Origin of the sequence: Parapedobacter sp. GCM10030251 (assembly GCF_042666505.1) — a bacterium.
In the GTDB taxonomy this organism is placed as follows: domain Bacteria; phylum Bacteroidota; class Bacteroidia; order Sphingobacteriales; family Sphingobacteriaceae; genus Parapedobacter.
The window spans coordinates 403,571-518,913 of record NZ_JBHTDN010000004.1 but is presented as its reverse complement, the minus strand read 5'-3'; the positions used below and the strand labels follow the sequence as shown (position 1 = coordinate 518,913).

General features: G+C 47.6%; 96 protein-coding genes and 6 tRNA genes (2 of these 102 running past the window's edge). 32 read left to right on the top strand and 70 right to left on the bottom strand.

Features of this window, described 5'->3' with window-relative positions:
* From rpoB to ACFQRK_RS14405, 13 genes are all read right to left on the bottom strand, one after another.
* On the bottom strand, positions 1-477 hold the 5' end (the start) of the coding sequence (gene rpoB / locus ACFQRK_RS14465) for a DNA-directed RNA polymerase subunit beta (protein ID WP_379007875.1). The gene continues 3,333 nt to the left of window position 1, outside the view; the window shows 477 of its 3,810 coding nt (coding positions 1-477); the start codon lies at positions 475-477; its stop codon lies beyond the left edge, outside the window.
* A gap of 178 nt (positions 478-655) precedes the next feature.
* A complete protein-coding gene (gene rplL / locus ACFQRK_RS14460) occupies positions 656-1,036 on the bottom strand; it encodes a 50S ribosomal protein L7/L12 (RefSeq protein ID WP_379007873.1) in 381 nt (126 codons plus the stop codon).
* A gap of 70 nt (positions 1,037-1,106) precedes the next feature.
* The gene (gene rplJ / locus ACFQRK_RS14455) at positions 1,107-1,625 is read right to left on the bottom strand and encodes a 50S ribosomal protein L10 (RefSeq protein ID WP_379007871.1); all 519 of its coding nucleotides are present in this window, start codon (positions 1,623-1,625) and stop codon (positions 1,107-1,109) included.
* A 2-nt stretch (positions 1,626-1,627) separates the two neighbouring features.
* Complete coding sequence (rplA, locus tag ACFQRK_RS14450) at positions 1,628-2,326, bottom strand: 50S ribosomal protein L1 (RefSeq protein ID WP_379007869.1); 699 nt, start codon at positions 2,324-2,326, stop codon at positions 1,628-1,630.
* Positions 2,327-2,348: 22 nt separating this feature from the next.
* The gene (gene rplK / locus ACFQRK_RS14445) at positions 2,349-2,792 is read right to left on the bottom strand and encodes a 50S ribosomal protein L11 (protein ID WP_379007867.1); all 444 of its coding nucleotides are present in this window, start codon (positions 2,790-2,792) and stop codon (positions 2,349-2,351) included.
* A gap of 154 nt (positions 2,793-2,946) precedes the next feature.
* A complete protein-coding gene (gene nusG / locus ACFQRK_RS14440; RefSeq protein ID WP_090627530.1) occupies positions 2,947-3,492 on the bottom strand; it encodes a transcription termination/antitermination protein NusG in 546 nt (181 codons plus the stop codon).
* A 17-nt stretch (positions 3,493-3,509) separates the two neighbouring features.
* Complete coding sequence (secE, locus tag ACFQRK_RS14435) at positions 3,510-3,704, bottom strand: preprotein translocase subunit SecE (protein WP_379007865.1); 195 nt, start codon at positions 3,702-3,704, stop codon at positions 3,510-3,512.
* A gap of 18 nt (positions 3,705-3,722) precedes the next feature.
* Positions 3,723-3,793: transfer RNA gene (locus tag ACFQRK_RS14430), tRNA-Trp, on the bottom strand.
* Between the two features lie 101 nt (positions 3,794-3,894).
* Positions 3,895-5,082, bottom strand: a complete 1,188-nt coding sequence (tuf, locus tag ACFQRK_RS14425) for an elongation factor Tu (protein WP_379007862.1) — start codon at positions 5,080-5,082, stop codon at positions 3,895-3,897.
* A gap of 64 nt (positions 5,083-5,146) precedes the next feature.
* A tRNA-Thr gene (locus ACFQRK_RS14420) sits at positions 5,147-5,218 on the bottom strand.
* 74 nt (positions 5,219-5,292) lie between these two features.
* Positions 5,293-5,365, bottom strand: a tRNA-Gly gene (locus ACFQRK_RS14415).
* Between the two features lie 5 nt (positions 5,366-5,370).
* A tRNA-Tyr gene (locus tag ACFQRK_RS14410) sits at positions 5,371-5,451 on the bottom strand.
* A 9-nt stretch (positions 5,452-5,460) separates the two neighbouring features.
* A tRNA-Thr gene (locus ACFQRK_RS14405) sits at positions 5,461-5,533 on the bottom strand.
* 248 nt (positions 5,534-5,781) lie between these two features.
* Here ACFQRK_RS14405 and ACFQRK_RS14400 point away from each other — a divergent pair.
* Positions 5,782-6,930: a polymerase gene (locus ACFQRK_RS14400; RefSeq protein WP_379007860.1), complete on the top strand. Its 1,149-nt coding sequence runs from the start codon at positions 5,782-5,784 to the stop codon at positions 6,928-6,930.
* On the opposite strand, the gene ACFQRK_RS14395 is transcribed toward ACFQRK_RS14400, so the two are convergent.
* Both ACFQRK_RS14395 and ACFQRK_RS14390 read right to left on the bottom strand, forming a co-directional pair.
* Positions 6,927-8,258 carry a hypothetical protein gene (locus tag ACFQRK_RS14395; protein ID WP_379007858.1) on the bottom strand — a complete coding sequence of 444 codons (1,332 nt, stop codon included), beginning with the start codon at positions 8,256-8,258 and terminating at the stop codon, positions 6,927-6,929. The two genes, ACFQRK_RS14400 and ACFQRK_RS14395, sit on opposite strands and share 4 nt — an antisense overlap.
* A 777-nt stretch (positions 8,259-9,035) precedes the next feature.
* Positions 9,036-11,738: a zinc-dependent metalloprotease gene (locus ACFQRK_RS14390; RefSeq protein WP_379007857.1), complete on the bottom strand. Its 2,703-nt coding sequence runs from the start codon at positions 11,736-11,738 to the stop codon at positions 9,036-9,038.
* Between the two features lie 496 nt (positions 11,739-12,234).
* Here ACFQRK_RS14390 and ACFQRK_RS14385 point away from each other — a divergent pair, with 496 nt between their 5' ends.
* Positions 12,235-12,657 (top strand): secondary thiamine-phosphate synthase enzyme YjbQ, encoded by a 423-nt coding sequence (locus tag ACFQRK_RS14385; protein WP_379007854.1) that lies wholly within the window; start codon positions 12,235-12,237, stop codon positions 12,655-12,657.
* A gap of 29 nt (positions 12,658-12,686) precedes the next feature.
* On the opposite strand, the gene ACFQRK_RS14380 is transcribed toward ACFQRK_RS14385, so the two are convergent.
* The 12 genes from ACFQRK_RS14380 to ACFQRK_RS14325 all read right to left on the bottom strand — a co-directional run bounded on the left by ACFQRK_RS14380 (position 12,687) and on the right by ACFQRK_RS14325 (position 23,144).
* On the bottom strand, positions 12,687-13,376 hold the full coding sequence (locus ACFQRK_RS14380; RefSeq protein ID WP_379007851.1) for an OmpA family protein: 690 nt from the start codon (positions 13,374-13,376) through the stop codon (positions 12,687-12,689).
* Between the two features lie 99 nt (positions 13,377-13,475).
* Positions 13,476-14,222, bottom strand: a complete 747-nt coding sequence (locus ACFQRK_RS14375) for a hypothetical protein (protein ID WP_379007849.1) — start codon at positions 14,220-14,222, stop codon at positions 13,476-13,478.
* Positions 14,223-14,289: 67 nt separating this feature from the next.
* On the bottom strand, positions 14,290-14,691 hold the full coding sequence (locus ACFQRK_RS14370; protein WP_379007847.1) for a hypothetical protein: 402 nt from the start codon (positions 14,689-14,691) through the stop codon (positions 14,290-14,292).
* Between the two features lie 10 nt (positions 14,692-14,701).
* Positions 14,702-16,123: a 23S rRNA (uracil(1939)-C(5))-methyltransferase RlmD gene (gene rlmD / locus ACFQRK_RS14365; protein ID WP_379007845.1), complete on the bottom strand. Its 1,422-nt coding sequence runs from the start codon at positions 16,121-16,123 to the stop codon at positions 14,702-14,704.
* 82 nt (positions 16,124-16,205) lie between these two features.
* Positions 16,206-16,787, bottom strand: coding sequence for a TetR/AcrR family transcriptional regulator (locus tag ACFQRK_RS14360; RefSeq protein WP_379007843.1), 582 nt, complete (start codon positions 16,785-16,787; stop codon positions 16,206-16,208).
* A gap of 3 nt (positions 16,788-16,790) precedes the next feature.
* On the bottom strand, positions 16,791-17,213 hold the full coding sequence (locus ACFQRK_RS14355) for a hypothetical protein (RefSeq protein WP_379007841.1): 423 nt from the start codon (positions 17,211-17,213) through the stop codon (positions 16,791-16,793).
* Positions 17,214-17,215: 2 nt separating this feature from the next.
* Complete coding sequence (pheS, locus tag ACFQRK_RS14350) at positions 17,216-18,253, bottom strand: phenylalanine--tRNA ligase subunit alpha (RefSeq protein ID WP_379007839.1); 1,038 nt, start codon at positions 18,251-18,253, stop codon at positions 17,216-17,218.
* 69 nt (positions 18,254-18,322) lie between these two features.
* The gene (locus ACFQRK_RS14345; RefSeq protein ID WP_379007837.1) at positions 18,323-18,772 is read right to left on the bottom strand and encodes a single-stranded DNA-binding protein; all 450 of its coding nucleotides are present in this window, start codon (positions 18,770-18,772) and stop codon (positions 18,323-18,325) included.
* Between the two features lie 22 nt (positions 18,773-18,794).
* Positions 18,795-19,847, bottom strand: coding sequence for an A/G-specific adenine glycosylase (gene mutY, locus ACFQRK_RS14340; protein ID WP_379007836.1), 1,053 nt, complete (start codon positions 19,845-19,847; stop codon positions 18,795-18,797).
* A gap of 12 nt (positions 19,848-19,859) precedes the next feature.
* On the bottom strand, positions 19,860-20,711 hold the full coding sequence (locus ACFQRK_RS14335) for a glutamate--tRNA ligase family protein (RefSeq protein WP_379007834.1): 852 nt from the start codon (positions 20,709-20,711) through the stop codon (positions 19,860-19,862).
* 297 nt (positions 20,712-21,008) lie between these two features.
* A complete protein-coding gene (locus ACFQRK_RS14330) occupies positions 21,009-21,869 on the bottom strand; it encodes an alpha/beta hydrolase (RefSeq protein ID WP_379007832.1) in 861 nt (286 codons plus the stop codon).
* A 63-nt stretch (positions 21,870-21,932) separates the two neighbouring features.
* Positions 21,933-23,144, bottom strand: a complete 1,212-nt coding sequence (locus ACFQRK_RS14325; RefSeq protein WP_379007830.1) for an alanine dehydrogenase — start codon at positions 23,142-23,144, stop codon at positions 21,933-21,935.
* 229 nt (positions 23,145-23,373) lie between these two features.
* Here ACFQRK_RS14325 and ACFQRK_RS14320 point away from each other — a divergent pair, with 229 nt between their 5' ends.
* From ACFQRK_RS14320 to ACFQRK_RS14305, 4 genes are all read left to right on the top strand, one after another.
* Positions 23,374-25,302, top strand: coding sequence for an SDR family NAD(P)-dependent oxidoreductase (locus ACFQRK_RS14320; RefSeq protein ID WP_379007829.1), 1,929 nt, complete (start codon positions 23,374-23,376; stop codon positions 25,300-25,302).
* Between the two features lie 73 nt (positions 25,303-25,375).
* Positions 25,376-26,050: a tol-pal system YbgF family protein gene (locus tag ACFQRK_RS14315; RefSeq protein WP_379007827.1), complete on the top strand. Its 675-nt coding sequence runs from the start codon at positions 25,376-25,378 to the stop codon at positions 26,048-26,050.
* Entirely contained in the window at positions 26,050-26,535 is a 486-nt protein-coding gene (ribH, locus tag ACFQRK_RS14310; RefSeq protein ID WP_379007825.1) for a 6,7-dimethyl-8-ribityllumazine synthase, read from the top strand. The genes ACFQRK_RS14315 and ribH overlap by 1 nt, the downstream gene beginning before the upstream one ends.
* A gap of 288 nt (positions 26,536-26,823) precedes the next feature.
* Complete coding sequence (locus tag ACFQRK_RS14305) at positions 26,824-27,573, top strand: hypothetical protein (RefSeq protein WP_379007823.1); 750 nt, start codon at positions 26,824-26,826, stop codon at positions 27,571-27,573.
* On the opposite strand, the gene ACFQRK_RS14300 is transcribed toward ACFQRK_RS14305, so the two are convergent.
* A complete protein-coding gene (locus ACFQRK_RS14300) occupies positions 27,570-27,968 on the bottom strand; it encodes an RNA-binding S4 domain-containing protein (protein WP_379007822.1) in 399 nt (132 codons plus the stop codon). The genes ACFQRK_RS14305 and ACFQRK_RS14300 overlap by 4 nt on opposite strands.
* 152 nt (positions 27,969-28,120) lie before the next feature.
* On the opposite strand from ACFQRK_RS14300, the gene ACFQRK_RS14295 reads away from it, so the two are divergent.
* From ACFQRK_RS14295 to folP, 4 genes are read left to right on the top strand one after another with little or no spacing between them, the layout of a single operon-like run.
* Positions 28,121-28,939 carry a 2,3,4,5-tetrahydropyridine-2,6-dicarboxylate N-succinyltransferase gene (locus ACFQRK_RS14295; protein ID WP_379007820.1) on the top strand — a complete coding sequence of 273 codons (819 nt, stop codon included), beginning with the start codon at positions 28,121-28,123 and terminating at the stop codon, positions 28,937-28,939.
* 24 nt (positions 28,940-28,963) lie between these two features.
* The gene (locus ACFQRK_RS14290; RefSeq protein ID WP_379007818.1) at positions 28,964-29,542 is read left to right on the top strand and encodes an L-threonylcarbamoyladenylate synthase; all 579 of its coding nucleotides are present in this window, start codon (positions 28,964-28,966) and stop codon (positions 29,540-29,542) included.
* A gap of 52 nt (positions 29,543-29,594) precedes the next feature.
* Positions 29,595-30,074: a DUF4920 domain-containing protein gene (locus tag ACFQRK_RS14285; RefSeq protein ID WP_379007815.1), complete on the top strand. Its 480-nt coding sequence runs from the start codon at positions 29,595-29,597 to the stop codon at positions 30,072-30,074.
* A gap of 1 nt (position 30,075) precedes the next feature.
* Positions 30,076-30,882 (top strand): dihydropteroate synthase, encoded by an 807-nt coding sequence (gene folP, locus ACFQRK_RS14280; protein ID WP_379007813.1) that lies wholly within the window; start codon positions 30,076-30,078, stop codon positions 30,880-30,882.
* 13 nt (positions 30,883-30,895) lie between these two features.
* Here the strand turns inward: folP and metG are convergent, their stop codons facing one another.
* Complete coding sequence (gene metG, locus ACFQRK_RS14275; RefSeq protein ID WP_379007810.1) at positions 30,896-32,971, bottom strand: methionine--tRNA ligase; 2,076 nt, start codon at positions 32,969-32,971, stop codon at positions 30,896-30,898.
* Positions 32,972-33,103: 132 nt separating this feature from the next.
* Here metG and ACFQRK_RS14270 point away from each other — a divergent pair, with 132 nt between their 5' ends.
* The 3 genes from ACFQRK_RS14270 (at position 33,104) to ACFQRK_RS14260 (ending at position 34,352) form a co-directional block, all read left to right on the top strand.
* On the top strand, positions 33,104-33,511 hold the full coding sequence (locus ACFQRK_RS14270) for a DoxX family protein (RefSeq protein WP_379007807.1): 408 nt from the start codon (positions 33,104-33,106) through the stop codon (positions 33,509-33,511).
* Between the two features lie 4 nt (positions 33,512-33,515).
* Positions 33,516-34,169: a class I SAM-dependent methyltransferase gene (locus tag ACFQRK_RS14265; RefSeq protein WP_379007805.1), complete on the top strand. Its 654-nt coding sequence runs from the start codon at positions 33,516-33,518 to the stop codon at positions 34,167-34,169.
* 111 nt (positions 34,170-34,280) lie between these two features.
* Positions 34,281-34,352 (top strand) — tRNA-Glu (locus ACFQRK_RS14260).
* 277 nt (positions 34,353-34,629) lie between these two features.
* Here ACFQRK_RS14260 and ACFQRK_RS14255 read toward each other — a convergent pair.
* The 3 genes from ACFQRK_RS14255 to ACFQRK_RS14245 form a co-directional block, all read right to left on the bottom strand.
* The gene (locus ACFQRK_RS14255) at positions 34,630-36,903 is read right to left on the bottom strand and encodes a multicopper oxidase family protein (RefSeq protein ID WP_379007802.1); all 2,274 of its coding nucleotides are present in this window, start codon (positions 36,901-36,903) and stop codon (positions 34,630-34,632) included.
* A gap of 119 nt (positions 36,904-37,022) precedes the next feature.
* A complete protein-coding gene (locus ACFQRK_RS14250) occupies positions 37,023-37,469 on the bottom strand; it encodes a DUF3347 domain-containing protein (protein WP_379007800.1) in 447 nt (148 codons plus the stop codon).
* A 40-nt stretch (positions 37,470-37,509) separates the two neighbouring features.
* Complete coding sequence (locus tag ACFQRK_RS14245) at positions 37,510-37,731, bottom strand: heavy-metal-associated domain-containing protein (protein WP_379007797.1); 222 nt, start codon at positions 37,729-37,731, stop codon at positions 37,510-37,512.
* 510 nt (positions 37,732-38,241) lie between these two features.
* On the opposite strand from ACFQRK_RS14245, the gene ACFQRK_RS14240 reads away from it, so the two are divergent.
* Entirely contained in the window at positions 38,242-39,150 is a 909-nt protein-coding gene (locus tag ACFQRK_RS14240) for a class I fructose-bisphosphate aldolase (protein ID WP_379007795.1), read from the top strand.
* A gap of 2 nt (positions 39,151-39,152) precedes the next feature.
* On the opposite strand, the gene ACFQRK_RS14235 is transcribed toward ACFQRK_RS14240, so the two are convergent.
* From ACFQRK_RS14235 to ACFQRK_RS14220, 4 genes are all read right to left on the bottom strand, one after another.
* Positions 39,153-40,250: an FAD-binding oxidoreductase gene (locus ACFQRK_RS14235; RefSeq protein WP_379007794.1), complete on the bottom strand. Its 1,098-nt coding sequence runs from the start codon at positions 40,248-40,250 to the stop codon at positions 39,153-39,155.
* 3 nt (positions 40,251-40,253) lie between these two features.
* Entirely contained in the window at positions 40,254-40,469 is a 216-nt protein-coding gene (locus tag ACFQRK_RS14230) for a heavy-metal-associated domain-containing protein (protein WP_379007792.1), read from the bottom strand.
* Positions 40,470-40,492: 23 nt separating this feature from the next.
* Positions 40,493-42,910 carry a heavy metal translocating P-type ATPase gene (locus ACFQRK_RS14225; protein ID WP_379007790.1) on the bottom strand — a complete coding sequence of 806 codons (2,418 nt, stop codon included), beginning with the start codon at positions 42,908-42,910 and terminating at the stop codon, positions 40,493-40,495.
* Between the two features lie 85 nt (positions 42,911-42,995).
* Positions 42,996-43,559, bottom strand: a complete 564-nt coding sequence (locus ACFQRK_RS14220) for a helix-turn-helix domain-containing protein (RefSeq protein WP_379007788.1) — start codon at positions 43,557-43,559, stop codon at positions 42,996-42,998.
* A 226-nt stretch (positions 43,560-43,785) separates the two neighbouring features.
* On the opposite strand from ACFQRK_RS14220, the gene ACFQRK_RS14215 reads away from it, so the two are divergent.
* The 7 genes from ACFQRK_RS14215 (at position 43,786) to ACFQRK_RS14185 (ending at position 49,884) form a co-directional block, all read left to right on the top strand.
* Entirely contained in the window at positions 43,786-46,101 is a 2,316-nt protein-coding gene (locus ACFQRK_RS14215; RefSeq protein ID WP_379007785.1) for a TonB-dependent receptor, read from the top strand.
* Complete coding sequence (locus ACFQRK_RS14210; RefSeq protein ID WP_379007784.1) at positions 46,101-47,237, top strand: PepSY-associated TM helix domain-containing protein; 1,137 nt, start codon at positions 46,101-46,103, stop codon at positions 47,235-47,237. Before ACFQRK_RS14215 ends, ACFQRK_RS14210 begins: the two co-directional genes overlap by 1 nt.
* A 63-nt stretch (positions 47,238-47,300) precedes the next feature.
* A complete protein-coding gene (locus tag ACFQRK_RS14205; RefSeq protein ID WP_379007781.1) occupies positions 47,301-47,624 on the top strand; it encodes an ArsR/SmtB family transcription factor in 324 nt (107 codons plus the stop codon).
* 2 nt (positions 47,625-47,626) lie between these two features.
* On the top strand, positions 47,627-48,118 hold the full coding sequence (locus ACFQRK_RS14200; protein WP_379007779.1) for an SRPBCC domain-containing protein: 492 nt from the start codon (positions 47,627-47,629) through the stop codon (positions 48,116-48,118).
* Entirely contained in the window at positions 48,102-48,482 is a 381-nt protein-coding gene (locus ACFQRK_RS14195; protein ID WP_379007777.1) for a DoxX family protein, read from the top strand. Before ACFQRK_RS14200 ends, ACFQRK_RS14195 begins: the two co-directional genes overlap by 17 nt.
* A 77-nt stretch (positions 48,483-48,559) precedes the next feature.
* Positions 48,560-49,126 carry a DUF4256 domain-containing protein gene (locus tag ACFQRK_RS14190; protein WP_379007775.1) on the top strand — a complete coding sequence of 189 codons (567 nt, stop codon included), beginning with the start codon at positions 48,560-48,562 and terminating at the stop codon, positions 49,124-49,126.
* Positions 49,127-49,179: 53 nt separating this feature from the next.
* Positions 49,180-49,884, top strand: a complete 705-nt coding sequence (locus ACFQRK_RS14185; protein WP_379007772.1) for a thioredoxin domain-containing protein — start codon at positions 49,180-49,182, stop codon at positions 49,882-49,884.
* On the opposite strand, the gene ACFQRK_RS14180 is transcribed toward ACFQRK_RS14185, so the two are convergent.
* The 7 genes from ACFQRK_RS14180 to ACFQRK_RS14150 form a co-directional block, all read right to left on the bottom strand.
* A complete protein-coding gene (locus tag ACFQRK_RS14180; RefSeq protein ID WP_379007769.1) occupies positions 49,865-50,227 on the bottom strand; it encodes a DUF488 domain-containing protein in 363 nt (120 codons plus the stop codon). The genes ACFQRK_RS14185 and ACFQRK_RS14180 overlap by 20 nt on opposite strands.
* Position 50,228: 1 nt before the next feature.
* Positions 50,229-50,618: a group III truncated hemoglobin gene (locus ACFQRK_RS14175; RefSeq protein WP_379007768.1), complete on the bottom strand. Its 390-nt coding sequence runs from the start codon at positions 50,616-50,618 to the stop codon at positions 50,229-50,231.
* A gap of 173 nt (positions 50,619-50,791) precedes the next feature.
* Positions 50,792-52,363, bottom strand: coding sequence for a calcineurin-like phosphoesterase C-terminal domain-containing protein (locus ACFQRK_RS14170; RefSeq protein WP_379007766.1), 1,572 nt, complete (start codon positions 52,361-52,363; stop codon positions 50,792-50,794).
* 68 nt (positions 52,364-52,431) lie between these two features.
* Positions 52,432-53,598 carry a metallophosphoesterase family protein gene (locus ACFQRK_RS14165; protein WP_379007763.1) on the bottom strand — a complete coding sequence of 389 codons (1,167 nt, stop codon included), beginning with the start codon at positions 53,596-53,598 and terminating at the stop codon, positions 52,432-52,434.
* 58 nt (positions 53,599-53,656) lie between these two features.
* The gene (locus ACFQRK_RS14160) at positions 53,657-53,875 is read right to left on the bottom strand and encodes a hypothetical protein (protein ID WP_379007761.1); all 219 of its coding nucleotides are present in this window, start codon (positions 53,873-53,875) and stop codon (positions 53,657-53,659) included.
* The gene (locus ACFQRK_RS14155) at positions 53,872-54,258 is read right to left on the bottom strand and encodes a hypothetical protein (RefSeq protein WP_379007760.1); all 387 of its coding nucleotides are present in this window, start codon (positions 54,256-54,258) and stop codon (positions 53,872-53,874) included. Before ACFQRK_RS14155 ends, ACFQRK_RS14160 begins: the two co-directional genes overlap by 4 nt.
* A 96-nt stretch (positions 54,259-54,354) precedes the next feature.
* Positions 54,355-56,805 (bottom strand): phosphocholine-specific phospholipase C, encoded by a 2,451-nt coding sequence (locus tag ACFQRK_RS14150; RefSeq protein ID WP_379007757.1) that lies wholly within the window; start codon positions 56,803-56,805, stop codon positions 54,355-54,357.
* A gap of 278 nt (positions 56,806-57,083) precedes the next feature.
* Between ACFQRK_RS14150 and ACFQRK_RS14145 the strand changes: the two genes are divergently transcribed.
* Positions 57,084-60,464 carry a HEAT repeat domain-containing protein gene (locus ACFQRK_RS14145; protein WP_379007754.1) on the top strand — a complete coding sequence of 1,127 codons (3,381 nt, stop codon included), beginning with the start codon at positions 57,084-57,086 and terminating at the stop codon, positions 60,462-60,464.
* Between the two features lie 6 nt (positions 60,465-60,470).
* On the opposite strand, the gene ACFQRK_RS14140 is transcribed toward ACFQRK_RS14145, so the two are convergent.
* The 17 genes from ACFQRK_RS14140 to ACFQRK_RS14060 form a co-directional block, all read right to left on the bottom strand.
* Complete coding sequence (locus tag ACFQRK_RS14140; protein WP_379007752.1) at positions 60,471-61,190, bottom strand: hypothetical protein; 720 nt, start codon at positions 61,188-61,190, stop codon at positions 60,471-60,473.
* Between the two features lie 106 nt (positions 61,191-61,296).
* Positions 61,297-62,010 (bottom strand): 6-phosphogluconolactonase, encoded by a 714-nt coding sequence (gene pgl / locus ACFQRK_RS14135; RefSeq protein WP_379007751.1) that lies wholly within the window; start codon positions 62,008-62,010, stop codon positions 61,297-61,299.
* Between the two features lie 4 nt (positions 62,011-62,014).
* Entirely contained in the window at positions 62,015-63,517 is a 1,503-nt protein-coding gene (gene zwf / locus ACFQRK_RS14130; RefSeq protein WP_379007749.1) for a glucose-6-phosphate dehydrogenase, read from the bottom strand.
* A gap of 99 nt (positions 63,518-63,616) precedes the next feature.
* On the bottom strand, positions 63,617-64,078 hold the full coding sequence (locus ACFQRK_RS14125; RefSeq protein WP_379007747.1) for an RpiB/LacA/LacB family sugar-phosphate isomerase: 462 nt from the start codon (positions 64,076-64,078) through the stop codon (positions 63,617-63,619).
* 134 nt (positions 64,079-64,212) lie between these two features.
* Entirely contained in the window at positions 64,213-65,484 is a 1,272-nt protein-coding gene (locus tag ACFQRK_RS14120) for a glycoside hydrolase family 71/99-like protein (protein WP_379007746.1), read from the bottom strand.
* 17 nt (positions 65,485-65,501) lie between these two features.
* Positions 65,502-66,785: a hypothetical protein gene (locus tag ACFQRK_RS14115; protein ID WP_379007744.1), complete on the bottom strand. Its 1,284-nt coding sequence runs from the start codon at positions 66,783-66,785 to the stop codon at positions 65,502-65,504.
* Positions 66,786-66,795: 10 nt separating this feature from the next.
* The gene (locus ACFQRK_RS14110; protein ID WP_379007742.1) at positions 66,796-69,069 is read right to left on the bottom strand and encodes a GH92 family glycosyl hydrolase; all 2,274 of its coding nucleotides are present in this window, start codon (positions 69,067-69,069) and stop codon (positions 66,796-66,798) included.
* A 39-nt stretch (positions 69,070-69,108) separates the two neighbouring features.
* Positions 69,109-70,452, bottom strand: coding sequence for a glycoside hydrolase family 71/99-like protein (locus tag ACFQRK_RS14105; protein ID WP_379007740.1), 1,344 nt, complete (start codon positions 70,450-70,452; stop codon positions 69,109-69,111).
* Positions 70,453-70,643: 191 nt separating this feature from the next.
* Complete coding sequence (locus ACFQRK_RS14100; protein WP_379007737.1) at positions 70,644-71,378, bottom strand: DUF3823 domain-containing protein; 735 nt, start codon at positions 71,376-71,378, stop codon at positions 70,644-70,646.
* 21 nt (positions 71,379-71,399) lie between these two features.
* Complete coding sequence (locus ACFQRK_RS14095; RefSeq protein ID WP_379007734.1) at positions 71,400-73,337, bottom strand: RagB/SusD family nutrient uptake outer membrane protein; 1,938 nt, start codon at positions 73,335-73,337, stop codon at positions 71,400-71,402.
* Between the two features lie 141 nt (positions 73,338-73,478).
* Positions 73,479-76,613 carry a SusC/RagA family TonB-linked outer membrane protein gene (locus ACFQRK_RS14090; RefSeq protein ID WP_379007733.1) on the bottom strand — a complete coding sequence of 1,045 codons (3,135 nt, stop codon included), beginning with the start codon at positions 76,611-76,613 and terminating at the stop codon, positions 73,479-73,481.
* Between the two features lie 582 nt (positions 76,614-77,195).
* The gene (locus ACFQRK_RS14085; RefSeq protein ID WP_379007731.1) at positions 77,196-79,688 is read right to left on the bottom strand and encodes a galactose oxidase; all 2,493 of its coding nucleotides are present in this window, start codon (positions 79,686-79,688) and stop codon (positions 77,196-77,198) included.
* Positions 79,689-79,897: 209 nt separating this feature from the next.
* Positions 79,898-82,108 (bottom strand): c-type cytochrome, encoded by a 2,211-nt coding sequence (locus ACFQRK_RS14080; RefSeq protein WP_379007729.1) that lies wholly within the window; start codon positions 82,106-82,108, stop codon positions 79,898-79,900.
* A 133-nt stretch (positions 82,109-82,241) separates the two neighbouring features.
* Positions 82,242-82,982, bottom strand: coding sequence for a ThuA domain-containing protein (locus tag ACFQRK_RS14075; protein WP_379007727.1), 741 nt, complete (start codon positions 82,980-82,982; stop codon positions 82,242-82,244).
* Positions 82,983-83,031: 49 nt separating this feature from the next.
* Positions 83,032-86,832 (bottom strand): glycoside hydrolase N-terminal domain-containing protein, encoded by a 3,801-nt coding sequence (locus ACFQRK_RS14070; protein WP_379007725.1) that lies wholly within the window; start codon positions 86,830-86,832, stop codon positions 83,032-83,034.
* A 13-nt stretch (positions 86,833-86,845) separates the two neighbouring features.
* On the bottom strand, positions 86,846-88,144 hold the full coding sequence (locus ACFQRK_RS14065) for a glycoside hydrolase family 71/99-like protein (protein WP_379007723.1): 1,299 nt from the start codon (positions 88,142-88,144) through the stop codon (positions 86,846-86,848).
* A 261-nt stretch (positions 88,145-88,405) separates the two neighbouring features.
* A complete protein-coding gene (locus tag ACFQRK_RS14060; protein ID WP_379007720.1) occupies positions 88,406-89,686 on the bottom strand; it encodes a Gfo/Idh/MocA family protein in 1,281 nt (426 codons plus the stop codon).
* 165 nt (positions 89,687-89,851) lie between these two features.
* On the opposite strand from ACFQRK_RS14060, the gene ACFQRK_RS14055 reads away from it, so the two are divergent.
* Both ACFQRK_RS14055 and ACFQRK_RS14050 read left to right on the top strand, forming a co-directional pair.
* Entirely contained in the window at positions 89,852-92,314 is a 2,463-nt protein-coding gene (locus ACFQRK_RS14055) for a TonB-dependent siderophore receptor (RefSeq protein ID WP_379007718.1), read from the top strand.
* An 11-nt stretch (positions 92,315-92,325) separates the two neighbouring features.
* Positions 92,326-93,672 (top strand): PepSY-associated TM helix domain-containing protein, encoded by a 1,347-nt coding sequence (locus tag ACFQRK_RS14050; protein ID WP_379007716.1) that lies wholly within the window; start codon positions 92,326-92,328, stop codon positions 93,670-93,672.
* 247 nt (positions 93,673-93,919) lie between these two features.
* Here ACFQRK_RS14050 and ACFQRK_RS14045 read toward each other — a convergent pair whose 3' ends face one another.
* From ACFQRK_RS14045 to ACFQRK_RS14010, 8 genes are all read right to left on the bottom strand, one after another.
* The gene (locus ACFQRK_RS14045) at positions 93,920-94,573 is read right to left on the bottom strand and encodes a bifunctional 4-hydroxy-2-oxoglutarate aldolase/2-dehydro-3-deoxy-phosphogluconate aldolase (protein WP_379007714.1); all 654 of its coding nucleotides are present in this window, start codon (positions 94,571-94,573) and stop codon (positions 93,920-93,922) included.
* Between the two features lie 45 nt (positions 94,574-94,618).
* Positions 94,619-95,626: a PfkB family carbohydrate kinase gene (locus tag ACFQRK_RS14040; protein ID WP_379007711.1), complete on the bottom strand. Its 1,008-nt coding sequence runs from the start codon at positions 95,624-95,626 to the stop codon at positions 94,619-94,621.
* A gap of 55 nt (positions 95,627-95,681) precedes the next feature.
* Complete coding sequence (locus ACFQRK_RS14035; RefSeq protein WP_379007709.1) at positions 95,682-96,872, bottom strand: trans-sulfuration enzyme family protein; 1,191 nt, start codon at positions 96,870-96,872, stop codon at positions 95,682-95,684.
* An 11-nt stretch (positions 96,873-96,883) separates the two neighbouring features.
* Positions 96,884-97,336, bottom strand: a complete 453-nt coding sequence (locus ACFQRK_RS14030) for a DUF4395 domain-containing protein (protein ID WP_379007707.1) — start codon at positions 97,334-97,336, stop codon at positions 96,884-96,886.
* A 143-nt stretch (positions 97,337-97,479) separates the two neighbouring features.
* Positions 97,480-100,812 carry a transcription-repair coupling factor gene (gene mfd, locus ACFQRK_RS14025; protein WP_379007706.1) on the bottom strand — a complete coding sequence of 1,111 codons (3,333 nt, stop codon included), beginning with the start codon at positions 100,810-100,812 and terminating at the stop codon, positions 97,480-97,482.
* A 45-nt stretch (positions 100,813-100,857) separates the two neighbouring features.
* A complete protein-coding gene (locus ACFQRK_RS14020; RefSeq protein WP_379007704.1) occupies positions 100,858-101,496 on the bottom strand; it encodes an outer membrane beta-barrel protein in 639 nt (212 codons plus the stop codon).
* 19 nt (positions 101,497-101,515) lie between these two features.
* The gene (locus tag ACFQRK_RS14015) at positions 101,516-102,502 is read right to left on the bottom strand and encodes a Kelch repeat-containing protein (RefSeq protein ID WP_379007701.1); all 987 of its coding nucleotides are present in this window, start codon (positions 102,500-102,502) and stop codon (positions 101,516-101,518) included.
* Positions 102,503-102,506: 4 nt separating this feature from the next.
* Entirely contained in the window at positions 102,507-103,889 is a 1,383-nt protein-coding gene (locus tag ACFQRK_RS14010; protein ID WP_379007699.1) for a DUF4270 family protein, read from the bottom strand.
* A gap of 122 nt (positions 103,890-104,011) precedes the next feature.
* On the opposite strand from ACFQRK_RS14010, the gene ACFQRK_RS14005 reads away from it, so the two are divergent.
* Positions 104,012-105,523, top strand: coding sequence for a sensor histidine kinase (locus ACFQRK_RS14005; RefSeq protein ID WP_379007698.1), 1,512 nt, complete (start codon positions 104,012-104,014; stop codon positions 105,521-105,523).
* On the top strand, positions 105,520-106,191 hold the full coding sequence (locus tag ACFQRK_RS14000) for a response regulator transcription factor (RefSeq protein WP_379007695.1): 672 nt from the start codon (positions 105,520-105,522) through the stop codon (positions 106,189-106,191). The genes ACFQRK_RS14005 and ACFQRK_RS14000 overlap by 4 nt, the downstream gene beginning before the upstream one ends.
* On the opposite strand, the gene ACFQRK_RS13995 is transcribed toward ACFQRK_RS14000, so the two are convergent.
* Positions 106,188-108,245, bottom strand: coding sequence for a tetratricopeptide repeat protein (locus ACFQRK_RS13995; RefSeq protein WP_379007694.1), 2,058 nt, complete (start codon positions 108,243-108,245; stop codon positions 106,188-106,190). The genes ACFQRK_RS14000 and ACFQRK_RS13995 overlap by 4 nt on opposite strands.
* 99 nt (positions 108,246-108,344) lie before the next feature.
* Between ACFQRK_RS13995 and ACFQRK_RS13990 the strand changes: the two genes are divergently transcribed.
* Genes ACFQRK_RS13990 through ACFQRK_RS13980 form a run of 3 tightly spaced genes read left to right on the top strand, consistent with a single transcriptional unit; the run spans position 108,345 to position 110,793 of the window.
* Entirely contained in the window at positions 108,345-109,415 is a 1,071-nt protein-coding gene (locus tag ACFQRK_RS13990; protein WP_379007692.1) for a serine hydrolase domain-containing protein, read from the top strand.
* Positions 109,412-110,266, top strand: coding sequence for a sigma factor (locus tag ACFQRK_RS13985; protein ID WP_379007689.1), 855 nt, complete (start codon positions 109,412-109,414; stop codon positions 110,264-110,266). Before ACFQRK_RS13990 ends, ACFQRK_RS13985 begins: the two co-directional genes overlap by 4 nt.
* Before the next feature lie 56 nt (positions 110,267-110,322).
* The gene (locus ACFQRK_RS13980) at positions 110,323-110,793 is read left to right on the top strand and encodes a carboxymuconolactone decarboxylase family protein (protein WP_379007688.1); all 471 of its coding nucleotides are present in this window, start codon (positions 110,323-110,325) and stop codon (positions 110,791-110,793) included.
* A gap of 6 nt (positions 110,794-110,799) precedes the next feature.
* Here ACFQRK_RS13980 and ACFQRK_RS13975 read toward each other — a convergent pair whose 3' ends face one another.
* Positions 110,800-111,717, bottom strand: coding sequence for an AraC family transcriptional regulator (locus ACFQRK_RS13975; protein ID WP_379007687.1), 918 nt, complete (start codon positions 111,715-111,717; stop codon positions 110,800-110,802).
* Between the two features lie 211 nt (positions 111,718-111,928).
* On the opposite strand from ACFQRK_RS13975, the gene ACFQRK_RS13970 reads away from it, so the two are divergent.
* The 3 genes in view from ACFQRK_RS13970 to ACFQRK_RS13960 are tightly spaced (at most 49 nt apart) and all read left to right on the top strand, a layout consistent with a single transcriptional unit that may run on beyond the window.
* Positions 111,929-112,921: an aldose epimerase family protein gene (locus tag ACFQRK_RS13970; protein ID WP_379007685.1), complete on the top strand. Its 993-nt coding sequence runs from the start codon at positions 111,929-111,931 to the stop codon at positions 112,919-112,921.
* Between the two features lie 16 nt (positions 112,922-112,937).
* Positions 112,938-114,281: a sugar porter family MFS transporter gene (locus tag ACFQRK_RS13965; protein WP_379007683.1), complete on the top strand. Its 1,344-nt coding sequence runs from the start codon at positions 112,938-112,940 to the stop codon at positions 114,279-114,281.
* Between the two features lie 49 nt (positions 114,282-114,330).
* Positions 114,331-115,343, top strand: the start of a protein-coding gene (locus ACFQRK_RS13960) for a DUF5107 domain-containing protein (protein WP_379007681.1). 2,335 nt of this gene lie beyond the right edge of the window; only the first 1,013 of its 3,348 coding nucleotides appear in the window; the start codon lies at positions 114,331-114,333; the stop codon falls past the right edge of the window.

Below are 115,343 nucleotides of genomic sequence, written 5' to 3'. Positions count from 1 at the left end.
GCTTTGACCGAAAAACACACCCGGTGAGCGGTGTAGTTGCGATACGATTACACGCTCTGCGCCGTTAATAACAAAAGTCCCCTTTGGGGTCATGTACGGTATAGTTCCCAAATATACGTCTTGAACGATGGTTTCGAAATCTTCATGCTCTTCATCGTTACATGACAGACGGAGTTTTGCCTTGAGCGGGACACTGTAAGTCAGTCCACGCTCGATACACTCCTGGATACCATAGCGCGGCGGATCAATGAAATAATCCAAAAACTCAAGCACGAAAATGTTCCTTGAATCAGAAATGGGAAAGTTTTCGGAAAAAACCTTAAACAGCCCTTCCTGGTGGCGGTTGTCTGAAGTTGTTTCAAGCTGAAAAAACTCCTTGAAAGATTCCAATTGCACATCCAGAAAATCGGGATAATCAATCACCTTTTTACTGCTTGCAAAATTTACTCTTTCGTTTTGAATACTTTTGTTTGCCAAGGGAATAAGAATTTAGTTTAACTATTTAAACTGTTTTGTTGCTGTCTTTTTTTACCAGTAACCGGTTTCCAGATACAGCACTGGATGATATTGTAGGGGGAAAAGTCATAAACAGGAATAGACTCTGACGACAATCACGTCAGAGTCTAACCCATTCAGGTACGTTGTATGATCCGAATTAGTTGATCTCAACAACAGCTCCTGCTTCTTCGAGTTGCTTTTTCAAAGCTTCAGCTTCGTCTTTAGCAACACCTGTTTTCAATTCTTTCGGTGCGCCGTCAACCAAGTCTTTTGCTTCTTTCAGGCCAAGGCCTGTCAAATCTTTCACCAATTTAACAACAGCCAATTTCTGGCCACCAGCTTCTTTCAGGATTACATCGAAAGAAGTTTTTTCTTCAGCAGCAGCAGGTGCATCACCACCTGCAACAGGACCAGCAACAGCAACTGCTGCAGCAGCAGGCTCAATGCCATACTCATCCTTTAAGATTTGAGCTAACTCGTTAACTTCTTTTACTGTCAAGTTTACCAACTGCTCAGCAAACGCTTTTAAATCTGCCATTTTATTTTAAATTTTTGAATTTACTTTTTATTCTATTAATAATCCGTAGGGCTTTTTGATTGAGGGTCCCTTAACCTCTTTCTTGTAATGTTTTGACCAATCCTGCCAATGTATTGCCTCCAGACTGAAGTGCAGAAACCACATTTTTCGCAGGAGATTGCAACAGGCCAATGATATCGCCAATCAACTCATTCTTAGATTTGAGCTTGCTCAGCGCATCCACTTGGCTATCACCGATGAATACAGCTGTATCGATATAAGCACCCTTCAAAACAGGCTTATCACTGTCTTTCCGGAGTTCCTTAATCAATTTTGCAGGTGCATTGCCGGTTTCTGAAAAAAGCATGGTAGAAGAACCCTTCAACACACCGAGCAATTCCTGCGAATCCACTCCTGCTTCTTCCAGCGCCTTCCTGATCAATGTGTTTTTTACCACTTGGATGGCGATTCCGCTGTCAAAACATTTACGGCGAATGCCGTTGATTTTAGCCACAGTCAAATCAGCAGTGTCGGTAATATAAAAATTACCATACGATTTAATCTGCTCAGCCAAAGCTTTAACAATTTCTTGTTTTTCTTCTCTTTTCATGATTAAATTCCTGCTACTGATTTAGTTTCGACCTGAATACCTGGACTCATGGTAGAAGAGAGGTAGATACTTTTAAAGTACGTTCCCTTCGCCGCTGACGGCTTCAACTTGGAGATTGTTTGCAAAACTTCTAGGGCGTTCTCGTAGATCTTATCTGATGAAAAAGAAACCTTGCCTATTGAAGTATGAATAATTCCAGTCTTGTCTACCTTGAAATCAATCTTACCTGCCTTGACATCAGCAACCGCCTTACCTACGTCGGTCGTTACCGTGCCGGTTTTCGGATTAGGCATCAAGTTCCGTGGACCTAAAATACGGCCCAACTTACCCACCTTAGCCATTACGCTCGGCATAGTAATGATGATGTCAATATCGGTCCATCCGCCCTCGATTTTGCTGATATAGTCGTCCAATCCCACATAGTCTGCTCCCGCAGCTTTGGCTTCTTCCTCTTTATCAGGAGTACAAAGCACCAGCACGCGGACGGTTTTACCCGTACCATGTGGCAAAGTCGCGATACCGCGCACCATTTGATTGGCTTTACGGGGATCTACGCCGAGGCGTACGTCAATATCCACCGAAGCATCAAACTTGGTTGCCGTAATATCTTTTACCAAGGCGGAAGCCTCCTGCAAAGAATATGCTTTACCAACTTCAATCTTGGATAGTGCCGCTTTCTGATTTTTCGTTAATCTTGCCACTTTCTTAAACTGATTTCGTTAATTAATTGTTCCAGGGCGCATTACCATTGACCGTAATTCCCATACTACGCGCCGTCCCAGCTACCATGCGCATGGCCGAATCCAGTGTAAACGCGTTCAAGTCAGTCATCTTATCTTTCGCAATGGCTTCAACCTGTTCCCAAGTCACCGAGCCAACCTTTTTACGGTTTGGCTCTCCAGAGCCCCCCTTTACGCCCGATGCCTCAATCAATTGAATGGCAACCGGAGGGGTCTTAATGATAAAATCGAACGATTTGTCGCTGTACACCGTGATAACGACAGGCAATACTTTGCCGGGCTTGTCTTGGGTGCGTGCATTGAACTGCTTGCAAAACTCCATAATGTTCACCCCCTTGGCACCCAAAGCGGGACCTACCGGAGGCGAAGGATTTGCAGCGCCGCCCTTCACTTGTAATTTTACTAACGCACTGACTTCTTTTGCCATTTCTCGATGTAAATTTAATTAATAAATGTTTGTTAGTAAGTTGGAAGCATTTAACGTAACATTTAGATTTTGAAGCGCTTAGCACTTAATTACACAAGCACCCCAAAATGGAGTGCAAAGGTACAGATTTTTTTCTAAAAGAAAGCAATGATGCTTATTCTTTTTCTACTTGTATATAATTCAGTTCCAAAGGCGTTTTGCGGCCAAATACCTTGACCATCACCTTCAACTTTTTCTTTTCCTCATTAACCTCTTCAATTTCCCCGGTAAATCCGTTGAATGGACCGTCGTTCACTTTAACGAGCTCTCCCACATAAAAAGGAACATTCATCAACTCGCCCTGTTCAGACATTTCATCTACCTTGCCAAGAATTCGGTTGATTTCGGCCGGTCGCAAAGGAATCGGAGTTCCATCCTTATCTCCCAAAAAGCCGACTACGCTGTTGATGTTTTTGATCACGTGTTCCAACTCACCATCCAACGCTGCTTCCAATAGAACATATCCAGGATAGAAATTGCGCTCCTTAGCCACCTTCTTTCCGTCACGCATTTGGTAATACTTCTCCATCGGTATCAAAACCTGTGGCACCAAGTGATTAATCCCCATGCGATTTATTTCTGCCTCTATATATTGTTTTACCTTTTTCTCCTTACCACTTACGGCCCGTACAACATACCATTTGAGTGCTTGATCTGCCATTTCTACTTCCCCAACAATTAAGACCTAATATTATAAAACAACTCCAGCACGCTACTCGACGCCTTATCCATAGCAAAAACAGCCAACGCAATGATAATCGACGCCACTAACACTACCACGGCCGAACTTTGCAGCTGGGACCAGGTCGGCCAGGTGACTTTCTGGCTCATTTCTGTATAGGAGTCTTTTATAAATTCAAGTACGCTTGCCATGTTAACTCATCATTTTTGCACGGGCACCAGGATTCGAACCCAGATCAAAGGTTTTGGAGACCTCTATTCTACCATTGAACTATGCCCGTGTGTGTGTCTTCATTTATTAGACACGATTAGCTAATCAGTCAAATATCGCTGATTAGCTAATCGGCTTTGGAATGCATCCAAATCCCCGAAGGGATTTGGTTTATTTGATGATTTCAGTTACCTGTCCAGCACCTACAGTCCGGCCACCTTCACGGATAGCGAAACGAAGGCCTTTTTCCATAGCGATCGCATTGATCAACTTTACAGTAATCGTTACGTTATCACCAGGCATTACCATCTCAACACCGTCCGGAAGCGCAATCTCTCCAGTCACATCCGTGGTACGGAAATAGAACTGCGGACGATATTTGTTAAAGAATGGTGTATGACGGCCACCTTCGGCTTTTGAAAGTACGTAAACCTCTGCCTTGAACTCGGTATGCGGAGTTACAGAACCTGGCTTACAAATAACCATACCCCGACGGATATCGGTCTTTTCGATACCACGCAACAACAACCCTACGTTATCACCAGCCTCACCGTAATCCAGGATCTTGCGGAACATTTCCACCCCGGTCACTGTTGACTTCAAGTTTTCAGCACCCATACCAAGAATCTCAACCGGATCACCGGTATTGATCACACCACGCTCGATACGTCCGGTAGCAACCGTACCACGACCTGTGATAGAAAATACGTCTTCAATCGGCATCAAGAACGGAAGATCCGTCAACCGCGGAGGAATCGGGATGTAGTTATCCACGGCGTCCATCAATTCCATGATTTTGTCTACCCATTGCGGCTCGCCATTCAAACCACCTAGTGCAGAACCACGGACTACAGGGATGTCGTCGCCTGGATATTCGTAGAATGACAACAACTCACGGATTTCCATTTCCACCAAATCCAACAACTCCGGGTCGTCAACCAAGTCCACTTTATTCATGAATACGACCAAAGCAGGTACACCTACCTGACGAGCTAAGAGGATGTGTTCGCGGGTTTGCGGCATCGGACCGTCAGTAGCAGCTACTACGATAATAGCTCCGTCCATCTGAGCAGCACCCGTAACCATGTTCTTTACATAGTCGGCGTGACCCGGACAGTCTACGTGCGCATAGTGACGGCTTGCTGTTTGGTATTCAACGTGTGACGTATTAATGGTGATACCACGTTCTTTTTCTTCAGGAGCAGAGTCAATGGAATCAAAAGAACGGGCTTCAGAAAGTCCTTTATCTGCTAATACTTTCGTAATTGCGGCGGTAGTGGTTGTTTTACCGTGGTCAACGTGACCGATCGTACCAATGTTTAAGTGCGGCTTACTGCGGTCAAATTTCTCTTTTGCCATGTTTTATGCGAATTAGTAATTTAAAATTTTATTGTATGATGTTAACTAGTATGTTACTCTTACGAGCCAATGATGGGACTTGAACCCATGACCTCTTCCTTACCAAGGAAGTGCTCTACCGCTGAGCTACATCGGCTTTGTGTTTACAATCAAAATTCCCTGTCAATTCACCTGATTAGTGGCTTGACAGAGACATGATCACACCTTATGAGCGGAAGACGGGTCTCGAACCCGCAACCTATAGCTTGGAAGGCTATCGCTCTACCAATTGAGCTACTTCCGCTGATGTGGGGGGAGAAGGATTCGAACCTTCGAAGCCGAAGCAACGGATTTACAGTCCGTCCCATTTGACCGCTCTGGAATCCCCCCCTATTTTTGAGCCCCCTGCCGGGATCGAACCAGCGACCTACTGATTACAAGTCAGTTGCTCTACCAGCTGAGCTAAGGAGGCAAAATATTTCAAAAAACACAAGTTTCCTTACATTTCGACTTAACAACAAACTGTTGTTTTATTTCGTCGGTTCCGCCAAACAACGGACGGGTTAAGGAGACAAAAATCTTCAAAAAACACCCCTTTCCTTTAGGGACTGCAAAGATATACAAACTTGCATTAATACAAAAATAATTTGCAAAAATATAGTGGGGGCCGTTGGTTATCTGTTAATCCGTATCTTCGCCGCAGAAAAATGTGCTATGGAAATGGTTCAACGTTACGTGTTTTGTTTACTCATCGGGGCAATTGCGGTTCCGGCTTTGGCGCAGGAAAAAAAGAGTATTTGGGACCATAAACTCATTAAGCGGTTTATTTCGCCTGAAAAAGATAGCACGCGATCGGCGGGATTTATCGTTGTCCCCGCACTGGGCTATGCACAGGAAACCGGATTGGAATTCGGTTTGGCAGGCGTCTATAATTTTTATCTCAACAAGACCGACACCGCCATCCGAACCTCCAATATTACCTTCATCGGCACATTTACGACCGAGCAACAGACTAATCTCAAGTTGGAATCGGATTTATGGACCACAGGCAACCAATATCACTATACCAGCGAACTCCGGTTCCGAAATTTTCCGTTCAATTTTTATGGAATCGGTAATCAGACAAATGAGCGTGACGAAGATGTTTTGCTCATGCAATTGATTCGCTTGCGCTTTGAGGGCGAACGCAGGCTAGCCCCCTACTACTATGCAGGAGTTAACCTGGCTTACGAGCGCTACGCTTTTTCCGACCGTGAAAACGGCGGAATATTCCAACACACGCCTCCCTATGGAAACGCTGGCGGCGGACATTTTCTAGTCGGTATCTCGCAATTGTATGATACACGCGATGTAAACACCTATACCACCCGGGGGTATTATGCGCGTGCAAAATACGCCTATTCACCCGGCTTCGGCGGTGGTGACCGTTTCAAGGGAAGTATAGTAGATGTAGATTTGCGTGCATTTTTTCCGATATCCCGCCAATTGACGTTGGGATTCAATGGCCAATATAGGACGTCAATGGGCGCGCGCATACCTTTCTATGTGTACCGTGAACTGGGTGGCGATATGATGATGCGCGGATACTATACAGGCCGATATCGGGATCGCAGTTTAATTGCTTTCCAAAGCGAGCTCCGTTATCGTTTTCATTCCCGGGTGGGTGTCGCCGGCTTTGTCGGTACGGGCTCTACCTACCGTAATGGATGGCGGAATGTGCGCCTTGTTCCCTCGTACGGCGGTGGCGTCCGGTATTTCTTTGATTTGGAACATAACAGCAGCGTCCGCCTTGACTATGGGTATGGGGAGCAACGCCCCGGCGAAAAGCGCCAGGGCGGCTTTTACCTGTCATTGAGCGAAGCTTTCTAGTGAAAATCATGCTCGATCACCTCATCCCAAACCGGATTGATGTTAATCGAAAAACGGTCGATATTTCCCAATAGTCGTCCCCTGAATTTCAACTGCATATTGTTTCGGATATCTTCGCTTAGCACCACCTTATTTAGCTCGTCCCCCTCCCTTCCATAGGCAGTCACTACATAACTGACTTTTATTAAATCATTTGGTGTTCCTAAAAATTGATGGAAGGTCAATTGATAATCTTCCTCTCTCTCCAATCCGTCAAACGATAGGGAATTGAGGCCACCTGTTGGTTGTTCCGCGGGCACACCATACGGCGTATACCAAAAATTCTCATGTTTACGAACAATGTCAATCCGCTTGACTTTAGTTAGGTTCGACCATGAGTCTGTAAAATCGAAAGTAACTGAACTAAAACATCGTGTCAGCACGGCCGGCTCCGTTACATCGGCATTGCCTACTTCAAGCCCTTGCTTCCACGAAGCAAAGGTAACCGCCTGATAGTCGTCAAAACTCTGCCCGAGGTAAAACTCACTGGCATGGGTCAAATTTTCTGGTAGAAGTAAGTTTGATTCAGATCGATACGCTAGCAGCAATACGTCGTAGGTTCCAGGGAATAACTTGATATGCAAGAGACCATCGTCGCCCAATTCATGCATTGCCAATTCATTTTGCACGACTATGCCGCCGTGGTCGGACGAAAAAACGTAATAACGTAATATACCGGGCATGGATGGATCTCCCCCCTCCGTTTCTTCCGCGTTATAGATACCCGAAAAACGGACGTTGTCAAAACGAACAGTACCGCTATTCTGGTTATAACCGATTTCTTCACCCGCGGAATTCAGCGGCCGTTCTCCGGCGGACATCTCAAACTTAATCATTAATACATCAATTCCTATAAATTCGGCGTAGGTACTGAGGTCAATCTCATAGACATTCCTAGACTGGGCACTCCTGTTTGTGAATTGATTTGCTGCACTTAGCATGTTGTAATTCATGCCACCGTCAATGGAATATGCCAGCGAGAAATCCTTAGGCCCGGTGTCCGAACTGCTGATGTCAAAAGCAAACTGTCCGATCGACTCCGCGCCCTTTATTGGGATTGAAACAACCAATGACTTGGCGCCACGTAAACTCATCGATTGCCCAGCCTCATATCCATCTCCGGAAAATCCAGCGAAAAAATCCGGTTCAACAGCACTTGCCTGGAAAGTAATCTCCGCTCCTTCAGCCAACGCGATATCTGGGCTTAAAGTTTCATCATTGAACGACCAGTAATACAAGTATTGCGGTTCAGGGCTCGGTACGATGAGAGGGCGTCCCTCCGCTCGCATGTTATCAAGCTTTAAAGCATTTTTTGCATAACGGCCGGATAAGGGAGTGATTTCGGATTCGAAGCCCGATAATTTAAACGTAATGTTAGACATATACCTCTCCTCCGGAAGTGGTATCGGAATGTCACGTTGACAACCGGCTAATAAAACCAGTCCGGTATAACAAATTGGGTAAAAGGTTTTTTGTAAAGAAATCATAACTATAATGGATTTAGTGAAGACATTGTTGGTTTAAGAAGCCGGCAATAAATCTGGTTTAGATTCTCAGCGAAAATATCGATTATAAGGAAATTTTTCCTCACTTGCACCAAATTGTGATGTAATCTTTACAGCGAAGGCAATCTGATTAACAATTAAAACAATTGATCAATTCATAATTAGCCGACTGAATAAAAATGAAACAAATCATCTTTAATAATCTTCTAAAACAAACTTGTATAAGTGAAAAAGTGATTAGAAAATTTGGATGTATAGCTACAGACCGATAAGATCTAGTCCAGGTTTTACCGGTAAAATCTGGACTCAACCCGGACTAGCCCTGCCATAACCGCGGGGTCATGGCGAATAAAGTACGGACGGGGGCGTTAACCTAATTCTACCTTGTTCGGCCGAACCTGGGACAACAAATCACAAAGGTTGGTAAGTGTGCAAAGAAGCGATTGAGGTTGTTTGTTATAAAAAATACATACAACTAGGGCACACAAAAAAATCGGGCGTTTTTTAGATTGAAAGATACTTCCGATCTAAAAAACGCCCGAATCGACTAACACGCCTTACCTAGGACGCTTTGTCTACCGATAGCGCTTTATCGATTAAAAACACCAGGTTTTTCCGGTGCGCATCGGTCTGGAGATCAGCCCCTGAAGCCGCTCCCCCCAACTTTGATTTAATAGCTGTCAGCGTCGTGAGCGCTGCTGCCTTGCTTGCATGGTCGTAGCCCATTTTAGCATCTAAAATGCCACTTAGCGCCGACACATAATCGGTTTGAAGGTTTTGACGGATCAAATCGACAGGGCCTCCCAAGTCTGCGTCAAAAATATTTGCCGTCAGGTCCTGCATCACTTCTGCTACCGAATATTCGTTGCCGTAAAGGCTGCTATTACTGATACGCGAGAGCGTTGTCGGATGAAGAATGTGCGAAAGTGTGCTCACCTGCAACGAACGAAATGTATTTTGCGGTTTGTAGTCTTCCGTACCGCTGAAGAAATTGAAGCCCCGGCGTTGTGGTTGGAGATAAGGGAATAAGGAATAGTCTTCCGCGAAGGCGTCCGGTGCGTAAATATATTTACCAAGTAATGCCATCGCCTTCTTCTGCAATTCCAGCGGTACGGGGGTATAAGGCTGCGCGTCACTACGTTGCCCTACGAAACTGCGGTCTACATATACCCCGCCTATGTATCGACTGATGGCAGCCGCCATGTTAAAACGCTGGCTATTAAGTTGGCCATAGCGTTGGAGAAGCTCCTGATAGCTTTGATTAGGTCTACTGAATCGCTCTTTCAGTTTCGGCATCATATCGTTTACCAACAGAAATCGCTCCTCGCCGTAGGCCATCATATCGTTGGAATGGTCATTGACATTTACACGGGGATCTATGGCTTTTCCCGGACTGCGCATATCATCCGCGTCGTTGCCAAACGCCAGTTTCGGCTCTGTGCTTCGGTCGAGGATCTTATTTAGGCCCTTTTCTTCTTCGCCGGGAGAAAACGGTGTGTAGCCGTATTCAATCGCCCAGATGTCGTAAGGTCCTGCTTTGGTCGTATAGTAGTCCCCCTGCTTACTGCGATCTCTGCTTACATTGATGGCCGGGTAGTCCATTACTGAACCCTGAAGTCCAATTTTCCGTGTCAATTTGGTATCGTGCAGTTGTTCAGGACTCAACATCTGGCTGGCCCTCATGTTGTGATTTAACCCCAGTGTATGGCCCATCTCATGCATGATCAGGTAATACAGGAACTGCTTATGCATCTCTTTGACCGCTGCAGTCTGATTGGCTTCTCCCGCTCCCACATCCAGGGTTTCCACTACGGCTATACCGGTTTGGAACTGCATGCTTAACTCGTTGGCCAGATTACACATCGTCATCCGATTCACCTGAGAATGATGCACATATTCGGTTTGCGGAGGTGTCGCCTGCGCTGTATGTTCCCAAGGAAGGGTCCCCAAGGCTGCCACCCCGCCATTGAATAAATCATCATAAACCGGCGTTCCTGCGCCTGATTTCCATTCCACCGTAATATCGGCTCCCAGAATTTGTCCGGTTAACGGGTTAAAAAAGCTCGGCCCAATGGCGCCATAGCTCGGGCTGCTGGACGACTTCCATCGGATTACGTTATACGCAATATCTGCGGGATCCCAATCTGCGTCATCCGGCATCTCTTTCATGACCACGGCATTTTTAAAGCCGGCCGCTTCGAAAGCCTCGTTCCACTTTTCGCCGGCCTCTTTAATAATCGGTCGGTATTCAAGCGGTGTCGTGTTTTCTATCCAGAAGACAATCGGGTCAACCGGCTCACTTATCTTGGCATTAGGGTCTTTCTTCTCTAGATGCCAACGGCTAATAAAATCACGATAAGGAGTTGGCGATACCGATGTTAAATCATCCAATTCGGCTCCGAAATACCCAACCCGTGGATCGTCCCGCCTAGGTCGGTAGGTATTCTGCGGTACTTCCAAGAATGAATGCTGCATCCTGATGGTCACATACCGGGCATCCGTGATGTCCTTTCCGCCGCCATTCATCGGCATGGGATTATCATAGGCAAGCCGCACCACGATGTCCGTATTTTTTGGGAATGACCGTACCGTATCGTAACTCGATTTGGCAACATTTAGATTTCCTAAATTAAACATGGCTCCGGGAGGCATACCCGGAGGCATGGTCGGTTTCACTTGATCTAGTTTATCGCTGATGAACAAGCCATCTATCGGAATCAGGTAACCTGCGCTGTCTGAGGCAGCAATTTTCTCCGAATAAAAAACTGCATCTGCAACGTCCGCGTTAGCTGCTTTGCTGACCGGATTCTTGGGATCGTAATAAAACGAAGTGTTTTTCCGCAAAAATTCGATCCGGTCATTATTTTTGCGAATTGTGAACAGCCACGTGTCCCGGATCATGTTCTGATTGAGGAACAAACCCGTGGGACCGCCCATTGAAAAGCTTTGATAAATAAAGTCTTTGCCCAATTTCCCTTTTTCCAGGTAGAGCTGTAAGCTAGCCGTAGCCGTGTCACGGTATAAGGTAAAAAGCCCTTCCACTTTTTTACTGGCTTTTACCTTATCGTCTATCGACGGCTTTTCGGGCTTTTTTTTCACGGAATCGGCGGCCGTTTTCTTGGTACTGTCGGGCGGCGCCACCTTGGCAGTATCGGGTTGCTTTTTTGACGACGTATCCTGCAGGGCATACATCTTGAGACTACCTGAAGCGGGGGCGACGAAAAAGACACAGCCCGCAACGGTCAATAGCCATACGTACTTCATAAGATTTAGTTAAAATGTGATACCATTCATGTGTGAGTTAGAGATGCCTACCTACTTGTTTCGAGTAAGACGCCTCCGGCTCCCATTTTGTTGCATACGAACATCGCAAATTATACCGGCAGAATTCGTAATTTTATTGTTACAAATCGTGCTTTTTCGTTGTACCTTCTAACCACTTAGGCGGCCGTGCGGAAAGGCACGCTATCTAGTGCCACCAGTCTACCATTATGCGATCGCGCGCAGAAAGTTGTACAGGAGCTGGATTCCGCATTGACTACCTTCATTTTCATATGCACTCGCATACAGTTTAATAATTTCGACTGGCATTGCAATAACCGCTGTAATCGGCTTTCAGCACTATTCCAACTCCGCTCCCTCGGTAAAGTCCGCTGAAACTCGTCCGTGCGCCCATCAACCAGTTTTATCATTATCGGCCAGCGGTCTCGATCAATTACAGATTTGAAGAAAAATTCGGATTTTAGTATCTTGCCAAATTATGGAGATTTTTCAACGACAAGTGACATTACGCGAGCGCCCTCGTGGATTCCATTTAATCACCTCAGAAATAGAAAGTCCTCTAGCCGCTATTTCGCATTGGAAAGCCGGCATATGCCATATTTTTATTCAACATACATCTGCCTCCTTAACAATCAATGAAAATGCCGATCCGACAGTGCGCATGGACTTTGAAACTTACTTTAACAAGACAGTTCCCGAAAATGACCCTGACTATCGGCACGACTACGAAGGGCCGGATGATATGCCGGCCCATATCAAATCATCTTTAATGGGAACATCGGTAAGCATCCCAATCCGGGAAGGGAGACTCACACTCGGAACGTGGCAAGGCCTGTATCTCTGCGAACACCGGAATCAAGGAGGCAGGAGGCAATTGATGATTACGGCTTGGGGTGAATAAAAATGCGGCTTTCATGAAGCCGCATTTACTTAAACTCCGGCCGCTTCTTTGGCCTCTTCTTGCATCTTATCGTTGGCAACAATAACAATTTCTACCCGGCGATTTTGCGCCCGACCGGCCTCCGTACTGTTATCGGCAATGGGCTCATGAAAGCTTTTTCCTTCGGTTTTGATCCGTCTTCCTGCCAAACCTTGAGAAACCGCGTAATTCTTTACGGACTTCGCCCGACGTTCTGATAACCCTTGATTGTACTGATCGGTGCCCTTGTTATCGGTATGTCCGATCACTAAAATATCGGTATCCGGATTATTATTCAGGTTTTCGACCAATTTAGCGATGTTAGTTTTCGCATCGGACTTCAGGTCAGTTTTATCGAAATCAAACAGAATCCCTGAATCAAATTTCACAATAATTCCTTCATCCGCCTTAATTACTTCGGCTCCTGCCACTGTACGCTCAATTTCTGCGGCCTGCTTGTCCATTTTTTTCCCGATCAGCCCTCCGGCTACACCACCCAAAGCTGCACCGGCAAGCACACCTACAGCAGTATTACCGGCCTTTTTCCCGATTATCGCCCCTAAGGCACCTCCCGCCACTGCTCCAGTAGCGGCTCCCTTTTGCGTATTGCTCATGGATTGAATGGTGCTGCAGCTTCCCAGCAACATTGCCGAAGTGGCTACCGACAATCCAAAAAGGGCTATTTTTCTATTCGTTATCATAGTTATTCGTTTTATCTGGGATAAATGCAAACCTGATGCCAAAATGACAACCAGCAACACGAATCTCACAAATCGATAACCTACGCCTCATTGTGCGCATTAGTTGGGGTTGGCTTCCAATTTAGGAAGCTTGGGTGCCGCAGGTCGGCCATCACGATCAAATTGCTTAAAGGACTGGACGATGTATGCTGTAATGTCATATTCGCCCCAGTATTGTGCTTTTTCATAGGACGGCCTGTACCAAATCATGAAGTTTGTTAGGTCGTCACCCTCCAAACCCGTCAGTTCCTGTATTTTTCCCCGGCTGAACTTGCGGTCCACATCCGTTTCGGCAAGTTCCTTTTCCATATAATTACTAAAACGCCTAGCGTTTCGCGGTGTCCGCCCCAGCAGTTCATATAAAGAAGTAATGGGATTAAAAATATAGGCTAAGGCAGGAGGTTTTCCATCAAAATAAACACCCTGCTTGCGATACCCACGCATGGCGTCCCGCAGCTCTGCTTCTTTACTCATCCGATTGACATCGACCTGCTCCAACAAGATGCTACCCGGCGTCATGTCGATCAGTATGTCACTTAACGTCTTAATTTCAACCGCAGCAGGCTCGTATCCCACACTGTTTGCGACGAGTGTGTCTCCTATTGAAACCCTGATTTCAAACGTGCCCAAACCGCTGGACACCGAATTTTGACCGGTATTCGTATTCGTAATGGTCACCCCTCCCAACCGGGTACTGGCTCCTGCTTCTACAACGATACCACGAATTGTCCCCGATTCCTGGGCAGCAAGCCCAATCGGAAACAAGCCAATGGAAATAAACAACAGTATGTAAGTTAGACGCACCATCTATATTTCCCTTTGACTCATTTATATACCAAACGTTTAAACCCCAGCTTTCTTATTCCTGATCAAATCAAGCACTCGGTTTATACGGATAAAACACAAAATTAGCTCCTTCTGGAACGATAACAAAGACACACATAAAGTCTTCGGGCTTTTTATACAGTTTTATGAAATGCGCCTTCCGGTCTTCCTTAATAACACCGCGTTCTACAAACTCTTCCAAGGTAGAAGCATGGATCGACCAATCCGTACCCAGTTCGGCTCGATCCAGTATCAATTCGCCTAAGGCGACTTCATGCTGATGAGCAATAAATATCGGATAGGCAGAAAGCCCCTCGGCCATAATCTCTACAGCGATTTCCTTAATGGATGCGGCATAAAAATCCAAGTTAATTTTCAGACTTTTCAACGGGCTTTCCTTTGGCTGCCCATCGTCGCCCGCCTGCGCTCCGAATAAGTCTTGCAATTCCATGGAAGAGAAGTTAAGCGTAAAAATCTTTCAAACTTAGCAGCACTACGTTTTCCACATGTTGGGTGTGAGGAAACATGTCTACCGGTCGGATTCGTTTCACATCGTATTTTTCATTCAATAGGGCGAGATCCCGCGCTTGAGTGGCTGCATTGCAGCTCACGTACACAATTTTCGGGGCTTCCATTTCTAGCAGACGTGCGACGACATCGGGATGCATTCCCGCTCGCGGTGGATCGGTAATCACCACATCGGGTTTGCCGTGTGTCGCCACGAACTCAGGAGTCAAGACGTCCTTCATATCCCCGGCATAAAACCTCGTGTTGTCAATGCCATTGATCTGCGAATTGATTTTTGCGTCATCGATTGCTGAAGGCACGTACTCCACGCCGATCACTTCGCGCACATGCCGCGCAATGAAGTTGGCAATTGTTCCTGCTCCGGTATACAAATCGTACACGCGCTCGTGCCCTTCAAATGACGCGAAATCACGGGCGATTTTGTAAAGCTCATAGGCCTGCATCGAATTGGTTTGATAGAACGACTTGGCACCAATCTTAAACCGAAGCCCTTCCATTTCCTCGAAGATATGATCCCGCCCTGCATAGAGATGGACATCTTGGTCAAAGATCGTGTCATTCTTCTTCTGGTTGAGGATGTAAAGCAGTGACGTGATCTGCGGAAATTCCTTGGCAAGAAAAGTCAAGGTCCTCGCCACCGTATCTTCATCGGCATACGCAAATACAACGATGACCATCAGCTCGCCGGTAGACGCAGTCCGGATAATGAGGTTGCGCAACGCTCCTTCGTGCATCCGCAGATCGTAGAAGGATATCTGTTGCTCCAGTGCAAACATTCGCAATTTATTCCGAATCTCATTGGAGGGGGATTGCTGCAAATAACAATGTTCTACATTTAATATCTTATCGAACCGCAGAGGTACATGAAACCCCAGTGCATTAGGCTGCAAAGCAGTCTGTTCATCCTCTACTTCCGTAAACCACCGCTTATTGGAAAACGTATATTCGAGCTTATTGCGATAGTATTGTGTCTGTGGAGACGCCAGGATGCGCTCCATTCCCGAAGTATTGACTTTACCCAGGCGCGACAGGGCATTATCCACACTCTTTTGCTTATAAATCAATTGGGCGTCATAGTCCATATGCTGCCATTTGCACCCGCCGCATATTCCGAAATGCCTGCAAAAAGCGTCCGTTCGGTGTGGCGAAGGTCGAATTAACCGGGAAATGCGCGCCTCTGCAAAATTCTTTTTTTTTCGCATCAATTCCACATCTACTACATCCCCAGGAATTGCTTTGTCTACGAAGAGAACAAGCTCCCCCGCTTTGCCCACACCTTTGCCTTCTTCGGCGATATCGGTAATCGAAATATCAGATAGCGTCCGTTGTTCCGGTGTGATTCTTCTTCTGCTCATAGGGATGCAAAGATACAGGTTTGAAATAAATAAAAATCATGGCGCACTCAAAACAGCAAAGACCCTGATTCACGAAGTTAGCTTAATCGCCTCCCACCGTAGCTTTGACGAGATATGGCAAGATTTCTTTTTGAAAGGAGACGAAGTTCTTCCGGACGTCCGCCTCGCTCACCGAAGTAAAGGCAAACGAGAAGACGATATTTTTGCTGGCTTTGATGAGAAAGGTCAATCGTTCAGGCTCAACGGCCTTACCAATTTCGGTGTTGTTAATAAAGGAACTTATTAAAAGAAACTCAAGGTCATCGGATAATGTGCGGAGGTATTCCTGAGTGTTCGTCGACTCCCTGATAAAATCCCAACCCAAGAACTCATTACATATGGTATATGTCAGGCGACTGACACGTAAAATGGTATTGCCTAAGTAGGTTTCGAGATCCGCCTGGTGGTTATATTTGCCGAGTAAATCATCTACGCTCTCCCGAATATAATCCATCAGAATCGCATGAAGCACCAGTTCTTTGCTATCAAAATACTTATAGATGGTGGCTTTAGCTATTTTCGCCTTCCGCGCGATTTCGTTGACGCTGGTTTTTTTATAGCCGTAGCGTCTGAAGAGCTCCCGGGCGGCTTTCTTGATGGTTTCCTTTACTTTATCGGCTTCCATTTATTAATTTGAAACGATTAAGATATCCTGATTCCTTCTTACGTAATAAGGTCGCAGGGGACACTCAGCAATGGCCGAAGGAGAGCCATTCGTCAAGATATACTTGGCTCCGGAGCAGGGGTCTACCGCAACCGGTCCCTCGCCTTCCAGTTCTACCGCACACCTTTTTCCCGGTTCTACCGTACTGCAGCGGTCAAATGCCACATATTGACCATCACTCACCTGCATAACGATGAGCCCGGCGACTCCTCCCCTTTCAACGCCCAACGCCACCGGCTGCATTAACAACCTTAATTCACTAAACTCCACCAACGAGATTGTCGTGTTAAAGGGACGGTAATCGACTACATTACATCCGCCTTTTTTGCAAGCCATGGGTAACGCCAAAACCATCAAGATCCCAATATACCGGCCTGCTTTCCCCATGTTTAAATAAGTTCTGTCTCAAACTGACTTAAAAAACGCACATCATTTTCGGAAAATAATCGTAAATCTCTTATCTCATATTTAAGATTGGTAATGCGTTCAATCCCCATTCCAAATGCAAAACCGGAATATTTCGTAGGATCTATACCACAATTCGCAAGCACATTCGGGTCTACCATACCGCACCCCAATATCTCTACCCACCCCGTATACTTGCATAGGTTACAACCTTCCCCCTTGCAAATGGTACAACTGATATCCATTTCGGCTGATGGCTCGGTGAACGGAAAATAAGAAGGACGGAAACGTACGCGGGTGTCCTCCCCAAAAAGCTCTTGCACGAAATGGTAAAGCGTCTGCTTGAGATCTGCAAAAGAAACCCCTTCGTCCACGTAAAGCCCTTCAACTTGATGAAAAAAGCAATGGGCTCGGGCTGAAATTGCCTCGTTTCGATATACTCTGCCGGGCATGATTGCACGAAAAGGTGGAGTCCCATTTTCCATCATCCGAACTTGAACGGACGACGTGTGCGTACGCAATGCGATGTCATTATGCGCGTCCTTTTTGATGAAAAAAGTATCTTGCATATCACGAGCCGGGTGCTCTGGCGGAAAATTCAGTGCAGTAAAATTGTGCCAGTCGTCTTCGATTTCCGGTCCTTCCGCTACCGTAAATCCCAGTTTCTTAAAAATCTCCACGATTTCCTTTCTGACCAGCGAAAGCGGATGCCGCGAACCGATCGAGATCCCCACACCGGGCAAGGTAAGATCTTCGATCTCCCCCTTGGAACTCTTTGCGCCTGATGCAAACTGTTCCTGATAGGACTTGTACGTTTGCTCAACTGCTTGTTTAAAATCATTCAGCTTTTTGCCGAGTATCCTCTTTTGGTCAGCCGATACCGTTTTAAACTCTTCAAAAAGTTCTCTAACTAAGCCCTTAGCTACCATGAACTTCAATCTGAAGGCTTCCAGCTCATCAGCGGATTGGGGAGCAAACCGCTCAATCTCTTCAGTATACTGTTGTATTTTATCCTGCAACATGACGCCAAAGATATAAAATTCTCTTTAGCTATCAGCGGTCAGGTTTCGGATGCTTCGCGGTACCCGCAATTAAAACAACGCATCCTCCTCGCCCTCGTTCTCTTTAAAATCCACCCCGGGCTCTGAATTTATGTCGTCTGCTTTCCTGGCGCCCGGATCATCGGTCGTATTTCCGGAGGTTTCGAAGTCACTTTTCCGCCCAAGGAGCGTAAAATTATCAGCCACTACTTCGGTTGTATAACGCCTCACACCACCCTTATCTTCATACGTACGTGTCCTTAATTTGCCTTCTACGTACACCAACTTACCTTTAAATAAATACTTCGCAGCCACTTCAGCCAATCCACGCCACATAACAATGTTATGCCACTCGGTCTGTTCCACCCTCCGCCCATCTTTATTGTACATTTCCGAAGTGGCCAGCGGAAAACTCGCTACCGTAACGTTACCATCTAGATGGCGGATTTCCGGATCTTTTCCTAAGTGACCTACTAAAATAACTTTATTGATGCCTGACATAATTTAGGTATATTTTGGTAATTTACTTAATCATATATTCCTTTAAAAAAGAATAAATAAGCTTCGGTTTAGCTAATGTACCTAAATCTTTTATAAAAACATAATTCCAATTTATTTTTTTGTTTTCAAACGGTTCGGGGCGATCTACGGCGACAAATTGCGCGAATAGATTTTGATGGCTTAATACGTGTTTTACCGGTCCGGCAATTAAACGTAGATCGGCGTTCGCACCAAATGCATCGAGCACTTCTGCGGCCATACTCAATTCCCGGAGGTCGACCTGTTGGGGAGTTTCGACCAATGGAAGCTCATACAGATTCTCCCAAATATCGCCCTTCTCCCGTTTGTTCATCAATATTTGATTGTCCTTTCTCACTACGAAATAGTTAAAGTAGCGATTGCGGCTTGCTTTTCCCTTAATTTTAACCGGAAGTTGATTTACCCGCTTTTCTTTCAATGCCCGGCAGTCGAGCCGGAGGACACAGTCGTTACAGTTTGGGCTACCAGGCTTGCATTGAATGGCACCAAACTCCATAATGGCTTGATTATATAGACCGGGATGAGTCCGGTCCAGCAAATCGTTCGCCAATTCCGAAAAAAGCTTTTTCCCTCGGGATGAATTGATGGGATCGTCTATCCCGAAATAACGGGCTAATACCCGGAACACATTGCCGTCTAAAACCGCTTTAGCTTCATTAGCCGAAAAAGAGGCTATCGCGGCGGCGGTGTACTCCCCTATACCCTTTAGCTTGACTAACTCATCATATCGATTCGGAAAAACACCTCCATACGTAGACACCACGGCTTTGGCGGCATGGTGCATGTTCCGGGCCCGGGAATAATAACCCAATCCCTGCCAATGAAGGAGTATTTCTTCTTCCGGTGCACTGGCAAACGCTATGACATCGGGATAATGCGACAAAAACCGATGGAAATAAGGCAATCCTTGTACCACGCGGGTTTGCTGCAAGATCACTTCTGAGAGCCAGATCACATATGGATCTGTCGTCTGCCGCCAAGGAAGATCGCGTTTATGCCGGTTATACCAGGTTATGATTTCTGCCGAAAAAGCCATGGACCGAAGGTTCTAATTTTTTATGAGGTTATCTGGAATACTTGCTGCCAATTGCTCCCAACTGGATACCGTTGTTTGCAACCCCGCCACTTGCCCTATCTCGCGATAAATATCTGCCGGGGTTTGCCTCTGCCTACGGAGGTATTGTATGGAAGTCGCGCCCGATGACTTGGATAATTTCTGACTGGCGGTATCTGTCAACAAAACATGGTGATAAAAAGTGGTAGACATAAACGAATCATAGCCAAGTAAGCCGGCTAGATACCGCTGCGCCTGTGTAGATTCACGCAAGTCCTCTCCCCTAACAATTAAATCAACGCCATAGTAAACGTCGTCCACGACAGAAGCCAGCTGATAAGCTGGAAAGCCATCGCGCTTACGCACAACGAAATACTGCATCGCGGGTGGAAGTTCAACATCGGATGTATTGATACGCCAGTTGTATCCGGAATCGTCCAATGGTATTCCTTTATTGCGGCAAGTACCTGTATAAACTCCTTCTGGATGATTTGCCAGCAGTGCGGACCGAGAGCATTCGCAGGCGAAGATGCGCCCCTGCCGTCGCAATTGCTGCAGCGCCTCTTCATACAACGTCATTCGGTGTATCTGCGAATACATTTGTTTATAATCCAAATAATTTTTCGGCCCTTCGTCCCACGGGAATTTGAGAAACGCCAATGTATCGAAAACATCCTCAACATAACTCCGCTTTACCCGTGCCTGATCCAAATCATCAATGCGCAATAAAATCCGCGCCCCCGACCGCCTTGCAAGCGCAGCGGTTATAGCAAATGAAAACACATTACCCAAATGCAGATAGCCGCTTGGGGTTGGCGCAAAACGTGTGCGTATGAATGTGGGCATAACGGGATCCAAAGTTAAGCATTCAAACGACATAAACTGTACGCTTTCGAAACACAGGTTGTCCGATTTCGTACACCCCTGACATTGAACAAGAATCATATCGATCTGATTTTATGACTCTTACGATTTAGGCACGCCCTTTATATTTTTTTTTACAGGGATGCAACTTCTTACAGGGACAAAGCGTCTATACGATATAATGTGTGTTTGTGAATCACTGGTTAGCTGGTATCGCTCCCCGCGACTATCCAGCTTCCAGATGGTTCATTCGGGGAGACGGCCACTCACTGAAATTGCCTAAAGGCTATCCAGCCATACCAGAAAATGATCAAACCATTTATCCGAAGTTGTTTTATTATGAAGACCAAATCCGTGGCCGCCTTGGGGATAGCGGATTAACTTAGCGGCTATGCCATATTTCTCCAACGCTTTTACATACGCCTCGCTGTTGGCAATCGGCACCGCTCCGTCATCTTCCGCATGTACCAAAAAGGCGGGGGGTGTATCTTTGGAGACCTGCAGTTCATTGGAAAACAGGATAATGTCTTGAGGTTTCGGGTTGCTGCCTAGGAGATTATTTTTGGATCCTTCATGCGTCAACTCCTGCTGCATGCTAATCACCGGATACAGTAACAACGAAAAATCGGGACGTAGTGATGTTTCCTTCGGATTATCGATTACCGCTTTTTGGTAGTGGGTGGAAAGTGTGGATGCCAAATGCCCTCCCGCCGACGAGCCTGCTATACCTATTTGGTTTTTTCTAATGCCCCATTCGTCTGCATGCTCCCGCACCAGCTGAAGGGCGCGCTGCGCATCCTGCAACGGGCCAATCCGTTTGTCGACCATAATTTCATCGCTCGGCAGTCGATATTTCAACACGAAAGCCGCAATCCCGTGCTCGGCAAGCAGCTTCGCAATGTCGTGCCCTTCATGGGTGATCGCCAATATGCTGTATCCACCGCCCGGGCAGATAACGATTGCCTTACCCGTATTAGCCACCCCCCCTTTGGGAAAATAGGCCGTAAGGGTCGGTGCCGTGACGCCAGAAACGCGACTGATGCCGTTAGCATCTGTGGCCAACGTCTCTTCTACGGCGGATGGTTTACTGTTCGGTATGCTGCCATCGTACAAATTCATGACGGTTTGTCCAAATGCCATGTTGCTTAGGAATAATCCACAAACTGAAATTAACTGTAATCTTCGCATTGATATTTTCAATATTTAATGGTTAGAAACCACGAGTAAATCCAGATCTTTTGGAGTAAGGTTGAATTTATTAGCAATATCCTTGTTTGTCAGATGTCCTTGATAAAGATAAATAGCGTTCCGAACACCCGGTTTTGCCCAAATCAGGTTCATGATCCCTCCCATCTCACCAATATCCAGCAAAATCGGCGTAAAAATATTGGTAAGTGCATAGGTAGCAGTCCGTGCCACCCTGGAAGCGATGTTAGGCACGCAATAGTGGATGACATCATATTTACGGAACACGGGCTTCTCGTGGTTGGTAATTTCGGAAGTTTCAAAACAACCGCCCTGATCAATGCTTACGTCAATTAACACTGAATTAGGTTTCATTTTCGAAACCGTGTCTTCGCCGATAATGCACGGGCTTCGCCCGTTTGTAGCGCGTATTGCCCCAATCACCACATCACATCCAATCACGGCCTTTCGGAGTACGATTGGCTGGATCACGGATGTAAACACGCGGCTTCCCACGTTGTTCTGCAGACGACGTAGGCGGTATACCGAGCTATCGAATACCTTGACCTGTGCTCCCAATGCGATTGCGGTCCGCGCGGCAAATTCGCCCACGGTACCCGCACCCAAAATAACCATTTCCGTAGGAGGTACTCCGGTCACACCGCCCAACATTAATCCTTTACCATCGAATACATTACTTAGGTATTCAGCGGCAATCAACACCGACGTCGCGCCTACAATCTCACTCATTGCCCGGACCACGGTGAGCGTATTGCCCTCATCTCTTAAGTACTCATACGACAATGCCGTAATTTTCTTTTTCATGAGTGCCTGCAAATGATCCAGATGCATTAATGAAGGCTGTTGAGACGATAACAGTACCTGGCCATTCCGCATCAGCTCGATTTCCGCCAACGTAGGGGGCGCTATTTTGATAATGATATCGGCCTTATAAACCTCCTCCTTGTTGTGAACAATCAACGCGCCCTGTTCACTATAGTGATGATCGAGAAAGTTGGCTGATTCTCCGGCACCGCTTTCCAAGACTACCTCATGGCCGTTTTCGATCAGCAGAGCTACGGACAAAGGAGTCAGCGGCACACGGTTTTCCTGATAACTGATTTCTTTAGGTATCCCAATGTAGAGACTATTTTTCTTTTTCTCTACCTCTAGCATTGCTTCTTGAGGTTGTAGCAATGCTTGACGCGCCAATTTCGACAGCTCACTCATGATGCGCTCACTTTATCCATAAAATTCGGGTTCAACATGCGAAAATAATCAAAGTTTTAATAAAACCGGGGCAAATTATACACAAGTGAATGAGCCTGCTTGTTCAACTTGCTTACCAATAACCACTTAAAAATTCCATAAATCTTGTTTAAAATGATAAAATAAGTATATTTGGACCGCAAACGCGGTTCATGAGCAGCTAATTGCTTTGCCACCTTAAAGATGCTAGATGTTTGACAAATTTAACATCGTTCCCCGTTGGGTTATCTTTACGCTCGACTTGTGCTGCAGTGCCTTTGCGTTGTTTTTTGCCACTCTTTTACTAAACAGTTTCACGTACGACACCATCCATTCTACTGATTTTAACCGCAAGCTCTTGGTGGTTTTATTCGTGAGTACCGTGGTATTTTACCGATTAAAGATGTATGCCGGTATTGTACGCTATACCAGTGCGCTCGACTCGGTGCGGATCTTGTCGTCAGTATCTTTTTGCATCGTCATTCTATTTTTGATAAACGCGGTTCTGGTAGCACTTAACCGATCACCCCTGCTGTCCAACAGCCTACTGATCGCCTACGGCCTGATGAACTTTCTGCTTTTAATCACCTATCGATCGACGGTCAAACTGTTCTTTCTGTATGTGAAAAACATGAAGATCAATCGTAGACAAACCGTTATCTATGGAGCGGGTGATGTCGGGATTGCCGCCAAACGCACGCTGGATCATGACCATACGTCCAATAACGTGGTTGTCGGGTTTATCGATGATAACTTTCAGAAAGTAGGCAAAATCATCGATGGCGTACGCATTTATCATACTGATTATTTTGAACAACTCATTATACAGGGCAAGGTAGACGAACTTATCATTTCCTCACATAACATTCCGATTGAAAAAAAGGCCAGTATCGTTGAGCTCTGCTTGGAACGGAATGTTAAAGTACTGACGATGCCCCCTGTGCATCGACTGATCAATGGGGAGGTTACGCCCAACCAAATTCAGAAAATGCGGATTGAAGACTTGTTGGAACGGGAGCCTATCAAGATAGACAATCAATCGATCCGGCGACAATTGACGGGCAAGCGAATATTGGTAACAGGTGCTGCCGGTTCGATCGGAAGCGAAATTGCACGGCAATTAGGAAAATTCTCGCCACAGATGATCATTCTAAATGATCAGGCAGAAACGCCCTTACACGAGCTGCAATTAGAGTTGGAAGACGTCCAGAAAAACCAGGTATATCACGCGTTCATCGGAGATATCCGTGACAGAGATCGCATGGAGGCCTTGTTCAGGACCTTCAAGCCGCATTATGTATACCATGCGGCTGCCTATAAACATGTACCGATGATGGAGAATCATCCTGTGGAAGCCGTACGCACGAACGTCATGGGCACTCAGCTCCTTGCGCGCTTGGCGGTCGCACACGGAGTAGAAAAGTTCGTCATGATTTCTACGGACAAAGCCGTAAACCCGACAAACGTCATGGGTGCTTCCAAACGAATCGCCGAAATATATGTACAAACCTATTTCCATCACCTTTTACAGAAAAGCGGACGGTTCGGTGATGGAAAAGAAGGGCATACCCGATTTATCACCACCCGGTTTGGTAACGTGCTGGGGTCAAACGGTTCGGTTATCCCCCGGTTTAAGGCTCAGATAGAGAAAGGCGGACCAGTAACCGTCACCCATCCTGAAATCACGCGATTTTTTATGACCATACCTGAAGCGTGTCAATTGGTACTGGAGGCGGGTTCGATGGGAAAAGGTGGAGAAATTTACGTGTTTGACATGGGAAAATCCGTTAAAATCGTTGAATTAGCCAACAAGATGATTAAATTATCCGGACTTGTCCCGAATAAAGACATCAGCATTCAGTATTCCGGATTGAGACCTGGCGAAAAATTATATGAAGAATTGCTGAACGATTTCGAAAACACGTTGCCTACGCATCACGATAAAATCATGATTGCGAGAGTGCGAGAATATGATTTTGAAACCGTGGAGACTCGCATAGATCAGCTCATTCGCCTTACAAAAAGCCAAAACGAACGGGAAATTGTGTTAAAAATGAAAGAATTGGTTCCTGAATTTAAAAGCAATAACTCCATTTACGAGGAACTGGACGAGAAACCAAAAAGCGATGTTGACCTTTGAACCACTGTTGGAAAAAAGCCTTGGATATAATTTGTAAAAGTGTATTTTTGCAGTCCGAATTTTAAAAACTGAGATGTCAGACAATCAAAAACGTCATACCGCCGCTCCGGCTCCGGCCAGAAAAGGCAGCTTCATTTTGGAAAACCAAAAAAGCTTGGTATTCATCATCGGGGGAATCGTTGTATTAGTATTGCTGTACATTGGTTACCAACGATTTTATCTGGCCCCCCGTGCTGAAACTGCCGCCGACCAGCTTTTCAAGGCGGAAACATATGCTACGGTGGATTCCCTGCAACAACGGGCTATCGACGGCGACGGATCTTATCCGGGTTTTAAAGAAATTGCCGATGAATATGAGAACACAAAATCGGCTAACATAGCAAATGCTTATTTGGGAGGATTATACTTACGTCAGGGCAAGTACCAAGAGGCAGTGAATGCGCTGGAAAAATACAGCAATACGGGCAGTATTGTGCTCGACCCCTTGGTGATTGGTCTTTTGGGGGATGCCTATTCAGAACTCAAAGATTATAAGAAAGCAGCTTCTTATTATAAAAAAGCATCCGAAAAAAACCCAAACAATTTCACTTCGCCCCTGCTTCTTAAAAAATTGGGATTGGTATACGAAGCTCAGAATGACTTCAAGCAAGCGCTAGAGGCATACAAACGTATCCAGTCTGACTATCCGGAAAGTCAGGAGGCGACCTCCATAGAAAGCTACATTGCACGGGCTGAAGCACGGCTATAATGGCAACCCAAAATAAAAATCTCTCTGATTTCTCGCACATGGAAGTTGCTTCGGCAACGCCATACAAGTTTGGCATTGTCGTGTCACAATGGAATGCTGAAGTCACAGGTTCTTTGTTAACAGGGGCGTGCGATGCGTTGAAGAAACATGGCGCAGATGAGCATGCCATTACGATTATTCAAGTACCGGGCAGCTATGAATTGACCAGTGGGGCCGACATTTTGCTCCGCAACAAGTCACTGGATGCGGTAATATGTTTAGGCTGTGTGATCCAAGGAGAAACCAAGCATTTTGACTATATCTGTAGTGCCGTGGCTCATGGGATCACTCACGTTGCTTTGAAACATAATAAACCCGTCATTTTTGGCGTTTTAACAACAGACAATATCCAACAAGCGCTGGATAGAGCCGGCGGAAAGCATGGAAATAAGGGCGAGGAGGCCGCAATTACGGCTATTCAAATGGCAGCGCTGAGCGCCACTTGATCGGCACCCGTATCCATGGATATTTCGGTATCAATTTTGTAGTGTTCGCTGGTATAAAAGCATGTTACAATGAAAAGGACTCTAATTGTTTGTATCATACTGACTATAATGGCTTCGTTATCGTTACAGTCCTGTTCCAGAAAAACCTGTCCGGCCTATAATTCATATCCCAAAACAAAACGGGTCCGGTAAATGTTATCAATGTCTGAATATTAAATATTGTTGGCATTTGTGTTTTTGCGTTTTCAATAGTTGGTTAGCAGCTATTTGAAAAAAAGAGTTAAAGAGATGATGCACAATTTCATCAAAATCAAACTGAACCTCTTCCTTATGCTTCTCGGCAGCACAGTAGCCGCTTTCGGCCAGGGCTCCCAAACGGAAATAGCCGACAAACTTTGGGAAGCCATCGGCGGGAAAGAAAATTGGCAAAATGCGCGTTACTTCATGTTCAGTTGCGTCGGCGGAGGCTCCCCTTCTTTTACACAAGGAGAACGGACCTATCTCTGGGACAAACAAGAAGGTAACTGCCGCTTTGAGGGCATTACCACAGACGACGAATCGGTCATTGCCTTGTTCAACATCAAGACAAATAAGGGCACCGTCTATATTAATGGGGAGAAACTGTCGAATCCGAAAACCTCGGCAGATGTAATCAACGAGGTTGCCGCAGAGTTTGAACGAGACGCCTACCTGCTGTTCTTACCGACGGCGTTGGAAGGTGACCGTGCGTCTTTCACTGTTGCCGGCGAAAAGCTGATTGGATCCCAGCGTTTTACTGTGCTGGATATTAAAAACCATAAAACAAGTTTTGAAACTTCCGTTGATGGTTGGCTGTACGTAGACGCCCAAACGGGCAGAGCCGAGCAGTGGTTATCGCATGAGCATCAAAATCGATTTATTATCAGCGGATTCAAGGATATTGGAGGCGGATTGGTTTTGCCTACACGGTTTACCACAGAGGATACGACGAAGAATATTACGTACCCCATCGCCGCGGCTTTGGTCAATATTGAAGCCCAAAAATTCAATAAACCCTAGTCTTTCTCCCACACATCCTTTCTCAGCTCATCAATTTCGCGGCGCTCCTTTTTTGTAGGCCGGCCCGCTCCCCGATCGCGTTTTAACATGGGAGCATGATACACGGTTTTATACCCGTAGGTTTCTTCCAAAGGCGTGCGGTCTTCGTAAAAGTTAGCGGCGCTTTTTGCATCCACACGCCTATCCAGTAACCCTGTTACCTCCACTACTTTTTTCTCTACGCCCTTCTGTATGTGGTAGGTGTCACCAATCTTGACTATGTGGGATGCCTTAATATTTTGACCATTAAATTTTACACGGCCGGCCTTACAAGCGTCCGTCGCCAGACTCCGCGTCTTGAAAATCCGGATCGCCCAAAGGTATTTGTCCACACGTAATTTCTCAATCTCAGCCATGACACAAACTTAGCTAAATTCATGTTTATATGCAATATTTCGGCTTCCATCCCTTATCTGAGAGACAGCTTTATAGAAAAATGGGAATAAAAAAAGGGGAAGTCATCGGAATTTGCTTTCTTTGCGCCTACAAAGTCTGTTAGCTATTCATTATGATCAAAGAATTGAAGAAACTGATTGAAGATGCTTGGGAAAACCGGCAGTTTTTGGAATATAAAGAGTATCAAGAAGCCATCGAGACCGTCATCCAACAACTGGATCGCGGTGAATTGCGGGTAGCGGAACCTATTGGGTCACGTTGGCATGTGAACGATTGGATAAAAAAGGCGGTAATTCTGTATTTTCCCATCCGGCAGATGGAGGTCGTAGAAACAGGCCCCTTCGTTTTCCATGACAAAATGCGGCTCAAGACCAACTACAAGGAATTAGGTGTACGTGTAGTACCCCACGGTATAGCACGCTATGGGGCTTACCTGGCCAAGGGAGTCATCATGATGCCTTCCTACGTGAACATCGGAGCCTATGTAGACGAAGGCACCATGGTTGATACCTGGGCAACCGTAGGCTCCTGTGCGCAAATCGGCAAAAATGTACATCTCAGCGGCGGTGTGGGCATAGGCGGTGTTCTGGAACCTGTGCAAGCCGCTCCCGTAATCATTGAAGATAACGTATTTGTAGGATCGCGTGCCATTGTCGTCGAAGGCGTACATGTGGAAACCGAGGCGGTGTTGGGTGCTAACGTGGTACTTACCGCGTCTACCAAAATTATCGACGTAAGCGGTTCAGAACCCGTGGAATATAAAGGGATTGTGCCTGCGCGATCGGTGGTAATCCCAGGATCATACACTAAGAAATTTGCTGCAGGCGAATTCCAGGTTCCCTGTGCATTGATTATCGGCAAACGCAAGGAATCGACCGACAAAAAGACATCGTTGAACGATGCCCTCCGGGAACATAGTGTGGCGGTTTAGACCGGTATACGGAACATCAATGTTATGTCCAACAGTTCGCAAGTAACTGACATCAATGGCGCACTTGAGGTATTGCGCGCAGGCGGGCTCATCCTCTATCCTACGGATACCATATGGGGGATTGGCTGCGACGCAACGAATCCGGCTGCGGTGGAGCGCGTATATCAGCTTAAAGGGCGCGATCAAAGCAAAAGCCTGATTGTACTGTTGGATAACGAGAACAAACTGCCAGGATATATCCAGGAGGTACCTGAAATCGCATACCAGCTTATCGAATATACCGAACGCCCACTTACAATCGTGTATTCAGGAGCCAAAAACTTGGCTCCTAATTTAATTGCTGAAGATGGCAGTATTGGGATTCGGATCGTGAACCATGCCTTTTGCAGTCCTTTGCTTCGACGGCTTCGTAAGCCGCTGGTATCTACCTCTGCAAACCGTAGCGGGCAGCCATCACCAAAAAACTTCTCTGAAATAGCGCCGGAAATTATCGATGGCGTAGACTATGTGGTATCATACGACCAGGATAACTCCGGCACCGGAACGGCTTCCATCGTGATGAAACTTGAACCAGGAGGAAAGTTTTCCTTTATCCGCAGGTAATCTTAAAAGCAAGTTTTATGTACCTTTGCTAGATATCATCGTTCAACGTCTTATGAAAAAATTGACATGGGCAACCGCCGTACTGCTAAGTTTCACGGCAAGATCGTTGGCTCAGCAAACGATTCCTCCAGCGAAACCAGGCACGCAATACGGAGTCGCTATCGACAGGGAGGGAGCGATCGATGTACAGGCCTTGGAAGCAAAACTGAGCACCGATTCCGTTTATTTCGGCAAAATATACGGCAAGGTGGTCGAAGTATGTAAGAAAAAGGGTTGTTTTATCCGGGTCCGCCGTGAGGGCGAAGGGGAACCGATTTTGGTTCGATTCAAAGACTATGGCTTTTTCGTACCTCAAGATATTGTTGGAAAAACGGTTGTACTGGAAGGGCGGGCTAAAATGAAAGAAATTTCTGTAGCCCAACAACGGCATTTTGCAGAAGATGCAGGCAAGGGCGCAAGTGTGCTTACAAAAATCACCCATTCCAAGCGCGATATTAATATTATTGCTGACGGCGTAGTAGTGGTAAACTGAGATGAACGCAGGTGGCAAACTGATCGATCTATCTTCGCCCAAAGTGATGGGCATATTGAACATCACACCGGACTCCTTCTACGACGGTGGGCGCCACAATACGGTAGATGCCGCCCTGCTGCAAGCCGAAAAATTATTGACAGCTGGCGCTGACCTCCTTGATCTTGGCGCGTATTCGTCCAGACCGGGGGCTGCCGAGGTGGGTGTTGACGAAGAGAAAGCCAGGCTTTTGCCGGTCATAGCGGCGATCACAACCCGATTCCCTGAAAGCCTCTTATCCATCGACACCTTCCGCGCCGATGTGGCGCGCGCCAGTGTGGAAGCGGGTGCCCATATAATCAATGATATTTCCGGCGGCACATTGGACGAACAGATGTTTGCTACGATTGCCGAATTGCAAGTGCCTTATATTCTCATGCATATGCGAGGCACGCCCAATACGATGCAGCGCCTGACAGATTATGAGGACGTGGTACAAGATGTCAATTTATTTTTCGGAGGGCAACTGGCGAGGCTACGTCAAATGAAGGTGACAGATATCATTTTGGACCCCGGCTTTGGCTTCGCCAAAACCTTACAGCAAAACTACGACCTACTCAACCGGCTGGAAGAACTTCATATCCACGGACTGCCTATCCTCGGTGCGGTATCCCGCAAGTCAATGATCTATAAAAAGCTGGGCATTACTCCGAAAGAAGCACTAAATGGCACCACGGTACTTCACACACTCCTTCTGACGAAGGGTATTAAGATCCTCCGCGTACATGACGTAAAGGAAGCAAAGGAGGTTATCGCGTTATTGAAATAAAGCCAAAAATCGGCTACCGGATTACACTTCCTGCCTGCACGGTCGTCTGAGGGGCCACAAAGTCCAAGCGGCCATCCGCATCTTCCGCCATCAGAATCATACCCTGTGACAGAATGCCTTTGATTTCGCGCGGCTCGAGGTTCACTAAAATGGACACCTGTTTTCCGACAATCTCCTCGGGGCTGAAAAATTCCGCGATACCAGAAACGACGGTTCGTTGGTCTATACCCGTGTCAATGGTCAGCTTAAGCAACTTTTTCGTCTTCGCTACTTTCTCAGCCGCAAGGATTTTCCCTGCACGGATATCCATCTTTACGAAATCTTCAAAAACAACGTTGCTTTTCGCCTCGGGCACCTCCTTGGCTTCTTTCACATTGGCTTCTTTTGCTTGGCTGAGTTTTGCCAGCTGTACATTCACCTGTTCATCGGTTATTTTTTCGAACAGCAGCTGCGCTTCCCCCAACTGATGCCCTGCCGGCAACAGGGCATTACTCCCCGCCTCCTGCCAACCAACTGCTGAGAAATTGAGCATATCGAACATGCGCTTTGCCGTGCGCGGTAAGAAGGGCTGCGCCATGATGGCCAGATTTGCCGCCAATTGTAAACTTACGTTTAAAACGGTTTTCACACGTTCCTCATCAGTTTTGATGAGTTTCCACGGCTCTGAATCCGCCAGGTATTTGTTGCCGAGTCGGGCTACATTCATGAACTGCGCCAACGCCTCGCGAAAACGGAACTGGGTAATAGAACCGGCAATGTGCTTCGGATAACGTTCCAATTCCGAAAAGATCAGCCGGTCGGTATCCGTCAATTGAGTTGCAGGCATCACTTTGCCATCGAAATATTTGTGCGACAATACCAATACGCGATTGACGAAATTACCGAAAATAGCCACCAATTCATTATTTACCCGCGCTTGGAAGTCTTTCCAGGTAAATTCGCTATCGGATGTTTCGGGCAGGATCGATGTCAGCACATAACGCAATTCATCCTGCTTGCCCGGAAATTCTTCCAAATATTCATGCAGCCAAACCGCATGGTTCCGGGACGTGGAGAGTTTATCGCCTTCGAGGTTCAAAAATTCGTTAGCAGGCACGTTTTCGGGCAATATGTACTCGCCATGTGCATGCAGGATGCTCGGAAACGTAATGCAATGAAACACAATGTTGTCCTTGCCGATGAAGTGGATCAAACAGGCATCGTCGGTGGGATCCGGTTGCTTTTTCCAATAGCTTTCCCAATCGTTCCCAGTATCTATTGCCCATTGCTTGGTGGCCGATATGTAGCCGATGGGTGCGTCGAGCCACACATATAATTTTTTGCCTTCTGCCTCTTCCAACGGTACATCCACCCCCCAATCCAAATCGCGTGTCATCGAGCGGGGCTGCAATCCCGACTTGAGCCAGGAACGGCACTGTCCGTATACGTTTGGCTTCAGGACATCTTTCTTTCCTTCCAGCAGCCATTTTTCAAGCCACGGTTGATACTTATCCAGCGGCAAATACCAATGTTTGGTTTCCCGAAGCACCGGCGGCTTGCCACTGAGCGTAGAAATCGGGTTGATCAAGTCAATCGGATTGAGCGATGTACCGCATTTCTCGCATTGATCGCCATAAGCACCTTCGCTTTTGCAATTCGGGCAAGTGCCCGTGATGTACCGATCGGCAAGGAATTGATGGAATTCCTCATCGTAGTACTGTTCGGTCACCTGCTCGATAAACTCGCCTTTATTGTAAAGGTTCAAAAAAAACTCCTGTGAAAGCTCGTGGTGTATTTTTTCCGATGTGCGGTGGTAAATATCAAACGAGATTCCGAATTGTTCGAAGCTGTCTTTGATTTGCGTGTGGTATTTGTCAATAATCGCTTGCGGAGTGGTCCCCTCTTTCTTGGCTTTAATGGTAATGGCAGCGCCATGTTCGTCCGAACCGCACACATAAACCACATCCTTTGCATTAAGCCGTAGAAAACGTACGTAGATATCGCCGGGTATATAAGCACCTGCAAGATGTCCGATATGCAGCGGACCATTGGCATAAGGCAATGCCGAAGTGATGGTATAGCGTTTGAAAGGAAAAGTAGTATTGCTCAATGTATTGTTGTTATTTAGTAGGTAAAAGATCCAATTTTACAGAAAAATGAATCCCGCCGTTTGCATCTTTGCGCAAAGATAAGTCAATTTGCGCGTAAAATAACAGGAAGAATAAAATAGAAAAACATACGTATGGCTGCCTTATCATCATTGAGCAATTTTAAAAACACCGGCATGCTACTTGTCCGGATCGGTTTGGGAGTGATGTTTATTATGCACGGATATCCCAAATTATTGGGCGGCCCCAAGTTATGGGAAGGAGTTGGCGGTGCCATGGGAGAGATTGGCATTACGTTTCTGCCCTTGGTTTGGGGACTGCTTGCAGCCCTCGCGGAAACCATCGGTGGATTATTCTTCCTTATCGGTCTCTTTTTCAGGCCTACGGCACTGGTCCTGGCGTTCACCATGTTGATTGCTGCTCTTCACCACCTGGGGGCCGGAGATGGTTTAAAAGGTGCATCACATGCGATCGAAATGGGGATTGTCTTTTTAGGCTTTGCATTTATAGGCCCCGGCAAGTATAGCGTAGATAAACGGTAAAATCATGAGCGAAGCGATTGACTTTCGGGCGGTAGCCGCACAATTAGCCAAGCCGGAAGGCGAGGCAGGTATCCAGACGGCGGCCCACATGAATATCAGCAATGCGGATATGACCCGGTATGCGATTGACGTGCTTGATTGCCGCGCCGGTGACAGGGTACTGGAAATAGGCCCTGGAAATGGGCGGTTTGCATCCTATGTGCTCGCTAAAGCGGATGACATCCATTACACGGGCGTCGACATATCGGAAACCATGGTCGCTACAGCCCGGGAAATCAATGGCGATGACATCAACCGGGGGCACGCAGCATTTGAATGGACCGACGGCGTACATTTCCCGTTTCCCGATGCAGTGTTTCATCGAATATTTACTGTCAATACGTTGTATTTTTGGAAAAAGCCCGCGGTACAACTGGCCCAAATCAGGCGGATACTTAAGCCTGATGGGTGTTTTTGTCTCGCAATTGCCACAAAGGCATTTATGGAACAGCTTCCGTTTACTGCCTACGGCTTTACCCTGTATACTCCGGAAGAAGCACAGAAACTGTTGTTGGCGAATGGCTTCAGCGTGGTAGATACGACAATCAGAAACCACCCAACCACTAGCGCTGCCGGGCAGCAGGTCATGCGCGAAGAAGCATTTTTCTTAGTCCAATAGCGGCTTTAGCGAACTGTTTGCATTTTCTGCAAAAAAATTCTTGCATCGAATGGAAATACTCCTATCTTTGCAGACCGAAAAGCCAAAGGGGTTTATTCGGAATCAAAAAAAGGCCCGTTCGTCTAGGGGTTAGGACGCAAGATTTTCATTCTTGAAACAGGGGTTCGATTCCCCTACGGGCTACTGAAGGAGATCCAAAACGGATCTCCTTTTTTTTGCCGTTTTAAATCTTGTTACAATTGCAATGGCGACGTGGCCTTCGTTATTTTTCCACCCTCGACAACCCTCACCATAAAATCGGCCGTGTGTACCACCCCATTTGGCTGAAACGGTATCCACATTCTATAAAAGTCCGGTTCAACATGTGATGTCCCTGTGGTGACGTCATGCATTCCGAACATCTTACTCAATATGATCTCCTGTGTTTGATGCGAGGTTTGCGATTAATTCACATCCTTTATCAATAGTTGAGCGAAAGCCCTGCGCCAAATCCCATATCGCTATCGTAATGTGCCCGGATACCGATATGCCTGGTAAGGATATAGCGAAGATCTCCCATGTATTCCTTATCGGTATTGATCATAAAACCCGCCCTTAGCCGCTTGGAAATAGGTATATCCTCCCGCATTAGCGATAATCGGAAAATCCCGTCGTGGTAAACTTCTGCTTGTATATTGACGAGCATTGGCAAAGTGTACATTGCTCCCAGACTGACCGCTGCCCGACGATCCTTGTTGTTGACTTGCCCAAACAGGTTTTTTTCATGTTCGTCCATTCCCATTTTGCGGTATCGCCAATCGAAACCTACAAAGGGCATCAACCATTGCATTTTTCCGATATATCTGCCAAAGTGTGTCTCCACTTCGTAGCCGTGCATATCGTTGTAGCCCAAACGCCATTCCGTACCCAAACTGTACCGTGCATTCATTAGCATGGCTTCACCGTCGATACCATTGGTGGCAAAATCACTCTGTGCCATCAAATGGGGCATATTGTGTTCACGCTGTAACATCCGGTAGGCTTCTCCCTTGTTGGGCAAATACGGATTTTTGTAGTCATCCACCGCAAATACCCTATTCATTCCCGCCATCATGTGATATAGGATATGGCAATGGAAAAACCAATCGCCCTCTGTATTTGCCAAAAACTCTATGGTATCGGTTTCCATCGGCATAATGTCAATGATGTTTTTCAATGGTGCATTATCGCCGTGCTGGTTCAATACCCGAAAATCAAAGCCATGCAGGTGCATAGGGTGCCGCATCATCGAGTTGTTGTAGATGGTGATCCGTAAAACCTCACCTTTTTTAACAGGTATCTTATCCGTTTCGGCAAGTATGCGGTTATCCATACTCCATACGTAACGGTTCATGTTTCCCGTAAGGGTGAAGTTCAGTTCCTTGACAGGTGCATCTTTTGGCAATGTGGTATTGTATGGAGATTTGAGCATACCATAGTGGAGTGTAACGATATCGCTCAACGCATTGGCGTCATAACGGCCCGGAGCGTCGTCCATATTCATATCGTGGTTATGATGGTCATGCGTTTCCTTACCCCTTCCCTTTTCTTCGCCCGTGATTTCCGGGTACATTACAACGTTCATATCCATTTGTTGCAAGGACATATTCATACCCATATCATCGAGGTCGCCGTTCATCTTCATCATATCATTCATCATCTTCATTCCTTCGAAATACTTCAGACGGGGCAATGCTCCCACATGCTGCTTTTCTCCCATGCCTATAAAATAGCTTGCCGATTGAGAGCGATCTTCTGTGGTAGCCATAAATTCAAAGGCCTTACCGTCTTCCGGAATGGTCACAACGACATCGTAGGTTTCCGAGACGGCGATAATCAGTCGGTCCACCTCAACGGGCTCCACATCGTTGCCATCACTTGCCACTACACTCATTTTGCCACCGGCATAGCGAAGCCAAAAGTAAGACGATGCACCACCGTTGGAAATGCGTAACCGTACTTTGTCGCCCGCTTTTAGCGCTTTGCCATCAATGCTTTTCAGTTCGGTTATGTGGTTACCGTTCATCAGTACCCTTTCGTAGTACACGTCGCTGACATCCATTGCGAGCATCCGCTTCCATTCGTTCGTGAGCTTGGTTTTGAATTGTCCGCTGCGGATTGCTTCAGAATAGCTTTGGGTAGCCCTTTTTTTAATTGCAAACCAATCACTGGCTGCATGCAACATACGGTGTACGTTTTCGGGTTTGAGGTTTGTCCATTCACTTAACACAACGGGGACGGACGGCAGGTCGTCTATTCCTTTGCGGAACGTTTTATCGTCAGGTTTTTTGTGCATGATGAAATTACCGTACATACCTATCTGTTCCTGCAAACCTGCGTGGGAATGATACCAATGTGTACCGTTCTGAACGATCGGAAAGCGATACGTAAACGATGTGCCCGGCTTTATCGGCATTTGCGTTAAATGTGGTATCCCGTCTTCTTTATTAGGCAGGAATAGGCCGTGCCAATGGATCGCTGTACTTTCCTTTAGCTGATTATGCACCACGATCTCTGCCGTGTCACCCTCTGTAAATTCGAGCGTCGGCATCGGTATCTGTCCGTTTGCTGCAATGGCCCTTTTCTCTTTTCCTGCAAAGGTTACCATCGTATCCTTGAGGACCAGCTCGTAACGCACCACTTTTTGGGCGTAGGCTGTTGAAAATGAAAACAGCAGTGCCACCAGTATCAGTGAGTTATTGCTTTTTTTATTCATTTAAGAAAATATGATTTGCTTACCATAGGATGAAATGCCGAGCCAAGGCAGGATTGACTGCCGTCAAAAGGACTGCCCAAACAGAACTGACAAACACCGAAAGTTCCCCTACGCGATGATTAATTTTTCGTCTCCGTCACCTTACCGCAGGTCAGCATTGAGGAACCGTAGTAAGGGTTTTTGACTTCCTTTTCCTCGCTTAACCAATAAGCTTTCTTCATCGGACAATATTGGTAGTAAACTGGTTGATCAACGTCGTCCGAATCTTTTACAAGTTTCCACATAAGGGTAGAAACATCGTTGAAAGCGGCCCGTTGTTTTTCAAGGCTATTGCCCGCTTTGTTCAGCTTTTCGGCAGCTTTGAGCAGGGCTGCTTTCTGCGAAAAATCTGCCCCGGTTTTCAATGCTTGGCTAAAGGACGCGATACCCTCGGATGCTGCTTTACTATTGCCGCTTACTAATGTATTTTTCACGTTGAAATAACTGCTTAATAGGACATCCGTATGCTGAGAATACACCGAGTTTCCAAAAAATATGACGGTAAGTGCCAATATTACCTTTTTCATGTTATCTCCTTTTTATTCGATCAGTGATTCCAAGCCCGACTTATACGGTCAAAGGCTCGGCTTTAAAACCTTTACTCTTGATGATAGCTACCACCTCGTCTTCGGTAATGCCATCTGCTTTTATTGTCAGAATTTTATCGTTATTGCTTGTATCCACATCCCATTCGCAGATACCTGCGGCGTTGTCCAAATCAGATTTCACCTTCGATACACATCCGCCGCAATTAAGGTTCGTTTTAAATTGAAGATTGTTATTTTTCATTTTATTGAGTTTTTATTTGTTATTTGATATTACAAATTTAGGTACATATTGGCCCTTGCTCTTTACAATATTCTTTGTTTAGTTTATGATATTTACTGATTTATTTTATCGACGACCGTTCATCCTTGCATACCTGAATTATCTGTTCCGCAACAAACTGGATGACAATCCTGCGATTGTTTCGCACATCCATCTAAAAACTTGCTATCTTTAACAGATACTCATCGATACTATCGTCAACGGAATCGGATGCCACACTTTCTACGATTTAATGAGCTTTTTACGATTCTTATGGCGATGAAAAGAGGAAGATGGCGTAGAATGTGTAAAAACGTTAACGTAAAAAATAGATATTATGAACATCAGTGAATTAACGCAATACCTGGGCGGAGAAGAGCTACTTAATCATCAATGTAAAGCGATACCAAAACAGTTACTCCACCTGCCATCCCCCCATTTCATAAACGATGTTTACGGCATTTCGGATAGAGGTCCGCAGGTGCTAGAAGTTTGGGAAACCTTTTCGGTCATGGCCGCTTATCCAATACCGGATACTTATCCATTTTACCCATTGATCAGGGCATTGAGCATAGTGCCGGGGCATCTTTTGCGGCCAATCCGATATATTTTGATCCTGAAAATATCGTAAAACTGGCTATCGAGGGAGGTTGCAATGCCGTAGCCTCCACCTTTGGTGTCTTAGGAGCTGTTGCCCGGAAATATGCCCATAAAATCCCATTTATTGTAAAAATAAATCACAATGAGCTGTTGACTTATCCCAATAAGAGTGACCAGGTCCTGTACGGAACGGTGAGGGAAGCGTGGAATATGGGAGCGACAGCCATCGGAGCAACTATATATTTCGGCTCAACGGAGTCGGGAAGACAAATTGTTGAGGTAAGCCAGGCATTTGAAAAGGCGCATTCCCTAGGGATGGCCACCATATTGTGGTGTTATCTGCGCAACGATGCATTCAAAAAGGACGGTACCGACTTCCATTTGTCCGCCGACCTTACCGGACAAGCCAATCATCTGGGGGTTACCATAGAAGCGGACATCGTCAAGCAGAAACTACCGGAAGTCAATGGCGGCTACAAAGCGTTGAACATCGGCGATAGCAGTTACGGGAAATTGGATGCACGGATGTACAGCGAATTGAGTACGGACCATCCCATTGACCTGTGCAGGTATCAGGTCTTAAACGGTTATGCAGGGCGCGCAGGACTCATTAATTCCGGCGGAGCATCGGGAAAGCATGATTTTGAGGAAGCGATTCGGACTGCCGTCATTAACAAACGTGCCGGAGGTACGGGATTGATAAGTGGCAGAAAGGCATTTCAAAGACCTTTTAACGAGGGAGTTGAATTATTACACACCATTCAGGATGTATATCTCATGGACGACGTGACCATTGCATAAACTCATTCCTTTCCGGCCTGGGTATAGTTATCATGAATCGTGATACTCACGTTGTGATCCAACGGGTAACTCTGACACAATAGGACCATGCTCTCCGATATTTCTTGTTCCGTTAGTGCATGGTTATTGACCATTTGTACCTGTCCGTCGGTTTTGATTGCCCAACAGGATCCGCAGGTGCCTTTTTTGCATGAATGTGGAACGGGAATGCCGTAATCCCGTATTGCGTCCAGAAGTGAAACTCCGGCATCCACTTCGATAAGTGACGTGCATTCATAGCTTTGCAATTCATCGTTAACATACTGATCGGTAAAGTAGCTTAACAATATTTCCCTAGTGATACCGTCGTTCCCTATATGCGGGATTTCAACGACTATCGGATCAAAGTATTCCATGTGGATTTGCCTTTCGGCAATATTTATCCCCAGTAACACGTCATGGTAAAGGGTCATCAGTTCCGTTGGCCCACAAATATAAAAATGGGCTTTCTCAAGATTTTCGATCCGGCTAAACAATATAGAACGGAGTACAAGTGGTGTAAACCTTCCGGAAATATGGTCGAGTTGTGCCGATATGTGGGACGGGGACGTAAAGGAGTGGTAAATGTTCAAACGGTTCTCTGACCGCATGGTTTCCAGTTCATTCCAAAATATGGCCTCTTCGGGCGATTTGTTGCTGTATAACAACAAAGGAGGATTGGTATCTTGACCTATGCTTTTCAGCATCGAAAAAAGCGGAGAGATACCACTGCCTCCGGCGAGGAAGACAATTCTGGAATCCGGGGCAAGCTTTCGATCGAAAGTGAAATTGCCGAATGGAGCCTCCACGTCCCATGTGTCGGTAAGCGCGGCATTCTCCAGCAGGTAATTACTCATTTTTCCATCGGCAATACGTTTCACGGTAATGGATGGAAACTCGTCGGACGGAATGGAGCTAAATGAATATGATCTGCTGACTTGCTCTCCACCTATGGTACAAGTGAGGTTGAGGTATTGCCCCGGCAGGTAACTGAATAGTTGCGAGCCTGTTTTAAAAAAAATAGTTATGGCGTCTTTGGTCTCTTGTACAATTTTGTGCGTGCTCCAGGTATATTTTTTCATCCGTCACTTTTCGTTGCTGTTTTTATTCACCTCGTAGCCGGCTTTTTCGATGGTTTCGACCAATTTCTCTTTTACTTTGTCACTTTCGACAGCAGCGATCAGTCTTCCAGCTTCCAGTCTTTGGATGTCAACACCAGCAATGCCTGCGATAGCTCCCCTAACCCTTGATTGGCAGTGCGTGCTTTGCATACCGGGTATGCTCAATTCTATATTTTTCATTTTTCTTGTTTGTTGATATAAATTTACTTCTTCCACTTCAAACGTAAGCTGTTACTTACCACGCTCACGCTACTCAATGCCATGGCAGCGCCTGCAATCATCGGGTTCAATAAGAAGCCGTTGATGGGATAAAGGATACCTGCGGCAATCGGAATACCGATAAGATTATAGATGAATGCCCAGAACAGGTTTTGTTTAATGGTTGCAACGGTCTGTTTTGACAATCTGATCGCCTGTGGTATCTTGGTAAGGTCCGAAGATATGATCGTCATTTTAGCAACGTCCATTGCAATGTCGGACCCTTTACCCATTGCGATACTAACATCGGCCGTTGCCAAAGCGGTACTGTCGTTGATACCGTCGCCAACCATTGCCACCACTTTTCCCTGCTGTTGCAGTTCTTTTACAAAGTCGGCTTTGTGTTGCGGCAATACTTCTGCCTTATAGTGTTTGATGCCTGTTTGCGATGAAATGGCTTTGGCAGTCGCTTCATTATCGCCTGTGAGCATATACAGGTCGATGTCCATATCCTGGATTTCCCTGATAGCCTGCACCGATGTTTCCTTGATTTTATCGGAAATAGCCACCACCGAAAGAGCCTCTTTACTGTTTGCAAACCAAATAACGGTCTTTGACTGGCTGCCCCACTCATCCGCCTGCCGTTGCAGCGGTTCCGCAATCGTAATGGTGTTTTCAGCCAACAGTTTTTTATTGCCTACAAAATAGGTTTCGTTATTATGGTCTGCCTTTACTCCTTTACCCGTGATACTGTCGAAGTTCGACAATGCTGTGATGGAAGCACCTTGCAGGTTTTTCACCACGGCTTCTGCCAACGGGTGCTCTGATTGCTTTTCGATGCTCAAGAGGATATTTTTGGTCGCATCGTCATTGTTCAGCCACTCGATACCCGTAACCTCCGGTCTTCCCTCGGTGATCGTTCCTGTTTTATCCAAAACGATTGCGTCTACTTTCTTGGCCAATTCAAGGCTTTCCGCATCTTTAATCAAAATTCCTTTTTCAGCTCCCTTGCCTACACCGACCATAATTGCCGTGGGTGTGGCTAATCCCAACGCACAGGGACAGGCAATGACCAATACCGTGATAGATGCCAACAATCCCTGCACTATGCCATTATCGCCGCCTAAGAAAAACCAGGCAATAAATGTCAGGATTGCAATACCGATGACCACGGGAACGAAAATACCCGCGATCTTGTCAACCAGCTTTTGTACGGGAGCTTTGCTTCCCTGCGCATCCTGCACCATTTTGATGATCTGGGCGAGCATGGTTTCCTTGCCCACTTTTACCGCTTTGAACTGAAAGCTACCCTTTTGGTTGATGGTGCCTGCGAATACCTTTTCATTCTCCTTTTTAAGGACGGGAACGGGCTCACCGCTCAACATGCTTTCATCCACGTACGAATTGCCCGACACAACCATACCGTCCACAGCGATTTTTTCGCCCGGCTTTACCAGAATAATGTCGCCTGCGTTTACATCTTCGATGGCTTTTTGTCTTTCTGTTCCATCCGCTTCTATTACGACAACCGTTTTTGGCTGTAAGCCCATCAGTTTTTTAATGGCTGAGGAAGTGTTTCCTTTAGCTTTTTCTTCCAAAAGTTTACCTAAAAGAATGAATGCGACAATAACGGCTGCCGCCTCGAAATATACGTGAGCATGCAATCCCCTTTGGTGCCAAAAGTCGGCAAAAAGCATATTGAACACGCTGAATACATAGGCAATACCCGTACTTAATGCCACCAACGTATCCATGTTTGCCGAACGGTGCTTGGCCTGCTTCCACGCATTGATAAAGAAATCCTTACCTAACCATAGGACTACCGGAGTGGAAAAAAACCACATGATCGGATCTGCGTAGGGCATATCCATAAAGAACATACCGATAACCACTACCGGAAGTGAAAGCAGGATGGCCCAAAGGGTTTTGGTTTTTAATTTTTTGAATTTTTCCGTCTGGATATTTTCCAAGGTCTCTTGTTGCGTGGACTCTTCCTCTACCAAAAGATCGTATCCTACGGACCGTACGGCTTTTTGTAGCTTTGCTGCATCTGTCATGTTGGGTAAGTATTCCACGGTCAGGTTTCCTGTGGCAAAGTTTACCGAAGCATTTACGACTCCCGGCTCGTGCGCAATGATGCTTTCCACACTTCCAGCACAGGAAGCACAGGTCATCCCCAGAACGGGAAAGGAATTTTTAACTGTAGTAACACCGTAACCAAGATCTTTTACCGCTTTTACCGCTTCGGACACTACCTCATTGCCATCCACCGTAATGGCCGCCCTGCGGTTGTTAAGTTCCACTTTGTGGCTTTCGATACCTTGTACCTGCGCCAATCCTTTTTCGATGATTAACGCGCAGTGCTCGCTTTCTACATCCTCCAACGGAAGATAGATAGGTTCTCTATTATTATTTGTTGCCATACTCGTCTGCTTTGCTTTTACATTGCAAAGGTGACAACAAAATCAGTATCGGTTGTTACGTAATTATGGAATTGATTTGTAAGATTTACACTTTGTCCAACGGTTTCCGCTTATCCTCCCGTATCTGTTTGAAATGGCTTGGTGTCAATCCGGTGACTTTTTTGAATTGGTTGCTTAAATAAGCGACACTCGAATAGTTTAGGCGCAGGGCAATTTCACTCAAAGACAGCTCATCATATACCAGCAATTCCTTTACTTTCTCCACCTTTTGTGCGATGAAATATTTCTCGATGGTCGTTCCCTCTACTTCTGAGAATAAGTTGGACAGATAATTGTAATCATGATTGAGTTTATCGCTCAATACATCCGAAAGGTTCGACCTTAGACCGTTGTCCTGATGATGTACCAAATCAATAATGACATTTTTGATTTTTTCGATGATACGGCTCTTTCTGTCGTCAATTACCTGAAACCCCAGCGGTACCAAGGTTTCTTCAAGCTTCTCCCTTTCTTCGGTGGTAAGTTCCCTTGCAAGTGTCACTTCACCCAACTTTATATTTTTAACGTCTATACCCAACTTATCCAGTTCGCCCTGAATGACTAAAATGCAACGGCTACAGACCATGTTTTTTATGAATAGTGTACTCATATTCGCTAAATCATCATTCTATCCAGATAGAAAATCTATGTGCAGACAAATTTACGATTTAACTTCGCCAATTTTAACAATCTGCCAAACCGCTTGGTCACTTATCAAAGCGAAATGGCGCTATAGTTGCCCCCCGGCAGATAAGAAATTTTCATATTTATTTTTCAAACGGGCGAATACTTTTACTTTTGCGGAATTTAAATTTGGTCTAAATAGTAAAAGTATCATGTATTCTTTACGCATTGTTATTTTCCTGACAGCATGCATTCAAATCCTCCATGCACAGGAATTAAAAATTATCGTAAAAAACCAAAACAACCAACGGATCGGCCAAGCCAATATCAGCGTCAATCAGAAAAATGTGGGTTATGCGGATGACAATGGTGTTTTGATTAGAGACCTAAGTTCATTTCAAGCGCCCTACCGAATTCAAACTTCGTACATTGGATACGCTACGGCAACGGGCTTAATCGAAAAAGCGGACCTTCAAGATAGCTTGGTACTCGTGCTTACCGACCGGAATAATTTGGATGAAGTGGTTATAACAGCGGGAAGAAAGCCTGAGCACATTTCGACCGTTCCTTCTTCGATTTCCATTTTAAACGAGGAAGAAATCCAAGCCCAAAGTCAGATCAACAACAACCTATCCACTATTTTGGGGGCTACCATACCAGGATTGGGGCCTGCCACCAATAAAGCGACAAACTCCGGCCAAACCCTGAGGGGCCGTGCCGTACTGGTGTTAATTGATGGAATTCCCCAGTCGACTCCACTCATGAATGGATCGCGCGATATCAGGACCATCGACCCTAACGTGATTGAACGTGTGGAGGTAATCAAAGGCGCAACGTCCATTTACGGCAATGGATCGGCAGGAGGCATTATTAATTACATTACAAGAAAAAGCCCGGAAAACGGCAAGGCCATCAACGGCTTAAGCAGCGTAAGAAGTGGTATCAATCCCTTTCATGCAGGTGAAACTGCGGGTTATAAATTCTCACAGCTGCTGTACGGCCGGAAACAGCGATTCAGTTATACCTTAAGTGCTTCCATCGATTATGCCGGCCTCCAACGGGACGCCGACGGACTGGCACTGGGACAGACCGATGGATTATCCAATTCGTACCAGAACAACGGCTTCATCAAACTGGGGTATGATTTTGATTCCACTTCCTCCATTACGGCTTGGTACAACTATTACAACAGTACCCAACATGCAAAATACATCAGCCAAACGGGTAAGTACGATCAAAGCCCAACCATCGGCATCAAAGGAGAAGATCCCGGCGAACCTACGGGAACCCCTTACAACCACAACGCCATGATCAATTATAGCAAAACGGGTATTTGGGGCAATCATTCGCTGCAAGCGACACTGTACTACAACACTTTTCGGTCAATGAATCGCTATGTAGCGAATGGAACGGCATGGTATGGCCCCGGACAAACCCAAATTAACTCCGAGAAAAAAGGCTTGCGCCTAAACCTCAATTCGCCATTTCAACTCTTCCAATCGGCCGCTGAACTAACCTATGGCTTGGACGTCCTGAATGATGTTACCGATCAAAACCTTACCGATGGCAGGGTCTATATTCCGTTTATGGACATGCTGAATGTGGCACCCTATGCACAGCTGCGCATAGATTTCATCGAAAACCTGATTCTTAAAGCAGGGGCCCGTTACGAAAATGCGACGGTTACGATCAACGACTTCAACACCATCGCCACTGGCCCGAACAACGAGGGCAGCACCGCCGTAAAAGGAGGAAAAATTCCATACAAAGGCGCAACATTCAATGCAGGACTGCGGTATAACAAGTATGCATTCTTCAATCCTTTCATCAGTTTCTCCCAAGGATTTGCCATCAATGAATTGGGCCGGATCGTTCGCCGCGCTACCGACAATGACCTGGATAGCATAAAGACCGATCCCGTTATCACCAACAATTACGAGATCGGGTTTTCCAGCCATTACCGAATCTTTAACCTGACGGCCTCCTACTATTACAGCAGTTCGAAAATGGGTGTGGAATTGGTAGATGTGGGCGGGTATCTGATGGCCCAACGCCTACCCGAAGTCGTCCAAGGCTTTGAATTGGCCATCGATGCAAAAATACATCCAATGTGGACCCTTGGCGGAACCTATGCGTTTGTGGAAGGCAAATCCGAACAGGAAGATGGATCCAAAATGTACTTAAATGGGTCACGAATCGCTCCGCCAAAGGCAACCGCCTATCTCTATTTTACACCCAACCCTAAACTAAACCTTCAGTTGCATTGGCTGTATACTGGATCGCGTGATCGGTTCGATGCAAACGACCAGGGGACTTTCAAAAACTCGGAAGGATCGGTCGAATCTATTTCTCTGTTCAACCTCTCTGGTTCGTACCGGTTTAACGCCCGGTGGTCGGTAGGATTGGGTGTCGAAAATCTATTGAACAAGGACTACTATCCGGTTGTGAGCCAGTACCGGGCGCTTGATGCCGAGTATGTCAAGGGAACGGGAACGAACGCATCCCTAACGGTAGCCTATAAATTCTAATGGTCAAGGCCGGCATATTATGGCTTCATAAGTGGCTCGCGATTGTCTCTGGCGTCGTGGTGTTTATTTTGGGACTCACCGGCTGTATTTACACCTTCCATGACGACTTGAAACAGATATGCTATCCGGAGAAATATTTTATCTCAAGTACCGGCTCCAACAAGACGCTGCCCCTGAGCAAACTGACTGAAGTTGCAACTCGCGCGCTAACCGACGGGGAGAAAATCACGCGCGTCGACCTTTATCCTGCGCAAGACCGGTCGTGGATATTCCGCGCACAGTCCGTCAATGAGGAGGCGTTTGGCCATTGGAACTATTTCAACTATTACAAACGTGTGTTTATCAACCCTTACACCGGGGAAGTGGTAGCCATCGAGAACTCCAAAACAGAATTCTTCCAGGTAATGCTGCAATTGCACATGAATCTGCTTCTGGGAAAGAAATATGGCCATCCCGTAGTCGCCTATTCCACCCTGATCTTTATCCTCGTGATGATATCCGGCCTTGTATTATGGTGGCCAAAGAAATGGAAGGGTAAACGCCAACGCAGAAGTTTCTGGCCAAAGTGGTCGGTAAAATGGAAACGCCTGAATTACGATTTGCATAATATCATCGGATTCTATTCTTTTCTTTTGGGAATTGCCATCGGTCTAACCGGACTTTTCTTCAGCTTTCCGAATTGGAAATCGGCTGTCGCCAAAGGCCTGAACCAACTGAACGCCAAAGCGCAGCCCTCTTCCGAAATTGCCCAACCCCATATTTCCAGACAAAGTGTAAACCCATTGGACGACGCGCTACATTACCTCCTCGAAGAAAATCGGGGTGCGGGAATGATGTCCATTCGCCTCCGCAATGAAGATGACCGTGGCTTTGATGTACAAGTGCGCTTGGAAGAACAGAGAACCGGAAAATTCAACTGGTATTACTTCGAAAAATCGTCCCTCAGGATCGATAAAATCGACAGCCATCGTAATCAAGCGGCTGGCGATCGCCTGGCCTCCCTGAACTACGATATCCATACAGGTAATATCGGCGGATGGCCAACCAAGATCCTTGCGTTTATTATTTCCCTATTTTGCGCGAGCTTGCCCATAACCGGATATATCATCTGGATCAATAAAGGGACAAAACGATAAAAGTTTAAAAATATTTGTGCAGTTATTTGACTGCACGTATATTTGCAGTCAAATAACTGCACAATGGAATTACGACGAGATGTATTTCAAGCCATCGCCGATCCCACCCGAAGGGCGATCATCACCTTGGTTGCCCTCCAGGCCATGACCCCGAGTGCAATTGCCGAAAACTTTGCATCCTCCAGACAAACGATTTCGAAACATATTCAAATTCTTACCGAATGTGAAATACTGCAACAGGAGCAAACCGGCCGGGAGATTTATTACCAATTAAACCCCAAAAAGTTGAAAGCAATTGCAGATTTTATCGAGCCATTCCGTAACCTATGGGACGATCGATTCAATAAATTGGAAGCCGTTATGAAAAAATACAAATCATCACAGTAACTATGGAACGAAAGACAAAAATCCATGCCGAAGAGGGTCGGCAAGAATTATTGATAACCCGTGAATTCGATTTACCCGTAGAGTTGCTCTTCAGGGCATATACAGATCCCGAAATTGTCGAACAATGGATGGGAACCAAGGTATTGAAACTGGAAAATAAAAAACACGGCAGCTGGCAATTTGAAACCAGCGATCCGCAGGGAAATGTGGTATTTCAATCCAATGGGGTGATTCATGATCTCGTATTAAACCAACGAATCACGCGCACCTTTGAAATGGACAATACGCCATTCGCCGTCCAGCTTGAATTCCTGGACTTTGAGGAACTTACCAGCGACACCAGTAAATTAACCATGCACATCGTATTTAAGTCGGTAGTAGCCCGAGATCAATTGCTCCAATTACCTTTCGCCCAAGGCCTCAACATGGCGCATAACCGCCTCCAGAATGTTTGCAACCGGTTAAAAGACAAAAATTATGACAAAGCGCAATAAAATCATCTATTGGATTGCCACCGTATGGCTTTCATTGGGAATGGTGTCGACCGGAATAGTGCAGTTGATTAGATTGGAAGAAGAAGTTGCCAATATTTCACGATTAGGGTACCCTGCCTACATGCTTACCCTCATTGGCATTTGGAAAATCTTAGGGGTAATTACTATACTTGTTCCCAGGCTTCCGTTGCTTAAGGAATGGGCATATGCCGGCTTTTTCTTTACGATGACCGGTGCAATTTTCTCTCATTTAGCCGCCGGAAATGGTGCAACAGAACTTTTCGGACCGGCACTTTTGGTAGTTTTGACAGTCCTATCATGGTATTTCAGACCTCCTAGCAGGAAAATAAGCAGCCAAATGTGATAGGCGCGTGTTAAATGAAACATATCTAGAGGGATAATTCCATTAACAACAAACAAGTAACGAACAACTATTTTCTGATGAATAACTACAAAAAAGAATTGGCGTCCGAGCAGCGCGACGAGCTACTTAAGGTATTGAAAACCCGGTTCGAGAAAAATATGAACCGACACAAAGGCATTCAATGGGCCGATGTGCTGGTGAAATTGGAAGCAAATCCGGAAAAACTATGGACACTCGATGAAATGGAGATAACCGGCGGAGAACCCGACGTAGTTGGCTACGACAAAAGTACCAAAGAATACATTTTTATCGATTGTTCGCCTGAGACACCAAAAGGCCGCCGAAGTCTTTGTTACGACCGGGCGGCATGGGAATCAAGGAAAGAACATAAACCCCAAAACAGTGCGATTGATCTGGCGACCGAAATGGGGATCACCATTCTAACCGAGGAGCAATACCGCGAGCTTCAACAACTCGGAAAATTCGACACTAAAACCTCAAGTTGGCTAGAAACACCCGCGGATATTCGGGCGCTCGGTGGTGCCATCTTTGGTGATTACCGTTTTGGAAGAGTCTTTATCTATCACAACGGCGCAGAGTCGTATTACGCCGCAAGAGGATTCCGCGGATCATTGAGAGTCTGAGAGATAAAAAGTAAATTTTCTATGTTTGCAAAAGATTAACAAATACGCGCGGAATGAATAAATTGGCGGTAATCCTTTCCATTGCCATCGGAATCATCAGTTGTACCGGCGGTCATGCGCAACATGAGCCGATCCGCCTTTCGGCAAAAGATTTTTCAATAAAAATCAGCGAAACCGAAAATGCGTTAATTCTGGATGTGCGAACTCCCGAAGAATTTGAAAAAGGACATTTGGAAAACGCAATCAATATCGATTGGAAAGGGAAGGATTTTGATCACAGCGTTTCTGAATTCGAACCTTCGACTCCCCTTTTCGTTTATTGCCTAAGCGGAGGAAGAAGTACGGCCGCCACGGACCGCCTGAAAGAAATGGGCTTCGACACCATTGTCGAGCTGAAGGGCGGAATCATGGAATGGCGAGCGGAAGATCTGCCTGAGACGGCACCCACAACCACACTAAAAGGAATAAGCCTAGGCCAATACCAAACCCTGTTGCACTCCGACAAGTTGGTATTGGTCGACTTTTACGCTGATTGGTGTGAACCGTGCAAAAAAATGGAACCCTTCTTAAAAAAAATTGCCAGCGAAATGGCTGATAAGCTCATTCTCGTCCGCATTGATGCGGATGAGAATCAGCAACTATGCAAAACACTTGGTGTTTCTGCCTTACCGGTTTTGAAATTATATAATAAGCAAAAAGTTACCTGGGAACACGAAGGTTATATTGATGAGCAGCGCGTTAGGAATCAGATTCAATAATAAAATCTTTAAGTACGATTGCCTGGTTATGCACCGGATCCTTAGCTGCATATAATAAAGTTACATGGTCTTTTTCTTTTAAAATGGTGACTAGGTGGTCCACCGCCTCGTTCTCCTCCAATTCCTGTCTATACCGCTGCCTGAACGCTTCCCATTTTTCCGGATCGTGCCCAAACCAGGTCCGCAATTCAGTTGAAGGCGCAACCTCTTTCATCCACTCATCCAACCGAGCGTCGTCCCGTTTTAAACCACGGGGCCACAGACGATCCACTAATATCCGAAACCCATCCGTTGAATCATAAGGCTCGTATACCCGTTTTACGCTGAGTTTCTCCCGATCCATTTTATAACAGCGGCTTTGAAACGTTTTGCCGATAATACGTAATCTTCGATAAAAACATAGCTGCCATCTTTTCTGCACGCCATTTAGCTTCGTCAGCCTTATCTCCCGCAAAATGAGAATCCACCGTCTCTTTCCACAAATTCAACCAAGCGTCGAAATGCGCCTTGTCTATAGGCAATTCCGCGTGTGGAGGGAATGGTCCGCCAAAATAGGTGTGTTGATCAAGCAAAACCGTTTGCCAAAACCGGTACATTTTATTGAGATGTTCAGGCCATCGTCCCTGGATAACACCGTTAAATATCGGGCCGATCAGCCCGTCTTCCCGAACGTTTGTGTAAAACGTATCCACCAGCATTTTAATGTCTGCGATCGTTTCGATATCCTTTCCCATGTCGAGTTTCTTTGTCTAACGTCTCCCGTTTCTCACAAAAGTCGGCAATAAATACTTGGCTTGTCTTTATTCAATGTAATTTTTTAGCAGTGTTGTTAAATACAACGTGCGACCGATCGAAATCAGCCGCACGCGCTGCTTAAGGTGACTATTAAATGATTTATTTCTTCTTCTTACCGCGGATCGGCCAGACGATAAGAACTCCGTTGGGTAAATGTTCTACCAAACATATCGGTGGCCCGAACTTCGATCCGATGTTCACCTGCGGGCAAGTCCGTAGGTATATTACCACGCCAAAGATGCGTACTTACCACCGCGTTCGACGGTCTCCGTCCAGGCATCAATTCTTCGGTAGTATCCCACCGGTATAGAGACCAAACAAAATCCGGATCAGGGGCTTCAATATGGCTCATCGGTTTCCATTCACCATCGTCAATGCGGTATTCCACCTTGTTGTCTTCATATCCCATGAAGAAATTAGCAAAAATACCGGACTGTGCACGTCTGCCGCGTGCCACGACCTGAGGATGAAAGAGTTTGATTTGAACATCGTTTGGTTGTCCAACCACTTTATAATCGATGGTATATTGATTGCCTTTAATCGTTAGAAACGCATATCCTTTTGGTGTGCCGTCGCGCATGGTGGAAACTGGTATACCCTGCGCATTTAATTCTCCCGAATACCAATCACCGGACGTTGTACCTGCGTTATACTCATGAAACGGTTTATCACGTCGCCAGCCATCCTCTTTCGTGTAAAAATTCTGGCGTTGTAGGTGGGTATGTGCCGACATCGCAAACGTGTAGGGATAATCTTTCAACAGATCAAACAACCGCTGGCGGTCCGCATTCCGGAAAGAACCCTCCTCTTCATGCAATAAGGGTATATGGAAAGCCAACACAACCAATTTTTCCTTGTCCACGTGTTTTAAATCATTCTCCACAAAATCCAATTGCGATTTCCGGAATCCGCCCCAATATCCTTTCTGATCTCGCGGATCGGGATAAAGGATATCGTCCAAGATGATAAAATGCGCATTACCATAGTTGAACGAATAATTAGCCGGCCCGAAACTTGCTTCGAACGTCTCATCTGCCAACGAATCGGCTGTAGCATCGTAATCCATATCGTGGTTACCCATCAAATTATACCAAGGAACGCCTATTTGGGCGGTGGTTTTCAGATAGGGTTTGTGCATGGATAGATTGTCGCCTACAAGGTCACCTAAACTCAAGCCGAAAGCAACGTTCCGAATACCCTTCACTTCCGCCACGACCGCTCGATTAAAGTTTTCCATGTCCTCATCCGTATAAGGCTGTGGATCCCCAAAAACCAAAGCCGTAAAGTCAGTAGGTTCCTGTTTTTCGATAAGTGGAAAATCAACCGACTTGGGTAGACGTTCCGTTGGTGCTACGCCGCCGTATTTCAACTTGGGCGACCCATTGGGCTTATGGATGTAGTAGAATTTCGGGAGTTTGCTTTCATCCACGGGCACTGCATAGCCCGCTGGCTTAACGACAAAAATTATGTTGTCATCGCCCAATGGCAATTCATATCGGCCATCCGCGTCAGTCGCGAATACCTCTATTCCGTTGCTCACTGCAACACCGGAAACCCCTTTTTCGCGGCGGTCGCGCTTACCGTTACCGTTGGCATCGTTGTACACATAGCCTGTAACCGTAGACTGTGCGTACAACATACTGGCAGAAACCAGCATAACGGGAATTAACATAGTTTTTTTCACAATCAAATCGTTTAATTTTTGAACGACAAATAAACATTTTCCTAGGACAAGTTAATATTAATTTTATGCTATCTTATGGTTGCCGTATCCGCAAATGAAGGGGCACGGTTTCGGATCGGAACGAAGAACCGCTCAAACAATACCGCCTCTTGTGGATGTTGCATGAGGATATCCGGACCCATTGTATAATACTCGCCTATCAATAACAAATCTTCTCTGTCTTTTTCAATACTTACTTTTAGAAACCCGAACCGATCGTCGCAAAAATTTTCCATCCGCACCTTGTGTACATCTATATCGAGCGGCGAAACTCGCGGGTCCGAGATCGTAGCAATGGGGTGCAAATCGGCGTATCCGCCTGCCCCCGCTACAACATAGGGAACGGAGCTTCCGTCTTCATAGATTTTAGTAAAACGCTGATAGTTATGCACATGTCCGCTAAATACAATATCGGGTCTAACATCTGCCTCTTTATAAGCATTTTCCAGAAATGCAATCATCGCCGGACTGGAGCCGTGGTTCGTATCGGCCGAGTAGGGAGCATGGTGAAGACATACAATCAATGCTTGGTCCGGTCGGTACCTATCTGCGCTTTTCAGTTCCTCAATAAACCATTCTTGTTGTTCGGCCGAAATGATACCGTGTTTCGTGACATTGGCATATAGGCCAATGAAACGAGCAAGGGGAGTCTCCAATGTCCAGTAAACGTTAGGTTGTATCATGCTAAGCCGTTTGCTCCCTCCCGAAAACCTTATTTTACGCCGGTATGTGTCGCAGAAAACATCCATGAATGTGTCCAAGCTCTGGTAGATGAGGTCACTGTCCGGATTGATATCCCCATCGTGATTACCTGCAATGGCAAATATTGGTGCCGGGTAATCCTCATATGGCGCAAAAAATTGCTTAGGGTACTCGCTAGCCTCGCCATGATTGTACACGACGTCACCCAGGTGGAACAGGAAAGCGGGACGTTCAGATGTGGATGGATTTTCATTGGCTTGTTGCGCCAGCACAGACGCGATCCGCGATTGAAATGCGGAATGCCGAAAACTTCCTGTATCGCCCACCATGTGAAAACTCATCCGCTGCTTCAAAAACCAGCTCACGTCGCCCAATACTTCGCGAATATTCAATCGATACGGATATGTACCGGTGGGATGCGGCAGCGGTTTCGCTCGATGAGAATCATCAACCAGATGATTCAAAAACACAGGTGTGGTTCGCTTTAAATTCATTATCCAAAGTTAAGAAGGCTATATTAAACCCGTGTTAACGAAGGGATAAATAGCCGTTTTAGGCCAACTTGACGGCAACTATGACGGTAACGATGGCAGCAATGACCGAAATCCATATCACGAGGTTTTGCCGTACTCTTCTGGAAGACATCACATGCTGTATTTGAACGTGATGCTGCAGACCAATGAGTAACTGACGTCCTAGTATCGGTTCTTCCAGGTCGAGCCGGCTATTTTGAACTACTTCGGTAAGGTTTGTCCGTTTCGGTTGATTCATTTATACTTCAAATATTTATCGCCCAAAAGAACGCTTAAGAAATTCACCAGCTTTTTTGGCATCGAGATTAGCCAAAGAAAGCAGTGCTTTTCGCCGAATAACCGAATGACACTTCCTCGTAAGTGATCAATTTCCGACTTGTCCAGTCCGTTGGCAACTACATATTCCACGATTGTTGTCGACAATTCGGGCAGGCGCCTACGCCGATTCCAACATTCAGCGAACAACCCTTTCACCCGCTCGAATGCCTCATCCTTACTGCCGGTTTCGCTTAACATAGATAGATAAAGTGACTTCCAGTGCCGATTACAGAACGCATAAAAGGCACGTTCATCCGACCGGCGAATCCGGGCAATCAGTTCTCTATCGATCCTATTTTCCACATTACGAAGTTAACGCAGAAATGCAACCAAATAAGGCACAACATGTTATGATTTTGTTAAAAAATGAGAACGCCAGCTTGAGGCCGGTAACCGGCCTCAAGCTGGCGTTGATGATTTTCCACCCATCAACGGATCCGTGATGCTCGGGTCTCCCGTTTCGACATGGCCGGCAAAACGCTGACTGAAGCCGACGTGGCCGGCCACTTTCACCTCGATATCATACCATCCTCCTGAGGCTTTTAAATCCAAAGATAAGGGCGCTCGCAACGAACCGACAACCCATGATTTCCGAAACTCACTGTAAGATAAATCTTTTACTGTAACGTGCAGATCGTCCTCCGAATTACATGACACAGAGATACCGCGGCTGGTTGTATCGGCCTCCACCAACACGCTCAGGCGAGGGTCGTCTTTGCCGCCTTTGAACGCTCGAAAAAAGCCATTCGGACCATGTACTTGCACGTGATAGTTGCCTGCCGGAAAACGCTCAAGCGGCCAGCTATAATCCAAGGGCTCGCCCTCGCGCACCGAAAAATCCCAAGTCCTGCCGGGGAGGGCTTCTCCATCGAATGGCACCAGCGTACGCACCTGAAATGGTGCACCTACGGTTGTCTTAATCTTTGGGCCGCTCCCGATGGCCAACAACGTCAGCACAAGCCGATCGTCTATCACCATGGCCGTCGCGGATAGGTTGTAAGGGATGGCACATGCAGGCTTCGTGCCCGGCTCCTGTTTGGGCAATCGCGGATTCTGCGGATCGACAAGCGTGAAATTACCTGGCACCACCTTTTTTTGCGACCGATAAATCCGCTCAACATACGCATCACGACCGAGTGCCTCCAACGGTGGGGAATCAGAAGCGGTGACGGGGCGAAAAGCAGAAGTTAGATCTCCGCAAACCAACCGCCGCCAGCTACTTATATTAGTTTCCTTCACTCGCTTACCAGTCTTCTTTTCGAGAAAATGTTCGAGAAACTGCAAGCCGGAGGTATGGTCAAACACTTCTGAATTGACCCAGCCACCTTTAGTCCAGGGTGAAGCAATCACCATAGGTACCCGGAAGCCAAGTCCTATTGGACTGTCTAATGTCGCTTCCGGATTGCCGGTCCGGACTTTTTCCTGTTCGACAGTGACGTATTCATCCCGGGTATCGATACCCTGAGCCACGGCACCGGCCTCCGGTCGATCGGTATGAGGTGGCACAAAGGGGGGCATATGATCGAAATACCCATCGTTCTCATCGTACGTGAGGATAAAAATGGTCTTTTTCCATACCTCTGGGTTCTTCGTCAGGATATCCATCGCTTCAGATACATACCACGCGCCGAACCACGGTGCTCCGGGATGATCCGAATAGTTACACGGAGCGACCAACCACGAAACGGTTGGTAAATTGCCCTCGTCCACATCTTTACGGAACTGGTAGAAGATATCCCCTTTGGGCACTTGAACACTTTTCTCTCCACCGTTATCGGTGTAATGAATGGTCTCCAGTTCATGATAATGTGGGTCACCGGTATTGGTTATGAATGCGCGCCGATGGATTTCTTGCTCAATTGGGGAAAGTGCTTCGAAGTTTGTAGCGCTATACCGTGCCAAATCCGCTTGAAGCTGTGTCAACTCGTCCCTCTTTTTTACTAGCGTCTTTGCGTCTACCGTAGCCGAATCTACCAACTCTTTTTGCAGTTCGCTGATGCGTCTTTCCATATACCTGCCGTGAGCCGGATGAAAACGTACATGGTATTGCTTGTGGAATTCTAGGTTGTTATCCGTAAAATTGGCCAGCCAGTCTTCCTCCTCGCCTTCAAAACCAACCGGAAGACTCAGTTCGTTCTGATACACTTTCCAAGATATACCCGCTTCCTGTAAGCGCTCGGGATAGGTTTTCCAGCGCACGGCTTTATAGTTAATCTGTCCATTGTCCACATGCGCTACCGCATCCGGATTGCGCGGTTCTTCACGGATGGTTCCCGACCAGAAGTAGGACCGGTTGGCACTGGTGCCGGTAAGGGATGAGCAAAAATGCTGGTCACACACGGTAAAGGCATCCGCAAGGGCATAGTAGAACGGTATATCTTCCCGATCGTAGTATCCCATGGTCAGCGGGATGTGCCGATACTCCGGGTTCCCTGCTCTTTTTGCTTCTAGCCAGGTATCCATTTTACCGTCATTTCGTGCATGCACCATGTCGCGCCACCCATGCGGAAGCGACCCCATCCAAGTGGCTTTGGTATTGGTAATATCAAGACGGAAAGGTGAATAATGCTCTCCTTGAGCATTATGCTGTACCCAAATCGGCAATCCATCCGGCAGTTTGATGGCGCGCGGGTCGTTAAAACCACGCACGCCGCGCAAAGTACCATAGCAGTGGTCAAAAGATCGGTTTTCCTGCATCAGGAATACCACATGTTCGGCATCGAGGTACGTACTGCCTTCAACGGCGTCGATGGCTAGTGCGCGTTGGATCGAATTGGGCATTACATGTGTTGCCGCGGCGGCTCCCGCCAACAGGGAAGCTTTTTTCAGAAACGATCTTCTTGATTCCATAAACAAACGTAACAATAATCGATTGATTGGCCCAGCGGTTTACCAACTTATTGTAGACACTAAGGTTTTTCGTGAATATCGTCGTTACCCTCACCAAACTGACAATCGATCGCTGCAGAAAAATTTTCGGCAGTGGTTATATTCCGACTGCGGGTACATCCGTGACGGCTGTCGCCAAAGTCGGATGTTTTGTAAAAATCAAATTAACTATGCGCTCATTACCCGATGATCCTTATATTTAGCGCTGCTATCTTGAAAAACGTCAGAACCACAATTGTATGAACAAAATTGTTGCTGTCCTTCTATTCATGATCTTGTCATGGAGTTGCGGAAATAAAAAAAGTCAATTGCCGACTAAGGAGTTGGATCCTGCCCATACCGCAGCGTTGGCGCGAACCATCGAAAACCAGGTCAATGCAGAACTCGACAGCGGGCTCACCTTGAAATTATGGGGGATTGATTCTTTGGTTATTTCGCCGATCGCGATCGATGTCGATAATTTCGGCCGCCTTTTTTATACCACTACTGATCGGCAAAAAAATTCGGAATTTGATATCCGTGGCCACCGCGATTGGGAAATACCTTCCATTAGCCTTCAAACGGTGGAAGATCGTCGGAATTTTTTGCGCACGGAACTATCTCCAGCAAACAGCAGCCGCAATACCTGGCTTGCTGATCTCAATGGTGACGGCTCGCACGATTGGCGGGATCTCACCGTAGAACGGGAGAAAGTATACCGCGTGGAAGACCTTTCTGGGGACGGTGTAGCCGACCGTTCGCAGCTGGTAGTGGATGATTTCCATGATGAAGTAACCGATGTGGCAGGTGGCGTTTTTGTAGATGGGAAGAACCTTTATGTAACGGTTGCGCCGGATCTATGGAAGCTTACCGATAAAAATGGTGACGGCATCCCTGATGAGAAGCAATCCATTTCTCATGGTTATGGAATACATGTGGGTTTCAGCGGACATGGCATGTCTGGCATAAAGATGGGACCGGATGGTCGCCTTTATTGGCAAATCGGGGATATTGGCTTCAATGGTGTAGGGCCCGACGGGCAAAAATGGGCATATCCAAACTGCGGTGTTATCGCTCGTGCCAATCCTGATGGCAGCGATTTCGAAATCTTTGCCTATGGTTTACGCAATACACATCAATTCGTGTTTGACGAATATGGGAACATCATCAGCGAGGACAATGACGGTGATCATCCCGGCGAAAAAGAGCGTTTGGTTTACATTGTCAACGGTTCGGACGCGGGGTGGCGCAGTAATTGGCAATACGGGAAATACCATGATCCGGATAACAATGGCTATAAAGTATGGATGGATGAAAAAATGTATCTGCCTCGCTTTGAAGGCCAAGCCGCCTATATAACGCCCTGTATCAGCAACTTCGTGAGCGGCCCGACAGGACTTGTTTATAATCCGGGAACAGCGCTTAGCCCCCAATATAAAAACACCTTCTTAATTGCCGAATTTGTGGGCAGCCCCTCCAACTCGGGGATTCACAGCTTCAAACTGAAGCCCAAAGGGGCAACGTTCGAATTGGGAGAGCATAAAAAGATTTTAGGTGGTATATTGGCCACAGGTCTCGATTTTGGCCCAGACGGTTCGCTTTACATAGCCGACTGGATAGATGGATGGGGTACCCACGATTATGGCCGTATTTGGAGGCTGGACGACGAAAGTGGTGCTTCGGCTCCTATCCGTCGGGAAGTCCGTGATCTGTTGGCCACAGATTTTGCCGACAAGAAAAACACCGATCTGGGCAACCTGCTCCAGCATGAGGACATGCGCATCCGGCAAAAGGCCCAATTTGCTCTGGCGAAACGAGGAAAGAAAGGATTAAAAACTTTTCAAGAAGTTCTGTCGCAAACCGGCCATCAGTTAGCTAGGGTGCACGCCATTTGGGGAATTAGCCAATTGGCACGAACCGAAGCAACATATGCCACTTCCCTTATGCCGTTGCTCAGGGACGCTGATCCGGAAATACGGGCTCAAGCTGCCAAGTGGTTGGGCGACGTCCGTTATCAAGCCGCCGGCAATGAGCTGCTGCCGCTACTGGAAGACAACAATAGCCGTGTTCGCTTTTTCGCCGCCGAAGCCTTGGGCCGGATTCAATATGAACCGGCAATTGTCCCCATCATTTCCATGCTGGAAGCTAACGACGACCAAGATGCGTTCTTACGCCACGCCGGCACGCTGGCATTGGCTCGCATCGGTAAACCGGAACCCCTTACTGCGCTGGTGAACAGCGCGTCGCGGGCACTCCGGATCGCGGCCGTCGTCGCATTGCGGCGCATGGGCGATTCCAGCATTGCCCGCTTCCTTAACGACCCCGATGAGTTTGTAGTCACGGAGGCCGCCCGCGCGATTAATGACGACCTATCCATCAAAGAGGCGTTGCCTGCCCTTGCCGGGTTACTCGACACCACGTCGTATACGAACGAAGCATTGATCCGCAGGATCATAAATGCCAATCTCCGGGTCGGGCAGCCCGCCAATTTACAAAGCCTTATGCAATACATGCAAGAACATACGCATCCCACATCGATGCGTACCGAAGCAATGGACGCCGTCAGTACTTGGGCCAAACCTTCTGTTCTGGATCGCGTAGACGGTCGTTATAGAGGCTCTATTAAGCGAGACGCCGATGAATTACGGAAGCAAACCGCCGAGGTGTTTACCCACCTGCTTAGCGATCGGGAATTAACCGTCAGACGGAGTGCTGCAAAAGCAATCGGGAAACTTCAGATTCGCCAAGCGGTTGACCAACTAGCGGCCGGGCTAAAGGATCGGGAAGCATCCATGCGTATTGAATGCTTAAAAGCGTTGGTGGCGCTTGAAGCGCCTCAGCAGGAACGGGCAATCAAATTAGCCCTTGCCGATCACGAAAAATCGGTTCGCGTAGCCGGTCTTAACTTACTTGAAAACATGGCAATTCCGAAATCCGTCATGGTTGAATTATTGACGAATGTCATCGCTACGAAAACGACGGAAGAGAAACAAGCGGCAATCGTTACAATGGGTAAAATACCGCTTGAAAATTCCCAAGCTGCTTTCGTGAGTTTGCTAGACCAGATGAAAAATGGCCGCCTCAATCCGGATGTCTATTTAGAACTGGGCGAGGCCATTGACAGCACCCATTCCGAAGCGTTGAAGGCGCGCTATGCCGCCATCAGTCAACATTTCTCGTCCGATGAATTGCTGGCTTCCTATGCGAGCAGTCTACAAGGCGGTGATCCAGACCGGGGGCGGCGGATTTTTTTCCAGCATCCACAGGCACAATGCATGAAATGCCACGCTTACGATGATCGTGGCGGCAATGCAGGCCCACGCCTCAACGGAATTGCCAATCGGCTAACGCATGAACAATTGCTCGAATCGGTGATCGATCCCAGCCGCCGCATAGCACCGGGATTTGGTGCAGTTGTCCTCGAACTAAAAAACGGACAAACGATATCCGGTATCTTCGAAGGGGAAGACGGCCGTGGTGTAAAAATCCGAAAAGGACAGGGCTCCTATCAACTCATTCCGCAAAGTCAGATTCAGAAAAAAACCTTTTCACCCTCGAGTATGCTCGATATGAAAACCATACTTTCCAAACGCGAAGTCCGGGATGTGGTAAGTTTTCTGGCTACATTAACGGAAGATTAACGCCGATCAATTCGCATAACGGATTCCAGATTTGCTCTCTTTTCCCTTGATTTTTCCGGTTTTCACCAAGTGATTCAAGCGGAAAGCCACCACCTTTCTGAGTTTGGAAAGCCCATAAGCGGGTTCTAGACCGTTGAGGTGGTCGATAAGTTCCTCTTTGGTGCTGTTGCCTTTTTGCCCCAAGGCATAACGGATTTTTTCATCCATCGTAGCGTTTGGATTAAAAACCGATTCATTGTTCGCTTTCGGTTCCTCCGTTTTTTTTACTGCCGCCTCTTTTTTTCTCACCGGCCTTTTTTCTTCAACTACAACAGCCGGCACGGCAGTCACGGCAGAGGCACTTGCCGGCTTATCTGCAATGCGCGGTTTACGGACTTTACTAACAGGGCGCTCCTCGGTCTCCTGCACTGTAGCCGTATCGGGAACCGACGCTTTGGTCTTTGGTGAACGGGGCGGCTTGCTTGTTGCGGCGGCGGATTCAATCGGGGTCGATTCTGAATCAGCTTTAACACCCTTAATGGCTTCAGTTACCTTTTTTCGGATCGCTTTTACGGCTTTCTCAAGCTTCTTTTTCCCCTTCTTCTTACCCTTCTTTCCAGACGGCTTTTCATCGTCATCAATCGAATTCAATACCTTTTCCAGCTGTTCCAATTCCTTCTTCAACGACTTTTTGCGTTCTTGAAGGTAGGTCAGTATTTCGCTGTTTGAAACTTTTGGTTTTGCCATGTTATTAATTGCTTTTTTCAAAAGTATTCATTTTTAGCCAAATAAAAAACCTACCAAGCCATGCTCTCGGTTTCAAAAAGGCGCGATTCTGCAAAAAGAGAATCTTTTAAATTCTCGCTGCGGCAGGCTCATCTACGAACCAGGTAATCCGGTCGTCTGCGACATCAATGAGCTGCGCCGGGTAGTGTTCAAAATTACGTTCACCCTGCAAAACCTCATACAACGCATCTGCTTTATTCGACCCGTAGGCGATGACAGCAATCTGATTGGCCCGGTTGACTAACGGCACGGTAAGCGTAATTCGATACATAGCCTGAGCTTCGAGGTAATAGGCAGCAACCCACTTATCGTATTCATGCAATACTTCTGTATGCGGAAACCAAGAAGCCGTATGGCCGTCCGCTCCCATACCCAATAAAATCAAGTCAAAACATCCTTCAACAAGATGCAACCGTACCGATTTCTCATAGCTCTGTGCAAATTCATCAGGAGAAACTCCTTCAGCCCACATCGGAAAAATCTGCGATCGTGGAATCGGAACATGCGACAACAGCGTCTCAAAAGCCATTCGTGCGTTACTCCGTTCATCGTCAAGCGGCACCCAACGCTCATCGCCCCAAAAAATATAAACCTGTTCCCATGACACTTGATCTCGGTAAGGTACAGAGGCCAATAACCGGTATAAATCGACAGGGGAACTCCCACCCGTAAGTGCCACGTTAAAACGCCCATTATGCGCAATGGCTGTCTGAGCGGCTTGTACAAACAGCTGTGCAGCTTCCGTATTCAGTTGTAGTAAATCTTTGAATTTTTTAATCATGATATCACGTATGTAAATTCAATGCCCAGATATGCCCTTGCCGGGCGATCAATGCCTCGGCGCTCTCGGGGCCCCAGGTACCCGCCGCATAATTGGGAAAGTCCAGTGAATCCCGGCTTTCCCAGGTTTCCAGTATAGGGGTGATCACATCCCATGCTTCCTCTACCTGATCCGAACGCATGTACAGGGTCGTATCGCCCCGCATAGCATCCAACAGTAGGGTCTCATAGGCCTCGGGGGTCTGTGTAGAACAGGTGTCGTAATTAAATACCATTTCAGCCGGATTGAGACTCATCTCCAAGCCTTGCTTTTTAGCCGTAAATCTCAGTCGGATATCCATGGTGGGCTGAATATTGATAGTCAGCCGATTAGGCATTAAGTTACCTGCTTGTGAAGAGGAAAATGTCGAATGTGGTACCGGACGGAATTGGATCGTAATGGACGAAGTTTTCTCCTGCATGCGCTTTCCCGTGCGCAGGTAAAACGGTACTCCTTGCCACCGCCAATTGTCGATGTAAAGCTGCACCGCCGCATAGGTTTCAACATTCGAGTTCGGATTTACTCCTTCTTCTTCCCGGTAGCCCGGCACTTTTTTACCATTGATCCAACCGGCACCATATTGGCCACGCACTGCATACTTATGTACCTCTTCGTGCCGTAATCGGCGAATTGCCCGCATCACATCCACCTTGCGATTTCGTATCTCCTCCGCATGAAACGAAATGGGTGGCTCCATGGCTATCATACATAGGACCTGCAGTAAATGGTTTTGGATCATATCCCGCAAGGCACCGGAGTTTTCGAAATAACTCCCCCGATCTTCCACCCCTACTTGTTCGGCAACAGTAATCTGGATGTAGTCGATATAATTGCGGTTCCAGAGCGGTTCGAAGAGCGCATTTGCGAAGCGGAACGCTAAAATATTCTGTACGGTTTCTTTTCCGAGGTAGTGGTCAATGCGATAGATTTGTTCTTCCTGGAATGTATTGCCCAACAGTTGGTTGAGGGCGACAGCGGTTTGCTTGTTGTACCCAAACGGTTTTTCGACCACAATCCTATCGGAAGCAGGTACATCGGCCAGTTTATGCTTACTGATGTTAACGGTGGCTGTCTCGATGAATTGCGGAGCGATGGATAGGTAAAACAAGCGATTGGCCCGTATGCCCCACTCTTTGTCGAGCGCATCCAGCTTCGCCGCCAAGCCTTCATAAGCCGCCTCGTCGTTGATGTTCGACTCAAAGTAAGAAATGGCTGGCTTAAATTGATCCCATTGGGCATCGTCTGGTTTTCCCTTGCGGGAAAATTCGACCAACCCTTCATATAAATGTTCCTTGTACTCGTCGTCGCTCAGCTTAGTCCTTCCGAGTCCAATGATCGCAAATTTCTCGGGCATCCACCCTTCGATATATAAATTGTAAAAAGCGGGTATCAGTTTTCTCTTCGTAAGATCTCCTGTTCCGCCGAAAATCACGATAATCGTGGGAGATAGTTTTCTATTTGCTTTCATTTCTGGTTTAAAACATGTTCTTCATTAAAATAATTTTTCTTTCAACGGCAAAGAAGCTCGGATGCGGCTCCTGCAGGTTCAATTACCTTACAAGCCATTCTATTGACCGGAGTGGTCTTCCAACGCGATTACTTTTTGCAGACGTCGCTCGAAACGTTCACTTCCTTCGTAGCGAGCTTGCAGGAATGCATGTACCAATTCCCACATGAGCATTGGGCCGACCACGCGCCCGCCCAGGCACATGAGGTTCATGTCGTCGTGTTCCACGCCCTGGCGGGCGGAATAGGTATCGGTGATGAGCGCGGCGCGCACACCCCGTATTTTATTGGCGGCGATGGATACCCCAACGCCGCTGCCACAGACCGCGATACCGCGTTCAACCTCTTTATTGGCTACCGCATGCGCCAACGGCACGATAATATCCGGATAATCATCCGCAGGGTCATAGACTAACGCGCCGTAGTCGTGCACCGCATACCCCGCTTCGGTAAGTTTATTGATCAAATCGTGCTTTTGTTCAAAGCCGGCATGATCGGCCGCAACACCTATCTTCATTGCCATACAGCATATCGATTAATTCGCAACTTGCTACGTTAAATTCGACGTCAAATTTAAGCGGGTCAAGTTAGCCAAAAAATCCATATGCTGCCTAACCGTTGTGTCAAAAATTGAAAAGAGGCTCGGAAAGACGTGTATCACCGTTCAGGTCGCTCGGCCCCGTATCCCGGCTTCCCATGAAACCAAGCCGCAGCCTGACCGGCAAGCCAAAGGTAATGATCTGTGGGCAGGTCGTCCTCGATACCGACGAACCGGAGTCCTTTTTCGCCGTTAAGGGGCGTATCTTTTTCATTGGCGGTTTTAAAGATGGCGGTTCCTTCATCGATCTCATCAAACATGGCAATGTAAAGCGCTTTAGCGCCTGCTTGTTTAGCTGCGGCCACCTGCTGCCAGAAAAAATCGCCTTTCAGGCGCGGAATCTGATGATAGATCTTCGGATTGTTATGCATATTCCCCCAGCTGAACCCAGCAAACACCAGTGGCACATAATCCACGTTATTGGTGGTGCACCAAGCGATATCGCGGGCCACCACCGAGGGGTCGAACGTCTCGCTATTGTAACGGCCTACCGCCCATGGCATCACGATATCTGCCTTCCTGACGAGGGTATGCAACGCTTCGGAAGGCTCGGTGTCCCGGCCGAGGCTGCTCCAATAATACGGCACACCAAGCATAACGGAGACGCCGTGATCAGGCGACTTCAGCCGATCGACCAACTGATCTACGTCGGCGATAGTATAGCGCCTACGGTCGTTGAACCCGACGCCCCAGATGGTCATCAACGGCTTACCCCGATGCCACAGATAAGTTGGGTTTACTTCGGGGTCGGTCAGCTTGAATGTTTTTACCAGCTCCTTCCAATCGGCATCTACCAATGCAATGTCTTCACTGCGGCAACCACTCAGATCATACATTACGCTAATGGCTCTGCCATATTTCTTGGCGGCTTTCAGCGCACTCTGGAGCACCTTATTAAAATGGCGTTTGCCCGAGGCACTTTTAATTTCGGCTACAAAGCGCTGCATATGAACCCCGTCGATGCCATATTCCTTCATCCACTTAAAATGAAGGTCTACACTTTCTTCGTCATAGGCGCTGTATAGGTATGCATCGCTGCCATCCGCAAACTTAAACGGCGACTTGTACTTTTTTTTGTATTCACGCATATCGGGCCAGAAATCTACACTGCTGACTCCCGGTTCGAAAGCGCCGCCCCGTTCCCGGTAGTGATACCACCCCCGATGGGAGTCGTCTCCCTCAGCGGCAAACCACCCTTGGTAACCGGCCATAACCAAGCCGGTGTAAGCGGAGTAGATAGGCTTTCCGCGACCTTCAGTTTGGGCAAAAAGACTTTGCCTGATAAAAAGTGACGCAATAGCGATGACAATATAATAAAGCACGTTTTTCATGATACGTTAATTTGTTTTTAGATCTGATCCGTAGTTATCGGTTTATTTAATCCCCAGATTTCTTTGATGGTACTTTCCTGACTTTTTCCCGTAGGACAATTGGGTCCCTGTGTATTTGCACGGTATCGATTGGTTTCAGCCCCGGTGATGATGCGGCTACCGGGCATCTGCAAAAACCCGCACGGATCGGTTTCCTTCACCCACCGGTGGGCATAGTGGAGGAATGCATTCCGGTATGTTTCGGGTTGTTTCGAAAACCAGGTGATTTCATCGTATCCCCATGCATAGTGATCCTTCCAATTGGGCTCATCCCGATGCTTGCTGATGCCGAAATTATCAAACTCAACCAGGTACACGCTGTGGTCACAGCGCCAGCCGCTGGGGGTAACGCCACCCACGGTTTTCCGATAGATCCCGTCGTAGTAACCCACCTCCAATTGCACCTTTTGCGGTTCGTCAATGATTTCTTTCAAACGGAGCGGAAAGGAAACGAAGTCAAATAGCAGCCTGCCATTGAGCACCATGCCGCCATTGGGCAAGTGGGAATCGCAGATCACCGTGCCACGGCGAGCCACAGTCAATGCTGACAGCCGTACCTTGTGCAGCAATTCTCTCCACGCGGCCAGCCCCGCTTCCCCATGGTCCATGGCCATTAATTGGGCTTGTCCAAAATGGATGGCTTCGATGCCTATCTCCATGTACCTGCGGGCCAGGTAGTAAAAAAATAACCTTGTCTCCTGTTGGGTAATATCAGGCACGCTGCTCCCTTTCCGCCAATGGTCTACGAGGTATCCTTCGCTGTTAAGCATCTCTTGGTAGACAAAATTCCGTTGCTCGATAGGTAGATCAAACGCCTCAAATACCCATGCCGGTATGGGTATTTCCTGCACCTTTTCGGTTACAATTTCGAAAATTGCCGCCTGGAAAACCACCGTGCTATCATACGCGTGGAACGTATCGATTGCTGCTTTCGCATTTGTCCAGAAAGAGGGAGTCAAGAAAAAATTCTCTTTGCCCCAGGAGTATAGCGAACGGCCGATGAACTTCGCACCGATATTTTTCAGCATGCGGAAATCATCCTCCTTGTTTGGATACGGCCCGTCGTTGTAGCAACCCTCACTGGCTATTACTTCGGCCTGCGTAATACTTCTGCTTAGGTAGTTTTCCAATACCTGCCGGGATATGACGCCATCGGCGAAGTGGTAGGAGGAATCGACGCCCTTTTTTCCTACATAGGTGTACCCATGCATCGATAGCATTAACAACCAAGCGATCACAGATGTCCGCCTAAATCTGCTCATGTTCATATTTTTATCTTTTTGGTTCCGCGATACCCCAAGAGGTATTGGCCTTGTCACCCATTTTAAACTCCAGCGTTCCCCCCTGACTCACCGCGCCGTGCGATATCCAGGGGGTAAGCAGCGGTTGCCCGTTCAATGTGGCAGACTGGATGTATTTGTTGGTATCGGACACATTATTTGCAATAACTTCGAACGTCTTTCCATTCGGCAGGCGGATAACGGCCCGTTCGAACGCAGGGCTACCGATCGAATAGCTGGGCGTTCCCGGTGTGACGGGATAAAAGCCCAATTTCGAAAAGACGACGAACGCCGACATGCCACCGCCATCTTCGTCGCCCGGTACGCCCATCAAATCGTTCCGGAACCATTGCTTCAGTAAAGTTCGGATCCGTTTTTGTGTCTTCCAGGGCTGTCCGGCATAGTTATAAAGGTACGGGATATGCAAGGAAGGCTCGTTCGCCATTGAAAATTGGCCAACGTTGCCGGTATGATCGGGAAGTTGGGCATAGAATTCATGCTTGGACTTACCCAAGGGCTGGTTAAACATATCATCTAGGTTCTTGACAAAGGCTTCTTTGCCGCCCATAAGGGCAATCAGGTCGGGAATATTGTGTTGTACATCCCACCGGTAAATCCAGGCGTTGTTTTCTCCGTAATAGCCACGCGCGCCCTGCCCACCGGAAAACACGTAGTCAAAAGGTTCGATAAATTCGCCATTGGCATCTTTTGGATGGAAGAAATGGGTTTTCGGATGAAACAGATTGCGGTAGTTGAACGATTGCTTTAGAAAATACGCATATTCGTCATCTTTGCCAAGTGCTTTGGCCAGCTGGGCAAGGCACCAGGTATCGTATGCCGTACCTAAGGTCACCGCAACCGGTTGTCTTCGTTCAAAGCTATTCACCTCCGGAATCGTCTCTTCCTCCCCGTCCCGCAACGCGGGAATGTATCCGTGCGCTTTATAGAATCGATCCAGCTCGCCCGCCGGGGCACCCGACCAGGGGGCCAACGTCTTTTCGGTAATTCCCTTCTTGGCTGCCTCATACGCTTTTTCGAGGTCAAATCCCTTCACACCCTTTACGTAAGCGTCGAGCAGGGTTGCCACCCCATGATTGGAGTTCATCCGACGGCTATCGCCGGTAATCTCGGGGAAGGTAGGCAACCAGAAATGCTCCATCTGACTAGCCATTGTGATAAACGAATGGACAATGTGGGATTCTTTTTCTGCATCGATTAGCACGTTTAGCGGGTGATGGGCCCGGTAAGCGTCCCAAATCCAATCATCGGTATAGAAAGGAATACCCTCGTCATTATGTACGTTACCGTCAAATGCGCTGAAGTAACGGCCATCTTCGGAAATGTTTACCGGCCGTTCGAAGGTACGGTATAGCGAGGTGTAAAAAATCGCTTGGTCATCGGGGCTACCGCCTGTGACCCGGATTTTTCCCAATGCCTCGTTCCACGCCGCACGACCCGTTTTCTTCAGCGCCGTGAGGTCGTAGTCCTTGATTTCCCGGCGCAAATTTTCCCGGGCTTGGGCTTCATCAATGAAAGAAATGCCATAGCGAACCCCCAATTGACGGACGCCATCCGCGAACTGCAGCACCATCGCGGCGTTCCGTCCTTCGGTTTTGTTTCGCTCGACCAACCCATTGTCCTGCAGCACGGCAGCTTTGACCGGCGCTTCCGCGGTTTCCAAATAGATGTATACTTTCGTTTGGTTGGCGAGCGACTGATAACCGGAAAGGGCTTTTCCATCCCAACGTAATGTCCCATTACGAGAACTAACAATAATCGACACCGGACTGTCTTCCTCGAAATCAAGCTGATACAGCGCCGATTGATGTGAAGGAGCAAAGTCAACACCGATTTTCTCTTCATCCAGGTAGACCGTGTAGGCATAGGGTTTGATCACTTCTTGGTCGTAACTATACGAAATAACCGGCTGAAGATCTGCCGTATTTCCCCGAAAAGGGCTTAGATTAAACGCCGAGCTACCTCGGTGACTGGTAACAATAAGCGGAAGCCCATGCAACCGGTCGCCCGTATAATCGTGGCGTTCGGGGTATACGCGCAGAAAACTGTTGGGAAGATGAACCGTGGGGTAGGTCGGCACCAGCAAATGACTGATGTTACCCATGTAGGGATTTACGTAATCCACCGGCTCTTTGTCCGGCACACCAGCATGAGCACACGCATTCGTTCCGGCGATAGCCAATACCGCTAAGCCGGCATAACCCAAAATCGCATTTACCTTTCTCTTGATTCCTATAGCATCTATCATATGAATGTATTGTATTTTTTTTTAAAGAAGCAGCAACTATTACCGATTTGGTCGGGTAGATCCGTAACCCGATTCGCCGTGAAACCAACGGGCCGCCTCTCCGGTAAGCCAGAGATAATGGTCTGATGGCAGATCTTGCTCAATTCCCATAAATTGAAGCGGGCCATTAAGCGGCACTTCATTCTCCCGTGCGCACTTAAAGATCGCGGTACCCTCGTCCACTTCGTCGAACATGGCCACATACAGGGACTCTGCACCAGCCCCTTTGGCCCCTACCACCTGTTTCCACAGGAAATCCCCTTTTAACCGCGGAATCGAATGGTATAGCGACGGATCATTGTGCATATTGCCCCAGCTGAATCCCGGGAATACCAAGGGTACATAATCGACACTGTTTTGCTTACACCACATCAAATCCATAACCATCGTACCGGCCGCATTGTTGTAGCTATCGTTGTCATATCGCCCAACAGCCCAAGGCATAATGATATCAACTTTTTTGATCAAGTCAAGTAACGCCGGATCATTCTCGGTATCGCGGTCCAACGTACGCCAATAATACGGAACGCCCAGCATGATGGATACTTTATTAGCGGGGCCTTTTAGCCGATCGACCAAACGGCTTACGTCGCTGACCGAATATTGCCGGTTATCATTAAATCCCACACCCCATATGGTCACAAGGGGTTTTCCGTTGTGCCGGAGATACGTTGGATGCTCGAAATTATTAAATAGATCAAATGTTTGCTGCAATTCATTCCAATCCTCCTCCAGATAGGCAACATCTTCACGGGTTGAACCGCTAAGGTCATACATTACGCTGATTGCCCGTTCGTATTTTTTTGCTGCCTTCAGCGCATTGGCCAGCACTTGGTTGAAATGTCGTTTCCCCGCCGCATTGGAGGGTTTGATCTCTCCCACGAACCGTTGCATATGCACACCGTCCAATCCGTATTCTTTCATCCATTTGAAATGAAGGTCTACACTCTCTTCGTCGTAGGGACTGTATAGGTAAGCGTCTGAGCCATCTGCGTATTGAAAGGGGGATTTATAAGTTTTCGAATAGTCCGTGACATCCGGCCAAAAGTCTATGTTTGTAACGCCGGGCCTAAAGGTATTGTTTGGCCCTTGGTAATGATACCAACCCCGGTTGGAGCCATCTCCCTCTGCAGCAAACCAACCCTGATATCCTGCCATGACCAGTCCGGTGTAAGATGTGTATAAGCATCCCGTTTCATCGTAAACGGCTTCGGGAACTTCTTCGGTTTCATCTTCAGGAACTTTAACCGAATTATTGTCTTTTGAGCAAGCTATCCATAAAAAAAATGAACCGCTTAGGAACGCAAGCTTGAAAAATCTTTTGGATCGAGTAATCATCATCATTGAAATATTTTGATATCTACCACTGTTTGAAGCATTTACGGGGTAAGCACCCGCACAAAAACGAAAATGGGTTGTTCATCGCGAAGGCGATGAACAACCATTCGAACTCCCGGTTCGCTGTCGATTACCACGCCATGCAGGGTGATCAACAGATTTTAACACAATCAAGTGGTGATCTTTCGGTATATCCATCATCGGGGAACGTCTACTCTTACGATCTCCGTATAGTTATATTTCCGGTTCGCATCGTTCACATTTGCCCCCAAACGGACGTAATAGGTATAACCTGCTTTTACAGGCAACGGCCCGACCGTGTACACCTCACTTGTTTCGGCGTCGCCGACTTCTTCCTGCCAGGACTTGTTGATTTGTATCCTGGGGTTGGTGTATTCCGCAATATCAATGCTACTGGTGGCACCGCAAAAGGTAGTGAGACTCAAAAACGGTTTGATTTCAACCAGGTTCGGCAGTCCCGTGCGGATAGGGGCTTTGAGTCTGCATTTCATTGTCAAGTTCAAGCCATCCAATGAAGTCTCAAAGTCAATCAATTGCAAATAAGGGGTAACGGTGAAATCTTGCTCCGTGTTTCCGTTAAAAACCACGTTTTTTACGGTATCCGTAACCGGCCAGAAAGGGCCGCCATAAGGAAGCATATCATAGGTCCCTGCAAACAGTTTGCTGTTGTTATAAGAGCCATCCTGTTTGACCGATAAGTTCCGCGGAGTCGGCTCAGAGGCTGTCCAACTTCTTTCCCAGATCCGGATGCCCCAATCGTCTTGCGACGAAAGCAAGTTCTCGCCCGTGTATGAATCAATGATACGCCCGTGTACACGCGCATCCGGAGCCTCCCAGTTGTCGGTCTTGTAACAAGAAGTGACCGACAAAATACTCGCCCCTAAAATGGAATATATGAGTAATTTCTTCATAACAGTTACTATAGCAGTTAATTAATAAAGTGGGTTCTGCGGCAACAGATTATTGTTTTTACCGATTTCACCCCATGGAATGGGTTCATAGTAGCAGGTCTTGGACGCCGTCCATTCCCTGTTGATCCGGTTATCTTCATTCAGGTATATATATTTCCCTTCGTCGGCCACATAGTAAGCGCTCAGCACACGATGACGGAAATGATTCAACACTTGGTCGGCCGTCCGCCAGCGACGTAGATCCCACCACCAATGGTTTTCACCATACAGTTCCCGCTCCCGTTCGTCGCGGATAAACTGTAACGACCGTTCAATCGCGTAGGTATAGTTCGCCTTGTTGATTGTACCTATATTGGTTAAGGTCATATCGATCGCCGGACGAACCACCTTGGCACCTGCACGGTCGCGGATTTTTGCCACGTAATCAAACGCTTCTTCCCGTCTACCCAGTTCGTAAAGTGCTTCGGCCGTGTTCAGGTAAATTTCGCCTAGGCGGAAAACGACCCAATGCTGATCGCTACGGTAGACATTGACATCAGCGGTAGCAAGGTCTGGATCGATGTACTTACGGATATAGGCCGCACCCCAACCGTTATTTTCGCCCCCTTGATCATCGAAATGCCCATGGGCCCCAGTAATGTTTAGCGTGACACCGTTGATTTCGGTAGTCCAGCCCCGTCCACCTAAAATACGGTTTCCGTTGCTGTTGATCGGCGCGGAGTTCACGCCCTTCTGGGCGTCGGCTGCAACGCCATCAAACGATCTGTAAATACCCTTTTGGATTTGGAAGATCTTCCCACGCAACTCATCGCCATCGAAATACATGGTACCACGCATACGGGGCTCCATTCCGTTACGGATGTCACTGCGGCTATCAAAACGAACAGGCGTTCCATCCGGATGGGTGTATACCGGCATGTCGTACAATTCCATGAAGTCCAGTGGAACATAACTTTCGGCACCAACAAACGACGACATGTCCGGTTGTGGAGACATCAGTGCATCGTAGTTATGCGTCAAACGGTTGCCGTTCGGCGAATTCTTATTGTATTCTTTGATGAATATTGATTCCGACGAACTGGGATCCAAGAACAGCCTGGCAAAATTCGTTGCTTTGTCCGCCTCTTTGTTATACAAGGAATAAGGACCGGCTTCGATTATTTTCCCAGCTTCCACCGCATATTCGAAGAACTCGTTTGCCTGTGCGGGTTCCATGCCTGCCAAACCTTGCTGTGCCGCTAGTTCAGTTTGTTTGAATCCCAGTGACTCCGTATACTTTGCAATGGATCCGGCATATAACATCGTGCGGGACATCAAGGCGGCGGCAACGTATTTGTTCGCACGGCCTACCTCTTTGGTGTCGGCAGACATATGATCAATCGCAAATTGCAGGTCATCGTGAATGAATTTCCACGTGTCGTATTCGGTATTTCGTGATACATTCAACACGTCAGGGCCCGCCAGCGGATCTTGGACTTCCGTGACGATAGGCACCCCGCCATAGCGCTTGGCTAATCCGAAATAGAAGTATGCACGCAAAAAGTGTGCTTCACCCAATAACCGTTTGTAATCGCCTTCGGGGTACTTATCCTTATAGGTTGGGAAATTTTGGATAAAGGTATTCACGATGCGGATACGATCGTAAGGCCAATAGGCGAATCCATCGTTGTCGACACTCGCCCACGTATTGAAAAATTCCCCACTCATGTTACCCAGGCTGAACTTGCCGGATTCCCAGTAATTGTCCGGGCGATAGGCACTATTCGAATTCGTGCCATAGTACAGGAAATCTTCAATGGGCAGGTAATTATATAAACCTGCAAAGTATTTCTTCACACCGAATTCGGTACCAAAAAGTTCGGACTCACCCAATACCCCTTTTGGCTCCAAGTTTAATTCCCGGCATGAGAAAACAAGCCCTCCTAAAAGTGCTATATATGCTAACCGTCTCTTTTTCATTTGAATAATTTTTTTGTAATGGCAATGAAGCTTGCATGAACTATATTTCACCGTGGGTTATCATCAGCGGCGTTCAAGCGGCCGCTGCGCAAAGTTCCCGTCGTCTTTTGAATGGCAATTCATGCAGGTTCATTCGTAATTTTAGAATTTTATGCTTGCACCAAACGTGTAGGTCTTATTGTTCGGATAATTGTACAAGTCGACCGGACCATCTGCGCTACTAACCTGCCTACCGGGACGTTCGGGATCCATGTGTTCCAGACCCGTAAACGTCAACAGGTTATAACCGCTGAAATAAATCCGCAAATTCTTCACTCCGGCTTTGGACACCCACCTGTCAGGAAGGGTGTATCCCAATTCCGCGGTTTTCAGACGCGCATAGGATGCATTCTGAACCGCATTGGTTCCGGTGCGACGACCATCGCGACCTGTGATCGGAAAATACCCAGGCACCCATTCTGTACTCGCGTCGAAATAGTCGGCATTGGGATCAACTGGATGCCAACGGTCCATGAAAAATGCCAGGGTATTTTGTCCGCCAAATGGCAAAGGTTCGACAAGCAACTCGTTATAACTAACGAAGACGCCGTGTGCTCCCTGGAAATCCAGGGCCAAATCGATACCTCTCCAGGCGCCTCCCAATGAAATCCCGTAGTTAAAAACCGGAAGCCCTATCGAGGCGATGGGATGCTCATCGTCCCCGTTGATCACGCCATCTTCGTTCCAATCAGTCAGGTACCAGTCGCCCGGTACCGTTCCTTGACCTTGGGGAACAGGGAAATTACGGATGTCGTGGTAATTGGTGAACATCCCGCCCGACTCATTTCCCCACCAGATATCGTTGTAACGGCCCGCAGTACGGTTCCGCCAATAATCATAGGAATTGCTGGCTGGGGTTTCGAGCCAATTGGTCCGTTTTGATTTGGTTGCAGAAATTTGACCACCCACGTAGTAAGAAAACTCGTTGAAGCGGCTTCTGTAGTCGACCGACATTTCGTATCCAAAGTTTTGATCGCCATTCAGATTCTCCTTCGGCAGGTTTGCCCCTACGGTACCGGGAATTACCGCAGCGCTGGTTGCTAGCAGTCCGGAGCGGTCACGCCTGAAAATGTCAAAAGTTGCATTCAACTTGTTCTGCAGGAAGCCCACTTCCAATCCGACGTTATAGGACTTAATCTCGTACCACGTTAAATTGGGATTGGGTATACCTGAGGGGGAAACGCCACCAGTCAATACACCATTGTATATCCATCCGATGTTATTACCATCCAAGCCATAACCAATCATCGGTGGATAGGTGTCTGCCGAGCTATCATCGCCCATTTCACCGTACGAAGCCCTCAGTTTTAAGTTGCTCAAAAAAGCGAAATTATCTTTTACGAATCGCTCTTCGCTAATGCGCCATGCGCCAGACAAGGTAGGGAAGAACCCAAAACGTTTTCCTTCCGGAAAACGGGAGGAGCCGGCATAGCGAAATTTGAACGCAAACATGTACTTGCCGGCGTAGTTATAATCTAACTGACCCACCAGTGATTTACTGGTCTGGTCACCTATACCGCCGCCGACGGCCCGCTGATTTAAGTCCTCTCCCGCAAAGAGGTATTCAGAATCGACAAACACGTCACGATAGGCACTGAAGCTATCCCAGTTACTAAACGTTTCTTCATACAGGAGGAAGTTGTTAAAGTTATGCTGACCAAAGGATTTCACGTAGAACAATCCCAACTGCATATTGGTGTCATTGTTGATATTGACCCCGCGCGTAACCCCAGATGGAGTATTCCGCTGAATGGGAGAATACGTATCGCTATTTTGATTGTACTGATATACCGTATACGTCCGTTTGTAATTATGGTAGTCGGGCAAACCAACCGCGTAATCGTACGACCCTTTTGCCGAAAGGCCATCCACGCCCGGGATCTGATACTCCAGCTGCAACGTTCCGTTAAACCGGCGATCCTTGTTTGCGTTATAACCCACGTAATCCGCGTCGGTCTGTACCATCATATTTACCCCATCAGCCAATACCTGATTGTCGCCGTTCGGATAGGCGGGATTATCATTCGCAAAGAACGGAGCATCTGGGCGGGCCAGCCAAGTCAATTTGTACGCTGTCCAATCGACGCCATTTGGTTTCGTCGTATTGACCATCATCCCTCCCAACGAGACCCGGGCTTTTAACCTTTTGGTAATCTGTGCATCGACGTTGGTACGCAGGTTCCAGCGATCGGAATAGTAATCATCGCTTCGGTATGAACCCGCTTGTTTCGAATAGCCTAAGTTAAAGAAATAACGCAGTTTATCGCTCCCCCCATTCACACTCAGGTTGTGTTGGGATTGCGGCGTGGTTTTCCGGAATACCTTATCCATCCAGTTGTAAGAGGTCAGAGTGCCATCCCGATACGGCTGGAATTGCTCCTCCGTTACCATCGGATTTCGCCGAACCAGGTAGTTCCCGTTAAAATCCTGCCAGTTTTTTTCGTTCTTCAGTGTAAAGTAATCGATGGCGTTGGTGGTTTCGGGGACATTCAGGAACTGCTGTAAGGAGGCATTGGTACTAAACGTGATGTCAACTTTTCCGCCCATGTCCGTACCGCTCTTGGTCGTTACCAAAATTACACCATTGGCTGCGCGCAGGCCATAGATTGCAGCTGTACCGTCTTTCAGTACCGAAACACTCTCGATTTCGTCGCCACTCATGCGTGAAAAGTAGGCCTTATCCCGGGGAATCCCATCAATTACGAACAGCGGATCGCCCATCCCGCGGATATCGATCCGCGCATCGTAGTCGCCCGGCGCACTGCTTCGCTGTTGAACGCGTACGCCCGGTACTTTACCGGTCAGCATGTTTACCGTATTTTCGTTTTTCGTACGGACCATGTCCTGGCCACTGATGGATGACACCGCGCCGGTCAGGGTGGCCTTTGTCGTAGTGGCATATCCGGTAACGACCACTTCATCCAGTTCGCCTGCGTCATCTTCCAGCTGAACCGCTATGGAGGTCCTAGTCCCGATTTGCTCAGTCAATGTGGCCTTTCCTACATACCCAAACACAAGGATTCTTGCGTTCTCGGATACCTGGATCCGATACGCACCGGTTTCATCCGTCGACGTGGCCTCTTCGGGTCCATTTGCTGAATGGGCAGTAACGCTTACCCCCGCTAGTGCCTCACCGGTTTGGGCATCGGTTACCCGTCCTTGGATGGTCCGCGTTTGCGCAAGGCCATACAGTGGGGCAAGCATGATCAATAAATATAAGTATGTAATTTTTTTCATCAGAATAATCTGCTTTTATTGGCGATGAAGCTCGCTTGAAGCTAGGGCGCATCATCCCAAAATAGATAATTGGTTAACTCATTGCATTAGGTTATATCTGACTTCGATCTCCATGATCGCCCAGATAGGTTTTGCTTCGTACAAGCAAACTACGTCGGTGGGGGTGGGTCCATAGGGGTTGCTTTCATCATAATCAGTTTTAAATGTTGATCCTTTTGCCTAGCTATTTTGCACGCTCTTCGCGGTAACGCGTCAATCGAAATGACAGCGTGTTGTATACTTGTTTATGCCGTCCCTTAAATCGTATCAAGGATACAGGTGTACCCATAACAAATAATTAACAAAAGATTAACAACTATACAGCAACCCTTAACACCCCTATAAATTATTGTAAATCAGCGATATTTTCCATAAGATAATTATACAGATACCGGGGCTGGAGTTCCCGACGACTGTGTGACAATTCGGTTCCAAAGGGACATTCAGGGATATGTTTAACGTGACGGCCTGTGCAAAATCGATATGATATCACTGCCTTGTTTGAATCAGATGTGGATACGACCTTAGACCCGGATAGGGGCGCTATGAAAGGATCATCTTATAGTCTTTGCCGAACTCTTCGCCGTAGATATGGCGATATTCGTTGCAGAAATTTTCAAAAGTCTGTGTGGCAAGCGAATGATTGCCCATATAGGCTAATGCTTTGCATTTAATGGTCATCGCCTCCTCATGAACAGGATCGAAGTAGAAAATATAATTAGCTAACTCCACCATAAATTCCGGGTCTTCAGCAATGTCGACGCTTTCGGCAAAACGCATATACGTATTGATTACCTGGATGGAAACTTCAGCTTTGAATGAATCGAGCCACTCATAATCTGTCTCCGAAAGGAATCCGCCCCTTTGTACAATGGCCGACAGTTCTTGGATACGTTTTTTATCCAGTACGTCTTTGTTGGTTACGATGGCTAAGTAGTTTTTATAGTCGATGTAAATATCGTTATATGCCTGAAATTTCCAATAGCCTGTGTCCTTGGAGACTTTCGCACTTCCCAACCGTTCCAGAATGGCGTTAATTTTGGCAATGTTGACGGAGCGGTTATTGCGGGCGCTTTCCGTAGATTTATCGGACCAAAACTGCTCGGTGAGCTTTTCCGAGCTGATGCCTCGTCCCCGTCGGAGCGTATGGAGCAATATGATCAAAAATATTTCTTTGATAAGTGGCGTAAAACTGCGGGTCATATCTACTCCTTCAGAATCAAAAAGCTGCAAATCCCCGCCGAAAAGGAAGATACTGTTCTTATCCGGCTGGTGTTCGACCACGACAGAATGGTGTATACGGTCTCCTACTGGCGACCCTGACGTAGCCGGATAGCTTACCCCCTTTTTCAGATGTCTTTTCCGCAAAATGATAAATACGGCCACTATCATCGTTATCCCTAAACCGATAAATACCGAATTCCATACGTTCGATGTTCTTTCCGAAGCCTCGTGTGTGGCATCGTAGGGGATAGGTGGGCTAAATAAAGCATAAATTTTAGCGGTTGTGGTAGCTACTTTTTCGTCGTAATATAACGTTACCGCCGAAAAGCGTTGGCTATCCGAACCGTAATATAGATCGGAAAACGACTGTATATCATGGAAAAAATAAGGAATGGGCGTCGCTAAGGCCTTTAAACCAGGTTGAGTCAATGAACCAACCACCAATTGCAAGGTTGCGTTATATTTGTTCTTGGGAAATACCAACCCATAAAACTCATCGCTTGCCTCATTAATAATCAAAGAATTAGCCCATACGAAATCCTCTTCACCGGGATCAAACTCATAGATTTTTGAAAGTGTCTTATTCTTGACGTCATAGAAAATCAGGTCATAAATATTTTTTGGATTGAGCATTTGCTGGCCGGAAATACTCCCGTATCCTCCCAAAATATACGCCCCTTTTTGAGTCGAACCCAAGGCGGCGAGATACCGCGGGATAAACGGATCGCCAACAGCGGCAACTCGGTGCCACGTGCCGCCCGAGGTATACCGACGAATTTCGTTTTTGAAGAGAAAATGTCCATATCCTCCGATAAAATACAAGCTGCTATCGATCGAAGAATAAAATTTGTTGAAATGGAGATAGCTGGTCCCTTCCCCTGGGTAGGTAAAGTTCTCCGACCAACTTAGCGATGCAAAGTCAAAGACCGAAACCGTTTGCTGGTCTATACAGATATTCACCAGTTGATTGGTCAATGTATCAAAAAAAGATTGATTCCCGTTAATTAGCAACAGCGGCCCTGACTGATATCTGAAAACACTCCGTTGTCCGGTGGGGACATGAATTTTCAGTAGTGAATCTCTCCCGACGATGAATACGCTCTCCGTTCGCGGATCAAATGCGGTACTCGCTTGTCCCCCAATCTTTATATTTTCGAGCAGCCCCCATTCGTAATGGGATCGTTTGATCCATTGTGGGTTGATGACCGAAGCGGTCATTCCTTTTATCTCGTCTTTAACTTCCGTGCCTTTCTCTTCATCTAACGGCCAGTGGTGCAGTAACCGCTTTCCTTCCCGGATTTGAACATTCCGGATCTTCATCGCCGGCACATCCGTCGTCTTAAACTCTTTATAGTCGTTATATCCAAAGAGAACTTTTAGACAACCGCGTTCACTTGTCGCCAATTTTTCAGTATAGACACGGTCACCGCACGTAACGGTTATTAAACTCATGCGCGGATCCAACTTGATGGCTACCGGGATCCACTCATGAAACAGTTTGTTGGAATCGATGTTAAAGGCGATGGAGGAAAACTTCCCGCCCAGCACAATTTTAAAGTGATTTTTTACATTGGTCGAACGATCGTAAAGCAAATCGATATTTGTCCGATCGTCAGCAATAATCCGCACAACGTAACCGAAATAATCGGTTCGATTGGGCATAAACGACAGTTCAAAAGATAATTCAACGTTATCGTCAAAACAAATCTGTCCATCGTTACTTAAATCCAGCCCCGTACGTTGGTCGGATACCGCCTCATGACTCGCAAAACCCAAGCCGTATTGCGCACTTGAGCTTATGGGAAATCCCATGATGTATCCCAGGGTACACCAAATAGTATGAAAAATCCACGATTTCAATGCCGAACTATAGATTACAAATGCGATCATTTTGGCTCATCCACGCATCAAACCCCTTCCCAGTGCGTGGGTGAACCGTCGCATTCACCATCCAAAATTAGGCAATTTAAAACAATATGCAATAATATGACAGTAGCGTAAGTCGTACCAATCCGACGTCCTTATCTATCCAGCTCGGCCTTAGTCCAGGGTTTATTCCGATCTTTCGTTTCTTCGCGTACTCGCCTTACCCTATCTGGTCGCACCGCGAATGCCTTGTTGCCCAAATCATTTCGGATGTAACTCAGAACTGCCGCGATATATTCGTCGTCATTGCTACCCAGCGCCGGCATCATGTTCGTGTAGGTCTTTCCATCGATCGGTCCGGTGAGCCCGTGCAACAGAATTTTGATCAACTTGTCAGCCTCCCCGTTTACCGTGGCGTTGCCAGCCAAAATAGGTGCGGCTGCGGCACCGCCACCGATGTTCAGCCCTTTGCCGTCGGCACCATGGCACGAAGCACAAAACTCTTTATAAATCATGGCTCCTTGTTTGACACGCTTCTGGTCTTCGATGGCCAACAATGCAGCTTCCTTTTCCGCTTTGGCCCGCTCAACCAAGCGGTCTTCGTACCGTTGCTGAGATACCGCCAGAATATTGTTTGGATGCGCTTTTACGAGTTCCTCTAGCAGTGTTTTCGCCTGGGCGGATTGATCAAATCGCATATTCAGTCCCAATTGGAACCGTACTTCTGCGTCGGGATCGTCTTTAAGTTGCTGTAACGCACTGAACAGCGCTGCGTCATTCTCCCACGCCGTTCCATCGGCTACCCAAACAGCGGTTTTGCGAACTTGAGCGTCTCGATCGGACAACGCAGCCGCTAATGTCGTCAGGTCCAATATCCCCAAACCGTCCAACGTCCATAACGCATGGATCCGGGCTAGCTGCTCCGGCGATGAGGCGACCATTTTCCGAAGCGCGCCTCCTACGCTGGTATCCCCCCGCAGCACCAGCAATTTCTGGGCATTGTCACGCCACCAACCGTTTGGATGCCGTAGGTATTGAACCAGTTGCGCGGGGGTTCCTTCCAGCATTTTCGGGCGGGTGGTATCCGGCTTCATGCCGTCATAAACCAACCGATAAATCCGGCCACGGCCGATGTTTTTATCGAGCCCACGTTCCAAAATTTTCGGCCGAAGGAAACTTCCTTCTTTGGTCCACTCGCTTTCCTGGATAATACCCCGGTACATGTCCACGATGTAGAGATTACCATCGGGACCGGTCTGCGTGTTCACCGGTCTGAAATTCATATCGGATGATGAAATGAACTCTTCATGATCGTAGGCATTTGTCAATGATATCTTTCCATCGTTGTTCGCTACTTTCGCCCGTCTGATCAACCGCCCTACCGGCTCGCAGATCAGCAGGTCCCCCACCATATCCTTGGGCAAGGACGTACCCCGGAAAATTGACTGCCCCGTACATGCGGTAAAATGGTTCAACGTGCTGTCCGGACGAAGCCGGTTCAATCCCCCCTGAACGTCGGGCGTAGCGATCACCGGCCACACAGCCTTGAATTCATCATCGTACTGATCGTTAAAATCGAGCCGGCCGTAGTAGGGATTTTGCTGGAAGCCCAGTGCCGGTATTTCAGCTCCTGCTGCGGAAAAGTATAACCGTCCATAGTCATCATTGGCTAGCCCCCATTGCCCACCCGGGCTTTCTTCCAGCTCTTCGGCAACCAGCTTACCTTGTTCGTAACGGTACCGTACATTTTCGACGGTCAGATAAATGCGGTTATCCAGATTCCACACCAAGCCACTTCGCTGGTGTTCCAGGTTGTTGGTATTGGGCCGGTCGTTGACAAAAACCGCTTCCCGCTGGTCGGCCACTCCATCGCCATCCCTATCCCGGTAACTATAGATGCTGTTGTCGAACGTCTCGGCTACCAACAGCCGGTCATCCAATGGCAGAATCATCCGTGGCAATACCAAACTGTCGATAAAGACAACTGATTTATCCATTTTCCCGTCGCCGTCCGTATCTTCCAGCCGTTTGATCGAACATACCGGCTGCATTTCACCTGTACCGTTAACATCTTGCATGTAGGTATTCATCTCCGCAACAAACATCCGTCCATTGGCATCCCACGCGATGGCCACCGGTTCATGGATCATGGGTTCACTTGCTACCAATTCCAACCGGTATCCCGGCTGTAGATAAATTTGAGCCATACTTTCCTCCGGCGATAGATACGCCGGGGAAGGCAATGTATCAACGATAATTTTGCCGTTTTCATCCCGTTTGAGCGACTTGCCCGGTCCGTTGCAGGACATCGAAAGTCCGGCAAAGGACAGCGCCCCCATCAACCCAATTACATAGTGTTTTTTCATTAGAATAAATTGTTTTTTTTAAGGCAATGGAGCTTGCAAGAATTATTAATGTCATTTTGTGAATTGCAATTCAGGCAGGTTCCATCTGTTTCGTTTTAGTATACTAGTCCTTTAAATTAGTTGATCTGTCCACCTAATGGCCCATTGCGTAGGTAATTCCTCCCCAAATATGTCGCAGGAAAAGGGGTTCGGAAAAAGATTCTTCCGTATGCCCCAAGCCTGTATAAAAAGCCCTGCCGCCATCGTATGCATGATACCACGAAATCGGATGTGGGTTACCCATGCCCTGCTCGGCAGGGTCATAGCTATTTTCGTCAAGGTTGATCAGGACTTTTACCTCTCTGGAAAATTGCCGGAAGCGATACCATTCATCCTGCCGCTTCCATTTGGAGGGCAATCCCTGCGTTGCCGGAAAATCTTTATCAAGCACGTCCAATACGGCTTCCTGCGGCGCTGGGTGGCCGGCAAAGTAGGCGCCCGATAGCTTGCCATACCAGGGCCAATCATATTCGCAATCTGCCGCTGCATGAATACCTACATAGCCATTGCCCGCTTGGATATAGCGCTCAAACGCTTGCTGTTGGGCATCGTCCAATACGTCGCCGGTTGTACTCAAAAAAATCACCGCAGCATACTGTTTCAAATTGGCATCGGTGAATTTTGCTGCATCAATGGTCGTATCTACTGCTACGCCGTGTTCCGATCCCAGCTGCTGAATGGCCGCGACCCCTTGTTTGATAGACCCGTGATGAAATCCAGCCGTTTTACTGAATACCAAGATTTTGTTTCCCTGTGCATGTGCATGTCCGAAAAACAACACCTGTCCACTGATGCACATGATTACGAGTGCACCGATCATTTTTATATGCTTCATATCTTATTTATATTAAACAAGCCCATTCGTGGCAACGATGTGCTAATGTCTAAATACGCTTCAACGCGCCATTTAAGTTTAAGGTCTCTCCTTTTTTCGTCTTAAAGTTCACTGTCCGGTCACCGAGCCGCAGCGTCAGCTTTCCTCCTTTTTCGGCAAAAATGCGGGCCTCTTTCAACGTTCCATTTTCCCATGAAAGATCAAGGACGAAATCCCCCCGTGCACGTAATCCCTTTACCGATCCTTTTGCCAGGTTTGTGGGCAAGGAAGGCAACAGGTGAACCTCGAAGCGATTATTTTTAAGCGGTACATGGCTCTGCACAAGCATCTCCGCAATTGCAGCTGTTGCACCGAAGTTCCCATCGATCTGGAAAGGTGGGTGGTTATCAAACAAATTGGGGAGCGTCTTCTCCTTCAACAATACCCCCAGTAGCTTATAGGCATGGTCGCCATCGTGCAGGCGGTTCCACATATTGATCTTCCAGGCCAACCCCCAACCGGTACCATCATCTCCACGCGCGATCAAGGTCTTCCTGGCAGCTTCCGCAAGTTCAGGTGTACCGGTCACGGATATCTGGTTACCGGGGTGAAGCGAGAACAAATGCGACGTATGCCGATGGTGCGGGTCTACTTCTTTATAATCTTCCACCCACTCCATTACCCGGCCTGTGGTTTTGCTGATCTGGATCGGCGCCAACCTGGAAAGTGTTTTTAAGCATGTGTCCCTGAAATCTTTGTCTACATCCAGAATCTTGGCAGCCGCAATGCAGTTCGTCAACAAATCATGGATAATCTCCAGATCCATTGTTGCACCGTACGTAAAGACCGAATGGTCTCCATTGGGCAAAATAAACGAATTCTCCGGCGAATAGGAGGGGTTTGTCACCAGTTTACCTGCCACGGGTGTGCCCGCTGGAGCTTCTACCATGAAATCGAGGATAAACTCAGCGGCTCCTTTCATCAGGGGATAAGCGCGCTGCCGTAGGAATGCCGTATCCAATGTATAGCAGTAATGCTCCCAGGGGTGTTGCGCCAGCCATGCGGCCCCCATCGGCCAGATACCTTGCGGTCCATCCGCTGGTGCTGTAAATCCCCAGGCATCGGTCAAGTGGTGTACCACCCAGCCATCCGCACCATACAATACACTGGCCGTGCGTTCGCCGGGTTTTACCAAGGCTTCAGTTAAGTCAAACAAGGGCAGATGCATCTCCGGCAAGTTGGTAATCTCTGCGGGCCAGTAGTTCATCTGGAGATTGATATTGGTGTGATAATCGGCATTCCATGGCGGATTCATCTGCCATGCCCACAATCCTTGCAGGTTTGCAGGCATGGTCCCCGGCCGTGAACTCGCGATGAGCAGGTAACGTCCATATTGAAAATACGTTTCCACCAGTGAAGGATGAAGCTGGCCTGTTTTCCTGGCGTCTTCCAGTAGCTCGTCCGTGGCCAATGTTTTACCTTTTTCGTCTACGGCGCCCAATTCAAGCGCCACGCGGCCATAATACTGTTGGTGCTCCCGAATCTGTGCCGTTTTCACCATCTCATAAGGTTGACGCATCACCTTGGCAATGGCCGCCGCACAGCTATCTTCAGGAACGCCGGAAAAATCATATGTGCTGTGGATCTGTTGAAGACCGGGATAGTTGGTTGCGCCGGCAATGTACAAGGTCAGCGTATCCGCATCTGTTACCGCCAGGACGTCGTCATGAAACGCGGTACGGCCGCCGGCCGTCACGGCCTTCAGCTGTGCAGCAAACCGGATACCCCGATCATTCCCATCGGCATCTTTGATCGGTAACCTCCCCTTCAACAACAACGATTGAGCATCCGTGGGGTGTGGCACAGCCACGGCATCCTGCTGACGCCGCAAGGTAAATGAAGCGGTGATCTTTCTCCCCTGATCAGCAGTAAACCGCACGACAATCACATCATGATCTGCAGAAGCAAAGGTTTCGCGGGTATACCACACGCCATTATGACGGTACCGTACGGTGACAATCCCTGTAGCCAGATCAAGGCTCCGTGTATAATCCGTCACCGCCAGATGCGGTGTATCAAACCAAAGCTCACCCAGTGATTGGTAGGGTTTTACACCACGCGGGCGGCCCATCATGGTTTGCTCAGCCAGCTTCACTGCTTCGTTGTTTTTATTTTCAAAAAGCAGCTTCCGAACCTCGGGCAGTGTTTTCAGTGACTCCGGATTATTGGGATCCAGCGCATAACCGTCCCAAAGTGAACTCTCATTAAGCTGAATCCGTTCGTCGGCAACCCCACCGAATACCATTGCACCCAAACGGCCATTCCCGATTGGCAATGCTTCTTCCCAGACACTGGCAGATTGCTTATACCAAAGCACGTTCCTACCAACGGGCCGGTTACCTCCATTCGAAAAACGCGCCCGGTCCATCCATCCCGCTCGGATCTCTCCGGTACGTGAACTGGCAACGGAAGTTGCAGCAGTGGCCTTCAACATGAAATCAACAATAGGGGTCGGGTTGGGAAAGGCATGGGGATGATGCTTGAATCCAGGTTTCATGATGACCGTGATGTCGCCACCTGCCGCCTTCACTTTCCGCTCAAAAGCAAGCGTCTGGGTTTCGGGATCCACGGCCTCGTCCGCATCCGCGCAAAGAATCAGTATCGGATAGCCACCACTTACAATAGCCGTGATTTTATCCATCGGACTTCCCTTAAAATTTTCCACGGCTCCATCGGTTGCCAGGCCAAATGCCTGACGGATCCCATCGGCCATTTCTCTTTTCAGCAGCGCATAAGCACGCATGTCGAGCAGCGGATTGTCTACGTACACACCTGCAACCTTATCCGGATTCGCTGCCGCCCAATTCAATGCATAAACACCCCCACGGCTCATTCCTTCGAAAAGCGCCTTGCGATTCAGACTGGCATCGTAAAGTATCGCATGGAACGTATTCCACAACGAAATAGCCGTTTCATTGCCCAGCATTTCTGCCGCATCGCAATACGCGATGTGATACCCCCGTTCCAGTAGTGCAATATCCGCTTGCGGCTCATGTCCCCAGAACCGGGCCCGCCAAACCCACGGCCTTCCATTGGCCACGCGTTTGGGTTTTACTACCTTGCATTCCCGGCCATCCAATGTGAAATCCGCTTCTTCGTAACCAAAAAAGGAACCCGGTGTAAAGGACCGGCCAAGGTGTTTAAACACATCATATGCTGTGTCAAGCTCCAGGTTAATCTGTTCTGCCAGACGGTGGGCGATGATACCGGCCGCCTCTTCCCCGGGGTGGATTTTATCGATATACAATGCTGGTTTATCGACGAGCAGTGAGTGCATATTGAGTACCTCTATGCCTTCTTCCAATGCCGCCTGCTGCATACGGGGGGCGATCTCGTTGACGATCGTCCTGTCCCATATCTGGTTGGTATCGGTTTCAAATGATTTAAACGGAAGTAAAAGAATCACCCTGGGCTGTGACGGCAGTTGCCGGAACGATTGTATCATATCACGGCAATCACGAACCAGTTCGCCGTAATGGGATCTATTCACTGCCTTGGCGTCGTTGCCTCCCAAATCGATGAACACCATATCGGGGGCAAACTTCAATGCGTCCTGATACGCTTGGGTATCCCAATAGGAGAAATCGCCCTTGCGCAGCAGCGTTGTCCCTCCCACCCCGAAATTTGCAACTTGATACCGCCTGCCTAACAAAGCCTGCAATTGGCCGGGGTAAGCCCGTTCGGCGGGATTGTCAATGCCGTGCCCTCCTGTGATACTGGCTCCGACACAGGCCACCTTCACCTGTGCAAAGGCACCCGCGTAAATAAATAGGAGCAACGTGTTGAACGCAGTGAATATTTTTATCATCATCAAGTAGTTTATTTTAGTTAGCGTTACGTTCCGGCAGTTTTATTGATAACGGCTTTTCCCTGCGGAGAACCTTGGCTGCCTCGCCGGTGAGCCAAAGGTAATGATCTGAAGGTACACCTTCGATTCCTACGAAAGATGCCTGCTTGCTTACAGGAGGCGTATCGGTTGTTTTGAAAATAGCGGTCCCTTCGTTGACCTCATCAAACATCGCTACGTACAACATGGATGCTCCCGATCGTAAAACCGTTGCAATCTGCTGCCAATAGAACGTACCGCCCATACGCGGGATGGAGCCCACGGGTTTGATGTCATCCGGAAATTCGTACCTGCTCAAATTGTGCCAGCTGAAGCCTGGGTATACACAGGGCACATAGGCTACCCCGTTTTGCTTACACCATTTGAGATCATCCAACGTGTTATCCCGCAAGCGATCCATGTCGTTATGCAACAACGGGCTGTAACGCTGTACAGTCCAAGGCAATACGATATCGGCCATTTTTATCAGCTCATGCAGGTAGGGATCATTTACGCAATCCGCATTGAGCTGCCGGAATGCCGTAGGCACACCCAGCATCACCGTGCATCCACCGTACACGGGATCATTTTTAAGGAAGTCGATCAAGCGTTCCAATCCAATATTCCGGATGTTGTAGGGCCGATCGGGAAAGCCAACACCCCAGATCGCCACCACCGGCTTCCCGTTATGGTGTAAGTAGGTCTTCTTTCCCGCCTGATTGGTCACGTTCAACTCGTCTACCAGGTATTTCCAATCTTCAATGATTGCGGAACAATCTTCGCCTTTTGCCTTCAATCCCGACAGGTCGTACATCACTGCGATCGCACGGTCATACGTCGAAGCTGCGTCAAACGCATTTTTCAGAATCGTTGCTGCGGCATTATCCCGATTCTCAGGCCGCGCGTTGCTGAAAAAACGTTGCATGAATACCCCATCCACTCCATAATCCCGCATCCATTTAAAATGGAGGTCCACGGTGCTTTTGTCATACGAACTGAAGAAACGAGCCGGTTGACCATTGGGAAGTTTGAACGGAGTTTCGTAGGTTTTTTCATATTCGGATACATCGGGCCACATGTCAATGCCCGTTCGTTTCTCGCTTCCATAACTGTAGTTTTTAGCACCGGACCCATCTCCCTCCGCCCGAAACCACCCCTGGTATCCGGCCATGATAAGCCCCTTGTATGAGGGGTAATCGGTTTGGCTGCTATGTTTAGTCTGTGCGCCAGCGGCCAGCATACCGAAACAAAGCAGGCCACAAAAAAAATACTTCTTCAATGTTGCTAGGAATATCATAGTTGTGCTTATAATTCAGCTTGCTAAAATAGACGCGTACATTAAAAAAAGCTTAACAAAGGATTAATCAGCCCAAAATTATTTTAACCTGGCTACATTTTTTGTTAGCAAGACGCTAAATCACTTCCTATGCCAGACAATCGATCGAGTGGGGTTGATGAAGGCACGGGAGAATACTGTTGATATACGATCGGGAAAGGTTGCGCTGAGCAAAACGACTGCCAGTCAATCGTATAGAACCAGCAGTCGTCGAAGTTTCATTTAAAAATCCATAAAATCCCACGGAGCCCGATAGGGCCTCGACAGCATCAGGTTTGCTGCAGCATCATCAAACACCTCCTTTTTTGGATTCCATTTTACATCACGTTGCAACTCATAGACGATGTTCACGGCATTGCATACAGAAGCTGTACGATGCCCGATCTCAACATCAGCCACGGGGCGGTTCCTTTTTTTAATGGCATCCACCCAATCCTGGTAATGATTATCGCTTTGATAAAGCCGTTTATCTGAAGGTTTGAGTGTTTGTTCTACAATGGATCCAGGAGTCGATCGTAAGAAACTTCGCGATACTTCAATGGTCCCTTCCGTGCCGACAAACTGTATAGCGTTTCCGGGTCCCCAAAGTTTATGGTTCACCGTTATGCCATTGGCATAGCGAAATGATGCCCCTTCCTTTGCCAATGGATCCTCTGGTGCATGAAAGGACACCGGGCCTGTTTCGTCCATCCCCAAGGCCCATTGCACAATGTCAAACATATGAGCTCCCCAGTCAGTGATGAAACCGCCACCAAAGCCATGATAACTTCTCCATCCGGCCCAATCCTTGGTGTTCTCGATGGGAGGTGCCAAGATGGGATGGTAGCCGCGATAAAGCGATGGCCCGATCCATAAATTCCAATCCAGTTCATCGGGAATCGTCTGCGAAGGCAGATCGCATTGCCTGACAGGCTCCCCGACAGACACATTAATTTCCTTGATATCGCCAATGTAGCCGTTTGTAATCAGTTCACTCGCGTGCCGAAAGGGTTTCCATGAGCGCTGCATACTGCCTGTCTGCAATACACGCTTGTATTTTCTAACCGCGTTTACCATTGCCCGACCTTCGGTGATAGTCAGCGCCAATGGTTTTTCACAATAAATATCTTTGCCCGCTTTGGCCGCATCGACGCAGATCTGCGCATGCCAGTGATCGGGCGTAGCAACCACTACTGCATCGATATCTTTCCGTTCCAACAATTCCCGGTATTTCCTAAAACCGATCACAGGCGTTGCTACTTTCTTCGCATTCGCTTCGGTCGCGCGTTCAACAAAACGGGTCAATTTTTTCGAATCCACGTCGCTAGCTGCTAATACAATCGTTTCCGGGCAGCTATTGATATTATCCAACAATCCAAGCGCCTGTTTTCCAACTCCGATATACCCTAGCGCAATGCGATCACTCGGAGCCAAAAAACCTTTACCTCCCAATACATGCCTTGGCAGTATAGTAAAAGCCGCCGCGCCAAACGTGATGTTTTTGATAAAAGTCTTTCTTTCCATTATCCCGTTGTTTTATGTAATCCAAAGCGGTTAAGCGAATGGTAATGCGTCTATAATCAATAGCTGTAAAGATAGCATTTACCTCGGCTCATTTTCGATGAGGTTTGAATTTAACGAATATTTCTTTTAACATTGCACTTTATTTAAATTAAATCCAAATAATATATGGGGAAACGATCCTACCTCTTCACAGTGCTAATTGCCCTCTTTTTGCATCCGGATAGCTATGCTCAAAATCTAACGTTGGGCGGACAAGTTATTTCGGCTATCGATCAACAGCCTTTGGCGGGTGTTACGGTACGTGTATCAGGTGTTCCGAATAGCCGGGTCAGCGATGAAAAGGGCACTTTTTCCTTTGAAGGCTTATCCGATGGCCACTATATGTTGATTTTTTCCTACCTCGGATACGAGGCAACCCGCCTCAGCATCTCGTTGCCTGCTGCGAACAGCAACAACCTATCGGTAACGCTTGCACCCGCTGAAAATCAATTACAGGCAGTCGAAATCCTTGGTCGGAAAGAGCAGACTTATAAAAATACGTCGTCGTTTGCAGGTACCAAGACCGAAACGCCTATTAAGTTCGTACCCCAGGCCATTAGCTATGTAACGAAAGAAGTCATCGAAGACCAGCAGGCTTTCAAAACAAGCGATGTACTCAAAAACATCAGTGGGGTGAATACCTTTTCCTATTATAACAATGATTTTACGCTACGGGGGTTTAGGGCTGGAAATGCATTAATCAACGGATTAAGGGATGCGACCAATAGCTGGTCACAATCGTTGCTTCCCAATGTGGAACGTATCGAGGTAATAAAGGGCCCGGCATCGGCGCTGTTTGCCAATACCGATCCAGGGGGTACCGTAAATACGGTTACCAAAAAACCACTCGACGTCGCTCGGAAATCGGTAAGCTTCGCTACCGGCAGTTACAATACGTATCGCATCGTGAGCGACTTTACCGGCCCTATGAATAAGGAGAAAACCCTGCTATACCGCTTGAATCTTGCCTACCAAAACGCACAGTCATTCCGGGTGCTGCAAGGCGGTGAAGACATGGTCATTGCGCCTTCCATCACGTTCCTTCCCACAGACCGCACGCAGGTTAACGTGGACTTCGTGTACTCGAAAACCAAGTCACGGCTGGATCGTGGTCAGCCCATTTTCGGAGCCACGGCAGGTACCGACCTCTATTCCACTCCTATTTCTTTTGCAATCGGTAAGGAAAACGATTATGCCAATGAGCTTAATCTATATACCACAGCATCGTTACAGCATAAGCTTTCGGATCGAATCTCATTCAACGCCTCCTACATGAAGTTCCTTTACGACGAAGATTTATTGGAACACCGCACTTCTAATAGCTATGCGCTAGATGCAGACAGCGTAGAAATCCCTACATTGATGCAAATGCAGACCATTCGCCGCAAGCGGAAAAATTACAACGATAACATCACGTTATATTTCGTTGTCGATTTCAAAACTGGACCATTAGCCCACAAACTGTTGGTAGGCTATGATTACATTCAAAACATTTCGCCCGTAGGTGGGTCCAATTACAATGCCAATGGAGGTTATCGGAATGCAACAAATAATGGGTTCTATCGTACTTACGATCCATCAAACAGGACAAACTACCTTTTTGACCCAAAGACCGGACTCCCTATTCCCAATGTACCCCATTTCGATCTGACAAATCCCGACTATTCCATCTCTGAAATCTCTGGCTATTTTAATCAGTCGAGCGCCCAAGCCATAACGAAGTACTACGTAAATGGCGTATATCTTCAAGATCAGATTACCTGGGGCCCAATACAAGCGCTGTTGGCTGTAAGGCAGGAATTCTATATCGACCTGTTAAATTATAAAAAGAGTAACGAAGAAACAGTAGAACAAAAGAAATTCATCCCGCGATTCGGTCTCGTTTACACGCCCGTAGAACCTGTAAGCTTATACGTCACCTACGCGCAGGGTTACCAACCCCAAGGCGCCGGAACCATTGGCGACCCCGAGACATTCGGCGGACCGTTTGACCCACTCACCAGCACGATGTATGAAGGGGGCGCTAAAATGGAGTTTCTCAATAAACTGCTGAGCATTAATACCGCGATTTACCACATTGAACAAAACAATATTCTAATCAATGCCAACGACCCAGGGAATCCAGACCTGCTCAGACAATTAGGGCAACAACGATCGCGCGGGATCGAATTGGATGTATACGGTCAAATCAAACCTAACCTGAGCGTGACCGCTAACTTTGCCCTTAACGAGACCGTCATCACGGAAAGCGATGATCCGAAAGAGGTCGGCAACCTACTCCCCAATGCACCCAAAAATCAAGGGGGTATCTGGGCGAAATACACGTTCAAAATTCCGGCCCTCAACGGTATCGGCATCGGAGCCGGAGCTAATTACGTAAGCACACGTGCAACGCTCAGTGATATCCTCACATTGCCGTCTTACGTGGTTGCCGATGCCGCATTGTATTACACCATCGACAAATTTAAATTGTCTGCCAACCTCAATAATGTATTCAACAAGACCCATTGGGTGGGCGGCTACGATTTCAACCGATTGTATCCGGGCACGCCACGGAACTTTCTGATCGGTGTAGGTTATACATTCTAAGCGGATTGAACATGTCCAAACGCGTCGGCAAAGCTGAGAATAACAAAAAATTATTTTGGCGCCTTCACCATTGGGTAGGTCTGTATACAGGTATCCTCATCGGTGCACTCAGCCTTACCGGCGCGGTTGCCGTATTTATTCCGGAAATCGACGGATGGATTGTCAGACATCATTACAATGCCCTGTCGTCCCCCTCCCCTACAGGCGACCCACAATTCAGTCAATCTATCGATTCATTAATCAACCAACATCCCGACTACAGTTCGCTGTCCATCAGCTTACCCGATCATTCCGGACAGGTGGTACATGCTGATGTCATTTTGCGACCTGAAGGTGGCAATTTGAAACGTGTCGATTTTTTCATCGATGCCGGAAAAGATCGGATCATCGGGCAACGCAATCACCAGAATTCCTTGGCCAATTATCTGCGGCAGATGCATGTTAGGTTATATGAAGGATACTGGGGGCGCCAGCTGGTGGGCATTGGTGGATTGGCATTGGCCGTCGTGGCCATCACCGGTCTGCTTATCTATGGCAATTTTATGAAAAAGCAGTCGTGGCCCAAGCTGCGAAAAACCAGGGACATGCGTATCATCATGGCCGATTGGCATAAAATATTGGGCATAAGCGCACTGGCATTTAACGTTGTCATTGCGCTCACCGGTGCTTGGCTGGGATTACAGCCTTGGCTAATGCGATGGTTGGAGATCAAAACCCCCAATACATTCAAGGCAGCCATCGTCATGGAACCGGAAGCCGATAAGGCAATGCACGTCAATTGGAATGAAATCCTGAAAACCGCAAAAAAAGAATTTCCAGCACTTCAACCCCGCCAACTCTCTTCCTCAACCAACGGTTCGGGAACAGTCACCGTGCGGGGTAATATCGCGGGGCAGATTTACGAACGCGACATCAACGTACTGGTTCTTTCAAAAACAGACTATCGTCCAATTTTCAAGTACGATGTCCGACAACAGCCGCCCAGTCACAAATTCTATTTCATACAGGAAGCATTGCACTTCGGCGACTTCGGCGGATTGATGCTCAAGGCCCTCTATGCGTTGCTCGGATTAACCAGTGGCTTCTTATCCATCAGCGGCTTCGTTATCTTCCTGCTCCGCAGTCAAAAAAAGAAGAAATTCCACCGGACAGATGTATGGAAAACCACATTTGTATACAGCATGGCCGTACTACTCTTTTTGGTTGGAATTGCTTTGATGAGTCTGTTTGTCGGCTATGCAACAGCTTCGTTCATCGCCGGTATCCTGATCAACACCTTATTGATCGGTTTAATTGGCTACGCGCTCTTACGGTACTTATCCCGCCTATTTAACCGTAACCATCGACCCTTGGCATGAAAGCAGCAAAAAGGAAATACAACAAACGGCATGATACACACACAGAGCACTACCTAGTGCCCGCCGCCCTTTTCCTGTTTAACGTGCTCGCCGTCCATGTCGTTTATGCATACTTCAACGCTACGGGGAACCAGATTAGCTGGCTTGTATTACTTACAATCGCATTCCTCGTACTAAGCAGCGCCATTTGGATCAAAAACCGCATATATCTTTGGTGTTCAATGATCTATTATGCAGCGTTGCTTATTTATTGCTGCGTGTAAGCGCTCACCGTACGCATCAGTTCATTACTCCGTTCCACCAACCAATCGTAGCCTGTGGCTCCTTCGGGCTTCGCAAACAACTTGGAACCTAACCCCACCGCGCTCACACCCGAATCGAACCACGTGGAAATACTTTCTTCTGTCGGATTTACGCCGCCGGTTGGCATAAATCGCATGGTAGGAAATAACGGTTTAATCCCTTTGAGAAACCCGGTCCCGAGCGTATCGCCCGGAAAGAGCTTAACCAATGGAGCACCTAGGTCTTCCGCTAGACTGATCTCGGTGGGTGTCATGCATCCCGGCACCCACAGGATGTCCTTCCCAAGCGTCACCTCGGCAATTTCTGCCTTCACCACGGGGCTTACAATAAACCTTGCGCCCATCTCTATATAGGCAGCGGCCATTGCCGCCGTTTTAATTGTACCGATTCCCAACAAAAGATCCGGCCAGTTTTCCTTCTGGAATCTCAGGAGTTGAGAAAAATTCTCAGGAGCTTTATCCCCACGATTGACAAATTCAAAGACACGGATGCCACCTTGGTAGCAAGCGTTCACAACTTTGGTGCAAGTCTGGATATCGTCATGGTAGTAAACCGGAAGTATCGGATACTGGAGAATATGTTCGAGCGTATTTTTCATCTGTTTATTTTTTGCTTTTTGGTTATCAGATGGAGCCTTTGATGATTAAAATAATCCTTGCCCTAAATCCCCGTTTCCAAAATCACCTTTGACAAACAATTTCTTGAATCCCGCGGCTGTTGCGGTATCGATCACCTCTTGACCTCCTTTACCTGCTACCAATGCATAGATCAAGCCTGCCATGAAGGCATCGCCGCTACCAATCCGGTCAATCACCTGATTGGTTTCACTGATAGCCGACATCACGTCCGCTTCCCGCGTATGATACGTGCCATACAGCAGATTATGGGTCGCGCTGTCCATAAAACGAAATGTATAGGCAACGTGCTGGCATTCGGGCAATAACCCGAATATTTCTTGGGCGGATTCCTTGGCATGCTCAAAATAAACATCCGGTTCGGTATCTCTTCCCAATGTTTCCAATACGGATGTACCGAGCATTTTATTGGCGGCCCAGATATTGCCCATTACGACATTACAATATTGAAGCAAGCCCGGCATAACCTCGATGGGATCCTTCCCGTAATTCCATAACCGATTGCGGTAATTGAGATCAACGGACACGACTAATCCTTTGGTGCGTGCAGCATTCAATGCTTCCTGACAAACAGCTGCTAAGTCTTCATTCAAAGCCGGCGTTAACGCACTCCAATGAAACCAGGTGAAGTCATCCAATAACCGATCCCAATCAATCATACCGGGCTTCAATTGGCTAAAAGCCGAATATTTCCGATCATATACCACTTCGCCCTTGCTAAGCCCATTTGCCGACAGCAGGAAGTACAGTCCAAGCCTGTCCCCCTCCAGCAACGAAGGCGACACATCTACTCCGAGACTTGTCAAGGTCGATAGGATTTGTGAAGTCAGGTCATTCTCAGGAATGCGGCTCAAGTAGCTGCACGGGACGCCCCATTGCCCCAGTGAGGCGGCTACATTCGCTTCCGAACCGCCGGGAAAAACGACCACCTGGCCATTTTCTCCCAAAAATGATTCACCGGAGGAACTCAACCGCAACAGCAATTCGCCAAATGATAATATCTTATGTTTAGTCATGGAGCGCTAAAATACAATTATTGCGGTTTCGTTTTTGTGTAAATTTGCATTTTCGCTAGTCAGCACATTGTGCTAGCGCCTGTTCGAAATCCCCGATCAAATCATCGATATGTTCAATTCCAACGGAAATGCGTAACATGCCATCATTTATACCGGCTTTCAGTTTCTGTTCGGGAGAATGGTGCAGTCCCCACATACTGGCCGGATGTACCGCCAATGATTCAACTCCGCCCAAACTCGCCGCATTTGCAAAAACATGCAGGTTGTTCAGCACCGTCTGTGCATGTGCGAATTGCTCTTGCTCATTCCTTCCATCCACTTCCACGCAGAGCATCCCCGTATAACCCATCATCTGGCGTTTCGCCAATTCGTGCTGCGGATGTGACGGCAGGCCACAGTACAGCACGCGCTTAATCAACGGGTGTTTTTCAAACCAATGGGCTAATGCCAACGCGTTCTCGTTGATCTGCCTCACCCGGAGAGCGAGTGTTCGCAATCCCCGAAGCAGCAACCAGGCATCAAATGGTGCTAATGCACCACCCAAAGACAACAATTTCTTCCATGCTTTGTTCACCATTTCTTCACTACTACAAATCACACCAGCTGTCAAGTCGCTGTGTCCGCCCAGATACTTCGTTGCGCTGTGAACAACCACATCAATACCGAAGTCACCGGGCCGCTGGTTGATGGGACTGGCAAACGTATTGTCGCAGATCGTTGTAATACCGCGTGATTTGGCCACGTCAGCTACATACACCAAATCAGTAATTGCCAAATTTGGATTTGATGGAGTTTCGAGATAAATAAGCCTTGTATTATCCCGCAACGCTGCATCTAACGAGGAAGTATCCTGTTGATCAAAATACGAGATTTCGACCCCAAACTGCGGAAGCAATTCTTTCAGCAAGATGCTTGCCGCCGAATAATGGGAAAGCTGCGCAACCACGTGGTCGCCTGCTCGAATCACGGATAATACCGCCGTACTGATCGCGGCCATGCCCGTCGCGGTGAGCAAAGCGGCCTCTTTCCCCTCCAGTTTGGCAATCAATTCGGCAGCCTGACTACTCACCGGATTGCCGTGGCGTTGATAAAAATAAGGATAACGAGCTTCCGTCGCTGCTTTAAGAAAATCCTCGGGATTGGTATCCGCAAAATAGGTAGCGGTCTGGTAAATAGGTGGAACCACTGAACGGGTTTCGTTAAATGCCTGCCCGGCGTGGATTAAATCCGTTTCAATATGACTCATGGTATACTAATTTATTGACTTCTTGATGGCAGCAACGACTTAACTATGGTATAGATACGGCAACCTACGCAAAAGCCAAAAGCGGCCTCCAAAATTGCAAAAATAACCAGCACGTCCGCAAGGATATACGAAATGGACGAAGCGCCTATCCCATACAGGATCGCTATGGCGCCTGCGAATAGAAATCCGACCCAAACCGCAAACCGCCTGGGCGCACGATCCACCGGACTATTGCCCATGCGAAATACGTTGAGCAGTACGTCGCTTAGGCGCTCGAGCAAACTATAGTTTCCCTGTTGGGATGCCCGTAGAAAAAAATCCGGAACGAGGAACGTGGGAATAAACCAATATCCAGACGCAAGGTACCCAATCGTCAGGATCGAAACCAGAAACGCAACCCATCTTGCTTGGTATACATTCACGGTTACCGGTTCATCAGGGGAATCCAAGCCTGTATTTTCCATATGATCCAATGCGCGTTAGGTCTACAAAAATGCAAATAAAAAATTAGTCTACGAAAAAAGTAGACTACTCAATAAATTCCAAGAAAGCAGACGGGACGAACGCCTGTATACCTTGAGTCGATCGGTTTTCGTTGGGAATATGATCACGCTGCCATATCGCCCAATATACGGATGGCCTGCCCAATGTCAGGTACCTGCTCGAAAGCAATGCGGAGCGACTCTTTCACTTCCTTAAGGTTGCAAATCGTCGGATTCTGCTGCACGAACTGGAGCACTTTACCGAAGCGGTCGCTTTCGAAATAACCCGGGTTGGTGGCGAAATAACCGCGCAGCACGTTTTTCTTAAAAGAGATTTTCTCGAAACCGATTTCTTTGCCTAACCACTGGAGGCGTAGCGTGTTGAGCAGTTCCTCCACGGGGTGTGGTACCGGTCCGAAGCGGTCACGTAAAGACTGTTTGAATGCTTCAAGTTGCGCTTCATTTTCCAGTTTGGCAATCTCGTTGTACAGGTTGTAACGTTCCGCCACGTTCGTCACGTACTCATCCGGAATGAGTACTTCCAGATCGGTATCAATTTGTGTAAAAGGAACGAAATCACGCGGCTTCACGTCTTTGAAAAGATCTGAAAACTCGTCGTCCTTCAACTCCTGGATAGCCTCATCCAATATCTTGTGATACATTTCAAAACCGATCTCCGCAATAAAGCCGCTCTGCTCTGCCCCCAGCAGGTTCCCGCTGCCCCGGATATCAAGGTCGCGCATCGCGACATTGAACCCACTACCCAATTCCGAAAACTCCTCGATGGCGCTAAGCCGTTTGTAAGCTTCCGAAGTAAGCGTGGAAAGCGGCGGACTCAGTAAATAGCAAAAAGCCTTTTTGTTGGTACGCCCCACACGTCCACGCATCTGATGCAGGTCGCTAAGGCCAAACATGTGGGCATGGTTGATGATAATCGTATTGGCATTGGGGATGTCCAACCCAGCCTCAATGATGGTGGTGGCTACCAGCACATCGTGCTCGTGGTTGATGAATTTAAGCATGACATCTTCGAGCGCATCGCCTTCTAACTGCCCATGCGCTACACCCACGCGGGCATGCGGCACCAGCTTCTTGATGAGCAAACCCAGTTGAGGCAAATCGGCCACCCGGTTGTGGATAAAAAATACCTGGCCACCGCGGTCTATTTCATAGCTCACTGCCTCTTGGATCAATGTTTCATTGAAGACATGCAGTTCCGTCTGTACAGGCTGGCGATTCGGCGGCGGCGTATTGATGATACTCAGGTCACGTGCCCCCATCAGCGAGAAATGCAATGTACGCGGTATGGGTGTAGCCGTCAGTGTAAGCGCATCCACGTTGGCCCGGAGCTGCTTAAGTTTCTCCTTCACGCCCACGCCGAATTTCTGCTCCTCGTCCACGATCATCAGGCCGAGGTCCTTGAATTTGACATCTTTGCTCACCAAGCGATGCGTGCCGATGATGATATCCAGTTTCCCCTCCGCCAACCGCGCCAGGGTATCTTTGATTTGTTTGGTGGTTTTGAACCGGTTGATGTAGTCAATCGTGCATGGAAAGCCCTGGAGCCGCTCAGAAAACGTACGGTAATGCTGCATGGCCAGAATGGTTGTCGGCACCAATACAGCCACCTGCTTGCTGTCTGCCACCGCTTTGAATGCCGCCCGGATGGCAACCTCGGTCTTGCCGAAGCCCACGTCGCCGCACACCAGCCTATCCATCGGATGCGGCGATTCCATGTCGCGCTTTACATCCAATGTAGCCTTCTCCTGATCGGGCGTGTCTTCGTAAATAAAGGAAGCTTCCAGTTCCGTTTGCAGGTAGGTATCGGGCGGATAGGCATTTCCCGTCTGCGCTTTACGCTGGGCATAAAGCTTGATCAGGTCCCGCGCAATGTCCTTAACTTTTTTTTTAGTGGTTTTCTTCAGCTTGTCCCACGTATCGGTGCCCAGTTTATTCATGCGCGGAACCGAGCCTTCCTTGCCGGTGTATTTGGAGATGCGGTTAAGCGAGTTGATATTTACATACAACAGGTCATTGTCGGCGTACACCAACCGGATCATCTCCTGCATTTTGCCATTAACCTCCACCTTCTCCAGTCCAGCATATTTGCCAATGCCATGGTCGATGTGGGTAATGTAGTCGCCGGGTTTCAGGTCCCGCAGTTCTTTAAGCGTAATGGCCTGCGAACGTTCGTAACCCTTTTTGCGTTTGTATTTATAATACCGGTCAAAAACCTGGTGATCCGTATAACAGGCGACACCCAGTTCGATATCCACAAACCCTTCACGCAGGGCCGTATGAATGGGCGTAAACGTCACGGATTTATCCAGATCGTCCAAAATGGTGATGAGCCGTTCAATCTGCTTGGGCGAATCGCTGAAGATACAGTTTTGGATATGCGCCTTCTCGTTTTCTTTAAAATTATGGATCAACAAGCTAAAATCCTTATTGAACGAAGGCTGTGGGCGCTGGTCGAATGAAATAGACTCAGTAGCCTGGTAGAAATATTGCTTGCCGAACTCTACTACAGCAAAATCGTGCATCATGGCGGCAAGGTTCTTTTCATCCACAAAATTAAACCGCGGATCGATCCATTCAGGATTCTGACGTTTATCGGCATCGGGAAGCGCTTTCCAAAGCTCGCCGGCCTTCTTATAGCCCTTGGCCACCACATCCAGTGTAAACTGGACATCTTCAAACCAGATGGCCGAATCTGCCGAGATGTATTCCAACAGCGAGATATTGCCTTCTGTCAGAAACTTTGCCTGTACGTTGGGTACAATCGTTACTGTATGGATTTTACTTACCGACAGCTGGCTTTCAATATCGAACGTACGGATACTTTCGATGTCGTTGCCGAAAAACTCAATGCGGTAGGGCAGATCGTTTGAAAACGAAAAAATATCCACAATACCGCCGCGGATCGCATATTGGCCGGGTTCGTAAACGAAATCCACGCGTTCAAACTCGTATTCCTGCAAGAACTCGTTGATGAAATCGATGTCGAGGTTACTGCTTTGGGTGATTTCCAGCGTATTTTTCTGCAGATCGTTCCGATTGATCACTTTTTCCGCCAATGCCTCGGGATAGGTGACCACCATTTTGGGCAGCTCGGAGGCATGATTTAGCGTACTGAGTGTCTCAGCACGTTGCAAAACATGCGCACTATCCGTCTGCGTGAAATCAAACGCTTTGCGGTAGGAAGCGGGAAAAAACAGCACCTGCCTGTCCAATAGACCTTCCAGGTCGCTCAGAAAATAGGAAGCATCTTCGTGGGTGGGTAATACAAATACCATTGGCCGCTCCTGCAATTGATAGCATGCTACGGCCACCATCGCATCAGCTGACCCAATTAATCCACGAAGCTGGATTTTTGGACTTTTGCCTTGCAATGCCTTCGCAAAATCGGCTACTTTTCCGCTTTCACGGTATTTCAATAAAATATCGTCTATGCCCACAGTCTAAAAACGGGGGCAAAGGTACGGAAAAATTGCCGATATCAGCTAAAAACGATAGCCAATTGATAGAGAAAATGCACCGTTGCGCTGATCGTAGGAGGCACTGGATGGGGCGATGTTCCGTATGCCAGCCAGGTAATTGAGCGAGATCACATACCCCCGTTTGGTTTGATACCCCATGCCCATGACAAACCCATAGTCTGTTGACTGCTGCGTACCTCCGGTACCGAAGATAAAATCCTCGCTAGCTGATCCGTCGTAAGAACCACTTAGGTAATTTTTTCCGTACAAGCCATATCCGAAGTACCCGCCTACTTTTATAAACACATGGCTCGAATCGTTGAATGGCATCTTACCGATTACCGACAGCGGGGCCTGTAGCCAGTAGGTATGCTGGGTAACCTCCCGGGAGCCAAACTCGGATTTTTCGAGCTTGGCTCCGAGTCCGACGATGGAAATACCCGTTTCGAATCCTACATATTTAGTGGGGAAAAAGGTAATTAAGCCCGCCAATTGCCCATTGACCGTCGGCGAGGCTTCCCGGCTAACACCACTGCTGATGTCGCTCAGGAAATATCTCGGAAACGTAACGCCGGCATGGACACTGTAATCAATCGCCCACTGAGCTTTTGACGACCAAACTGTGCAAACAAGCACCATACCAATAAGCCAATATCTCTTCATTTTTTCACGTATTTGATACCTACCAAGCAATGGGAACAAATTGCCACATATCGTCAAAAGGGACCGTGCCACTGCGGCCCGTCACGATATAGGCGGTCCCGTCGTGCACAAAGGTAACCGCCTGTTGACGATATGAACCCAAAAACAACTGGTGTTCTTCCCAATAATCACCAGACGGTACATAGCGCCAAGTCGACCCGGTAGCCGAGCCGTTGTAACTGGTAAGGCCCCCGCTGATAAAAGCCGTACCATCTGATACAAAGGCCGCAGGGCTCAATCGGGTAAGGCTGTAAGTATAATCATCGTCACGACCTGAAAGCGGCTCTTTCTCCGTCCATGCAGCACCATCGAATGCATAAAAGGAAGATACGTTTTGGTTGTTATTTGTACCCCCGCCCAAGTAGGCGAGCCCGTCCAATACAAATGCAAAAGAGAAAGACCGTTTTGCAGGTGTACTGTTCACCTTTGTCCATTGTTCGGTATCAGGCTGGTAACTATAGAAATCGTTATAATCCTGCGCATCTACGTCGCGCCCCGTGCCTACATACCCTAGATTATTCAAGGTGAATGCCACGGCGCCATACCGCGCCGCCCCCGGGAAATTGTCTATCCGGGCCCACGCATCTCCAACCGGATCATACTCATAAAAGTCGTTGAACATGACCGTCGAATTGGTGCCCAGACCTACGTATCCCTTGCCATTAACGACGAACGCCACGGCGTTGTTTCGTGCTTCACCCGGGAAATCAGCCATCCGGGTCCACGTTTGCTGTGATGGATTATACCGCCATGTATCGTTAAATCGGGTCGAGTTGGTTCCGTATCCCGTGGTTACATAGCTATAATCGCCGATGGTAAAACCGGCAGCACCACTACGCGGCAACCCCTCGAAATCAGCTACCCGTACCCATTCATCCGGATCATCTTCACCATCGTTTGAACAAGCACCCAGCATCAGGGAGACGACCACAAGCAATAACAGTTTACTTAATCCTAATTCTTTCATTGTCTTAAAATTTTACGTATAATAAGTGTAATTTAATTGCGGGCTTATTCCCTTGGGTAGCAACGGCTAATCGGTTCACAGTTGCCATTAAATCGGCTGTCGGAATGGTAAGCAAAAGGCTCTCCGACTCGCTGGATGTGTTGTTCCGCATTTCACTGATGTATTCGGTAAGGTCAAACACATATTTCCCATTACCGGCGCCCCCAGCCTGATCGGCCGCTTGGTAGTAAGCGGTTTGCGTCGCTTCCGCATAACTGGCCGGCAGGAACGAAACAGGCGTACCGTAGGGGTTGGCTATCATCATAACCAAACTCGCCGGTGGAGGGTATAATGCATGGGCGGACTGGTCTGTCTCGATAATTAACTGGGCCTTACTGATCGCAATATTGGCGCTGTTGACAAACTGACGGGCGGTGGGAAACCGTAAACGGGTTACGATTCCCGACGTCCCTTGAATAAAGGTCCGGTGGAGCGTAGCAGACTCGGGCAGTTGGTTGTTTTCGTACGAAAGATCCGCTAAAACAGTCCCTTGCCGATCTGACGTAACCTGATTATATTGATAATCCGTTGATCCTAACGTAAATCTTAACGTATCCGATGCACGCATACCATCGGACTGCCGCTCGTAGGAATAATGGAGGTTCAACGCGATGGAATCCCGAAGGCCCACAATGCATTGGTTGTCTCCCGCTGGCATCAATACCAACCCTTTAAAAAAATCGATGAAATCTTCGGCATTCGTTAAACGCGTATCGTTACTCATCGCCATATCAAACAGCGATCTTCCCAAGGCATCGTCCAGTTTAATCCTCACCGTATCCGATGTGGAAAGAGGCCTTGGTAAAAACGTTGCGGAGCCTAATGCGGTAGGTTCAAACGCAACCGACTGATCGCTCCACAGGGTTTCTCCGGACACAAAAACGGGATACTCGTCATCCTCTAATGCGACTGGCAATTCGGATAGTTCCAAGTCTTCGGACAGCCTGTGAAGGGCTAGCTGCAGTTGAGCGGTGGTGTCGCCGTAGTAATAGCCATCGTAAAACAACCGCAAGGACAAGGAATCATAAACAGCGTCCGCAGGCAAACCGGATAAATTCAGTTCACTGTTGGAAATTCTGAAATAAGATGACAGACGAAGTTCTCCCAACGCCTCATCCCGGAGACTGCCCACCAAGATCGTACCCGTAGCAGCCGTCGGTAGCGGATCGAGCAAGAATGTACGGGCATCAACTGTCAGCGTGTCGACAATTTCAATCCCCAGATCGTCGATCCCTTCATTATCTAACCGGATACCCTCCCCCTGCTTGCAGGCGACGGCAAATATTACTGCGTAAAACCATGCAAAAACAGGGAAGACATTAAACTTATAACCTTTACGAATGTCCATAGACTGTGAATTAAAACCGTCACAAAACTGTGGATATCGAGTGTTAATGAATGTTACAATTTGTTAAATATGGTTAATGCTTATGTTCATCTATTTTCTTGTGTTATACATTTGGCCTGATTATGAAAGATAGCCTTAGGCTCATAGTGATCCTCATCGTAGCGGCCGGTATAGGGATCGTTGTTGTGCTCGGGTCATGGCTTTATGGAAGCTATAACCAACGGATGGAGCTGTTTTTGGCTACCGCCGAACGAGCCCTGTTTGACGCGATCCAGGAAACCATCCAACAACAGGAAGATACGCACGAACAGCCTAAGTTTCGTGTCCGGCGGGCAATCCGCCCTGCTTTCGCTAAAAAGCTAATCGCCACCCTTACCACCACGTTCCCTGGTACCAATCCTGATTCCCTGTATCTGCTGTTAGATCGCTTGCAACAGCATGAACACGATAGCTTGTTACGGCACCGTGCAGACGTGATCGGCGTGCAAGCAGGTTCTCCCTTTCCAAGCGATGGTCCCCGTCGGCTATTGCCCAGTTTTTTATTCGGGCAAACACCCTTGGATAGCGCGGCATTGCTCAATATCCGGCAAACGTTTATGCAGGAACTGAAAAGAAACCATATACGCACGGATTTCACGCTGAATGTAATAGAAGCACCGCCACATCGGCATGAATCCGTATCGGGCAATCACACAGCTGTAACCCTACTGACGCCCGAGGCCCGATTATTGGACGGCATGGCGGGAACGGGATTTTCCATTCGTCCCCTACTCATTGACCCCGAAAACGGCAAATTTATCTCTGCCTCTTTCAACCACCCTTGGCAGTATCTGCTGTACAGCCTTAGCTGGCAACTGATTATTTCCGTCGCTTTGGTAGCTACCATCGTCGGTTGTTTCATCTACCTCTTCCACACCATCTTTAAACAAAATAAGCTGGCAATGCTCCGGAAGGCATTTGTAAATAACATGACGCATGAGTTCAGAACGCCGATTGCTACGGTTTCCGCTGCGGTGCAGGCATTGCAAAGCTATGCGGACACCAAAGACGAAGAACGCCGGGATCTCTACCTGTCCATTTCACGTGAAGAGCTCGATCACCTTTCTTCCCTGATCGACAGTGTGCTTGAGATAGCAGAAGGCGAGCATCATTCCATCGTACTCCACTGCCGACCTTACAACCTTACGGATCTCATCAAGAAATGTATCGCAACTGCAGAAATCAATGCCCGGACTACGCCGGTGGATTTCCATTTCATTACTGCCCACGCTATAGAAAACCTTTACGGCGATCCGGAGCATATGAAAAATGTAGTCACCAACCTGCTCGATAACGCGGTAAAATATCACGCCACCCAGGTATCCATTGTAATACAACCGCCAAACGCAGGCAAATTTGTACAACTGAGTGTATCGGACAACGGAATAGGCATTCCGCGTGCTTATCACCGCCGGATTTTCGAACCTTTCTTTCGAGTCCCGCGCAGCAATGTCCACGCAGCAAAAGGATTCGGCTTAGGCCTCTCCTATGTCAAACAAGTTGTCCAACAACACGGAGGATCCATTGCGCTCGACAGTACGCCCGGCGAAGGCTGCGTATTCACACTCTTCATTCCCAAGAACGCCAAGGTATGATCGACGTACTACTTGCAGAAGATGAGACGAAGTTAGCCACGATTGTCATGGACAGCCTGCAGACCCTACACTTCCGTGTTAGGCATTGTACCAACGGTGCACAGGCATGGCATTCATTTCAGCTCTCAAAACCAGACATTGTTGTCATGGATGTCATGATGCCCGAAATAGACGGCTATACCTTAGCATCCAAAATCCGCCAGCACGACCGCACCATTCCCCTGATTTTCCTCACGGCGCGTACAGCCTTGGAAGATGTGCTTAGCGGATTCCGATCAGGCGGCAATGATTATCTGAAGAAACCCTTTAACATGGATGAACTCATTGCCCGGATGGAATCGTTACTCAGACTCAGCAATCGGTATAATCCAGGCGAACAATTAATGATCGGCAATTACCTGCTGGATAACATCAAACACACCTTGCACATTGGTAATCGGTACATTCAATTGTCTTACCGCGAAAGCGAATTGCTTAAGCGGCTTTACGAACATCGCAACCAGGTCGTCCACCGGCAGGAGATCCTCTTCGAATTCTGGAACAACGATCGCTTTTTCACCGGCCGCAGTCTGGATGTATTCATCAGCCGGTTGCGGAAATACCTCATGGAAGATCCCAATATTAAAATCATCAATGTACGCGGCGTCGGGTATAAAATGGTAGTTTAGTTATGTTCAAGTGGGAGGTTAACCGTTACGTTATCTTCGGATCCGCCCTCTTTATTGTCCACAATAAAAATGGTGATCTGGACGCGCGTCCCACCTACCTTCCCATCGGGATCCAAGAGATTTTCGATACGCCACTGAATATGATCCTGATAGCTTGCGTTAAACAGGTTGATCCGTTTATCCGTAATTTTGTGCCCCATACTTGTATGCCCTGTCTGCACGGTTTCGCAATCAGTTAGCCCTACTCCATTGTCCTCAATCATTAACTGTATATGGGCCGCCCCCGTTTTCGCTGTAATTTGGAGACATTTCTCCTTCCGGTTGGAAGGAGACAAGCCATGGCAAATTGCATTTTCCACAAACGGTTGCAGCAGCAGCGCCGGAATAACATCTCGTTCCTCCCATTGCTCCATTTCGTTTTTGATCTGATAACTGAAGCTATCATCGAAGCGATTTTTTTCCAATTTCAGGTATTGAGCCAAGAGTTTCAGTTCGTCGGAAACGCGATGCACAGGCCGGTGCGAAATCTCCAAAACACGACGGGTAAAGCCACTGAAATTCACCAAATAGTTTAAGGCCCTTTCGTTTTCACTCCTTTCAATCAAAAATCGAATCGAACCTAGGCAATTGAACATAAAATGGGGATTGATCTGCATACGGGTAGCGATGATTTCCGCTTCCATCAGATTTTTTTCATATAATGCTTTCATGCGGGCATCTTTCTGCCGTTTAATCAATTCATCGGCCTTGCCTTTCAGCCGCCTCATCCGTATCTTAAAAAACGCGAAACCAAGGATTGCCGCAAAGAGACCACACATCACAAATATGACGAGATTCCTACGATGCAGCTTGGCATCGGCCAATTGCTTGTCTTTGGTGAGCAATTCGATCTGCGCCTCCTTGCTCTCAAAATCGTATTGGTGCTTAAGGGCTGAAATCGCTATCTCTTGTTGATGCAGTGCCAAACTGTCCTTATATTGTTGAGCTATCCGATAGTACGCAAATGCTTGCTTGGTATTTCCCTGCTGCTCATATGCGCTAGAAATCGCCGTTGCGGTATGCTGTATCATGGAATAATGCTGCAATTCATCACTCACTTCATAGGCCTGGAAATAGGCAGCAAGTGCTTGGTTCAGTTGGCCGCGCTGCCGAAAAACGTCGCCGATACTATTCAATACCGTTGCTTGCCCAAGCGGATTATTCAATTGCTTGTACAGCTGCAACGACCGTTCGAAATAAGCCCTCGCCGTTTGGAGGTCCTTATTTTCCAACAGATAGCTGTTGCCGATAGCCTCTAACGTGATAGCGATCCCATTCTTATCGTCCATCTCGTTATTCAGTCGCTTCAGTTCGAATAAGTATTCGCGCGCCACCTTATGATTACCAATCTCATCGTAATAACTTCCGATAGATAAGTAGTTCATTGCCTGCCCCAACGTGTTATCTGATGCCTTCGCAATTTCGAGCGCCCGCCGCAGGTGAGCCAACGCCTCCTCTTCACGACCCCTGATGTTCATGAGTGCTATGCCCAGTCCATTATTCGCTATCTCCTGGTTCTTAGCATCCTGCTCCTTTTCGGCGATAGACAGTGCCTTTAGATAATATGCTACCGAAACATCAAAATTTCCGTTGTGTCGGGCGGCTACTCCCGTATTATTGGCAAAAATCATTTTGCTTAGCGGCGGAATGTCGAGCATCTCAGTCAGATCAAATGCTTTTTGATGCAGCGGAATGGCTTGGGCATAATATTGGTGGTAACGATAAAGCAAGCCTAGGTTGTCCAATGCCTTTGCATAAAGGTAAATATCCCCCAGGTCGACCGCATGCTGAACCGCTTCGGCTGCCAGCTTCATGCACCGGTCGCCATGCTGGTTTTGACGGTGATATAACCGCGATACCGTTAGTTGGTTCTCAACATAGGCAGAATCCACAGGGGTATTCTTCAGTAGCGATTCCAAGCTGTCCAATTGCTGGGCCACCGCATGGAAGGAAAAAACAACGGAGAAGCCGATGATGACCGCAATTATTATCCCGGGCAGCCGATTCAATTTCATAACTAGGCGTGTTACGCAACGAAGATACGATTTTCTTTTTGTGTTGTAATATACAGTAACCCAGATTTCTGTGATTTATCCTTACCTTTACCGATACTTATGTTTTCAGTTCGGATTACGTGTCTTGTCTTTGCGATTTATGCCCTATGCTGGACCGCACGCGCACAAAATATCGCTGCAATAGACGACATTCTTATCGATTATCAAGGCGAAAATCCAGGCGCCGCACTACTCGTCATCAAAGACGGAACCGTAGTGCTGCAACGGAATTACGGATACGCCGACCTTGAACGACGCATTCAGGTCAAGCCGGAAACCAACTTTCGTCTGGCATCGGTAACCAAACAGTTTACCGCGACCTGCGTCTTACAATTGATCCACGCAGGCAACTTGTCGTTAACGACCCCGCTTACCGAAATCTTTTCCGGCTTTCCGGATTATGGTTCGGCTATTACTATCCGACACTTGCTTACTCACACCTCGGGCATACCTGACTACGAAGACTATGTGGCGGATACCGCCCTTAATCCACAAATCAGAGACCAAGCAGTTTTGGACATTTTGATGAAATGTGATTCCGGATATTTTACGCCTGGAAGCCAATTCCGTTACAGCAATTCGGGGTATGCTCTACTTGCTCTGGTGGTTGAGAAATATAGCGGCCAATCGTTCGACGCTTACCTCCGGCAACATATTTTCGAACCGTTAGGGATGGAGGCGACGTTGGCGTATATCGATGGGAAGAACACCGTCACCGACCGCGCTTACGGGTATAGCAGAATGGATAACCGCTGGGAGCGGCGCGATCAAAGCTCCACCAGTGCGGTGCTGGGCGACGGTGGCATCTACGCCAATGTGCTGGATTTATCCAAATGGGATCAGGCCCTATATACAGACCGAATGCTACCGTCGCATCTGATTGAGGAAGCCTTTGCCTATTCCCGGCTGATCAACGGTGACACCGTCAAATACGGATATGGATGGCACCTCAAACAAAATGGCAGCGGCGAGCAGGTGGTTTACCATACCGGCAGCAGTACCAGTTTTCGAAATATTCTTTATCGAATCCCCTCAAAGCGCTTCTGTATGATCCTGCTGACGAACCGGGACCAACCGCAGGAAGAAGATATGCTGACACTTGCCGAGGAAATAGTTGCCAAGGTATTATGAAGAACGTATTTCGAGTTGATTCCCTGCGACCATCCTTGCTGCGGAAAGCGTACTACGTCACGGGATCCTTCGTGGATTCCGAAGACATCGTCCAGGAAGCCCTATTGAAATGGATTTCCATGGATACACAATCGGTTGCGAACCCAAGCGCCTACCTAACACGCATGGTGGTGCATCTCGCAATTAATTGGAAAAAAAAGCAGGCGTTGCGTCGGGCTGCTTATCATGGGGAATGGTTGCCAGAGCCTGTCGCCACCGAACGGGCAGATGGAATCATTGACTCTGAAGAAACGATAACGTATTCACTATTGGTTATTCTGGAGCGTTTGAACGCCAAGGAACGTGCCGTTTTTATCCTGAAAGAAGCCTTTGACTATGATCACGGTGAAATCGCCGACCTGTTAGCCATCACACCCATCTATTCGCGGCAGCTGCTCAGTCGCGCGAAAAGGCGGCTAGAGGCAAGCCCTTTAACATCCATCTCTCAGGATGAACAATCAGCGTTCGTAAATCGCTTCCGGCGTATCCTACAAAGCGGAGACATGATGCAACTTGAAACATTACTCCGGGAAGATATCGTAGCCGTATCAGATGGCGGAGGAAAAGCATCTGCGGGTAAACACCCGGTTATCGGCCGTCACCGGGTGGCTCGCATGCTCCTGGGCCTTTACCGGAAATTTTACCGGGACGTCGTCGTCACACAAACCTTCGTCGGCGGTCAGATGGCCTTATTGTACTGGAACGAGGGTACCATACGGAGTTGCCAGATTTTCGCGCTGAACGATGGTAGGCTCCAACAGGTCTATCTGGTGAGAAATCCCGATAAGCTGGGCTCTTTGCAAAAAATTTAGCGTTGCTGTCACAAAACTGACGCGTTGTTTGTCTGGTAGGAAAAATGGTTTCGAGAATGATGAACGAACGAATTACTTATCAGGACTATCCAGCCGGATTGCTGGAGGGCATGCGCAAAACACAGGATTTTATTGAAAGCTCAGGCTTGGACCACAAACTGCTTGAACTGCTATATATGCGTGTGTCCCAAATTAACAGTTGCGCTTACTGTATGGACATGCACTATAAAAAGGGGCTTTATTATGGCGAAACGCCCTTGCGATTGATTTCTGTGTCGGCGTGGCGAGAAACGCCCTATTATTCAGAAGCCGAACAAGCCGTTTTGGAATTTGCTGAAACGATGACGCACATGCCGACAGAGGCGCATACCGACGGACTACATGACAAGCTGCAAAAGCATTTCACGCGACAAGAGATAGCCATTCTTTCGTTAGCCGTAGCGCAGATTAATTCGTGGAACCGGCTAATGCGTTCCTTTGGTGCGGTACCCGGGAATTTCAAGGTGGCCGCACAATCTGTCAGATGATTGCCGCTATGTCTGCAAAATTCCAAGCTTGTGGATTTTTCGATATTGTGAGGGCGACATTCCCATTAACTTCGTGAAAAGCCTGGAAAAATAAAAGGAATCGTCAATACCAAGAAGTATGGCGATTTCCTTTATCGTTTTATCCGTAAAGTAAAGATGCTGGCATGACTTCTGGATCTTCAACTGGTTGAAATAGTGAATAGGAGAATGCCCCGTGCGTTGTTTAAAGATCCGACAGTAATGTGAAACCGATAGTTGTTGCTGCTGGGCAAGTTCGCCAATACTGAATTGCGCATCCAAATGATTCTGCATAAAAGCAATGGAGCTGGCTACTTTATCCTCGCTGTCCAAAGCGGCATTCCGATCCTTGTGGTAAATCAGTGAAGTTAAAAAATGCAGCAAATGTAAATTCATTAACTCAAGGTCGCGGGTTTCATAGCTTTGTTCTAAAAGATAATAAGCCTGCTCAAAAAGCCGGATACGATTTTCTTCATACGGAATGAACCGTACACCCGGATTTCCGTCGGTCGCAAACCGGTAGTACAGCTGCTCGTCATAATCTCCGCAGAAATGCACCCAATAAATACTCCATGGATTGGCCGCCGACGCATAGTAATGATGTGATGCATGTTTGGGGATAATAAAATAACTATTCGGCGTCAACGTATACCGCCGGCCGTCCACTAGGATGTATCCCTCTCCCTCTACACAATAAATCAAGATATATTGCCCGCACCCCCCTTTTCGTTCCATATCGTGGAACGCCGCATGCGGATAATAGCCAATTGCCGTAAGGTAGAGGTTCTTTGCGATCCGATTCGTCACTACCCGACGTTTGATATTCGGCGGCAAGACTATCCGTCGTTCACCTACAAACCCTTCCTTTACCTTTTTCTCCAGCATTTTGTCTATAATATCGTCCATATCATCCCTTACGGCACCCCTCTAACTATCCCTCCTGTAAAGATGGGAATATTGTTGCCGATTTACAACACGCAGCCGATGATAATATTATCCATGTTTTTCGCAAGATCATCCATTTGATTAACGTACGAAGCCCCTTACTTTTGCTTTGTTCATTTCCTTCAGAGGTCAGAACCAATAGTAAACAATAGTCCAAAAGTAAGCTTAATCAATGGCCAACGTCATTTCAAAAGAGGATTGGGGTACGCACGAAAATCACGACGTTTTCCGGTATCGCATGAAGAATAGCACTGGGGCATATGTCGAATTAACCAATTTCGGAGCATCGATTGTTGGCATAGTTGTCCCCGACCGGCATGGTCACTTGGGTAATGTCGTATTAGGGTTTCCCGAAATAAAGGGATATATCGATGATCGTTGCTACCTAGGTACCACCATCGGCCGATATGCCAACCGAATCGCTTTTGCCGGTTTTGATCTGGACGGTCACCGTTATAACCTGAAACCCAACGATGGCCCACACACCAATCATGGAGGCATCGCCGGATTCCACAAACGCATTTTCGACGTAAAGACCGAAGGTGACGCAGTTTCTTTTCAGCTAACGAGCACCGACGGTGATGGCGGTTTTCCTGGAAACCTCCGGTTGACGGTTGCTTACCGTTGGAGTGAAGCCAATGAATTACAGATCCAATACGAAGCCACCTGCGACAAAAAGACCATCCTCAACGTAACCAATCATGCCTATTTTAACCTATCCGGAAGCAAAACGGATATCGTGGATCATCGCTTACAGGTCCGTGCTTCTCATGTATTGGAAACCACTGCAGAATACATCCCCACCGGCGTATTGACCCCTTGTTCCAATCCGTCTTTTTCCGCGATAAAGGGACTCAACCACTGCTATGTCCTTCATGACGCTGCGCAAAACAGACTGCGAAAAGCAGCGCTATTGCGCGACACTGAATCTGGGCGAACACTGGAAGTGTATACCACCTACCCGGGTCTGGTCGTCTATAGCGGTGACTTTTTATCGGGCAATGTACCCGGATACGCCGGTATCCCGTATCGCCCTTTTGATGGGGTATGCCTTGAATGCCAGTATTTCCCTGATAGTCCGAATCACCCAAATTTTCCTTCGACCGTACTGGACATCGGAGCCGTTTATAACGAACAGATTCTATATAAATTTAGTGTTACCTGAATAGCCGATTTGCAAAATGGAAAATAAATTCACTTTCAACAATGGATACATCATCGGCATATCGTTGATCTCGGCATTAGGAGGATACCTATTTGGCTTTGATTTTGCTGTCATCGCCGGTGCCTTGCCTTTTCTACGGCAGGAATTTGCGTTAGATGCCTGGTGGGAAGGTTTTCTGACAGGTTCCCTGGCACTGGGATGTATCGTTGGGTGCCTGACAGCGGGACGGATCGCAGATCAATATGGGCGCAAGCCGGGACTTATACTTGCGGCCGCCATCTTTGCGGCATCTTCTCTCGGAATGGCCTTTTCGACAAATCTTACCCTATTTATTGCCATGCGGTTTGCTGCTGGTATTGGCGTGGGGATGGCTTCTTTATTGAGTCCGATGTACATCGCCGAAATTTCGCCTGCGCAAGTACGTGGACGGAACGTAGCTATCAATCAACTGACCGTTGTAATCGGAATTTTAGTAACCAATCTTGTCAATTACCTGTTGGCCGATGGCGGCAGTGAATCGTGGCGTTGGATGTTCGGACTGGGTGCCGTACCCTCCGTGCTGTTTTTCCTGGGGGTACTATGGCTTCCTGAAAGCCCACGTTGGCTGGCCAAAGCCGGGAAAACGGAGCAAGCCACTAAGGTATTGCGTAAATTGGGCTCGCCGGACTATGCCAAGTCAACGCTATCAGGCATCCACAAATCGCTACAAGGCATCGCTAAACAATCTTTTCGGGCGGTATTCGAAAAAAGCGTCCGACCTGCGGTGATCGTCGGCATTACCCTGGCCTTGTTTCAACAATTATGCGGTATCAATGTGGTATTCAACTACGCATCGACCATTTTTGAGTCGGTGGGCGCTGATTTGGACAGGCAGCTTCTTGAAACCGTCGCAATCGGTGTGGTCAACCTGCTGTTTACACTGGTAGCCATGTGGCAAGTGGATAAACTGGGCCGCCGGCCGCTTATGCTCGTTGGATCGCTGGGCCTCAGCGTCGCCTATGTCGTTCTCGCACTGTTGTTGCAGGGACAAGCGGCGACACTCTTGATATCCACGTTTGTGTTGTTGGCGATTGCCATTTACGCCACCACGCTTGCCCCGGTCGTTTGGGTACTTATTGCCGAAATTTTTCCCAACAAGATTCGCGGGACGGCATCGTCAGTCGCCATTGTTGCGCTTTGGGTCGGTTACTTCATCCTTGTATTCACGTTCCCGATTCTGGCCAGCAAACTTGGCACGTTTGGCCCATTTTATTTTTACGCCCTTATTTGTTTCCTCGGCTTCTGGTTTGTCAGGCACCGTATAAAAGAAACTAAAGGCAAAACATTGGAAGAATTGGAAGCGACCTTGACAGGGCATTGAGAGGTAAATGAAATATAAACGAATAGGAATCGATAAAAGAATAGCAGGAATGGATATAGTAAACATTTGGCAGGAAGAAGTGATCATCCCGACCTATGGTGTGGGCAAACCGGATCAAAACCCCATGTTTTTCGAAAAACGGGTGTATCAGGGCAGTAGCGGCGTGGTATATCCCAATCCGGTTATTGAAAAAGTAGCCGATGAGAAGACCGAAAAGCGTTATATCGGGCTTTTTCTCGAAAATCGTTATCTCAAGGTCCTGATTTTACCCGAATTGGGAGGACGGATCCAGCTAGCTTACGATAAAATCGGCAAACGGCATTTCGTATATTATAATCAGGTGATCAAACCCGCTTTGGTAGGGCTTACTGGTCCCTGGATATCAGGAGGCATCGAGTTTAATTGGCCGCAGCATCACCGCCCGAGCACCTTTGAACCGATTGATTTCGATTTGGAGGAACATGCCGACGGTAGTAAGACCGTATGGGTAAACGAAGTGGAAAAAATGTTCCACACCAAAGGTATGGCGGGGTTTACACTTTTTCCGGACAAGGCCTATATTGAAATCAAGGCAAAACTATACAACCGTTCGCCGTTGCCGCAAACTTTTCTTTGGTGGGCCAATCCAGCGGTGAAAGTCAATGACCACTACCAATCGGTATTCCCGCCGGACGTAAACGCGGTATTCGACCACGGCAAACGAGACGTCTCTACCTTTCCCATTGCAACCGGAACGTATTACAAAGTCAATTATGCGCCCGGTACGGATATTTCACGCTATAAGAACATCCCCGTTCCGACTTCCTATATGGCAATCCGATCCGATTACGATTTTGTCGGTGGGTATGAACACGACTCAGCGGCTGGGCTGCTTCACGTGGCCAACCATCACGTGTCACCCGGGAAAAAGCAATGGACATGGGGCAATGGGGATTTCGGCCAAGCGTGGGACCGAAATCTCACCGACGACGATGGCCCATACATCGAATTGATGACCGGTGTATATACAGATAACCAACCGGATTTCTCGTGGCTGATGCCTTACGAGGAGAAGTCGTTTAC

Coding starts and splice junctions, on each gene's coding strand:
- ACFQRK_RS13990 (WP_379007692.1), top strand. CDS start 108,345: ATGTTTTCAGTTCGGATTACGTGTCTTGTCTTTGCGATTTATGCCCTA.
- ACFQRK_RS14230 (WP_379007792.1), bottom strand. CDS start 40,469: ATGAAAAATATAGAATTGAGCATACCCGGTATGCAAAGCACGCACTGC.
- nusG (WP_090627530.1), bottom strand. CDS start 3,492: ATGGCAGATCAAGCACTCAAATGGTATGTTGTACGGGCCGTAAGTGGT.
- ACFQRK_RS14035 (WP_379007709.1), bottom strand. CDS start 96,872: ATGAGTCATATTGAAACGGATTTAATCCACGCCGGGCAGGCATTTAAC.
- rplL (WP_379007873.1), bottom strand. CDS start 1,036: ATGGCAGATTTAAAAGCGTTTGCTGAGCAGTTGGTAAACTTGACAGTA.
- ACFQRK_RS14150 (WP_379007757.1), bottom strand. CDS start 56,805: ATGGAATCAAGAAGATCGTTTCTGAAAAAAGCTTCCCTGTTGGCGGGA.
- rplJ (WP_379007871.1), bottom strand. CDS start 1,625: ATGAAAAGAGAAGAAAAACAAGAAATTGTTAAAGCTTTGGCTGAGCAG.
- ACFQRK_RS14080 (WP_379007729.1), bottom strand. CDS start 82,108: ATGAAAAAACACTATGTAATTGGGTTGATGGGGGCGCTGTCCTTTGCC.
- ribH (WP_379007825.1), top strand. CDS start 26,050: ATGGCAACCCAAAATAAAAATCTCTCTGATTTCTCGCACATGGAAGTT.
- ACFQRK_RS14175 (WP_379007768.1), bottom strand. CDS start 50,618: ATGGGAAAGGATATCGAAACGATCGCAGACATTAAAATGCTGGTGGAT.
- ACFQRK_RS14330 (WP_379007832.1), bottom strand. CDS start 21,869: ATGGCATTTGGACAAACCGTCATGAATTTGTACGATGGCAGCATACCG.
- tuf (WP_379007862.1), bottom strand. CDS start 5,082: ATGGCAAAAGAGAAATTTGACCGCAGTAAGCCGCACTTAAACATTGGT.
- ACFQRK_RS14165 (WP_379007763.1), bottom strand. CDS start 53,598: ATGAATTTAAAGCGAACCACACCTGTGTTTTTGAATCATCTGGTTGAT.
- ACFQRK_RS14015 (WP_379007701.1), bottom strand. CDS start 102,502: ATGAAAGAATTAGGATTAAGTAAACTGTTATTGCTTGTGGTCGTCTCC.
- rlmD (WP_379007845.1), bottom strand. CDS start 16,123: ATGAGCAGAAGAAGAATCACACCGGAACAACGGACGCTATCTGATATT.
- ACFQRK_RS14060 (WP_379007720.1), bottom strand. CDS start 89,686: ATGGAAAGAAAGACTTTTATCAAAAACATCACGTTTGGCGCGGCGGCT.
- zwf (WP_379007749.1), bottom strand. CDS start 63,517: ATGAAAGCAAATAGAAAACTATCTCCCACGATTATCGTGATTTTCGGC.
- ACFQRK_RS13985 (WP_379007689.1), top strand. CDS start 109,412: ATGAAGAACGTATTTCGAGTTGATTCCCTGCGACCATCCTTGCTGCGG.
- ACFQRK_RS14205 (WP_379007781.1), top strand. CDS start 47,301: ATGGAATTACGACGAGATGTATTTCAAGCCATCGCCGATCCCACCCGA.
- ACFQRK_RS14000 (WP_379007695.1), top strand. CDS start 105,520: ATGATCGACGTACTACTTGCAGAAGATGAGACGAAGTTAGCCACGATT.
- ACFQRK_RS14045 (WP_379007714.1), bottom strand. CDS start 94,573: ATGAAAAATACGCTCGAACATATTCTCCAGTATCCGATACTTCCGGTT.
- ACFQRK_RS14250 (WP_379007800.1), bottom strand. CDS start 37,469: ATGAAAAAGGTAATATTGGCACTTACCGTCATATTTTTTGGAAACTCG.
- ACFQRK_RS14335 (WP_379007834.1), bottom strand. CDS start 20,711: ATGCCCACATTCATACGCACACGTTTTGCGCCAACCCCAAGCGGCTAT.
- ACFQRK_RS14090 (WP_379007733.1), bottom strand. CDS start 76,613: ATGAAAAAAATTACATACTTATATTTATTGATCATGCTTGCCCCACTG.
- ACFQRK_RS13995 (WP_379007694.1), bottom strand. CDS start 108,245: ATGAAATTGAATCGGCTGCCCGGGATAATAATTGCGGTCATCATCGGC.
- ACFQRK_RS14395 (WP_379007858.1), bottom strand. CDS start 8,258: ATGCGAGCGGAGGGACGCCCTCTCATCGTACCGAGCCCTGAACCGCAA.
- ACFQRK_RS14055 (WP_379007718.1), top strand. CDS start 89,852: ATGGGGAAACGATCCTACCTCTTCACAGTGCTAATTGCCCTCTTTTTG.
- ACFQRK_RS13975 (WP_379007687.1), bottom strand. CDS start 111,717: ATGGACGATATTATAGACAAAATGCTGGAGAAAAAGGTAAAGGAAGGG.
- ACFQRK_RS14380 (WP_379007851.1), bottom strand. CDS start 13,376: ATGATAACGAATAGAAAAATAGCCCTTTTTGGATTGTCGGTAGCCACT.
- mutY (WP_379007836.1), bottom strand. CDS start 19,847: ATGGCTTTTTCGGCAGAAATCATAACCTGGTATAACCGGCATAAACGC.
- ACFQRK_RS14385 (WP_379007854.1), top strand. CDS start 12,235: ATGGAGATTTTTCAACGACAAGTGACATTACGCGAGCGCCCTCGTGGA.
- ACFQRK_RS14095 (WP_379007734.1), bottom strand. CDS start 73,337: ATGAAAAAGAGACGGTTAGCATATATAGCACTTTTAGGAGGGCTTGTT.
- ACFQRK_RS14145 (WP_379007754.1), top strand. CDS start 57,084: ATGAACAAAATTGTTGCTGTCCTTCTATTCATGATCTTGTCATGGAGT.
- pgl (WP_379007751.1), bottom strand. CDS start 62,010: ATGATTAAAAAATTCAAAGATTTACTACAACTGAATACGGAAGCTGCA.
- ACFQRK_RS14140 (WP_379007752.1), bottom strand. CDS start 61,190: ATGGCAAAACCAAAAGTTTCAAACAGCGAAATACTGACCTACCTTCAA.
- ACFQRK_RS14235 (WP_379007794.1), bottom strand. CDS start 40,250: ATGAAAAAATATACCTGGAGCACGCACAAAATTGTACAAGAGACCAAA.
- ACFQRK_RS14125 (WP_379007747.1), bottom strand. CDS start 64,078: ATGGCAATGAAGATAGGTGTTGCGGCCGATCATGCCGGCTTTGAACAA.
- ACFQRK_RS14120 (WP_379007746.1), bottom strand. CDS start 65,484: ATGAAAAACGTGCTTTATTATATTGTCATCGCTATTGCGTCACTTTTT.
- ACFQRK_RS13965 (WP_379007683.1), top strand. CDS start 112,938: ATGGAAAATAAATTCACTTTCAACAATGGATACATCATCGGCATATCG.
- ACFQRK_RS14320 (WP_379007829.1), top strand. CDS start 23,374: ATGTTTGACAAATTTAACATCGTTCCCCGTTGGGTTATCTTTACGCTC.
- ACFQRK_RS14195 (WP_379007777.1), top strand. CDS start 48,102: ATGACAAAGCGCAATAAAATCATCTATTGGATTGCCACCGTATGGCTT.
- ACFQRK_RS14020 (WP_379007704.1), bottom strand. CDS start 101,496: ATGAAGAGATATTGGCTTATTGGTATGGTGCTTGTTTGCACAGTTTGG.
- ACFQRK_RS14185 (WP_379007772.1), top strand. CDS start 49,180: ATGAATAAATTGGCGGTAATCCTTTCCATTGCCATCGGAATCATCAGT.
- ACFQRK_RS13970 (WP_379007685.1), top strand. CDS start 111,929: ATGGCCAACGTCATTTCAAAAGAGGATTGGGGTACGCACGAAAATCAC.
- ACFQRK_RS14050 (WP_379007716.1), top strand. CDS start 92,326: ATGTCCAAACGCGTCGGCAAAGCTGAGAATAACAAAAAATTATTTTGG.
- ACFQRK_RS14370 (WP_379007847.1), bottom strand. CDS start 14,691: ATGGAATTGCAAGACTTATTCGGAGCGCAGGCGGGCGACGATGGGCAG.
- ACFQRK_RS14180 (WP_379007769.1), bottom strand. CDS start 50,227: ATGGATCGGGAGAAACTCAGCGTAAAACGGGTATACGAGCCTTATGAT.
- rplK (WP_379007867.1), bottom strand. CDS start 2,792: ATGGCAAAAGAAGTCAGTGCGTTAGTAAAATTACAAGTGAAGGGCGGC.
- ACFQRK_RS14265 (WP_379007805.1), top strand. CDS start 33,516: ATGAGCGAAGCGATTGACTTTCGGGCGGTAGCCGCACAATTAGCCAAG.
- ACFQRK_RS14085 (WP_379007731.1), bottom strand. CDS start 79,688: ATGGGATTTCCCATAAGCTCAAGTGCGCAATACGGCTTGGGTTTTGCG.
- ACFQRK_RS14030 (WP_379007707.1), bottom strand. CDS start 97,336: ATGGAAAATACAGGCTTGGATTCCCCTGATGAACCGGTAACCGTGAAT.
- ACFQRK_RS14075 (WP_379007727.1), bottom strand. CDS start 82,982: ATGAAGCATATAAAAATGATCGGTGCACTCGTAATCATGTGCATCAGT.
- ACFQRK_RS14115 (WP_379007744.1), bottom strand. CDS start 66,785: ATGAGCAGATTTAGGCGGACATCTGTGATCGCTTGGTTGTTAATGCTA.
- ACFQRK_RS14400 (WP_379007860.1), top strand. CDS start 5,782: ATGGTTCAACGTTACGTGTTTTGTTTACTCATCGGGGCAATTGCGGTT.
- ACFQRK_RS14270 (WP_379007807.1), top strand. CDS start 33,104: ATGGCTGCCTTATCATCATTGAGCAATTTTAAAAACACCGGCATGCTA.
- ACFQRK_RS14345 (WP_379007837.1), bottom strand. CDS start 18,772: ATGTCAGGCATCAATAAAGTTATTTTAGTAGGTCACTTAGGAAAAGAT.
- ACFQRK_RS14160 (WP_379007761.1), bottom strand. CDS start 53,875: ATGAATCAACCGAAACGGACAAACCTTACCGAAGTAGTTCAAAATAGC.
- ACFQRK_RS14220 (WP_379007788.1), bottom strand. CDS start 43,559: ATGAGTACACTATTCATAAAAAACATGGTCTGTAGCCGTTGCATTTTA.
- ACFQRK_RS14100 (WP_379007737.1), bottom strand. CDS start 71,378: ATGAAGAAATTACTCATATATTCCATTTTAGGGGCGAGTATTTTGTCG.
- ACFQRK_RS14010 (WP_379007699.1), bottom strand. CDS start 103,889: ATGGACATTCGTAAAGGTTATAAGTTTAATGTCTTCCCTGTTTTTGCA.
- ACFQRK_RS14190 (WP_379007775.1), top strand. CDS start 48,560: ATGAATAACTACAAAAAAGAATTGGCGTCCGAGCAGCGCGACGAGCTA.
- secE (WP_379007865.1), bottom strand. CDS start 3,704: ATGGCAAGCGTACTTGAATTTATAAAAGACTCCTATACAGAAATGAGC.
- ACFQRK_RS14315 (WP_379007827.1), top strand. CDS start 25,376: ATGTCAGACAATCAAAAACGTCATACCGCCGCTCCGGCTCCGGCCAGA.
- ACFQRK_RS14360 (WP_379007843.1), bottom strand. CDS start 16,787: ATGGAAGCCGATAAAGTAAAGGAAACCATCAAGAAAGCCGCCCGGGAG.
- ACFQRK_RS14105 (WP_379007740.1), bottom strand. CDS start 70,452: ATGATGATGATTACTCGATCCAAAAGATTTTTCAAGCTTGCGTTCCTA.
- folP (WP_379007813.1), top strand. CDS start 30,076: ATGAACGCAGGTGGCAAACTGATCGATCTATCTTCGCCCAAAGTGATG.
- ACFQRK_RS14005 (WP_379007698.1), top strand. CDS start 104,012: ATGAAAGATAGCCTTAGGCTCATAGTGATCCTCATCGTAGCGGCCGGT.
- ACFQRK_RS14040 (WP_379007711.1), bottom strand. CDS start 95,626: ATGACTAAACATAAGATATTATCATTTGGCGAATTGCTGTTGCGGTTG.
- ACFQRK_RS14295 (WP_379007820.1), top strand. CDS start 28,121: ATGATCAAAGAATTGAAGAAACTGATTGAAGATGCTTGGGAAAACCGG.
- ACFQRK_RS14210 (WP_379007784.1), top strand. CDS start 46,101: ATGGTCAAGGCCGGCATATTATGGCTTCATAAGTGGCTCGCGATTGTC.
- ACFQRK_RS14300 (WP_379007822.1), bottom strand. CDS start 27,968: ATGGCTGAGATTGAGAAATTACGTGTGGACAAATACCTTTGGGCGATC.
- ACFQRK_RS14070 (WP_379007725.1), bottom strand. CDS start 86,832: ATGATGATAAAAATATTCACTGCGTTCAACACGTTGCTCCTATTTATT.
- ACFQRK_RS14200 (WP_379007779.1), top strand. CDS start 47,627: ATGGAACGAAAGACAAAAATCCATGCCGAAGAGGGTCGGCAAGAATTA.
- ACFQRK_RS14325 (WP_379007830.1), bottom strand. CDS start 23,144: ATGAGTGAGCTGTCGAAATTGGCGCGTCAAGCATTGCTACAACCTCAA.
- ACFQRK_RS14225 (WP_379007790.1), bottom strand. CDS start 42,910: ATGGCAACAAATAATAATAGAGAACCTATCTATCTTCCGTTGGAGGAT.
- ACFQRK_RS14065 (WP_379007723.1), bottom strand. CDS start 88,144: ATGATATTCCTAGCAACATTGAAGAAGTATTTTTTTTGTGGCCTGCTT.
- ACFQRK_RS14285 (WP_379007815.1), top strand. CDS start 29,595: ATGAAAAAATTGACATGGGCAACCGCCGTACTGCTAAGTTTCACGGCA.
- ACFQRK_RS14215 (WP_379007785.1), top strand. CDS start 43,786: ATGTATTCTTTACGCATTGTTATTTTCCTGACAGCATGCATTCAAATC.
- ACFQRK_RS14245 (WP_379007797.1), bottom strand. CDS start 37,731: ATGAAAAATAACAATCTTCAATTTAAAACGAACCTTAATTGCGGCGGA.
- ACFQRK_RS13980 (WP_379007688.1), top strand. CDS start 110,323: ATGATGAACGAACGAATTACTTATCAGGACTATCCAGCCGGATTGCTG.
- ACFQRK_RS14390 (WP_379007857.1), bottom strand. CDS start 11,738: ATGAAGTACGTATGGCTATTGACCGTTGCGGGCTGTGTCTTTTTCGTC.
- ACFQRK_RS14110 (WP_379007742.1), bottom strand. CDS start 69,069: ATGATAGATGCTATAGGAATCAAGAGAAAGGTAAATGCGATTTTGGGT.
- ACFQRK_RS14375 (WP_379007849.1), bottom strand. CDS start 14,222: ATGGTGCGTCTAACTTACATACTGTTGTTTATTTCCATTGGCTTGTTT.
- ACFQRK_RS14290 (WP_379007818.1), top strand. CDS start 28,964: ATGTCCAACAGTTCGCAAGTAACTGACATCAATGGCGCACTTGAGGTA.
- ACFQRK_RS14255 (WP_379007802.1), bottom strand. CDS start 36,903: ATGAATAAAAAAAGCAATAACTCACTGATACTGGTGGCACTGCTGTTT.
- pheS (WP_379007839.1), bottom strand. CDS start 18,253: ATGTTGCAGGATAAAATACAACAGTATACTGAAGAGATTGAGCGGTTT.
- ACFQRK_RS14355 (WP_379007841.1), bottom strand. CDS start 17,213: ATGGGGAAAGCAGGCCGGTATATTGGGATCTTGATGGTTTTGGCGTTA.
- ACFQRK_RS14305 (WP_379007823.1), top strand. CDS start 26,824: ATGATGCACAATTTCATCAAAATCAAACTGAACCTCTTCCTTATGCTT.